We start from the raw sequence: 114552 nt of genomic DNA, 5'->3' as shown, positions 1-114552 counted from the left end.
TTTACTGCATATGACGGTTAGTGGGACTGTCTGTTTCCGGGTTAACCAGCGTGCGACGGGAACGCGCAGGCGTCCAGTCCAGTGCGCCGATGCGAACGAGGTAAACCAGACCAGCCAGTAGCACTAAAATGAAAATTGCGGCTTCCACAAAGCCAACCCAGCCGCTTTCGCGAATGGATGTTGACCATGCGTAGAGATACAGGGCTTCCACGTCGAAGATAACGAAGAACATGGCGACCAGATAAAACTTCGCAGAAAGACGTAAGCGGGCCGAACCAACGGAGTCGATCCCCGATTCAAACGGCGTGTTTTTGCTACGCGCGCGCGCGCGACCGCCAAGGTACCAGCCGCCGACGAGCATCAGGCAGCACAGACCGATAGCGATGATGAGAAATATAGCGAATGCCCAATGATGAGCGATGACTTCAGTGGATGTTGACATACGCATTGCTTAACCAAAAAAGTGTAGCGCCAAAACCCTCTGCTCTTGATGGCAGATGAACGCCACAGCGTTTCACGGGAGGAATAAAAAAATGACCTTGCAAAAAAGCGTCCCTGGTTGATGAGGAAGCCCAAATGCCGTGGCTTTTTACCCCTTTCTTTAACCTTTTGTCAACTTTAACAAAAGTTTTAACTACATTAATTTACATTGGAATCTTTTCATTAACATTAAATGCCCTTTGTTGCGTAATAACCTTGCATATCATTCGGATTTAGTGTTGTTGAATCGTGTCCGTTTTAGACGTAAATCAGTTTCGCCAATCTATTTTGACAGGATTTGGCCGCGATTCCTCCCCCCAAGTAGGGGTATTTTCTTGATCTGTGACACGCTTTTGTTAATTACATCTGGAAAACGGCAACAATCCGTCCGGTTTTTTAACATTAGCAGGAAGTATTGAAACTGCAGCTAAAAACAGGGAAACAATGGTCGCTTTCAATCCAACCCATTGATTCATATATCAATAAATTATTAAACTGCTTAAAATCCTTGTAAAATATAAAAAAAAAGAGCCACTGACCTCATTTTGTCGATCGGCGGCTCTTTTTTACACTTACATTTTGTTACCGGATTATTGTGATCGATATATGATAATTTCGCTTTATGAAACCAGAGATCCGTCTCCCCCTTCCGGGGTATACAGCGTTTCCGTGTTCCACGGATTATGGTCCTGGCTCAGGGACTGAAAAATCGCCTGCGCCAGCTCGTTTTCCCGCTGTGGATTGCAGCTCAGCACATAGTGGGTATCCGGTAGGCCTGGCAAACCATCGCTTTTACCCGGCACGCGCAGTTCCGGACTCATCATTTCTACCGGACGCGCGGTGACGCCAAGCCCCGCTTTCACCGCCGCCTTCACCCCGGCCAGAGAACTGGCGGCATGCGCCAGATGCCAGGGGACCTGCGCGGCATTCAGCGCCGAGATGATATCTTCGCGAAACGGCCCGGACTCTTCGAGCAGCACCAGCGGAACAGATTCACCGTGCGCCAGTACGTAATCCGCGGCGCAATACCACAGCGTCGGCGAGGTACGCAGCGTCAGGACATCAAATTCGCCGGTTTGATGAGTGGTTAACGCCAGGTCAATCTCGCCGCTGCCCAACTTCGCAACGATATCGGCGTAATTCAGGACCTTAATTTCCAGCGTCAGTTTGGGATAGAAGCTGCCGATTCGATTGAGCAGATAAGGCAGGATGGTATCCGCCGTTTCATCGGAGGCGCCGATAGTCAACGTCCCCTGCAAACTGCCAAACATCAGCGACATGCAGGCTTCATCATTAAAACGCAGTATTTTGCGCGCGTAGCTGAGCAGTTGGATCCCCTGCTCAGTCAGTAATTTATTACGCCCATGACGAGCGAAAAGCTCTTTGCCAACCAGTTGCTCCAGTCGCTGCATCTGCTGGCTGACGGCGGACTGGGTACGACATACCGCGGCAGCGGCCGCCGCAAAGGTACTCAGATCGGCGACGGCGACGAAGGTCCGCAGCAGATCGAGATCGAGATTTAGTATCGGACGATTTGCATTTATCATATTTCTTCACTTACAGGCGCTAATGCTGGCCTGCCTTGTTGATGCTGTATCCAGGTTTCCGGCTATTCCATGAGCCTCGTGCCAAGCGGACAATTGCCGCGGGTGACAACTGGAAGAACGTCATTGCATGTGAAAGCACTCGTTCGCGACAAATGTGCGAAAAATTTGAGTAATATTTTGTTCGTAGCTCTACGCATTTTTAATTACTGAGACTTACGTTATGTGATGAATCTCAAACAAAGTCTGCAATAACAAATGTCGTTACGACCGGAAGCCCGACACAGATAACAACGCTTGCTGGAACACAAACAAAAAAGTCTGCAATAACAATATATTAATAAAATCACGCCGTTAAACAGAGGTTTATACGTCGATATTAACCGTCATATCCTAACCGAAAACCACAATATTTATAAGCGCTAATCAGTATTATCTAAGGTAATTTTAAACATTTTTGCAGCACTATAATTAAATTAACAAAAGCCGAAATAATCCATGCAATCAAATATACCTGATTCATTAATTGGCATGTTTTATTAAAAAAAATTAACATAGTTGCTACAGTTGTCGTCGCCCTCTTTCTTATTAGCATAGTGTCTTTTAGCGGTTAAAATTCAGGCAAGCCGCTTTTTCCTTCAGCAACAAACCAGATAAACATCCATACAATTGCGCAATATGCGCAACATAAAACCATTCAAAAACCCATATCAGGCACATTATATAAAGAATAACGCCATTACACAGATAAATTCATTACTCTAAAAAAATACTATTCGCAAAATCTTCTCCTGTTAACCCTTCAAAACAGCGGGGATGCGGAGTACATTGTTCCGTGCTGACTTCCACGGCAGGGAGTGGCGATAACAGCTAAAAGGTCAAAGGTTCATGTCCCCTATCGAAAAATCCAGCAAGTTAGAGAATGTCTGTTACGACATCCGCGGTCCGGTTCTAAAAGAAGCAAAACGCCTTGAAGAAGAAGGCAACAAGGTACTCAAGCTGAATATCGGCAACCCGGCGCCGTTCGGCTTTGATGCGCCTGACGAAATCCTCGTCGACGTTATCCGCAATCTGCCGACCGCCCAGGGCTACAGCGACTCAAAAGGTCTCTATTCCGCCCGTAAAGCAATTATGCAGCACTACCAGGCGCGCGGAATGCGCGATGTTACCGTGGAAGATATCTATATCGGTAACGGCGTTTCAGAGCTGATCGTCCAGGCCATGCAGGCGCTGCTCAACAGCGGCGACGAAATGCTGGTTCCGGCCCCGGACTACCCGCTGTGGACCGCGGCTGTCTCGCTTTCCAGCGGCAAAGCGGTGCACTATCTGTGCGACGAATCTTCAGACTGGTTCCCGGACCTCGACGATATCCGCGCCAAAATTACGCCACGCACCCGCGGGATCGTCATCATTAACCCGAATAACCCAACGGGCGCCGTTTATTCCAAAGAGCTGCTGCAGGAGATAGTCGAGATCGCCCGTCAGCACAACCTGATTATTTTCGCCGACGAAATCTACGACAAGATCCTGTATGACGACGCCGAACACCACTCTATCGCCGCGCTGGCGCCGGATATGCTGACCGTCACCTTCAACGGACTGTCGAAGACCTATCGCGTCGCCGGTTTCCGCCAGGGCTGGATGGTGCTGAACGGGCCGAAAAAGCACGCCAAAGGCTATATCGAAGGGCTGGAAATGCTGGCCTCAATGCGTCTGTGCGCGAATGTCCCGGCGCAACACGCTATCCAAACCGCGCTGGGCGGCTACCAGAGCATTAGCGAATTTATCATTCCGGGCGGGCGTTTGTATGAGCAACGCAACCGCGCCTGGGAGTTAATCAACGAGATCCCGGGCGTCTCCTGCGTCAAGCCGAAAGGCGCGCTGTATATGTTCCCGAAAATCGATGCTAAACGCTTTAATATCCACGATGACCAGAAAATGGTGCTCGATTTCCTGCTACAGGAGAAAGTGCTGCTGGTTCAGGGTACCGCCTTTAACTGGCCGTGGCCGGATCACGTGCGTATCGTCACCCTGCCGCGTGAAGATGACCTGGAAATGGCAATTTCCCGCTTTGGCCGTTTCCTCTCCGGCTATCATCAGCTTTAATCGCGCCGCCGCCGGTATTTGCATCCGGCGGCGATCCCTGCGCACAATGGAACCTGATGTTGTCACCGCTTAGGGGTTCCTATGAGTCAGAGTCATTTCTTTGCCCACCTCTCCCGCCTGAAACTAATTAACCGCTGGCCATTGATGCGCAACGTGCGTACCGAGAACGTCTCCGAGCACAGTTTGCAGGTGGCGATGGTCGCCCACGCGCTGGCGGCGATTAAGAACCGCAAGTTTGGCGGCCAGGTCAACGCCGAACGTATTGCCCTGCTGGCGATGTATCACGATGCCTCCGAGGTACTCACCGGCGATCTGCCCACGCCGGTGAAATACTTCAATTCGCAGATTGCCCAGGAATATAAGGCGATTGAGAAAATCGCTCAGCAAAAACTGGTCGATATGGTTCCCGATGAGCTGCGCGATATCTTTGAGCCCCTGATTGATGAGCACCATTACAGTGAAGAAGAGCAATCGATTGTGAAGCAGGCCGACGCCCTGTGCGCCTATCTGAAATGTCTTGAAGAGCTTTCCGCCGGCAATAACGAATTCCTGCTGGCTAAAGGTCGGCTGGAAAAAACGCTGGAGTCGCGCCGCAGCCCGGAGATGGATTACTTTATGCAGGTGTTTGTCCCGAGCTTCCAGCTGTCGCTTGATGAAATCAGCCAGGATTCACCGCTTTAATATACGGGCCGGGCATCCCCTGCCCGGCCTGAATGAATTAAAACGGAAAGAGTACCGGGATCAGCAGCACGCAGACCACCATCACCAGTACGGTGAAGGGCACACCGATTTTGACAAAATCACTGAACGAATATTTACCGGGTCCGAGCACCAGCGTGTTAACCGGTGAAGAGACCGGGGTCATGAAGGCCGCCGAAGCCGCCATCGCCACTACCATGGCGAAGGGATACGGCGATACCCCCATCGATTTCGCCGCCGCCAGAGCAATCGGCGCCATCAGCACCGCCGTCGCGGTGTTAGAGATAAACAGACCAATCGCCGCGCACATCACAAACAGACAACCCAGCATCAAGTAGGGGCCTTTGCTCCCGGCGACGTCCATTAACCCCTGCACCACCAAATCCACGCCGCCGGTTTTCTGCAATGCCAGGGCAAACGGCATCATCCCCACGATCAAAATGATACTCGGCCAGTGAATCGCCTTGTAGGCGCTCTCCGCATTGATGCAGCGAAACTTGCCCATCAACAGGCAGGCGATGATTGCGGCAATGGGGTTGGGAATTTCATCGGTAAGCATCAGCGCTACCATCAACACCAGGCAGAATATGGCGTGCGGCGCCTGGCTGTGCGCGGGCGACGCATCGTTGACCTCAACCGGCATATTCAGCACCACAAAATCACGGCCGCGTTTTGCCAGCATGGCTATCTGACGCCAGTTGCCGACCACCAGCATAATGTCGCCTAATTGCAGCGGTTCATCGACTACCGCGCCGTCGAGCGCTGTGCCATCGCGCTTCAGGCCGACGATATTCAGACCGAAACGGGTACGGAAGGCCATCTCGCGCACCGTTTTACCAATAAGCTCTGAATCAGGGATTAATGAGACTTCCGCCATGCCGACGTCCAGCGCCTGGTCGGAAAAGTATTCGCCACGCAGCACCATCGGCTCAAGCATCTGTTCGCCGCAAAACTGCCGCAGATCGACATCGGAAGCCGACATATCGATAAGCAACACGTCGCGGGCGCGAAACTCCGATACCCCGTTAACGTTGACAATCACCCGGCGAAAACGCCGCCAGCGTTCGACGCCGATAACGTTGGCGCAGTAGCGTTCACGCAGCTTTAAATCATCAAGCCGCTGGCCGATCATCGGCGAGCCCGGACGAATCGCCAGCCGGCGCGCCCTACCGGTGAGGCGGTACTCTTTGATTAAATCACGAAAGGTGCTTTTCTTGCGGCCATCGCGAGCGGCGCTGTCATCTTCACCCTTCAGCATAAAACGCATCACCAGCATATAGACGATACCTAACACCAGCACCACCAGACCAATCGGAGTCACGCTGAAGAAACTGAATCCATGCAACCCCTCGCGCAGCAGTTCACTGTTGACCACCAGGTTCGGCGGCGTCGCCACCAGGGTCATCATGCCGCTAATCAGCCCGGCGAAGCTTAGCGGCATCATCAGCCGCGATGGCGAGGTATTCATGCGCAACGAGACGCTGAGCACCACCGGAATAAATATCGCCACGACGCCGGTTGAGCTCATAAACGCGCCCAGCCCGGCAACGGTGAGCATCAGATAGACCAGCATTTTGGTTTCGCTATTGCCGGCAACCTTGACCAGCCAGGAGCCCATTTTAGTCGCCACGCCGGTGCGCACCAGGCCATCGCCAATGATAAATAGCGCAGCAATGAGAATAACGTTCGGATCGCTAAAGCCGGAGAAGGCCTCGCTGAGGGTTAACGTACCGCTAAGCACAAACGCAACAATGATCATCAGCGCGATGGCATCCATGCGCACCTTGCCGGTTGCAAACAAGACAACCGCGATGGCCAGTAGCGATAACACCCAAATCAATTCACCGTTCACAACTTATCCTTGTCTGAAGAGGGAGCCGGAATTGTGGCATAAAAAAGCCCCGGCGACGCGGGGCTAAATCATGAGATTATGCTTTAAGATTCACCTGAACATTGCCGTCCGCCTGCCGCTCAATGCGCAAGCTCTCGAGGGTTGTCAGCACCAGATCGGCTTCATCAAGACGCGGCGCATCCGCCGGAACGTTGACGGCGATGGTGCGGCATCCGGCAGCCAGCCCGGAAAGCAGCCCCGCCGGCGCATCTTCAACCACCGCGCACTGTTGCGCCGGTATCCCCAGCAGTTCAGCGCCGAGCAGATAGGCATCCGGCGCCGGTTTCCCCTTCTTCACCTGCTCGGCGGTGACAAACACTTTCGGCATCGGCAGACCTGCCGCGCGGTGGCGGGCGTGAGCGACCGGAATGGAACCCGAAGTCACGATAGCCCACGGGATCCCCGCTTCATTAAGCGTATTCAGCAAGCTTAACGCGCCCGGCAGTGCGACAATGCCTTCGATATCAGTGGCTTCAATCTGCTCAAGAAAGCGGAACTCGGCCTGAATATCCTCTTCGCTGCGCCCCGGCATAAAATGACGAATCGAAGTGATGGCCTGTTTACCGTGAATGAAACCGAGAATCTCATCGTGTGGAATGCCGAAACGATCGCCCCATTTACACCATGAACGCTCGACTACCGGCAAAGAATCCACCAGCGTCCCGTCGAGATCGAACAGGAAACCTTTACACTGCACGGGCACCTCCATCAGGCATTAATAATTTGGTTAATTTCGTTGCTACTCAAGTGATACTGGCGCGGGCAGGAGTGCCAGGCGGCCAGCATACGCTGGTATTTTTCCCACATCGGCGTCTGCGAGTTAAAGCCGTGAGTTCCTGCGTCGAAGTGGCTATAGCGCCCTTCTACATTGACCATAAAGCGCACGTAGCCGAGATAGCGGGCTTCTGTGGCGACATCAAAGCCAAGGAAGGTGACCCGGCGTTCATCAATAGCGGACGCATCTTTGAGATTGGTCCACGAGACGTGCAGCGCGTGGTACATCTCCATGATATCGATAATAGTCCGGCAGGTTTCTTCCGTCAGTTGGCCAAATTCGCGGTCCAGCTCGCGCATTTGCAGCCCATATCCACGCTCGATGATGGTCTGTAGACGGCGGTAACGTTCGGCGTTGTCCGGGTCGAGCATAGTCATCATCTTGTACTGATTGGACAAAATCAGACGCTGCGCATTGGTCATTTCCATTTTTGACTCCTGTAGCACTTACGGCGTGAAATAAAGAAGGCGCATAAATCATGCGCCTTCTTTTATATGCGTTTTCCGTATGGAATTACAAATCATCAAGGAAAGTTTTATCCAGTTGTTTGAAGGCGCGCTTAAGCGTGTCAGCCAGCGCCTGGTAATCCGGCTTGCCGTCAACCGGCGCTAACGCCTGCCCGGCCTCTTGTAATTTGCCGCGCACTTCATAAAACCAGTTCAATATTGATGGCGGTAATGGCGTCACGGAACGCTTGCCCAACCACCACAGCCCCTGCATCGGCAGGCTTAAGGCAAATAGCGCGGTGGCGACGGCCGGGCCGAGCTGCCCGCCGAGCGCTATCTGCCAGCATAAGGTGAAGACCGCAACCGGCGGCATGATGCGAATCGCGTAGCGAGTGGCGCGAATAATGCGGTTTTCGATAAACACCGGCGCCAGCCGTTTATCGAGGGGCCAGGTCTTCGCATAGTGCTGCCCGCGACGAAACAAGCTAAAAAAGCTAACGGGGCGATTCTCAGGGGTCGACATGGCTATACCTCAACTTTACATATAAAACTTAAAATTTTCGTGCAAAACACCAACTGTGCATGACAACGTTCAAAAGATTTTGGCAATGGATGCGGCAATCAGGTATCCTGTGCCCACCTGAGAGGGCGGTTAGACCCTTTTACCAGGTTAGTCAAATTATCGCATATTCTGCTGCTGGCGGAAAATTATGCAAAATGACATAAAATCATATGTACTTCCCTCATCGTGCCAGAAAACAGAACAAGGCATGATGTTAATCATAAATGTCGATGTCATCCTGCGCTACGCTTTGTGACACACTGATGTTTTTTTAGCCACGTATCATAAAAGGTACTTCCATGTCGAGTAAGTTAGTACTGGTTCTGAACTGCGGTAGCTCTTCCCTGAAATTTGCTATCCTGGATGCCGTTAACGGTGACGAATATCTCTCCGGTTTAGCCGAATGTTTCCATCTTCCTGAAGCCCGTATCAAATGGAAAATGGACGGCGGCAAACACGAAGCTGAGTTAGGCGCTGGCGCCGCTCACAGTGAAGCGCTGAACTTTATCGTTAACACTATTCTGGCACAAAAACCAGAACTGTCAGCACAGCTGACCGCAATTGGCCATCGTATCGTTCACGGCGGTGAAAAATACACCAGTTCCGTTGTCATCGACGATTCCGTTATTCAGGGCATCAAAGACTCCGCTTCCTTCGCACCGCTGCACAACCCGGCGCATCTGATCGGTATCGCTGAAGCGCTGAAATCCTTCCCGCATCTGAAAGACAAGAACGTTGCCGTGTTCGACACCGCGTTCCATCAGACCATGCCGGAAGAGTCCTACCTGTACGCCCTGCCGTACAGCCTGTACAAAGAGCACGGCGTACGTCGTTACGGCGCGCACGGCACCAGCCACTACTATGTGACTCAGGAAGCCGCTAAGGTTCTGAACAAGCCGGTTGAAGAACTGAACATCATCACCTGCCACCTCGGCAACGGCGGTTCCGTTTCCGCGATCCGTAACGGTAAATGCGTTGATACCTCCATGGGTCTGACCCCGCTGGAAGGTCTGGTGATGGGTACTCGCTCTGGCGATATCGACCCGGCAATCATTTTCCACCTGCACGACGCGCTGGGTATGAGCGTAGATGCTATCAACAAAATGCTGACCAAAGAGTCCGGCCTGCTGGGTCTGACCGAAGTCACCAGCGACTGCCGCTACGTTGAAGACAACTACGCGGATAAAGCTGACGCTAAACGCGCAATGGACGTTTACTGTCACCGCCTGGCGAAGTACATCGGTTCTTACACTGCGCTGATGGACGGTCGTCTGGACGCCGTTGTTTTCACCGGTGGTATCGGTGAAAACGCCGCGATGGTTCGTGAACTGTCCCTGGGTAAACTCGGCGTTCTGGGCTTCGAAGTTGATCACGAGCGTAACCTGGCTGCCCGTTTCGGCAAGTCTGGCTTCATCAACAAAGAAGGCACCCGCCCTGCCGTGGTTATCCCGACCAACGAAGAGCTGGTGATCGCTCAAGACGCACACCGTCTGACCGCTTAATTCCACACCGCCAGCGATAACCCTGACTGCTTCGAGTTGCCACTTGAAGTATGAACGGTAAGCTGGCGGTGCTGTTTTGTATCCCGCCTAAAACTGGCGGTAACGAAAGAGGATATATCGTGTCCCGTACTATCATGCTGATCCCTACCGGAACCAGCGTAGGCCTGACCAGCGTCAGCCTCGGTGTTATCCGCGCTATGGAACGCAAAGGCGTTCGCCTGAGCGTCTTTAAACCTATCGCCCAGCCGCGTTCCGGTGGCGATACTCCAGACCAGACTACCACCATCGTTCGCGCCAGCTCTTCAACGACGACTGCCGCTGAGCCGATGAACATGAGCCACGTTGAGTCGCTGCTGTCCAGCAACCAGAAAGACGTGCTGATGGAAGAGATCATCGCCAACTACCATGCCAACACTCAGGATGCTGAAGTGGTGCTGGTTGAAGGCCTGGTCCCGACCCGTAAACACCAGTTCGCTCAGTCTCTGAACTACGAAATCGCAAAAACGCTTAACGCGGAAATCGTCTTCGTGATGTCTCAGGGCACCGATACCCCAGAACAGCTGAACGAGCGTATTGAACTGACTCGCAACAGCTTCGGCGGCGCGAAAAACACCAGCATCACTGGCGTTATCGTTAACAAATTGAATGCTCCGGTTGATGAACAAGGCCGTACCCGCCCTGACCTGTCCGAAATCTTCGACGACTCGTCTAAAGCGAAAGTCGTGAAGATCGACCCGGCGCAGCTGCAGAACGGCAGCCCGCTGCCGGTGCTGGGCGCGGTGCCATGGAGCTTCGATCTGATCGCCACGCGCGCTATCGACATGGCGCATCACCTGAATGCGACTGTGATCAACGAAGGCGACATCAATACTCGCCGCGTGAAGTCCGTAACCTTCTGCGCGCGCAGCATTCCGCACATGCTGGAGCACTTCCGTCCGGGTTCTCTGCTGGTGACTTCCGCAGACCGTCCAGACGTACTGGTCGCTGCCTGCCTGGCGGCGATGAATGGCGTAGAAATCGGCGCCATCCTGCTGACCGGCGGCTATGAAATGGACGCGCGCATCAGCAAACTGTGCGAACGCGCTTTCGCCACCGGCCTGCCGGTATTCATGGTTAACACCAACACCTGGCAGACCTCTCTGAGCCTGCAGAGCTTCAACCTGGAAGTACCGGTTGACGATCACGAGCGCATCGAGAAAGTTCAGGAATACGTTGCCAACTATATCAACGCCGACTGGATCGAATCGCTGACCGCGACCTCCGAGCGCAGCCGTCGTCTGTCTCCGCCAGCCTTCCGCTACCAGCTGACCGAGCTGGCGCGTAAAGCGGGCAAACGCGTCGTTCTGCCGGAAGGCGACGAACCGCGTACCGTTAAAGCGGCGGCCATCTGTGCCGAGCGCGGTATTGCCACCTGCGTGCTGCTGGGCAACCCGGATGAGATCAACCGCGTTGCGGCCTCTCAGGGCGTAGAGCTGGGCGCTGGTATTGAAATCGTCGATCCGGAAGTGGTTCGCGAAAGCTACGTGGCGCGTCTGGTCGAACTGCGTAAGAACAAAGGCATGACCGAAGCGGTTGCGCGCGAACAGCTGGAAGATAACGTGGTTCTTGGCACCCTGATGCTGGAACAAGACGAAGTCGACGGCCTGGTATCCGGCGCGGTTCACACCACCGCCAATACCATCCGTCCGCCGCTGCAGCTTATCAAAACGGCGCCGGGCAGCTCGCTGGTCTCTTCCGTATTCTTCATGCTGCTGCCGGAACAGGTTTACGTTTACGGCGACTGCGCGATCAACCCGGATCCGACTGCTGAACAGCTGGCGGAAATCGCAATTCAGTCCGCTGATTCCGCGATTGCCTTCGGTATCGAACCGCGCGTAGCGATGCTCTCCTACTCCACCGGCACCTCCGGCGCAGGTAGCGATGTAGAAAAAGTACGCGAAGCGACTCGTCTGGCGCAGGAAAAACGTCCTGACCTGATGATCGACGGTCCGCTGCAGTATGATGCCGCGGTAATGGCCGACGTAGCGAAGTCCAAAGCGCCGAACTCTCCGGTAGCTGGCCGCGCAACCGTGTTCATCTTCCCGGATCTGAACACCGGTAACACCACTTACAAAGCCGTACAGCGTTCCGCTGACCTGATCTCCATCGGGCCGATGCTGCAGGGTATGCGTAAGCCGGTAAACGACCTGTCCCGCGGCGCGCTGGTAGACGATATCGTCTACACCATCGCACTGACGGCGATTCAGTCTTCTCAGCAGCAGAACTAATCTTCCGCTGAGACAAGAAAGGCAGCCAAATGGCTGCCTTTTTTTTGACGCTAACCCGTAAAGGAAATTACGCTTCGTCTTCTTCCGGCTCGTCGCGATCGTGGCCGGTATTGCCCGCGTTACGGGTCATCCACAGCGCCAGCGCTTTCAGCGAATCGGCGGTGAACTCATCGCAGCGCGCGGTGATCTCTTCCGGCGTCAGCCAGCATACTTCGCTAACCTCTTCTTCCTGCAGGGCGAACGGGCCATGAGAAACACAGCTAAACAGGCTGCCCCAGACGCGGCAGTGTTTATCTTCGTAATAGAATTGGCCATGATCGGCAAAAGGCACGCCCGCAATCCCCAGCTCTTCTTCCGCTTCGCGGCGCGCCGAGTCCAGCAGCTGTTCATCCGCCTGCACCACGCCGCCGGCGGTCGCATCCAGCATACCCGGCATGAAATCCTTGCTCTCGGTACGGCGCTGCACCAGAATTTTGCCCATCCCATCATGAACCACAATATAGGTCGCGCGGTGACGCAGACACTGCGCGCGCATTTGCTCGCGGCTGGACTGTGCTATCACCTCATTGTTTTCATTAACAATATCGACCCATTCTGTGCTTGCCAAATGCTTCTGTTCCGCCATCAGGAAACCTTACTTTTAAGCGCTCTCGCGGCGCGTCTTTACGATTGAGGGGTAAATTACGGGTAAATCGCGGCCTCTGCAATAACCTGATTATCTTTGAGTGCGAAAACCTGCAGCCGATCATCTTCCAGCATGCCGTAGCTGGCGGCAAAGCCGCCTTTCGGGATGCTCACAGAGCCAGGATTGAAGAGGAAAATATCGCCGCGTTTCTCGGCAACCGGAATATGAGTATGACCATAAGCCAGTACATCGCCAGCGGCGAGCGGCGGCAAATTATCCGGACTATAGAGATGACCGTGGGTCAGAAACAGGCGGTAGCGTTCGCTAAGCACCTGCTGCCAGGGGGCGGTAATGGGGAAATGCAGCAGCATTTGATCGACTTCGCTATCACAGTTACCGCGGACGGCGATAATCCGCTGCGCGACGCTGTTCAGCCTCTCGGCGACCTGCGCCGGCGCATACCCTTCCGGCAGCGCATTGCGCGGCCCGTGATTAAGCACATCGCCGAGGATAACCAGCCACTGCGCCCCGCTCTGCGCGAAGCGTTCCAGAACGCGTTCGGTCGCAGGCAGCGAACCGTGAATATCGGATGCGAACATCAGTTTCATATCAACCCCTTACCAGACAATACGGTCTGTCTATGATAACGGAACTGCCTGCGCTTATCAGCCGCTACGTTTAGCCGACAGTGCGGCATAACGCTGAACAGACGCCCGCTGCCACTGGAAGGTCGCGTAGTCCGCCAGCGCTTCCGGCACCTCGTCGCCGTTCAGCACCAGACGGTTTAGCATCAGCGCAAGATCGGCATCGGCAATACACCATTCGCCAAACAGATTCTGCCCGCCATGCGCCAAAAGCGCGCCGGCGGTCGCAAAGAGTTTAGCCGCGCTGGTTTGCCCCGCGGCGCTAAGCGCGGGCTTCTTCGCGCCGCCAAACACCACGTCGGTAGAACGTTCTTCGCGTATGGGCATCAGATCGCTTCGCAGCCAGGACTGCACCTGCCGCGCCCGCGCGCGTTTTTGCAGGTCGTGCGGATACAAGCGCTCCCACTCCGGCGGCGCAAAGCGTTCGTCAAGGTATTCGGTAATGGCCGAGGATTCGCTTAGCGAAAAATTATCCACTTCCAGCAGCGGCACGCGCCGTGTCGCGGAGTAGCCCTTCCAGCCCGGCTGCAGATGCTCGCCGCTGTCGAGATTGACGGTTTTAAGGGTGAACGGCAGGCTTTTTTCCTGCAGCGCCACATACACGGACATCACATAGGGGGAGAAAAAATCGGCATCGGACCACAGGGTAATAACAGGCTGATTCATGACATCCTCAATGAAGCCAGGGGGAGATAAATCAACATAGCTGGTCTGCTATAAGATGTCACTGGCAGCCGCATGAGGATTTCGCAATATAATCTTTGCCCCGCGATGGCGCAGGTCGCCTATACTCGAAACGTTTGCGACCTTCGATGGCGGGAGACCTCATGATCGATCTTTACTACGCAGCCACCCCCAACGGCCACAAAATCATCCTTTTTCTGGAAGAGGCGCAGCTGGCCTATCGCTTGATACGCGTCGATATCGGCAAAGGTGAACAGTTTCGCCCGCAGTTTCTGGCTATCTCGCCAAATAATAAGATCCCGGCGATCGTTGACCACGTTCCGGTCGACGGCGGCGCGCCGTTAAGCCTGTTTGAGTCCGGAGAGATCCTGCTCTATCTGGCGGAAAAATCGGGAAAATTATTGAGCGGCGAGCTGCGCGAGCGGCATACCACCCTGCAATGGCTATTCTGGCAGGTCGGCGGTCTGGGGCCGATGCTTGGGCAAAACCACCACTTTAACCATCACGCGCCTCAGGCTGTCCCTTACGCCATTGAACGCTATCAGGTCGAAAGCCAGCGCCTCTATGGCGTAATGAACCGGCGTCTTGAAGCCAGTCCATGGTTGGGCGGCGAGCACTACAGTATCGCCGATATCGCCTGCTGGCCATGGATTAATGCCCACCAGCGCCAACGCATCGATCTTAGCCAGTTCCCGGCGGTGCATAACTGGTTTGAACGCATCCGCCAGCGCCCGGCAACGCAACAAGCGCTACTCAAAACGCAACATTATTAATCCCCTGCTCGCAGGGCGTGCTTTCATGTATGATTGCGGAAATTACTACACGGAGGAAGCCTGCAATGTCTCAGCCAGACGCCATTATTCGTATTAAGAACCTGCGCCTGCGTACTTTTATTGGAATCAAAGAGGAAGAGATCGCCAACCGACAGGACGTATTGGTGAATGTGGTGATTCACTATCCGGCCGATAAGGCTCGCGACAGCGAAGACATCAACGATGCTCTGAACTATCGCACCATTACTAAACGCATCATCAGCCATATTGAGAATAACCGCTTCTCGCTGCTGGAAAAATTAACCCAGGATGTGCTCAATATCGCATGCGAACATCACTGGGTCACTTATGCTGAAGTAGAGATCGATAAACTTCACGCGCTGCGCTATGCCGACTCAGTATCGATGACCATGAGCTGGCGGCGCTAAAACGTTTGTTAGGGAGGCGGTATGAAAATCCTGCTCACTGGCGGTACCGGGCTCATTGGTCGGCATCTTATTCCCAGGCTGCTGGAACTTGGGCACCAGCTCACGGTTTCCACCCGCAACCCTGAACGCGCGAAAGCCCGTCTCGATCCCCGCGTCGCGCTGTGGCGCGGTTTCGAGGGGCAAAACAACCTCGATGGCTTTGACGCCGTCATTAACCTTGCCGGTGAACCGATCGCCGATAAGCGCTGGACGGCGGAGCAAAAAGAGCGCCTGTGTCACAGCCGCTGGGACATCACCCGGCAACTGGTCGCGTTATTTAAAGCCAGCGAAACACCACCTTCCGTGCTGATTAGCGGTTCCGCTACCGGCTATTACGGCGATCTCGGTGAAGTCGTGGTGACCGAGGAAGAGCCACCGCACAACGAATTTACCCATAAACTTTGCGCCCGCTGGGAGCAAATCGCCTGTGAGGCGCAAAGCGATCGCACGCGCGTGTGCCTGTTGCGCACCGGCGTCGTCTTAGCGCCGCGCGGCGGGATCCTGGCCAAAATGACGCCCGCGTTTAAGCTTGGCCTGGGCGGACCTATCGGCGACGGTCGCCAGTATCTGGCGTGGATCCATATCGATGATATGGTGAACGGTATTCTGTGGCTGCTGGATAACGATCTGCGCGGCCCGTTCAATATGGTCTCGCCCTATCCCGTGCGTAACGAACAGTTTGCCCACGCTCTCGGCCACGCGCTCAATCGCCCGGCGATTTTTCGCGTTCCCGCCGCCGCCATTCGCCTGCTGATGGGGGAATCCTCGGTACTGGTGCTCGGCGGCCAGCGCGCGCTGCCAAAACGCCTGGAAGCCGCTGGCTTTAGCTTTCGCTGGTACGATCTGGAAGAGGCGCTGAACGATGTGTTGGGCTAGGTAGATAAACGGGGAGCAACGGCTCCCCGTTTTCTTCCCTTGGGCGGAAGCCGCCTCGCAAATCGTTAGTTCCTCGTCCTCCTTGCTACGCTTCTTGTGAAGCGCATTCCAACCGCAAAATTCTTCTCCTGCCATAACGTCCTGACGAGGAATATACCCTCAAAAAACGTTGACAACCGTCAACACTCTTTTTATTGTGAGCAGGATTTAACGATGAAGGAACATCCGGACAAACATATCAGGAAGGCGATTGCTACGGCGCTGGCGCGGGGGTGGATATTGCTGCCTGCAGGTAAAAGCGCTCATTGCTTTGGCCGCCTCGTCAGCGGCGTGGCTGAACACCGTGAACATATGATGAGCATTTGGTCGACGCCCGCCGTCCCTGAAAACCACGCCCGGCAAATAGTTAGAATGGTCGAACGGTGTCCCATCCCGGCTACCGCGCGCATCACGCATAAGGAACGCTAAACGATGCCGATATTTAATTTTACGCTGACGCTGTCCGGCGTCACCAGTCAAACGCCAGGACTGGAAGATGCGCTCTTTGCCGCAGGCTGTAGCGACGCGCTGGTCTGCTTTTACGGTACCGCGGTCTACCTTGAGTTCGATCGCGAGGGCCAATCGCTGGAGCAGGCGGCGCTGTCCGCCATCCGCGATGTAGAAACCGCCGCGCTGCCAGATATCCGCGTGGAGTCCATCGATTCGACACTAGTCGGGCTGAGCGATATCGCCGAACTTATCGGCGTCTCCCGCCAGGCGATCGCTCTATTAAAAGAGGGCACTCGCGGCAGCGGGCGGTTTCCCGGCCCCGTACAGCGCGTGAAGGGCAATTCCCCTCTCTGGCGCTGGAAATCGGTCGTTGAATGGTTAGTCGCGGAAAAGCGCATCGCCGCCGATTCGCCGATGGTGGCTAACGCCCAACTGCTGGATAGCCTCAACCTGGCGCTACAGCTTCGCCGTTCACCGGAAAATCACCGCGTGCAGCGCTACCTGCAAAGGCTGAGCGCCACGCCACCCGCAGGCTGATTCGCGAGGGCGAGCATGTTACCCGGCGCAGTATGGTGGTAAAGTAGGCTTTCGTTTTAGCTGATTAACCGCTTTATGACTACGATAACCACGCCCCGCCTGTTGCTTTCCCGCTTCACTCCGGCCGATTGGCCCTTTTTTCTGCGTCTGCGTCAGGATCCTGACGTCATGCGTTACATGGGTGAGGTGTTAAGCGAAACGGCGCTACGCAGCGTGTTTGAATGCCGCTGCGAAGATACCGGCGTCTTTGTGTTGCGCGATTCGGCCGGCACGTCGCTGGGAGATATTGGTCTGCGCATCAGTACGAAAAATCCGCACGAGGCCGACGTCGGCTACGCGCTACTGCCGCAAGCGCAGGGCCAGGGCTACGCCAGCGAAGCGCTGCGCGCGATTTGTGATTACGGCTTTACCACCCTTGGCATCCACGCCATTAATGCCTGGGTGCTGGGAGATAACCTGGGGTCGTCGCGGCTGCTGGAAAAGCTGGGTTTTGTACGCATTCAGGTGCTGGAACAGGCCTACCACCTCAACGGCGTGGATTACGATGATTGGATCTACCGGCTGGAGCGTTAAGTCATTCCCGGCGAGCAAACCCGCCGGGATAGAGGCGATTACTTCAGTGAACCTTTAAGGAACTGCTGCAGGCGCTGGCTTTTCGGGTTGCCGAACAGCTCGTCGGGATGCCCCTCTTCTTCGATTCTTCCCTGATGGAGGAAAATCACGTGTGAAGAGACGTGGCGGGCAAAGCCCATTTCGTGGGTGACGACCACCATGGTTTTCCCCTCTTCCGCCAGTTTTTGCATAATACGCAATACTTCGCCCACCAGCTCCGGATCCAGTGCCGAGGTCGGCTCATCAAACAACAGTACGTCCGGCTCCATCGCCAGCGCCCGCGCGATGGACACGCGCTGCTGCTGACCGCCGGAAAGATGTACCGGATATTTGATCTGCTGGCGTTCATCGATGCCGACTTTCGCCAGATACTTCACTGCCCGCTCGCGCGCTTCCTGTTTATTGAGGCCGAGCACCTGAATCGGCGCCTCCATGACGTTTTCCAGTACCGTCATGTGGCTCCACAGGTTGAAGTGCTGGAACACCATCGTCAGTCGCGTGCGCAGCAGACGCAGCTGGTTTTTATCCGCTACCTTCAACTGGCCGTCTTTATCGCGCACCAGGCCAATATTCTGTCCGTTGACGATAATCGTTCCTTCGCTTGGCTTCTCAAGAAAGTTAATGCAGCGCAGGAAGGTACTTTTACCGGAACCCGATGAGCCGATAATACTAATCACGTCTCCGGCCTTCGCTTTCAGCGAGACGCCTTTCAGCACCTCGTGCTCGCCGTAACGTTTATGCAGATCGATAACGCTTAATTTATTGTCGGTCATGGCTTTCTCAGTGCGTCGAAGAAGGTTTGATATGCTGCAGCCAGCGCTTTTCCGCCTTGCGGAACAAGCTAATCAGCACATACGAAATAATTAAGTACAGTACCGCGGCGATACCAAAAGCGGTAAACGGCTGATAGGTCGCCGAGTTAATATCGCGCGCGATTTTCAGCAAATCCGGCACCGTGGCGGTAAACGCCAGCGCCGTCGAGTGCAGCATCAGAATGACTTCGTTGCTGTACGCGGGTAACGCAATACGTAGCGCAGAGGGCAAAATAATGCAGCGATACAGCTTAACTGACGAAAAGCCGTAAGCCCGCGCAGCTTCAATCTCGCCCGGCGCCACCGAACGAATCGCCCCGGCAAAAATCTCGGTGGTGTAGGCGCAGGTATTTAAGGTCAATGCCAACACCGTACAGTTCAGGCCGCTGCGGAAAAACGCATTCAATAGATCGCTGCCTTTGACGATTTCCAGCGTATACATCCCGGAGTAAAACACCAGCAGCTGCACGTACAGCGGCGTACCGCGGAAAATATAGGTAAACAGCCAGATCGGAAACTGAATGTATTTATTGCTCGATACGCGCCCGATGGCGAGAAACACCGCGAGGATGCCGCCCATCACCACTGAAGCAATCAACAGCCACAGGGTGATCGCCACGCCGGTAAAACGGTAACCGTCGGTCCACAGCAGGGATTTCCAGTACTCCTGAATAATTTCAATCACAGGTCAGCCCTCTTCACACCCACGGAGTAGCGGCGTTCAAGCAGCAGCAGCACACCATTGGAAATCGTGGTAAACACCAGATAGATCGCCCCGCAGACGATAGCGAAATAGAACGGCTGCCAGGTGCTTTTGCCCGCAAGCTGCGTTGCCTTCACCACGTCTTCCAGACCGAGCAGCGACACCAGCGCAGTGGCTTTGAGAATCACCTGCCAGTTGTTGCCGATACCGGGCAGCGCATAGCGCATCATCGCCGGAAACAGGATACGGCGGAACGTCTGCCAGCCGCTAAAGCCAAATGCCGTCGCCGCTTCAATATGGCCTTTCGGCACCGCCAGAAACGCGCCGCGGAAGGTTTCAGTGAAGTACGCACCATAGATAAAGCCGAGGGTGATAATACCGGCAATCATCGGATCAATATCAAATTGCGCCATGCCTAATGCATCGGTGATGCTGTTAAGGGCGATCTGCAGCCCATAGAAAATCAGCAGCATCAGCACCAGATCCGGCACCCCGCGGATCAGCGTGGTATAGCCTTCAAACACCAGCGCCATAGGCCGGTTGGCGGATAGTTTCGCCCCCGCGCCCACCAGCCCGATAAGGACCGCCAGCACCACCGAGCTAAGCGCCAGCTCAAGGGTGACCAGCGCGCCCTGAAAAATAACCTGTGAGAACCCGTACAGCATGCTGTCTGCCCTGTCTGTCATCGATCGCCGCACGTGAAAACGCGTGCGGCGAGGTACTAACGATGATTAGTCGCCGTACACGTTAAAGTCGAAATATTTCTTCGCCAGCTTGTCGTAAGTGCCGTCTTTACGCATCTCGGCGAAAGCTTTATTTAGCGCCTCACGCAGCTCGGTGTCGTCTTTACGCAGGCCCATGCCGGTACCGACGCCAAATAACTTCTCATCCTTAATGGACGGGCCGCCAAACTGATAATCTTTGCCAATCGGCTGTTTGAGGAAACCTTCGCTGGCAGCGACCTCATCCTGGAACGCAGCGTCAATACGGCCCGCAGTCAGGTCGGAATAGATATTGTCCTGGCCCTGATAGGAGACAATTTCAATGCCTTTCGGCGCCCAATGCTCGTTGCCGTAGGTTTCCTGAGTGGTGCCCTGCAGTACGCCAATGCGCTTGCCTTTCAGCTTGCTCAGGTCTGGCGTAATATCGCTGCCCTTTTTCACCACCAGACGGGAGTCAGCGGCATAAAGTTTGTCGGTGAAGGCAATTTCCTGCTGGCGCTTTTCGGTAATCGACAGCGAGGACATAATCGCATCGATTTTCTTCGCTTTTAACGAGGGGATCAGCGCATCCAGCGGGTTTTCAACGAAGGTACATTGGGTATTAATACGCTTACACAGCTCTTTCGCCAGATCGATGTCAAAACCGATCAATTGCCCCTGCGCATTCTTCGATTCGAACGGCGCATAAGTAGGATCGGTACCAATACGGATTTTCTGTGGAATGGCTGCGAATACCGTGGAAACGCTGGAAAGGGCCAGCGCCAAAGAAAGAGACAACGCCAGTTTTTTCATAATTATCCTCAACAGACTGTCATTCTAACGGGTTTATTAGAAGCACTTACGCCAGTTATCGTGCCATTATTCGCCCTGCCAAGGCAAAGCAAAATGCGCAGGAAAGCAGATTTTTTTGCATCAGAAACGCTTAACTATGCATTTTCTGAACAAAGAAAAACTGCTATCGCCCCATTCTGGTGCAAGCCGTCAACCGCTTGCACCTATCAAGGGCAACAATAACCGCGTCGCAATGGAGCGGCCTGGCATAACCAGACCGCTACAGTCTTAATCGCCGTAGACGTTAAAGTTGAAGTATTTCTTCGCCATTTTGTCGTAGGTGCCGTCTTTACGCATTTCACCCAGCGCTTTGTCGAACGCGGCTTTCAGCTCGCCATCTTCTTTGCGCAGGCCGATGCCGGTACCATCGCCGAAGTATTTTTTGTCTTTAACGGAAGGACCGGCAAAGGCGTAATCTTTACCGGCAGGTTGTTTGAGGAAACCTTCGCTGGCCGCGACTTCATCCTGCAGCGCCGCATCAAGGCGCCCTGCGGCGAGGTCGGAATAGATCAGATCCTGGTTAGCATAGGCGACAACATCCACGCCCTGGCTGCGCCAGCGTTCGTTGGCATAGGCCTCCTGAGTAGAGCCCTGCAGTACGCCAACATGCTTGCCTTTCAGCGACTCCAGCGTAGGCTGAATCGGCGAGCCTTTTGCCGCGATCAGACGAGAATCTGCCGCGTACAGTTTGTCAGAGAAAGCAATCTCCTGCTGGCGTTTTTCGGTAATCGACAGCGACGAGATAATCGCGTCGATTTTCTTCGCTTTCAGCGAGGGGATGAGCGCGTCAAAATCGCTGCCCACCCAGGTGCACTTCACCTTGATGCGCGAGCACAGTTCATTGCCCAGATCGATGTCAAAGCCAATAAAGTTGCCCTTCGAATCCTTCGACGAGAAAGGCGCATAGGTGGTATCGGTGCCGATGCGGATACTTTGCGGCAGCGCCGCAGATACGCTGGCGGCGCTGCTGATTCCCATGATTAACGAGAGAGCCAGGATCGTCTTCTTCATAGAAAGCCCTTAAGTGTCGTGATGTTGTTATGTTGTGCGCTGTCTGGTTATGTATGTTGCCGACGGTTCTTGCAGGTTTTATGCCATTTTCCCGGTGCGTGCCGGTAACAGCGTTAAATTTGTTAATATAAAGTTGCAAGATTGTCTTAAGAGGGAAGATACCAGCATTGGCGGATAAACCGCAGCGGCAAAACGCAAAAAAACAAATTAAATGTCGAGGATTTGATCAGGACAACAAAAATGCACCAGCGGAAGGCAAAGGTAAATAAAATGCACCAAACAGGTGCATCATGCTCCGCCTTGCCAGCGGGTAAACAGGTCCTGCGGCAGCTCAATATCGAACTGATCGACAACCCGATTAACCGTCTGATTAATCACATCGTCCAGCGTCTGCGGACGATGATAGAAGGCCGGCACCGGCGGCATAATCACCGCGCCCATTTCCGCCGCCTGCACCATTAAACGCAGATGCCCCAGGTGGAACGGCGTCTCGCGTACGCAAAGCACCAGCGGGCGGCGCTCTTTTAACACCACGTCCGCCGCGCGGGTCAGCAGACCGTCGGTATAGCTATTGACGATGCCAGAGAGCGTTTTCATCGAGCACGGTAGAATAACCATCCCACTGGTTTTAAACGAGCCGGAGGAGATGCTGGCGGCGATATCGCGCGCGTCGTGTACCACATCGGCCAGCGCCTGCACTTCCCGCAGCGAGTAGTCGGTTTCCAGCGACAGCGTCTGACGTGCAGCCTGGCTCATTATCAGATGGGTCTCGACCCCGGCGACATCACGCAGAACCTGTAGCAAGCGTACGCCGTAAATCGCGCCGCTGGCGCCGGAAATGCCGATAATGAGTCGTTTCACGATGTATTCCTCTTGCGCGTAATGCCGCAGACTTTGCCGGATTATAGTCCCCGACGCAACCTGGCGGGTAAAAATAAAAAGGCCCGCGGTCTTCGAAAGACGGCGGGCCAGCGACAAGGGACCAATTAGCCTTCGTTATGCATCTCTAAGTTTTCAACTTCGGTTTGCAGTTGGACCGCTTTGGCATCATCGTTACGCAGAGAGTCAAGATAATCGAGATACTGTTGGTCAACGTCTTTGGTGACGTACACGCCGTTAAAGACCGAACACTCGAACTGTTGAATGTCCGGGTTCTCAGCGCGTACCGCTTCGATCAGATCGTCCAGATCCTGGAAAATCAGGCCATCAGCGCCGATGATCTGACGGATCTCGTCAACTTCGCGACCGTGGGCGATAAGCTCGTTGGCGGTCGGCATATCGATACCGTAAACGTTCGGGAAGCGAATTTCCGGCGCCGCGGAGGCCAGATACACTTTCTTCGCGCCGGCTTCGCGCGCCATTTCGATAATCTGTTCAGAAGTGGTGCCGCGAACGATAGAGTCATCCACCAGCAGCACGTTCTTATCACGGAATTCGGCGCGGTTGGCGTTCAGCTTACGGCGCACGGATTTACGGCGCAGCTGCTGGCCCGGCATGATAAAGGTACGGCCAACATAGCGGTTTTTGACGAAGCCCTGACGATAGGGTTTATCGAGGATACGAGCAATCTCCAGGGCGATATCGCAGGAGGTTTCCGGGATCGGAATAACGACATCGATATCCAGATCTTCCCACTCACGGGCAATTTTCTCGCCAAGCTTCGTGCCCATGTTCACACGGGCGCTATAGACGGAAATCTTGTCGATAAAGGAGTCCGGACGCGCGAAATAGACGTATTCGAACAGGCATGGGTTGCTGACCGGGTTTTCCGCGCACTGGCGGGTAAACAGCTGGCCTTTCTCGGTGATGTAGACCGCTTCTCCCGGCGCGACGTCACGCAGAAATTCAAAGCCCAGTGTATCCAGCGCCACGCTTTCGGAGGCGACCATGTACTCGGTGCGGCCATCGCCGATATCGCGCTTGCCGAGCACCAGCGGGCGGATACCGTTCGGGTCGCGGAAGGCGACCATACCGTGGCCGATAATCATCGCCACGCAGGCGTACGCGCCGCGAATCTGGCGGTTCGTCGCGGCAATAGCGGCGAAAATGTTATCGGCTTCCAGCGGATAATGACGGAAATTATCCAGCTCGCTGGCGAAGATATTGAGCAGAATTTCGGAATCGGAGGTGGTGTTGATGTGGCGGCGTTTTTCTTCAAACAGCTTTTGACGCAGCTCGTGGGCATTGGTCAGGTTGCCATTATGGGCCAACGTAATGCCGTAGGGCGAGTTAACGTAAAAAGGCTGCGCTTCAGAAGCGCTGGAACTGCCTGCCGTTGGGTAACGGACGTGGCCAATCCCCATATTTCCCTGCATACGCTGCATGTGGCGCGCTTCGAACACATCGCTCACCAGTCCGTTAGCTTTACGCAAACGGAAGCAGTTATTTGCATCAATGGTGATGATGCCCGCGGCATCCTGCCCACGATGCTGAAGCACCGTTAACGCGTCATAAATCGACTGGTTTACCGGCATAACACCGGCGATACCGACAATACCGCACATACGTCTTTTCCTCGTTAAGCTACATCCCAACGCTTATGCTTTGGGCAAGAAACTTGACGAGCTCTGCAGATAGTCAAAGAACCATCTGATAACGAAACTGAACTGCGGGATAAGCTCAGACTTTTGCCAGTCTTCACTTTTTGCCATACCGGTGAAGCTATCGAGAAAGAACAGAATAGCGGAGACGATAAGCACGCCGCGCAGGGCGCCAAAACAGATCCCCAACACCCTGTCTGTTCCTGACAGACCGGTTTTCTCTACCAGAGCGCCTATCACATAGTTAACGATAGCGCCGACGATAAGCGTTGCGATAAACAATATCGCGATAGCAATCCCATTTCGGACCAGTTCGTCTTCAAAGCCCGTGAACCAGACAGCCAGGTAAGTGTAGTAATGACTGGCGACAAAGAAGGCACATCCCCATGTCACCAGCGATAACGCTTCACGAACAAAGCCGCGGATAAGGCTAACCAAACAGGAAAAACCAATTACCGCAATAATGGCGTAATCAATCCAGACCATATACATCCCACGATTTTACGCCCTGTCGTCCAGTTCGGGGCGCATTCTAACAGAAAAAGAAAACGTTTGCGTAGGGATTTCCGTGCCCTACAGAAATAAAAATGGCGCTGAAAAAACATTCAACGCCATACTGCCTGACGCCTCTTCAGGGCGTATCCGGCAAGGGTTTCAGCAGGTTAACCCGCCTGCCAGCTCGCCCAATCAGAGCGGATGTCATTTTTTAATTCGGGCTATACCCCATGACCACGCCGCTCAGGCCAGAAATCTGCTGCAGCTCGCCGAGTTGCCCCTTCAGCTTGTCTTTCGACGCATCCGGCCCCACCAGAATACGGGTAATTTTACCCTGAACCGGCGTGGATGGCGATGTCCAGGCTTTAAAGCCCGAGGAACGCAGCTTACCTACGATTTCGTTAACCTTATCGGCATTCTTCAACGCCCCTAACTGCACCACATAGGCTTTTCCGGTCGGCGCCGGAATAGCGGCCTGCTGCTGTTGCGGCTGTGGTTGCGGCTGCGGTTTCGCCGGCGGCGGGGTCTGCGCGACCTGCTGCGGCTGCGGTTTCTCAACCGGCTTCGGCTGTGGTTTCGGCTGCGGCTTGGCGGCCACCACCGGCTCCTGAACTTCATCGAAGCTATTGTTGTTCACAGGGATACGCGACGGATCCAGCGATGGCGCCGCGGCGTCTCCCGCTCTCACCTCTTCCGCGGCGCCTTCCGGCGGCTGCGAAGGCAGCGCCTGGGTAGCCGCCGGCAGCATATCCGGCTCATCGCGATCGCCCGGCTTCGGCACCAACGGGATCGCCGCAAACTCATCCTGATAATGTTTTTTCTGACCGTCGAGCAGACCCGGGAGAATAATTACCCCCAGCGCTACCAGTACAATCGTCCCGACTAAACGGTTCTGAAACTTACTCGCCACCGATTCTCCCCGCGTCTATCTCTTCCATTACATGCGCTACCGTGTGGAAGGAACCACACACCAGCACCGTATCTTCGGCTTTGGCATCCGCCATAGCGGCATGCCACGCCTGCGCTACGCTGTCATAACGTTGGCCCGCACGCAGATGCGTAATCAGCTGGTCTGCCGTGGCGCCGCGCGGCCCTTCCAGCGGCGCGCAGTACCACGCATCTACTTCAGGCGCCAGATTCGCCAGGGTTCCGGCGATATCTTTATCATGCAGCATACCAATAACCGCCAGTACGCGCCCCGTTTTCGCTAAGGTTTTGAGACGCCCGGCGAGATAAGCCGCCGCATGCGGGTTATGCGCGACATCAAGGATCACCCGCGGCGCGTCGCTGATAATCTGAAAGCGGCCCGGGAGCATGGCGTGATGAATGCCGTCGCGCAGCGCCTGTTCAGCGACGTTAAGCCCGCTGGCGCGCAGCGCCGCCAGCGCCGTCGCGGCGTTGGGCAATGGAACCTGCGGCAGCGGCAGCCCTGCCAACTCGCCCTGGCCATCGGTAAAGTTCCATGACTGGTCTGTCATGCTATAACGCCAGTCATGGTCGCGGCGCAGCAGCGTCGCGCCCTTTTCATTCGCCACGTCGGCAATCGTCTGCGGCATATCGGGCTCGCCCACCACCGCCGGTTTACCAGCGCGGAAGATACCCGCTTTTTCACGGCCAATGCTTTCACGATCCGGCCCCAGCCAGTCGGTATGATCCAGCGCGATGCTGGTGACCACCGCGACGTCGGCATCGACGATATTCGTGGCGTCCAGGCGTCCACCGAGGCCCACCTCCAGGATAACCACATCCAGCTGCGCCTGCTTAAACAGCCATAGCGCGGACAGCGTGCCAAATTCAAAATAGCTCAGCGAGATATCGCCGCGCGCCGCTTCGATTTCGGCAAATGAGGCGGTATGCGCCGCTTCCGGCAGCTCGGCGCCCTGGATACGCACGCGTTCGGTATAGCGCACCAGATGCGGCGAACTATATACGCCAACTTTATAGCCCGCCGCCATCAGCACCGATTCCAGCGTCCGGCAGGTGGTGCCTTTGCCGTTGGTACCCGCTACTGTAAAGACAAACGGCGCCGGTTTTAATATCGCCATCCGTCCGGCGACTTCGCTCACCCGCGCCAGTCCCAGATCGATGGCTTTACTGTGCAGATGCTCCAGATAAGAAAGCCACGTAGCCAGGGGCGACGTGGCCTGAGGAATAGGATCTTTTTCCATGATGTCCGCGAGAGTTAACGGTAAAAAAAAGGGCAGCGCCTGTCGGCCCTGCCCTCTGCATTATCAGGCCTCTGGTTCCTGATCCGGTACCGGTGGTACCACCTCGCCTTCGTGAGGCGCATCGGCCTGCGGCGAAGGAAGGTTCATCAGTTTCGCCAGGATGCTGGCTAATTTCAGACGCATTTCAGGACGACGGATAATCATGTCGATCGCCCCTTTTTCAATCAGGAACTCACTACGCTGGAATCCCGGCGGCAGCTTCTCACGCACGGTCTGCTCGATAACGCGAGGGCCGGCGAAGCCGATCAGCGCTTTTGGCTCGGCGATATTAAGATCGCCCAGCATTGCGAAGCTCGCGGAGACGCCGCCCATAGTCGGGTCGGTCAGCACGGAGATATAGGGCAAACCGCGCTCCTGCATTTTCGCCAGCGCCGCGGAGGTCTTCGCCATCTGCATCAGCGACATTAGCGCTTCCTGCATACGGGCGCCGCCAGAGGCGGAGAAGCAGATCAGCGGGCAGTTTTCTTCCAGCGCCTGCTCAACCGCGCGGACGAAACGCGCGCCGACAACGGAACCCATCGACCCGCCCATAAAGGCGAATTCAAATGCCGCCGCCACGACAGGCATGCCGTGCAGGGTGCCTTTCATCACCACCAGCGCGTCTTTCTCGCCGGTCTCTTTCTGTGCAGAGGCCAGACGGTCTTTATACTTTTTCGAATCGCGGAACTTCAGCACATCCTTTGGCTCGAGCTCGCTACCCAGCTCCACGAGAGAACCTTCGTCCAGCAGGCTATGCAGGCGGTTGCGCGCCGACATACGCATGTGGTGATCGCACTTAGGGCAAACCTCCAGGTTGCGCTCCAGCTCTGCGCGGTACAGTACCTGACCGCAGCTGTCGCACTTGGTCCATACACCTTCAGGAATACTTGCCTTACGGGTGGGGGTTATATTGCTTTTAATTCGTTCAATCCAGCTCATTGATAACCTTTCTACCTGAACCTGGTCGATGCCAGTTTTGTCGCAAGGGGCGCATAATGCCACTTTTGCCCCTCACAGACCATGAATGTTGCACATTAAATCATAACATCCCGTAACATGGGATAAAAAAGTGGTCGAACCGCTCACACTTTGCGCGCCGGACGTCATAGCAACGCCCGGCGAAAATGCCGCTAAGGGCCTATTTAGCCTGCTTTGCCGCCGCCCGGCGATGGCGAATCACTTCGATAACGCCAGGCAGTACCGACAGGACGATAATGGCCACGATCAGCAGCTTCAGATTTTCCTGCACGATCGGCAAATCACCGAACAGGTAGCCGGCGTAGGTGAACAGTAGTACCCACAGCAGCGCGCCTACCACGTTGTACGCCGCAAAATGACGATAGGACATGTGGCCCATTCCCGCCACAAACGGCGCAAAGGTTCTGACGATCGGCACAAAACGCGCGAGGATGATGGTTTTGCCGCCGTGGCGTTCATAGAAGGTATGGGTTTTATCGAGATAGCTGCGACGGAAAATCTTTGAGTTCGGATTGCTGAACAGCTTTTCGCCGAACAATCTACCGATGGTATAGTTCAGGGCATCGCCAATAACGGCGGCAATGACCATCAGCGCAACCATCAGGTGTACGTTGAGATCGTTCGTTGGCAGCGCGGAGAGCGCGCCGGCGACGAACAGCAGAGAATCTCCGGGCAGGAACGGCGTCACCACCAGGCCGGTTTCGCAGAACAGAATCAAGAACAGGATGGCGTAAACCCAGACGCCATACTGCGCGACCAGCTCCGCAAGGTGCACATCAATATGCAGGATGAAATCAATCAAAAAATGAATCAGGTCCATATTTGTCTTAGCCTTTAGTGACAACCGCCCCCTGTTACAGGGGCGCTGATATTAGTCCGCCAAAAACAGCGGGCCCATCGGCATCACCGGCAGATCGAAATGGGCCGGATAATCCACCGACACCAGATACAATCCTTCCGCTTTCGCCGTCGCGGCAGCCAGAGTCCGGTCCTTCGCCGCCAGCAGTTCTGCAATCCAGCTCTCTGGCTGGTTTCCGGCGCCTACTTCCATCAGGCTGCCGACGATGTTCCTTACCATATGATGAACAAAAGCGTTCGCTTTGATATCTACCACCACATAAGCGCCATGACGGGTCACGTTGATATGCATCACGTTACGCCACGGCGTGCGCGACTGACATTGCACCGCGCGAAACGAGGTGAAGTCATTCTCGCCAATCAAACACTGCGCGGCGCGATGCATCCGCCCGGCATCCAGAGGGTGGTAATAATGCGTCACCCCCTGGCTCAACACCGCCGGGCGCAGGCGGTGATTATAGATGACGTAGCGGTAACGACGGGCCGTCGCGCTGAAGCGGGCGTGAAAATCGTCCGCAACATGCTTCACCCAACGCACGGCGATGTCACCAGGTAAATTCGCATTTACGCCCAGCGTCCAGGCGGCGTCTTTACGCTGGGCGCGGGTTTCAAAGTGCACTACCTGGCCGGTACCGTGAACGCCGGCGTCGGTACGCCCGGCGCAGAATACGTGTACCGGTTCGGCCGCTACCTGCGACAGCGCCTTTTCCAGCTTTTCCTGCACGCTGCGCACTTCGTTTTGCCGCTGCCAGCCGTAGTATTTGCTGCCGTCGTACTCGATGCCCAGCGCGATTTTATATACCGGCTGCTGCTGTGGTTCAGACATCAGTACAAATACTCCTGAACCAGTTTCTCGGCGATTTTCACCGCCATCAGCGCGCCGCCAAAGCGGACGTTATCGGCAACCGACCAGAACTGAATCTGCTCGGGCATGCCATAATCGTTATGCACGCAGCCGATGGACAGACGCGCGTTTCCGGAAGCATCGCCGACCTGCGTCGGGAATTCGCCCTCTTCGGAAAGCTCAATATCCTCGCCGCGGGTAAAGGCGTCGCGCGCCTCCTCGGCCGCCAGCGGACGCAGCGCTTCAAAATTCACCATCTGCGCATGGCCATAGAAGACCGGCGATTGCACGACGCTTGCGGAAATCATCAGGCCGTCATCCTGCAGAATTTTGCGCGCTTCATCGACGATACGTCGTTCTTCGCGCACGCTACCTTCGCGATCCGGCAGAATCGGCAGCATGTTGAAAGCCAGCTGGCGACCAAAGAAATCGTCTTCATCAATCGGAATACCGTTCAGCAGTTTCGCGCTCTGCCCCGCCAGCGCATCGACCGCTTTTTTCCCCTGCGCCGAGGCAGACAGCAGGTTGGTAACGGTAATACGCGACAGGCCGCCATCATCGATCAGCGGCTTCAGCGCCGTCAGCAGCTGGCTGGTCAGGCTGTTTGGTACCGCAATCACGTTACGGTTGCGGTAGTCGCCGAGCACGAACGGGTTGACGTCCGGCACCACCAGCGGCACGTCCGGCTCCAGCGCAAACAGGCCGCTAAGATCGATAACCAGACAACCGGCGTTGGTGGCTTCTTCGACATACGCCGCGCTGGCTTCGACGCCCGCGGCGAAGAAGGCCAACTGGGCCTGGGTCCAGTCAAATTCGGCGGCGTCCTGCACGATGACCGATTTGCCACCATAACGCAGATGTTCGCCCGCGCTTTCATTGCGCGCCAGCGCATAAATTTCGCCTACCGGAAACTGGCGTTCAGCAAGGGTTTCAAGCAGGGCTTCGCCTACGGCGCCGGTTGCGCCCAGTACGGCAATATTCCAGCCTTCAGACATGGTGGTGTACTCCAGAAAATAGCGACCCTGCCGGATTATCCAACAGGGGCATTAAGAAGATATTAACGAACAGGATGATGTACGGCATTAAAACCGAGCTGACGCAGCAGCGTCGCTGCTTTTTCATCGCTGCACTGTACGTACAGGGACGACCATTCGCGGCGTTCCTGATAATTTTTGCGCAGCTTGTCGAATTCGCCGGCAATGCCTGCCACTTTACGCAACGGCGCATCATCGCGGCGCACATCATACACCAAATGAACCAGCCTTTTCAGCGTCGCCTGATCGAGCGGGCCGTGCAGAGTGATGCGGCCAAATTCCGGCGCCGGCAGTAGCGTATCCAGCGCCACCTGCTGCGGATGGCCAATGAACGCGCTATAGGCTTCAAACACCTGAGTGGTGCCGCGCGCTTTGCCTTCAAGGGTATAACCGGCGATATGCGAGGTACCGATATCGACACGCGCCAGCAACTCGGTATTCAGATCCGGTTCGGGTTCCCAGACGTCGAGCACCACGCTCAGCTGCTGCCCGGCCTGCAAGCGCTTGAGCAGCGCCGCATTATCCACCACCGGACCACGGCAGGCGTTAATCAGGATAGTCCCCGGCTGCAGGCGGCTAATCAGCGCTTCATCGGCCAGATGCTGCGTTTTATACTGCCCGTCTTTAAACAACGGCGTGTGGAAAGTCAGGATATCCGCCTGTTGCGCTAGCTCGTCCAGGGTGCGGAAGTCGCCTTCATCGCCACGATCGGCGCGCGGCGGATCGCAGAGTAATGTTTTAATTCCCAGCGCTTCCAGACGTTTTTGCAAACGCCCGCCAACGTTGCCGACGCCGACGATACCGACGGTACGGTCAGCCAGCGCGAATCCGTCGCGCTCGGCGAGCATCAGCAGCGCCGAGAAAACATACTCCACCACCGCGATCGCATTGCAGCCCGGCGCGGCGGAAAAGCCAATCCCCGCCTGCTGTAACCACGCTTGATCGACATGATCGGTGCCTGCGGTGGCGGTGCCGACAAACTTAATTGCCTTACCGGAGAGCAGCGCTTCATTCACCTTAGTGACGGAACGCACCATCAGCGCGTCGGCGTCGGTTAACGCTTCCTGCGGAATGGGACGACCGGGAACGGCCTGCACGTCTCCCAAACGGCTAAAAAGCTCACGCGCATAGGGCATATTTTCATCAACGAGGATTTTCACGGTTCAGTACCTGTCTGAGAACGAGAGTAAACCGGGGAAGTGTGCCATAATCTGGCCGCCAGGAACATCATCACCCGGCTTAAGTACAGTACTACGGTAAGGATTCATCATGACACCACCCGTTTCAGGTATGTCCGATCGCCCTCCGGGGACTGGCCCATCCGGCGCATCCGCCGTGGGCCCAAACGCGCTCACCATGCAGCAACGCACCGTTCTGGAGCGGTTGATAACGCGTCTGGTGACGCTGACATCGCAGCAAAACGCCGAAGTGTGGGCCTGCGTGAAGCACGATCTGGGTCTGAAAGGCGATACGCCGCTGCTGGCGAGCCATTTCAGCGCGGCTGAGAGCAACCTGAATCAGCGCTTAAGTATCGCTCAGCAAAACCACCACCACCGGCAAATTCTCGCTCAGCTTAGCGAACTGCTGACCCAGGGGAATAACCGTCAGGCGGTGAGCGATTATATCCGCCAGAATTACGGCCAAACCGTGCTGCACGCGCTGACGCAGGCGCAACTGGAGAACGTGCTGTATCTGCTGCAAAACGGCCAGTTGGCGATCCCGCAACCGCAGCAGCGAACGCCAACGCTGCGCCCTTTGCTGCCGGCGGAACATAACACCCTGAATCAGTTAGTGACCAAACTGGCCGCCGCAACCGGCGAATCGAGCAAGCTTATCTGGCAATCAATGCTTGAGCTGTGCGGCGTGAAATCCGGCGAGCTGATCCCCGCCACCCACTTCACCCCGCTCTCATACTGGCTGCAGGCGCGACAAACGCTGAGCGCGCAAACCGCGCCGACGATGAATTCACTGCAGGCAGCGCTTAAGCAACCGCTGGAGGCGCAGGAGTGGCAGAAAATCGCCGATTTCGCGCAAAGCAACTGGCAGGTGACGCCCACGACGACCTTAACCAGCCCGCAGGTGTTAACGCTATTAAATAAAGTCTTTGCGCTACGCGTAGCTCGCGCCCAGGCGACAATGGCAATTACCCCGGTCGAGCCGCTGCCTTCGCCCCATGCGGTGTATAGCAAAAAAGCGTGGACGGTGGCGATTGCGCTGCTGGTAGTGATTATTCTGCTGTGGCTGGTGCTGTAAGCCTAAAGCAATAACGGCGGCCTGATAGCCGCCGTTGTGTATTTATTTACGTAGCGTCAACAGAGTGACCACAATCCCCAATACCGCGCAAATCGCCCCGGCCAGGAACACGGAAGCATAGCCCAGCGAGGTCGCGAGCAGGCCAGCCAGAGGACCGGTGACGCCGTAAGAGATATCCTGAAACGCGGCATAGCCGCCCAGCGCGGTGCCACGAACCTGAGCCGGAACCCGTTTGACTACCTCAACGCCCAATGCCGGGAAGATAAGCGAGCAACCGCAACCGGTCAAAGCCGCGCCCGCCAGCGCCACCCAGGCGCCCGGCGCTTGCCACAGCAGCGTCAGGCCGATAGCTTCAATCAGCAGTGAAACTATCGCCACCTTAATGCCGCCGAAGCGATCCGGCATCCAGCCGAACAGAATACGCATCAGGACAAAAGCGCCGCCAAACGCGGTCAACGTGAAGCCGGTCATCGCCCAGCCGTGGCTGGCGAAATAGAGCGAAACAAAGGTGCCGATCACCGCAAATCCGACGCCCTGCAGACCGAGGCCAACCCCCGGACGCCAGATCATACCGATGACGCTCCATAGCGAAGGACGTTCGCCGCCGTGGGCGGGAACTTTACGGACCGTGCCGTTAATCGCCCACGCCAGCAGCGGCAGCGCCATCGTAACGCAGGCCAGCGTCGCCACGCCGAAGCGACTGTAAATCAGCAGCCCCAGCGGGGCGCCCACCGCCAGCGCCCCGTACATCGCCATGCCGTTCCACGACATCACTTTACCGGAACGCCGCGGGCCAACCAGCCCTAGTCCCCAGCTTAAGTTGCCGGTCAGCAGTTGGCTTTCACCAAAACCGAGAATCAAACGTCCCAGCACCAGCAGGCCAAATTTGGCCATCACCGGCACCGGCAGCAGCGCCGCCGCCAGCCAGGCACAGCCGGCCAGAGCACAGGCCAACATTCCTTGCAGCACCGAGCGTTTCGCGCCGTACTGATCGGCCAGTCTCCCGGCATAACCGCGGGTTAAGACCGTGGCGAGAAACTGGATGCCGACGGCCACGCCGACGAGTGTGTTGCCAAAGCCGAGATCGTGGTGCACAAATAGCGGGATAACCGGTAACGGCAACCCCACGGTCATATAGGTCAGAAAAACCGCAAAGGTAATGCGAAATAGCGAGAGATTCTCTGAAGCGTTGTTTATCGTTTTTGTCGCTGCGGACATGCGTTACCCCAGTTTTGCAGAGCAAGGCGAGAAGATGGAATGAGAATGATGGCGAGCAATTTGCCTGCTCTTGCCGGGCGCTGTCAAGACGTCAAAAAAAGGGGAGCCTCGGGCTCCCCTTTTGCTGACTCTTACCAATTAGGCGTTGTATTTACGCATAACCAGGGTAGCGTTGGTGCCGCCGAAGCCGAAGCTGTTGGACATCACGGTGGTCAGCTGAGCATCGGTCGGTTTGGTGACGATATTAAGGCCGGCAGCCTGCTCGTCCATCTCTTCGATGTTGATGCTTGGCGCGATAAAACCGTGCTCCAGCATCAGCAGAGAGTAGATGGCTTCCTGTACGCCTGCGGCGCCCAGAGAGTGGCCGGTCATCGCTTTGGTGGCGGAGATTGCCGGGCTGTTGTCACCGAAGACTTCGCGGATAGCGCCCAGCTCTTTCACGTCGCCTACCGGAGTAGAAGTGCCGTGGGAGTTCAGGTAGTCGATCGGAGTATCAACGCCGTGCATCGCCATCTGCATGCAGCGCACTGCGCCTTCGCCAGATGGAGCAACCATGTCCGCGCCATCGGAAGTCGCGCCGTAACCGACGATTTCCGCATAAATATGCGCGCCGCGCGCCAGCGCGTGTTCCAGCTCTTCAACCACGACCATGCCGCCGCCGCCCGCGATAACGAAACCGTCGCGGTTCGCATCATAGGTACGGGACGCTTTGTCCGGAGAATCGTTGTATTTAGTGGACAGCGCGCCCATGGCGTCGAATTCGCAAGCCATTTCCCAGCACAGCTCTTCGCCGCCGCCGGCAAAGACGATGTCCTGTTTGCCCAGCTGAATCTGTTCTACCGCGTTACCGATGCAGTGTGCGGAAGTGGCGCAAGCGGAGCTGATAGAGTAGTTGACGCCGTGGATTTTAAACGGCGTGGCGAGGCAGGCGGATACGCCGGAAGCCATCGCTTTAGTCACAACGTATGGGCCCACGGCTTTCAGACCACGCGGGCTACGCATGGCATCGGCGCCGAAGACCTGGAATTTCGGGGAACCGCCGCCGGAACCTGCAATCAGGCCGACACGCGGGTTGTTCTGGTATGCTTCCGGCGCCAGACCGGCGTCGGCTACCGCCTGCTCCATGGACAGATAAGCATAAATGGATGCGTCGCTCATAAAGCGCACTACTTTGCGGTCAATGAGGCCCGTGGTATCCAGTTTGACGTTGCCCCATACGTGGCTACGCATTCCTGAATCCTTCAGCTCCTGAGAGAAAGTGATCCCTGAACGTCCTTCACGCAGAGATGCCAGGACTTCCTGCTGGTTATTACCGATGCTGGAAACGATGCCCAAGCCAGTAATCACTGCACGTTTCATTCAATACCTCTGTAAGTCGCACTATTTTAAGTTTCGAGTCGCACAATAGCGTACACTTGTACGCCGAACAAGTCCGATCAGCCATTTTGTGTATAAATTTGCGCCTTCTGGCACACATCGTTAAGATCGCGCTACGCCTTGTGATTCGAGTAACTTACGTGAAACAAAACGCCATACAACCCGCCAACCTGGAATTCAACGCTGAGGGTACACCTGTTTCCCGAGATTTTGACGACGTTTATTTTTCTAATGACAACGGTCTGGAAGAGACGCGCTACGTTTTTCTCAACGGCAACCAGCTTGATAGCCGTTTCCCAACCCACCCGCGTCCGCTGTTTATCGTCGCGGAGAGCGGCTTCGGCACCGGGCTCAATTTCCTGACGCTGTGGCAGGCGTTTGCTGTTTTTCGTCGCGATAATCCGCAGGCTACGCTGCAAAGATTACATTTCATCAGTTTTGAAAAATTTCCGCTGAAGGCCGACGACCTGCGCCTGGCGCACCAGCACTGGCCGGAACTGGCGCCATGGGCTGAACAGCTACAGGCGCAGTGGCCGCTGCCAATCGCGGGCTGCCACCGCCTGCTGCTCGACGATGGCCGCGTCACGCTGGATTTATGGTTTGGCGATATCAACGTGCTTACCGACCAGCTTGATGATTCGCTCAACCGCCAGGTCGACGCCTGGTTCCTCGACGGCTTCGCGCCGGCGAAAAATCCGGATATGTGGACGCCGGGACTGTTTTCCGCCATGGCGCGCCTGGCCCGCCCCGGCGGCACGCTGGCGACCTTTACCTCCGCAGGCTTCGTGCGCCGCGGGCTGCAGGAGGCCGGCTTTAGCATGCAAAAGCGCAAAGGCTTTGGCCGCAAGCGCGAAATGTTAATCGGCGAATTGACCGCCGCCACTCCGACGCTGGCGCGGACGCCATGGTTTGCCCGCAGCGGTAGTCAATCGCGCGAAGCGGCGGTAATCGGCGGAGGTGTCGCCAGCGCCCTGCTCTCGCTAGCGCTGCTGCGCCGCGGCTGGCAGGTGACGTTGTACTGCGCTGACGATGCGCCCGCCAGCGGCGCATCCGGCAATCGCCAGGGCGCGCTGTATCCGCTATTAAGCCAGCACGACCCTTCGCTGGCGCGCTTTTTCCCGGCGGCGTTCACTTTCGCGCGCCGCGTTTACGACGCGTTGCCAGTGGAATTCGATCATCAATGGTGCGGCGTAACCCAACTCGCCTGGGATGAAAAAAGCACGCAGAAAATCACCCAAATGCTGGCGTCAGATTTACCAGAAGAGGTCGCCCGCGCGGTAACGGCGGAGCAAGTTGCTGAACTTACCGGCGTTGATACCGGCTGCGGCGGCATCACCTATCCGGCCGGCGGCTGGCTGTGCCCGCAGCAGTTGACGGCAGAATTGCTGTCGCTCGCGGCGACGCAGGGACTACGCAGCCACTACGGCTATCCCGTCGAAACGCTCAGCGCGGAGGGCGACGGCTGGTTGCTCAATCAGCAGCATCGTCATCAGGCGGTAGTACTGGCGAACGGACATCGCCTGACTGATTTTGCCCAGACCGGGCAGTTGCCGGCTTATCCGGTCGGTGGCCAGGTTAGCCATATCCCCACCACGCCGGGGCTTTCCGCCCTGCGCCAGGTGTTATGCTATGACGGCTATCTGACGCCGCAGAATCCCACGAATCAGCAACATTGTATTGGCGCCAGCTATCATCGCGGCAAGACGGATACCGATTTCAGCGCCCAAGATCAGTGGCAAAATCGCCAGCGCCTGATTGATTGTTTCCCGCAGGCGGCATGGGCAAAAGAGGTGGATGTTAGCGGCAACGACGCCCGCTGCGGCGTACGCTGCGCCACCCGCGATCACCTGCCGATGGTGGGCAACGTTCCGGATTATGAGAAAACGTTGACGCAGTACGCCACGCTTCACGAACAGCAGGAAAATGTCGACAGCGCGCCGGTCTACCACAATCTGTTTATGCTCGCGGCATTGGGATCACGTGGGCTGTGCACCGCGCCATTGAGCGCCGAACTACTGGCCGCGCAGATGAGTGAAGAACCGCTGCCGCTGGATAGCGAAACCCTCGCGGCGCTAAATCCGAATCGGCTATGGGTGAGAAAACTGCTGAAGGGAAAAGCGGTAAAATAACGCCGGCTTGCGCTTTATCCCGGCTAGAGTTTAGTCGCCCCGGTAAGCGCAGCGCCACCGGGGAGAGTTTCCGGATGTCGGCTAACGCCTCATCCGGATGACATCATTTATCAGGCCTGATTTTTCGCCTGCTGGTACAGGTTATTCCACATCCCTTGCACCAGAATCTGATCCGGCGGCGACAGTTCGCCTGCGCTGATGGCCTTTTCCAGGCTGCTGGCGACTTTGTCGTTAATCGCCTGTGCCGAGTGCTCCCCTTCCCCTTCCAGCTCAGCCACCGCCAGCGTCAGGTGGCCGCGCAGATAACCGCCAGCAAACAGTTCGTCATCACTGGCGTGGTCTACCATATCGTCAATTAACGCCAGAATGCGTGATTCAAACTCCGCGATCATCGTCTTTCCTCTTTCATTTGTAGAACGTGGCTTTAGTGCAGGTCTTCCGGCCACGGAAATTGTTCTGCCGTCAGCGGCGGCGTTTGATAATACTGTTGCAGCGCGCGAATAAAGCGTGCCGGACGCTCAGGGATCCCCTCTTGCAGATAGGTCATCACCTGAGCATGCACTCGCCGTTGAAAGGCGATGCGGTCAGGCTCAAAGTCGCCTTCGAGGTTGTCGCAGCTGACGTTAAACGGAAATCCCGCCGCCGTGCAGAACAACCAGTCAAAAGCCTGTGGCTTGACCTCGACGTCTTCGAACTTGCTTTGCGTCATCGCATCGCGGCCGTCCGGGCAGTACCAGTAACCAAAATCCACCTGCTCGCGCCGCGCCTTGCCGGCGATACACCAGTGGGATATTTCGTGCAGCGCGCTGGCGTAAAAGCCGTGAGCAAACACGATCCGGTTGTATGGCACTTCGCTATCTGCAGGAAGATAGATCGGTTCGTCGTCGCCTTTAATCAGACGGGTATTAAAATCATCGGCGAAGCAGCCGTCGAAGATCTCGACCAACTGCTGATAATGGTGTTGCTGTTGCATTAGTGAATTCCCAACCACTGCAAAATCTCAGCCCCGTGGCTGTCGTAAAGAAGTTTAGCGCTCATCACCGCGGAGACGATGACGATCATCGGCCGAATCAGCGACTGTCCTTTACTCAGCACCAGCCGCGAACCGGCGCGAGCGCCGATAAACTGTCCGGCCATCATCACAAAACCGGTGGCCCAAATCACTTTGCCGCCAATAATAAACAGCAGCAGGCCGCCAACATTAGAGGTGGCGTTTAGCAGTTTGGCGTGAGCGGTTGATTTCGCGAGATTAAACCCGGCGAGCGTCACAAAGGCCAGCGCATAAAACGAACCGGCGCCGGGGCCAAAAAAACCGTCGTAGAAACCCACGCTGCCGCCAGCGACCAGCGCGAACGGCAAGCCATACAGGCGACGCTGACGATCGGACTCCCCGAGCTTAGGCATCAGCAAAAAGTACAGCCCGATGCCAATCACCAGCAGCGGCAGGATTTGCTTCAAAATATCGGACTGCACGTGCTGCACCAGCAGCGCGCCCGCCGTCGAGCCGATAAAAGTCATCAGAATATTGAGTTTCTGATCGGCGAGATTCACTACCTTACGACGGATAAAATAGAGCGTCGCGGAAATGGAACCGCCGCAGGCCTGTAACTTGTTGGTCGCCAACGCCTGAGCGGGCGGCATACCCGCCGCCATCAGCGCCGGGACGGTTAACAACCCGCCGCCGCCGGCTAAGGAATCAATAAATCCGGCAAGAATCGCGACAAAAAAGAGCGCCACCAGCACCATTGGCGAAACCATAAACAGCTCGGCAAAACTATCCATTAGAGAAGATGCTCATCCAGTAGCGCCTGGCAGGAAGGCGGCAGCGGAGGCGGCGTCTTCTTCACAGGTGGGGTTGACCCAGGTTTAGGCGGTTCAAACCAGCTTTGCAGCTCGGCTCCGCAGCCATCGCCAGCCGGCGGCGGCGCTTGATCTTCGCACTCGAGGCTGCCCGCCGGGCAGCGCAGGCGCACGTGCATATGGGCGCGATGCTGGAACCACGGGCGGACTTTGCGTAGCCATTGGCGATCGTTACCGGCATCGAGGCACAATTGCTGTTTGATAGCCGGATTGACGAAAATACGCGTCACATCGTTATCTTCCGCAGCCATTTTAATCAGGTTGCTGATTTGCGGGCTCCACAGTGAGGGTACCACCCGCTTGCCATCGCGGGCGACTAAGTCCAGCGCCTGTGGTTTCAGCAGTTGCGCGGAGGTCCAGCGGGTCTGCGGCAGTTGCAGGAAAATATCAACATCCAGGCCCGACTGATGGCTGGCGTGGCCGCCGTTAAAGCGCCCGCCGGCAGGCATGCCCATATCGCCAATCAGCACCGTCCCCATACCTTTATTGTGCGCCTGCAAACTCAGTCGCTGAATAAACTGCACGAGATCCGGGTGGCCGAAGTAGCGACGCTGATCGGTACGCATCACCTGGTAATCAGGGGAGTTTAGCGGTAGCGGCTGGGCGCCGACGATGCAGCCATTGGCAAACGCGCCAATAGACTGGGCGCTGCCGCTAATCGGCTGGGATATTTTCTGCCACGGCGTCGCCGCCAGGCTGGCGGTGCTGGCCAAAAGCGCCAGCAGTGCGATAACGGTATTTTTCATCGGTTACCAGCGTGGAATTGATGTCGTCACGTCGCCATTCTGCGCGCGTTGACGCATAAAATGATCCATTAACACGATAGCCAGCATGGCCTCGGCGATAGGAACCGCGCGAATGCCGACGCACGGATCGTGACGCCCTTTGGTGATCATCTCGACTTCTTCGCCGAAGCGGTTAATCGTATGACCGGGAACGGTAATACTGGAGGTCGGCTTCAGCGCGATGTTAGCAACGATTTGCTGGCCGCTGCTGATACCGCCAAGAATGCCGCCGGCGTGGTTACTCTGGAAGCCGGCTTTGGTGATTTCGTCGCGGTTTTCGCTGCCGCGCAGTTTAACCACCTCAAAACCATCGCCGATTTCTACCCCTTTCACCGCGTTGATGCTCATCAGCGCGTGGGCGATATCGGCATCCAGGCGGTCGAATACCGGCTCGCCGAGACCCGGCGGTACGCCGTCAGCCACGACCGTCACCTTCGCGCCGATAGAGTCGCCCTCTTTTTTCAGGCCGCGCATCAGTTCATCCAGCGCGTCGATTTTATCCGGATCCGGGCAGAAGAATGGGTTCTGCTCAACCAGATCCCAGTCTTTGATAGCCAGCGGAATATCGCCCATCTGCGTCAGGCAGCCGCGGATCACAATACCGAATTTGGCCGCGAGGAATTTTTTGGCAATCGCCCCGGCCGCCACGCGCATCGCGGTTTCACGCGCAGACGAACGCCCGCCGCCGCGATAGTCGCGCAGGCCATATTTCTGCTCGTAGGTGTAATCCGCATGTCCCGGACGGAACACATCTTTGATAGCGCCGTAGTCCTGGGAACGCTGATCGGTGTTCTCAATCAGCAGGCCAATGCTGGTGCCGGTGGTCACGCCTTCGAAGACGCCGGAGAGGATTTTCACCTGGTCCGGTTCGCGGCGCTGGGTGGTGTAGCGCGATGTCCCAGGGCGACGGCGATCCAGGTCGTGCTGCAGGTCGGCTTCGGTCAGCGGTATGCCTGGCGGCACCCCGTCGACGATGCAGCCCAGCGCCAGGCCGTGCGATTCGCCGAAGGTGGTGACGCGAAAAAGTTGTCCAATTGTATTTCCTGCCATCACGGCTCCGTTCTTTTCGTTATGTTTGCGTGTTGTTTTTTTAGTCTTTATAAATGCCGAAATGCGCGCGTGCGTCAATGAGCTGCTGTTTAGTCAGCATAAAGACGCCATCACCGCCGTTATCAAACTCAAGCCAGGTGAACGGCACGTCCGGGTACTGCTCCATCAGATGTACCATGCTGTTACCGACTTCACAAATCAGAATACCGTCATCGTTGAGGTAATCCGGCGCGCAGCCAAGAATACGGCGCGTCAGCTTCAGGCCATCGCTACCGGAAGCCAGACCCAGAACCGGCTCGTGCTCATATTCATCGGGCAGATCGGCCATATCTTCTTCATCAACGTACGGCGGGTTGGTCACGATCAGATCGTACTGCAGCTTTGGCAGATCGCGGAACAGATCGGAGCGGATCGGCGTAACCTGGTTAATCAGGCCATGTTCTTCAACGTTATGTTCCGCAACGGCCAGCGCGTCCGGGGAGATATCGACAGCGTCGACTTCGGCTTCCGGGAAGGCATAGGCGCAGGCGATGGCAATGCAGGCGCTCCCGGTACACATATCGAGAATATGCTGCGGTTTATGGTTTATCAGCCCGGCGAACTGGTTATTGATCAGTTCGCCAATCGGCGAGCGCGGTACCAGCACGCGCTCATCGACATAGAATTCATGTCCGCAGAACCACGCTTTGTTGGTCAGGTAAGCGACGGGAATACGTTCGTTGACGCGGCGAATCACGCGCTCGACGATACGATGTTTTTCGCTGGAAGTCAGGCGCGCGGTGCGCATATCTTCCGGTATATCTAACGGCAGGTACAGCGAGGGTAATACCAGCTGTACGGCCTCATCCCACGGGTTATCGGTACCATGACCGTACCAGATGTTGGCGGCGCTAAAACGACTTACCGCCCAACGCAGCATGTCCTGAATGGTCTGCAACTCATTGACCGCTTCATCAACAAAAATTTTATCCACGCAATCCTCCAGGGCACGCTCTGCTATAAATTCGGCGGCTAGTTTGCCACGACGGCGGCGATAAATCAGCATTCTTGCGCAGCCGGAGTGGGGAAAAATAGGTTTTCCTTGCCTGAAGCGCGGGCGAGTCGGGTAAACTAGCGAAAAGAAATAGTGAGATTGGGCAATGAAAAAGAAAACACCGCTAAGCGCGGAGGATCAGGCGCTGTTCCGCCAGCTAATGACCGGCACCCGGCAAATTAAACAGGACACTATCGTACACCGCCCGCAGCGCAAGAAGCTCAGCGAGGTTCCGCCTAAGCGATTGCTGCAGGAACAGGTGGATAACAGCCACTATTTTTCCGACGAATTTCAGCCGTTGCTCAATACGGAAGGCGCGATGAAGTACGTGCGCGCGGATGTCAGCCATTTTGAGCTGAAAAAGCTGCGCCGCGGCGACTATTCGCCGGAGCTGTTTCTCGATCTGCACGGTTTAACCCAGCAGCAGGCGAAACAAGAATTAGGCGCGCTGATTGCCGCCTGCCGCCGCGAACATATCTTCTGCGCCTGCGTGATGCACGGACACGGCAAACATATCCTCAAGCAGCAAACGCCGCTGTGGCTGGCGCAACATCCGCATATTATGGCGTTCCATCAGGCACCAAAAGAGTACGGCGGCGATGCCGCGCTATTAGTACTGATTGAAGTTGAAGAGTGGTTGCCGCCGGAGCTTCCGTAAGCGGAAGCTCCGAGGGGGGAAAGCCTTAGATGGCTTTCGCCATTCTCAAATTGCAGGGGCTCATCTGCCAGGTGAATTCGCCCTTGCCGTCGGCGTCGAGGGTGACGCAGGCAATCGCTGAAGTAGTAAACATCGGGGGCGTTTCCCCCGGGCACAGCTCTGAGACGAGGTACCCCACCAGCGGCAGGTGTGAAACGACCAGCGCCGTTTTCACGCCTTCATTCGCCAGCGCCTGAAGATAAGCGCTAACCATCCCAACATCGCCGCATGGCGTGAGTTCCGGCATCACGTCGACATCTTTCGGCAGGTTCATGCACTCCCCTACTATGTCCAGAGTTTGCTCTGCACGCAGGTAAGGGCTGACAAGCACCCGCTCAATATCCACTTTTTGACCTTTCAGCCAGGTTGCCATCTGACGAGATTCGTCACAACCGCAAACGGTTAAGGGACGAACGGAGTCACTGGCTGCATCGAGGGCAGCGTCGCCGTGACGCATGATAAAAACTTGCATATTGCACCGCTTTTGTTAACCAGAATCACCGCAACTCGCTCTGCGTAAACAATACGCAGGCGACCCGGTGGCCGGGCATTGTGCCTGATCCATCCAACGAATGAAACGCTGTTTTTTACCTCAATGGCGTAAGTATAGTCAATATTTGTTTACAAAACCGCCAATCAACAGCGCCAGCCAACGTTGGATTTACCTTCTTTTGACCATAACTTAGGTCGTCCGTTCACTAGTGGGCCAAAAGGTCGCCCCCTGCTCGGCCATGCGCAATAAGGTGTCGCACGGAGAAAAACGAGGGCCGTACTGTGCGGCCAGACGCTGCAAGATTGCGGCGACTTCACCCGCGCCGAGGCTATCCATATAGCGGAACGGGCCGCCGAGAAACGGCGGAAAACCTATACCAAAAACGGCGCCAATATCGCCATCACGCGCGCTGCGCACGATCTGTTCATCAAAACAGCGCGCCGCCTCGTTGAGCATCATCATCACGCAGCGTTCAGCGACCTGCTGAGCAGACAAACGCGCCTGCGGACTTGCTACTGCCAATAATGGGTAAATAGCCGGGTCAGCCCGTTTTTTGCTTTTACGCCTTTTTGTCTCATAAAGATAGAAACCGCGATTATTTTTTCTCCCTTTGCGATCGTCCTTCAAAATCGCGTCAATGATGTTTGCAGGCGGGCTAAAACGTTCACCAAAAGCGCTCTCCAGTACCGGGATAATCTTAGTGCCGGTATCAATGCCGACTTCATCCAGCAACTGAATAGGTCCAACCGGGAAACCAAATTTTACCAATGCATTATCAATATGTTCGACCGGCTCACCTTCCAGCAGCAGGCGCATGGCTTCATTGATATAGGGCGCCAGAATACGGTTAACATAAAAACCGGCACGGTCGGCAACCACGATCGGCGTTTTCCCCTGCAACTTCGCCAGCTTCACCACCGTGGCGATGGTTTGCTCATCGGTCGTTGCGTGCGGGATAACCTCAACCAGCGGCATTTTTTCGACCGGGCTGAAAAAGTGCAGACCAATTACCTTCTCTGGCCGGGCGGCCTGAGCCGCGATCTCGCCGATCGGTAGCGATGAGGTATTGGAGGCAAAGATCGTCTGCGGCCCGCAGCATTGTTCGATCTCGCCCACCATCTGCTGCTTGAGCGCCAGATCCTCAAACACCGCTTCGATGACCACATCGCGATGGGCAAAGCCATGATAATCCGTAGCGCCGGAAATCAGCGCCAGCTGACGATCGCGTTCACTGGCGCGCAGATAGCGGCGACGCACCTGCTTATCCAGCAGATCCCAGCTGTACTTAAGCGCATGATTGATGCCTTTCGCCTGAATGTCTTTTATGCGTACCGGCAGCCCGCCTTTACAGGCGGTGACGTAAGCAATACCGCCCCCCATTAAACCGCCGCCTAGCACACCGATGCTATTCAGCGCAGCGGGGTCAGCCTCGGCGCCACGATCCTTTTTCAGATCGGTACTGGCAAAGAAAATAGAACGTAACGCTTGCGATTGCGGCGTCATCGCCAGTTCGCCAAACGCTCGCGCCTCTTCGGCGTAACCGCTGCTGCAGCCGTGCGCCAGCCCGTTTTCTATCACCTGTAAAATACGTTCTGCCGCCGGGTAATTATCCTGCGTTTTTTGCCGGGTCTTTTTCGCCACCATGCGGAACAGCAGCTGACGCCCCAGAGGCCCGGCAAGTACCCGTTCGCGCACCGGTACAGTTCGGCTCGCCGGCCGGCCCTGTAGCGCCAGCTCAACCGCGGTCCGCAGCAATATCGATTGCGGGACAACATCGTCCACCAGCCCGGCTTTCAACGCCTGACGCGGACGCAATTGTTTACCGGTGAGGATCATTTCGAGTGCCGTACTGACGCCAATCAGCCGCGGCAGGCGTTGAGTGCCGCCGGAGCCCGGTAGCAACCCCAGCTGTACTTCCGGCAATCCCAAACGCGTTTTATCATCATCGCTACAGACTCGCCCATGACAGGCCAGCGCCAGCTCCAGGCCGCCGCCAAGGCAGGCGCCGTGAATGGCGGCAATCACCGGGATAGAAAGCGCGTTGATCTCGGCCATGATCTGCTGGCCCTGGCGCGCCAGCGCTTCGGCTTCTGCGGCGCTGGTACAACGAGCAATCATGTTGATATCGGCGCCGGCGATAAAGTTGTCGGGTTTAGCGGAGATAAATACGGCGCCGCGCAGCGCTTTGTTCTCACGGAGCTGACGGATAATCGTCCGCACCTCGCCGCCGAACTCGGCTTTCAGGGTATTCATCTTTTCGCCGGGCGCGTCGATGGTGATAACGGCGATGTTATCCGGACGAATTTCAAGCGTAAAAGCTGTTGCCGCTTCCATTATTCGACCTCCAGAACCATAGCGGAACCTAAACCACCCGCCGCGCAGGCGGTAACCAGACCAAATCCGCCGCCGCGGCGCCGGAGTTCATGCAACGTCTGGGTAATCATGCGCGCGCCGGTCGCCGCAAAGGGGTGTCCGTAGGCGATAGAGCCGCCCAGCACGTTGAACTTGCTGGCATCGACTTCCCCGGTTGCCTGTGAACGGCCTAGCACTTCCCGGGCGAAACGATTGCTGGCTAAACATTGTAGATTCGCCAGCGTCTGCGCGGCGAAAGCTTCATGCATATCAATTAGCGTAAGGTCTGCAAGGGTAATTCCCGCCCTATCCAACGCCAGCGGAGTCGCCCATGCAGGGCCCAGCAGCATATCCTGCCAGACATCAATAGCGGTGAAAGCATAGCTACGCAGATAGCCCAGCGGCGTTAACCCCAGCTCTTTGGCCCGGGATTCGGTCATCATGATCACCGCGGCGGCGCCGTCGGTAAGCGGCGTACTGTTTGCTGCCGTCACGCTGCCGTGTTTACGATCGAACGCCGGACGTAACTTCTGGTAATCCGCCAGGGTTGAATTTTTACGAATATTGTTGTCCTGTTCCAGCGGCTCGCGATAAGGCGGCACATAGGCCGTCATCACCTCGGCGGCCAGTTTTCCCTCTTCCCAGGCGCGGGCGGCAAGCTGATGCGAACGCAGCGCCAGCGCGTCCTGATCTTCACGGCTGATGCCCCAGGTTTTCGCCATCTGTTCAGCGGTGTCGCCCATCCGCAGACCGGTTGAATATTCCGCAACCGCAGGCGGCACCGGTAAAAGATCGCGCAAACGCAGGCGGGAAAAGAGTTTTAGCCGCTGACCAAGCGTGCGCGCTTTATTGGCATCCACCAGGGTGCGGGCCAGTTTTTTACTCACGCCGATGGGGAGAACGGAGGAGGAATCAGCGCCGCCGGCAATGCCCGCGCGGATAGTGCCGGCCATCAGGCTTTCGGCAATATTGGCTACCGCCTGGAAACTGGTGGCGCAAGCGCGGCTGACGCTATAGGCGTCGGTATGCACATTCATTCCGGTGCCAAGGACAATTTCTCGAGCAATATTCGGCGCTTCCGGCATCTGCACGACCTGGCCAAAAACCAGCTGTTCAATCACTTCCGGGGGAACTTCACTGCGCGCCAGCATTTCGCCGACGACCATTTTTCCCAGATCAACGGCCGGAACGCCGTGATACGCCGTCGCTTGACGGGCAAATGGGGTACGTAAACCGCTGACAATGGCAATGCGATCGCCCTGACGGGTGATAAGCGGTAATGCCTGACTCATAACTCTCCCCTGTTAACCGATAAAACCAAGTGGTCTGACCTGATAACTAGTCTTAACTAATTTTTTACATTAAGCCAATCGGGGAAGAGAAAAAGTGGGAGCCAAAACACATTGAATAGAAAAGATAACGCCTCTGGAAAGAGGCGTTACGAGAGAGGATTAACGTAAACCCAGCTGGAAGATCAGCGATTCCGCTTCACAGCTAAAAACAAAATCGATATTCAGCTGCACGCCGCCGTTAACGTCGGTGAACGTCGAGTTAATTTTGCACGGTTCAGACTCCACATTGCGGGCTTTTTCGCTCAGCGCGGCGAGCGTCGCTTCCGCTTCAGCGCGGTTAGCAAACACGCGGCTGTAGGAGGCGGTGCAGTCGGTGTTGTCCACAATGGTGCCAACATCCATACAGCAGCAAACCGGGGTTTCATCAGCGCTACATTTACTCATCGTAGATTTCCTCTGTATATGCACCTTCGGTGCCAGACAAATAATGTGCGTATTTTACGCCCGCCCTCGTTCGCCCTCCAGTTGTTAATGGCAGGAAAACGTTTAAGTGACAGAAATCACACTTAAAAATGATCCAAAACAAAAATGCCCCAAATTGGATATGACGCACCGGGGCAATTTTGCCAGCTGGATCGCGTTTCTGTTATCACAATTGAAAAATCTTATAAACAAACTTGCAACAACTCATCTGGTCAGACCTATACTCAGGCCACTGGTCTGATTTCTCTGTCGTAAAGCAGACCCTACACTTCGCGCTTCTGTTACGGCATGTAACATAGTTTAAATAAAAATAACTCAATGAGGTTATGGGCATGAGCCAGAAAACCCGCTTTACCCAATCTGCCCTTGCAGTGGCTGTAGCACTTGTTTCAACCCAAGCCTGGTCCGCAGGATTCCAGTTAAATGAATTCTCTGCATCCGGCCTTGGTCGTGCCTATTCCGGTGAAGGGGCAATCGCTGACGATGCGGGCAACGCCAGCCGTAACCCCGCGTTAATCATGATGTTTGACCGCCCGATGATGTCGGCAGGCGCCGTCTTCGTCGACCCGGACGTTAATGTTTCTGGTACCTCGCCGACCGGTAAAAGTCTGAATGCAGACAATATTGCCCCAACGGCATGGGTACCAAACTTCCACTTTGTTTCGCCAATTAACGATCAGTTTGGTTGGGGCGCATCTATTACCTCTAACTATGGTCTCGCGACTGAATTCGCTGATGACTATGCTGCCGGCAGTATGGGTGGTAAAACCGATCTCACCACCGTTAACCTCAATTTAAGCGGCGCCTATCGCCTGAACAGCAACTGGAGCTTTGGTTTAGGGTTTGATGCGGTGTATGCGAAAGCGAAAATCGAACGCTACGCCGGTGATTTAGGACAGATCGTTGCCGGTTCCGGCAAGCTGCCGCCAGCGCTGGCTGGCCGGGTCTCGCAGATCCCTGCCGACACTCAGATTGCGCATTTGAACGGCAACGAATGGGGCTTCGGCTGGAACGCCGGTATCCTGTATGAGCTGGACAAAAACAACCGCTACGGTTTCACCTACCGCTCTGAAGTTAAAATCGACTTTGACGGCAACTATAAGAGCGATCTGCCGTCCGCGTATAACCAGATCCTCGGCAACTTCGGTCTACCGGCCGGTACCGATGGCCGTACCACTAACGGTGCGCTGACCCTCAATCTGCCGGAGATGTGGGAGCTGTCGGGTTATAACCGCGTCGCGCCGCAGTGGGCGGTTCACTATAGCCTGACCTACACCAGCTGGAGCCAGTTCCAGGAGCTGAAGGCCACCGGCAGCAATGGCCAGACGCTGTTCTATAAAGATGAAGGCTTTAAAGATGCTTACCGCATCGCGCTGGGTACCACCTATTATTATGACGATAACTGGACCTTCCGTACCGGTATCGCCTTCGATGATAGCCCGATCCCGGCTGGCACCCGCTCCATCTCTATCCCGGATCAGGATCGCCTGTGGCTGAGCGCCGGTACCACCTACGCGTTCAATAAAGATGCTTCAGTGGATGTTGGTGTCTCTTACATGCACGGTCAGCACGTAGAAATTAAAGAAGGTCCTTACACCTTCCGTTCTGAAGGTACTGCCTGGCTGTACGGCGCGAACTTCAACTACCGCTTCTGATAAGCAAACGATATAAAAAAGGGTGAACATCATGTTCACCCTTTTTCTTTTCTGACCCGCGTGGATTACTGCGAATCGATATCTTTCAGCTCATCCTGAATCGCCTGCGCGTTCGGGTTATCTGCCGGTGTCAGCTTACCGCCGTTGGCGATAAAGTCGTGCCGCTGGAAATAGGCTTCACGCATCAGGATGTACGGATCGGAAGACTGGCGCAGCAGGCCGTCGGAATCCAGCAGCTGAGCGCGGGTTTCAATCCCTTCTACCGCCCATTTACCGATGGACATCGGCCAGGTCAGCCAGGAGAGTACCGGATACAGACCATCGGCCATGTCGCCGCCCTCATCACGCAGGGTGAAACTGCCGTAGAACGGTAACTGTACGTACGGGCCGTAGCCCACGCCGTAGTGGCCCAGCGTGCTACCGAAACGATGCGGTTCAACGCGCTGCAGCTGCGGGTTCGCCATACCGGCCACGTCGATCAAGCCGCCCATCCCAAGAATGGTGTTAAGGAAGAAGCGAGTGAAATGCACCATGCCTTTATAGGGATCGCCCTGCAGGAAGGAGTTGACCATTACCGCCGGTTCTTCAAGGTTGCTGGTGAAGTTGCTTAAACCATTACGCGCCGGTTGCGGCACATAATCACGCCAGGCGACGGCAACGGGGCGCAGTACATAAGGATCAACGACATTAAAGTTGAAGTTGAACATGGTACGGTTAAACCCTTCAAGCGGATCTGAACGCCCCTGCGACCGATCGTCAGTGCTGGAACTGGCGCATCCCACCAGCAATGTGGCGCCAAGCGCAAGCGCCGACAGGCGATAATTCATAGGTTTCTCCCTGTTAATTCTGGCTATCGCTGGAGGCATCCGGGACGGCGCCCCCATTAGCATTTTATCGTTGGGTAGCTGCTTTCAGCATAGCCTTCTTTGGCATCAATGTAGCTTCCCGATTCTATACATATTTTGCAATATTCGTATTGCTATTCTTGCCATTGCGCTGAATTTAGGAGCATATCCTGTGCCGCCGCGCTGATTTCTCTCTACGCTTAGTAACAAATACAAAGGGAGAGCAGCCATGACCCGACAAAATACCGCCACCGGCACACATGATAGCGATGAACGAGAAGTTGAAAGCGAAGAGAAGCAACATGGCGAGAAAATAGAAGTGGATGAAGAGCGTCTGCCTTCGCAGGCAATGGCTACACATGAGGTGATTCGCCAGGAGGGTGAAAAGGAGCTCGAGCGCGATGCTATGGCGCTACTGTGGTCAGCGATTGCCGCCGGCTTATCGATAAGCGCCTCGCTGGTCGCCAAAGGAATTTTTCACGTTCACCTCAGCGCCCTGCCCGGTGGTTATCTGCTGGAGAATTTGGGATACACCTTTGGCTTTATTATCGTCATTCTCGCCCGCCAGCAGCTGTTTACGGAGAATACCGTCACCGCCGTACTGCCGATTATGCATAAACCCAGCGCCGGTAATATTGCGCTATTGCTGCGCCTGTGGGGCGTGGTGTTATTAGGTAATTTACTGGGTGGGGCTATCGCCGCCTGGGCGTTTAATATCATGTCGATTTTCGATGACGCCACTCGTGAGGCGTTTAACAGCATCAGCCAGAAAGTAATGGAAAACACGCCAACCGAAATGTTTGCCAACGCGATTATTTCCGGCTGGCTGGTGGCGACAATGGTCTGGATGTTCCCGGCAGCCGGCTCGGCGAAAGTCATCGTCATCATCCTGATGACCTGGCTGATTGCGCTGGCGGATACCACGCATATCGTCGTCGGCAGTGTGGAAATTTTCTATCTGATTTTCAGCGGCGCCCTGCCCTGGCAGGAGTTCTTCTGGCCGTTCGCGCTGCCGACGCTCGCCGGCAACATTTGCGGCGGCACCTTTATCTTCGCCCTGCTAAGCCACGCCCAGATTCGCAACGACATGACCCAGGAACAGAAAGCCAAAGCGAAGGCCGAAGCAGATAAAAAGGGCTAAACGGCTGCAAATTAAGCAATTAATCGCAATGCGCTTAACGGGCGGCGGAAAAAACGCTATAATCCCGCCGCCTTGTCCCCTTAGTTAAATGGATATAACGAGCCCCTCCTAAGGGCTAGTTGCAGGTTCGATTCCTGCAGGGGACAATCCTAACGATTACCCCTCTGCCAGTTCCCCCCTCAAAACCCACGTCACATAAGACTTAACGCCAAATTCCACGCATACGCATTTCTACGGAACAGCATCTTAAACACACGTAAAAGTGTCCCTGATTGTTACCCTTTACCTGTTAAAACTTCAGGAGGGACACTTATGCCCTTAACCATCTTAGAGATAAAAAACCGCGTTACCACGGAAGAAGGAATACATCATTTATTCCCCGTTTTTTATGCCACACACCTTCGCCAACAAGAAAAGAATAATGATTGAGATGAGATAAAATTAAGCAACACCACTGCAAAAATAAGAAATCACTTAAATATATTCATCAATATGAAATTGATGAATCACCCTATGCTAATGGCGCTGAATGTGCATAATCAGGCAACCGGGAGAGGAATCTGCGCTGTTTCGCGCAAAACTCCCGATACCTGAGTCGTGCCAACGGGCGTAAGCCTTTGTTATCAGTTTTAGCAGGCGGTATACATGAAACAAATCACCATCAGTGATATGCAGCAGCAGAGCGCAGCAGCAGCCGCGGCTCCCCGTCTACGGGCGCATCGGAATTTTCATCCGGAATTAAGCGATCCGGTACAGCGTCTGGCCATTGCCATGGAGCCGGGAACCTACATTCGCCCACACCGTCATCCTCATACTTTTGAGCTGCTGCTGCCGTTAAGCGGCCGTTTTGTGGTGCTGAACTTCGATGAACAAGGGACCGTGACCCAGCGTGTAGTATTAGGCGAAGAGTGCACGGCGCTGGAAATGGCGGCCGGCACCTGGCATGCGGTATTGTCGCTCGATTGCGGCGGTATCATCTTTGAAGTCAAGCACGGAGGCTATCAGCCGGTAGCCGAACAAGATTCCGCGCCATGGGCGCCAGCCGAAGGCGCGCCGGGTACCGAGGAATTAATGGCGTGGTATGCCACGGCCCAGGTGGGGGATGGCGGTTTTACTCTTCAGAAGAGTGCTCGCTAATTTGAGCCTGCGATGATTATTATAAAAAGGCGCTGCGGCGTCTTTTTTTATCGATACAATCATTAACATCTAACGCATTCAGTTTTAGAGTAATTTATTATGGTTTACATTGTCTTTATCGTTAATTAAGCATTACTCTATTTGTTATTTATAAAATAGTGATTATAATCATCCGCAGAGGGTATTTTAACCACCACCCTTCGTCGTATAAATGTTCCAAACCGTGAACATACATTTCCCTGATGAATAGTTTCTGATGAAAATGATTGCGCAGCCAAATAACAACGCTCGCGTTATGTTAATCAGAAACGCAGACCATTAAAAACATTTATATTAAATTAATGCCATGAATAAGATAGAAAGAAACATTTGGAAGTTGAACAATCTCCCACCGCTGGAGTATTGCTCTATCGCTCGTGCCCAAAAACTCCTGCAGTGCGAACTGGAAGATTTACTTCACTGGCACGATATCGGCGCTATCAGCCTGTGCCTGAAACTGAAAAAGAATCGCGGCACGCTCAATAGCGCCCTGACCCGGAATCAGGGGGTTGGCGACTCGTCATACGGCTACGGCGGTTTTGATGATATTACCAAAGCCAATAAGCCCTGGTCTCAGCACTCTAAAATAAACAATATCATCACCCTGAATGAAAATGTGTCGGTCATTGATGCCGATCACGACAGCGCCATTGCCAAAATTAAGCTCAACGTTTCCGTTTCTGGTTTATGGCACACTCACTCAAGAAATTTAATGGATGTGTTGGAGAATCCGGATAACATTCAGCAAGAAGAAACGCTTAGCATTATCTCCCCGGCTAAAAACGTCATCTACTGCAATTTCATTCCTGATAATGATGATAAGCCAACGATTGAGCTCAGCAAGCTGTACATTACCAGCAAAGAAATTGAAAAAATTTACGAGCACACCATCAGCAGTCGTCCGCTTGAGTATTCTGAAGCTGCGATGAATTCATATAATGAAAAAACCATTAATGAGCCATCAACGCCGCCACAGAATAAACTGCTGCTCGAATTCATTAATTATATCATTCAATCGAATCCCGCCTTTAACCGCGACCTACTTAACGCGACAGAAAGTAGTAAACAGCTCGCCTTTAAATCCATTATGGAAAAATTAAAAAAAGAAGGCATCGTCACCAACGAAAATCATTCGATGGCTTCACTCTCTGAACTGATTCTTAATTCATAACATTCATTTTTTGTGCGGATTATTCACGCGAATAATCCGCCATTATGGATAGTGTCGATACTGGCTCACTCTGCTTTCCCCCCAAAAGCAAAACAGAAAAAGTACGATAAAAAACAAAAAATCTCCCCCTACCGCATTCGCTATCGTCTATTGTTTATCATGCTCGATTCACATCGACTTCATCATCCCGTGCCAACTATGAGCCCATGCTGAAACTATCCCGATATCCCATAGCCATTCTCGGTTCGCTTGCTTTGTATTGTGGTGCCACCCGCGCTGAGGTCGACCTCGGCTCGATCGACATTTTTTCCGCCGATAACCCGAATAGCCCGGTACCCAAAGGTTGGGTTCTCGGCGGCGCCGCGATTAGCGGTACCGCGCGCTACCAAAAGCAGGACAATGAAACCCACTTTATTCCCGGAGGATTGTATTTTGGCGACCAGTTAATGTATCTGGGCGATCGCGCCCGCTACTATTTTCACCTTGATGACAATATCGCGCTTTATGGCTACGGGCGCTGGCGTTTCGGTAATTTAGATCCCAGCGACGATGCGGCATTCAAGGGAATGGACGAGCGTAAAGGCGAGCTGGAGGGCGGTATTGGCGCTACCTGGATCACGCCATACGCGCTGATAAGCGCGCGCATCAGTTCCGATATCAGCGGCCGCAGCAACGGCCAGGAGCTGCTGTTATGGGCCGATTTCCCGATCGTTAAAGACAATCTGCTGGTGATGCCCGGTATGGGGCTGATGGTGCGTAGTCATAACATGGCGAACTACTATTTTGGCGGCGTCTCTGCGGGCGAGGCAACGCCCGAGCGCCCGCAGTGGGATACCGGCACGACGGTATCGCCAATGGTCGCCATCATAACCAGCTACCGCTTTAGCCCGCATTGGGTCGGTATGGTGGCGGCAAACTACGAACGCTATGATGACGATATCGCCGATAGTCCCATTGTCCAGCACAGCGGCGAGCTGTATGGCATCCTCGGCGTCGGATATACCTGGTAGAACACCCGGGTATTTCTCAACCCATAAGTTAATCTGATTAACTCAATTATAAATAAGTCTTTTAGCTTATGGCATCAGCTCGCTACCCTGTAGCAGAATTCAATCTCCAGCCTGCCGCCGATTGAGTTCTTCTACCCGACCTCTACAGGAGCCGCTCATGTCTACTCATGCTAACCATCTTCAGCGCGCCATTACGCTTGCTGCCAAAAATGTTGAAAACGGTGGCCGCCCATTCGGCGCCGTCGTTGTGCGCAACGGTGAAGTCATTGCCGAAGCGGTGAATACCTTGCACCAGAGCGGCGATCCTACCGCGCACGCTGAACTCAATGCCATCCGCGACGTTTCCTTACGTCTGGGCAATCAGGTATTGCGCGAATGCGTGGTTTACGCCAGCGGACAACCCTGTCCGATGTGTCTGAGCGCGATGTATTTAACCGGCGTGCGCGAAGTCTATTTTGCCAACAGCAATGAGGATGGCGAGCGCTTCAATCTCTCTACCGCCGCTATCTATCAGCAATTGCAGCAGCCGTTAGACAGCCAATCACTCCCCATTCACCATTGCCCGCAACCCGAAGGGTTGGCCCTGTATCAGCGCTGGGCGAGTAAAGCGTAATGAGCCAGACGCAACGCAATATGCTGACGTTATTTGTGCTGGTGCTGATCGGCATTAATATGCGCCCGCTACTGACCTCGATAGGTCCATTGCTGCCGCAACTGCAGCGAGCAACCGGCATGAGCTTTACCCTGGTTTCACTGTTGACCGCGCTTCCGGTCGTCGCGATGGGCGTGCTGGCGCTCGCTGGTGGATGGATTAATCGCCACGTTAGTGAAAACCGCAGTATCGCGTTAAGTCTGCTGGCGATAGGCATTGGCGCAATCCTGCGCGAGCTGGCGCCGCAAAGCGGCCTGCTGCTTAGCAGCGCGCTGCTCGGCGGGATTGGCATCGGCGTGATTCAGGCGATTATACCCAGCGTCATTAAACGTCTTTTTCATCGCCGCACGCCGCAGGTGATGGGATTGTGGTCGGCGGCGCTGATGGGCGGGGGCGGGCTTGGCGCCGCGATCACTCCCTGGCTTGCGCAGCATAGCGCGCTCTGGCACCACGCGCTGGCGTGGTGGGCGCTACCGGCTCTGGCCGCGGTCATTGGCTGGTTGCCGCTCTGCAAAATGCTGCCCGCCGCGCCGGTGGCCGCATCGGCGCAAACCGCGCCGTCGGTCTTTCGTCACCACCGGGCCTGGACGCTTGGCCTTTATTTCGGGCTGATCAATGGCGGCTACGCCAGCCTGATTGCCTGGTTACCACCCTATTATATGCAGCTTGGCCACAGCGCTCAGTTTAGCGGCACGCTTCTGGCGTTGATGACCGTCGGCCAGACCGCCGGCGCGCTGGTACTACCGATGCTCGCTCGCCATGAAGATCGCCGTAAGCTGCTGATGCTGGCGCTTGCGCTACAACTGTTCGGGTTCTGCGGTTTCATCTGGTGGCCACAACAATTGCCGCTGTTGTGGGCCGTGAGCTGCGGCGTAGGACTGGGCGGCGCCTTCCCGCTATGTCTGGTGCTGGCGCTGGACCATTCGCCGCAGCCTGCCGTCGCCGGTAGACTGGTGGCGTTTATGCAGGGCATCGGTTTTATTATCGCCGGGTTATCGCCGTGGCTTTCAGGGCTGCTACGCAGCCTGAGCGGAAACTACCAGCTAGACTGGGAATTCCATGCCATCTGCGTTTTCCTCTTAATGGCGCTTACCTTGCGTTTTGTTCCCGCACGTTATCCGCATCAATGGCGCGCGCCGACGGCCGCCCGCTAACCTCATCGTTTAGGGTGCAGAAAGTGATTTCTGCCCCTCTTCGCCAATAGAAAAAATCCCAAAATCAAATAACTACAGAATGTCAGGGTATTACTTAAAATCTTCGTCGCCGTAATTGAATTTATTACCGAATGAAATTAATGTGTCGCCTATTCACGACAGTCGTAAGTAACTAAAAATTAATAAAAAAATGGATCTTGTTTCCACCATTTTTTAAGCGTACATTAGCGCCATCTGGAGCAGTTGACGCACAGAATTTCGGGCTGCCGCAGTCGCCAGAATAGTCTGGTTTTATCTGCGACAATCCTGCGAGGGTTAAAGTTAAATTCATTTAGGCGTTTCGCCAAAATGCGGAGTGACATGTCGTGAAATACTTTTTGATGGGAATTTCTTTTATGGTCATCGTTTGGGCCGGTACCTTCGCCCTGATGATTTAACCTGGTATGCAGTAAAGAGATGGGAGCCAGACGGCTCCCATTTTTTATTCGTGATGTTCAGCTACCGTTTTACTGGCTGCCGGTAGCAGTCCATCGGCGCGGAACATGGATTTGATGCCGCGAATAGCCTGCCGGATACGATCGCGATTTTCGATCAATGCGAAACGCACATGAGTATCGCCATAGTCGCCAAAGCCGATTCCCGGCGAGACGCACACTTTGGCCTCCTGCAGTAGCTTTTTGGCGAACTCCAACGAACCCATCGCCGCATATTGCTGCGGAATTTTGGCCCACACGTACATTGACGCTTTCGGGCATTCAACCATCCAGCCGGCTTCATGCAGCCCTTTCACCAGCACATCACGGCGACGTTTATATTGTTCCGCAATATCACGCACGCACTGCTGATCGCCTTCCAGCGCGGCAATCGCCGCCACCTGCAACGGCGTAAAGGTACCGTAGTCATGGTAACTTTTAATGCGGGCCAGCGCGTTAACCAGCGTTTTATTCCCCACCATAAAGCCGATACGCCAGCCAGCCATGTTGTAGCTTTTTGACAGGGTGAAGAATTCGACTGCCACATCGCGCGCCCCGGGCACCTGCATAATCGACGGCGCTTTCCAGCCATCGTAGACGATATCGGCGTAGGCCAGATCGTGCACCACCAGCACATCATAGCGTTTCGCCAGCGCCACCACCTTCTCGAAGAAATCGAGCTCGACGCACTGCGCGGTTGGGTTAGACGGGAAGCCCAGAATCATCATTTTTGGCTTCGGATAACTCTCGCGGATCGCGCGTTCCAGTTCATTGAAGAAATCCACGCCTTCCACTAGCGGGACGGAACGGACCTGCGCCCCGGCGATAACCGCGCCGTAAATATGAATCGGATAGCTGGGGTTTGGCACCAGCACCGTATCACCGTGATCGAGCGTCGCCAGCATCAAATGCGCCAGCCCCTCTTTCGAACCAATCGTCACGATGGCTTCTGATTCCGGGTCGATATCCACGTCATAGCGCTCCTGGTACCAGCGCGAAATCGCGCGGCGCAGACGAGGAATACCGCGAGAAGTAGAGTAACCGTGGGTATCCGGACGCTGGGCGACGGTACACAGTTTTTCAACAATATGCGGTGGCGTGGCGCCATCCGGGTTGCCCATACTGAAATCGATAATATCTTCGCCGCGCCGACGCGCAGCCATTTTCAGTTCGGCAGTGATGTTAAAAACATACGGAGGGAGACGATCGATACGCGTAAAACGGCGTTCAGGACTGAATTCAGCCATAGATTCCTCAGATTAACGTTAGCGCCCGGACCGTCCGAGCGACGCGGCCACCGATGTGGCTCGCTTAGAAAATAACCTGAAAAAAAACACGCTGTCGAGAGGGTTGATAAAAAATAATCGCCCACGCATAAAACGGGTCATCCCGCATCGGTATGCGGCAGAACGTTTTCCCAATACGAGCGCCGCTTAAATAAACAATCAACATATTGATATCATTTATAATACTCAAATGTATCATCGTTACTCATCAACGCCCTGATAGCTGGAGTGAGCGACTTATCCCCTTTAATTTTTATGCTTGTTCCTCATTTATCTCTGCTGCTAGCCTTCTGGCGTGAGGTTTTCTATCATATTGCTTTCCCGCGAATCCTGGGCGCATCCATGCACGATATATTTAATATGCTGCTGGCGGTTTTTGACCGCGCGGCATTAATGCTCATTTGCCTCTTTTTTCTTATCCGCTTACGCCTGTTCCGCGAACTGCTGCATAAATCGGCACATACGCCTCGCGAGTTGCTGGCGGTCACCGCCATTTTCTCCATGTTTGCGCTATTTAGCACCTGGTCCGGCGTTCCGGTAGAAGGTTCGCTGGTTAACGTACGGATTATCGCGGTGATGTCCGGTGGGATCCTGTTTGGGCCGTGGGTCGGCGCGATTGTTGGCGTGATTGCCGGCGTACACCGCTATCTCATTGATATTGACGGCGTGACTGCCATCCCCTGCTTTATCACCAGTATTGTCGCCGGGTTACTTTCCGGGCTTATCAACCGCAAAATCCCGAAAGCGCAGCGCTGGAAGGTGGGGATTCTGGCCGGGATGCTGTGCGAAACGCTAACCATGATCCTCGTAGTGCTGTGGGCGCCGACGCTGGCGTTGGGGATCGATATTGTCTCCAAAATCGGTATTCCGATGATCCTTGGCAGCATCTGCATCGGTTTTATTGTTCTGCTGGTCCAAAGCGTGGAAGGCGAGAAAGAAGCCAGCGCGGCGCGCCAGGCAAAACTGGCGTTGGATATCGCCAACAAAACGCTGCCGCTGTTCCGCCACGTCAACAGCGAATCGCTGCGCCAGGTTTGCGATATCATTCGCCGGGACATCAATGCCGACGCGGTCGCGATTACAACCACTGACCGGGTGCTGGCCTACGTTGGCTACGGGGAAAATAACTATAACGATCGCAACAACGATATCAGCCCAACCACCCGCAAAGCCATTGAAAGCGACACCATCATCATTAAAAACAACGATGAAGCCTACAGAACACCGGAGATCCACTCCATGCTGGTGATTCCGCTACGCGAGAAAGGCGTAGTGACCGGCACGCTGAAAATTTACTACTGCCACGCGCATCGTATAACCTCCTCGCTGCAGGAGATGGCGATCGGCCTGTCGCAAATTATCTCCACCCAGCTTGAGGTCTCGCGGGCCGAACAGCTGCGTGAAATGGCCAATAAAGCGGAACTACGCGCCCTGCAAAGTAAAATTAATCCCCATTTTCTGTTTAATGCGCTTAACGCCATCTCCTCTTCCATCCGCATGAATCCGGATACCGCGCGACAGTTGATTTTCAATTTATCGCGCTATTTACGCTATAACATTGAGTTAAAAGATGACGAGCAGATCGACATCAAGCGCGAGCTGTACCAAATTAAGGATTATATCGCGATCGAGCAGGCCCGCTTCGGCGACAAGCTGACGGTGATTTATGATATTGACGAAGAGGTCAGCTGCGTCATCCCCAGCCTGCTGATTCAGCCTCTGGTAGAAAACGCCATTGTCCACGGCATTCAACCCTGTCGGGGCAAGGGCGTGGTGACCATCGCCATCAACGAATGCGGAAACCGGGTGCGCATTAGCGTACGGGATACCGGTAACGGCATTGACCCGGCGGTGGTGGCCCGCGTCGAAGCCGACGAGATGCCGGGAAATAAAATTGGCCTGCTGAATGTTCATCATCGGGTGAAACTGCTCTACGGCGAAGGGCTGCATATCCGCCGCTTGACGCCGGGAACGGAGATTGCGTTCTACGTCCCCAACCAGCACGCCCCGGCGACTGAACCGGTATCGCTGTTGCCATGAGCGGAGAAAACATGAAAGTCATTATTGTTGAGGATGAGTTCCCGGCGCAGCAGGAACTCACCTGGTTGATTAATACTCACAGCCAGATGGAGATCGTCGGCACCTTTGACGACGGTCTCGACGTGCTGAAATTCCTGCAGCACAATAAAGTCGATGCCATCTTTCTCGACATCAATATTCCCTCTCTGGACGGCGTACTGCTGGCGCAAAATATTAGCCAGTTCGCGCATAAGCCGTTTATCGTTTTTATCACCGCGTGGAAAGAACATGCGGTGGAAGCCTTTGAACTGGAAGCGTTTGACTACATCCTTAAGCCTTATCAGGAATCGCGGATTATTAACATGCTGCAGAAGCTGTCCAGCGCCTGGCAGCAACAGCAGCAGGTGGCGGTAAGCGGAACGCCCGTGCACAATCCAACCCGCGAAAACGACACCATTAATCTGATTAAAGACGAGCGGATCATCGTCACCAGCATTCACGATATTTATTACGCGGAAGCGCATGAAAAAATGACCTTCGTTTATACGCGCCGTGAATCATTCGTCATGCCGATGAACATCACTGAATTCTGCAGCAAGCTGCCGGCTGCGCACTTCTTTCGCTGCCACCGCTCGTACTGCGTCAATCTGAATAAAATTCGCGAAATAGAGCCATGGTTCAACAACACCTACGTCCTACGGCTACGCGACCTTGAATTTCAGGTACCGGTTAGCCGCAGTAAGGTGAAAGAGTTTCGCCAGTTGATGAATCTGTAATGAGATGGGCGACGGCAGACACCGCCGCCCGGCTGAGAGTGGTTTAGAGGATATGCCCCAGCGTCTGGCGCAGATGCGCGCCGGAGCCCAGTAGGCCTGGGTTATCATGGACGATGAGATAAACCGGAATATCCTGCACGTAGGCTTTAAAGCGCCCTTTATCTTCAAACCCGCCGCGGAAACCCGATGCCTTAAAGAACTCAAGGAAACGCGGGACAATACCGCCTGCGATGTACACGCCGCCGAATGTGCCGAGGGTCAGCGCCAGGTTACCGCCAAAGCGCCCCATAATGACGCAGAATAGCGACAGCGCGCGGCGACAATCAATGCAGGTATCCGCCAGCGCGCGCTCGGTAACGTCCTTCGGCTGTAGGTTTTCCGGCAAACGGCCATCGGATTTAACAATCGCCCGATACAGATTAACCAACCCAGGGCCGGACAAAACGCGTTCGGCGGACACGTGGCCCAACTCGCTGCGTAGCTCTTCGAGAATAATGCCCTCTTCTTCACTGTTCGGCGCGAAATCAACGTGGCCGCCCTCGCCCGGCAGGCTCACCCAGCGTTTATCAACGTGTACCAGGTGCGCTACGCCAAGACCGGTGCCTGCGCCGTAGACTGCGATCGGTTTACCTTCCGCCGGTTGCGCGCCGCCGAACTGGATCAGATGCTCGGCTTTGAGCATCGGGATCGCCATCGACACCGCGGTAAAATCATTAATGATTTCCAGATGCGCGAATCCGAGGTTCTTTTTCATCTCGGCAATAGAAAAAGCCCAGGTATGGTTGGTCATCGCCACCCAGTCGCCGGTGATGGGGCAAGCAATGGCGATGCAACCATCATCAACCTTCACGGCTTGTTCGTCGAGATAGACGCGTACAACGGCCTCAAGGCTTGGGTAATCGAGCCCGGAATAAGTTTTAGCGCGGGAAATCTCCCCGCTTGCGATATCACATAACGCCAGACGGGCGTTAGTTCCACCGACGTCTCCTACTAAAGCAAATTTTGTCATTCCGTTACGGCTCCGCTAAAGTCAAAATAATTCTTTTCGCACACTGTAAATTCATGGCGACATAACAACAACGACCAACGTACAGCCGCCGGTAGTTTAGCGACATTGGTCACAATTAGACTGTAATCTATGTAACACGGCATCTTATTTCATACACGCAACGTCAGGTTTGGCCTTAAGTTTATCGTTTCAGCACCATTTGCGCCGAAGCTCTTTACAGAGACAGGCAAAGTAGCGCTTCAGGACATTTAAAAGGAACCCTTCATGCTGCACCCGCGCGCCAGAACGATGCTGTTGTTATCAATACCGGCCATTATTATTGGCATCGCTTCCAGCCTGGTATTGATTGTGGCGATGAAGATCGCCGCAATTCTGCAGAGCATCTTGTGGAGCGACCTGCCGGCACATGTCGGCATTGCCGCCGATAGTCCGCTATGGATAATTGCCATCCTCACTCTCACCGGGATTGCCGTGGGGCTGGTGGTCCGTTTCAGTCCTGGACATGGTGGGCCAGATCCGGCAACCGAATCCTTAATCGGCGCGCCTATCGCCACCAGCGCGCTACCGGGGTTACTGGCGGCGTTGATTCTCGGCCTCGCGGGCGGCGTGAGTCTCGGGCCGGAACATCCGATCATGGTCGTCAATATCGCGCTTGCCGTCGCCCTTGGCTCGCGTCTGTTTCCACGGGTAAGCTCGCTGGACTGGACAATCCTCGCCGCGTCGGGAACCATCGGCGCGCTGTTCGGTACGCCGGTTGCCGCGGCGCTTATTTTTTCGCAAACGCTCAATAGCAGCAGCGACGTTCCGTTATGGGACCGGCTGTTCGCCCCACTGCTGGCAGCGGCGGCAGGCGCATTGACGACCGGTATCTTTTTCCATCCCAATTTCACCCTGCCGATCCCGCACTATCCACACCTGCGTATCGTCGATATTATCAGCGGCGCAATCGTCACGCTTATCGCCATCGCCGTCGGCATGGTCGCCGTGTGGTGTCTACCGCGTCTGCACGCGCTGATCCACCGCCTGAAAAATCCGGTGTTAATGCTCGGCATCGGGGGTTTTTTACTGGGGATCCTGGGCGTTATTGGCGGCCATATTACGCTGTTTAAAGGCCTGGACGAAATGCAGCAACTGGCTTCCAGCCAGACGCTTGGCGCCGGTGATTTTCTGCTCATTGCCGTGGTGAAATTGGCGGCGCTGGTGCTGGCGGCCGCCTGTGGCTTTCGCGGCGGGCGTATTTTCCCGGCGGTGTTTGTCGGCGTCTCGCTGGGGCTAATGCTGCATGCGCACGTTGAAGCGGTACCGGCCGCCATTACCATCTCCTGCGCGATCCTCGGTCTGGTGCTGGTCGTCACCCGCGATGGCTGGCTGAGCCTGTTTATGGCGGCAGTGGTGGTACCGGATACCACCTTGCTACCGCTGCTGTGTATCGTGATGCTTCCGGCCTGGCTACTGCTGGCCGGGAAGCCGTTGATGATTGCCAGGCGCCGCGGCGATTAGCTGCGGTTGTTGCGATTTTCCAGCGCCTGAGTGACAGCGCGTAAGAAATCAGGAATATCCATTTTTGGCAGCATGACTTCGACCATCGTTAGCTTATCGGAGTTAACGCTATCGGCCATCGCCTCCGCCAGCTCGCCGGTTTGCGATACCCGCCAACAGCGGGAAGGCGTATCCGGCGCAAAAGCATCAGGGAAGCGGCTCCAGTCCCACAACGCGATATCGTTGTAGCGCTGTTCCGGCCCGTGAATCGCGCGCTCGACGGTGTAGCCCTCATTATTCAACAGCAAAATTAACAGTTTTTGCTTATCGCGCAGCATCGAGCTCATCTCCTGGATAGTGAGCTGCGCGGCGCCATCGCCAATGATTAATACCACCCTTCTGTCCGCGGCGGCTGTCTGCGCGCCGTAAGCGGCAGGTAGCGTAAAACCGATAGAGCCCCATAGCGGCTGCACCAGCAGCGTCGCCTGCGAGGGAAGTTTTAATGAGGCGATGCCGAATGCCGAGGTTCCCTGATCGGCAAGAATAATATCGCCCGGCCGCAGCTGTTTCTCGACCGTACTCCAGAAGCTTTTCTGCGTCAGATTGCCCTGCGGCGCGCCGGAAGCGTCGGGCGCGATGATATCTGGCGCGCTCCATTCCGCGGACAGCTTGCCAGAAACATCAATGAGGGCCGCCAGCGCCTGATCCATCGGGATCCGGCTGAACCAATGATCGCCAACCCGTGCGGCAAACGGCTGGATTTCGATGGTTTTCTCCGTTGGCAAATGATGGGTAAAGCCGGCGGTAATCGTATCGGTAAAGCGCGTACCCACGCAGATGATGGCATCGGCGCTTTCCATCGCCTCGCGAGTCTGCGGCGCGCTGGCGATCCCGCTATAGGTCCCGGCAAAACCTGAGCCTTGTTCGTCAAACAGCCCTTTTCCCATCAGCATGGTGGCGTGGGTAATCGGCGCGGACTTAACCCATTGCTGTAGTGTGTTTTGCAGGCCGTAACGCTGGGCGAGAAAATCCGCCAGCAGCGACACGCGGCGACTGCTGCGTAACAGTTTGGCCGCGTGCTCACGAAAGCCGGCAAGCTGGTTTTCATCGGCCGCCGGGCCCTTAATCACCAGCGCGCGGGCTGGCGGCACCGCGCGGGCTTTCGCCACGTCGGCAGGCAGCATCAGATACCCTGGGCGGTGGTGGGTCAGCATGTCGCTTAATACCCGGTCAATTTCGTGACAGGCGTTGCCAGCCGTTAGCGTCGCCTGGGTACAGGTAATTTGTTCGCTCATCCGCGAGAAATGGGTGAAATCGCCATCGCCGAGCGTATGGTGCAGCAGTTCGCCGCGCTGCTGCGCGCCGGTAGAAGGCGCGCCCACAATATGCAGTACAGGGATATGTTCTGCATAACTACCGGCCACCCCATTTAACGCGCTTAACTCTCCTACGCCGTAGGTGGTTAGCAGCGCGCCGGCGCCTTTTATGCGCGCATAGCCGTCAGCGGCGTAGGCCGCGTTCAGTTCGTTAGCACAGCCGACCCATCCCAAATTTTGATGGGCTATCACGTGATCGAGAAACTGTAAGTTGTAATCACCAGGCACGCCGAACAGGCGATCGATACCACAATCTACGAGACGATCCAGCAGATAATCGCCAATGGTGTAAGTCGGTTGCATATCCATAATCCTTGTTATTGTGCAGGTAATCTGAGTATTAGATATGCGCTTTACCTGTCCAGATTGTGAGCAATAAAGAGGGTGGAAAGCAAAATTTACGCGTTTTCCCCATATACTCCGCGTACAACATTGATTAGTGTAAACGTATACACACCCTGTTTTGATGCGGAGGAAGTATGGTTTACCAGGCAAGCGACACGCGTTATCAGACCATGGAGTACCGCCGATGCGGGCGCAGCGGCCTGAAGCTACCGGCGATATCTCTCGGCCTGTGGCATAACTTTGGCGATGAAACACAGGTAGAGGTCAGCCGCCAGTTGCTGCGTCACGCCTTCGACCTTGGTATTACCCACTTCGACCTGGCGAACAATTACGGTCCACCGCCGGGATCGGCTGAGAGCAACTTTGGGCGGATCCTGAAAGAAGATTTTCTGCCCTACCGCGACGAACTCATCATCTCCAGTAAAGCCGGCTATACCATGTGGGATGGTCCTTATGGCGACTGGGGATCGCGCAAGTATCTGGTCGCCAGTCTCGACCAGAGCCTGAAGCGGATGGGTCTTGAGTACGTCGATATCTTTTATCACCACCGCCCGGACCCGGAAACGCCGCTGGAAGAGACCATGCGCGCGCTGGATCATCTGGTTCGCCAGGGAAAAGCGCTCTACGTTGGTTTATCGAACTACCCGCTCGAGCTGGCGCGTCAGGCTCTCGCTATCCTCAACGATCTCGGCACGCCTTGCCTGATTCACCAACCCAAATATTCGATGTTTGAACGCTGGGTGGAAGAAGGATTATTAGCGATGCTGCAGGCCGAAGGCGTGGGAAGTATAGCGTTTTCACCGCTGGCTGGCGGCCAGCTGACCAACCGCTACCTCAACGGTATTCCGCCAGACTCGCGCGCAGCCAGCAATAGCCGTTTTTTACAGCCGGAACAGCTCACCGCCGAGCGGCTGGAAAAAGTCCGCCAGCTTGACGCCCTTGCCGGGCGCCGCGGACAGAAGCTTTCACAGATGGCGTTAGCCTGGGTACTGCGTGAAGATAAGGTGACGTCAGTGCTGATCGGCGCCAGTAAGACAGCGCAACTGGACGATGCCGTGGGCATGTTAAGCAACCGCCAGTTCAGCGCTGAAGAGTGCGCCGCCATTGACGCGATCCTTGCGGTGTAAACTCATTTTTACTTTGGCAAAAAATGCTATTTCTTGCGATTTAAGAGTTCCCTGATGCTACGTCTCTTTACCGGCTCGTAATATCTGGTTAACAGGTCATTTAAGACCCGATCGTGAGGAGAAGAGTATGTTCAGGTCACTGATTCTGGCTGCGGTACTGCTGGCGTGCGCGCCGGTTATCGCCAATGCTGGTGAAATCACCCTGCTGCCATCGGTAAAATTACAAATTGGCGATCGTGACGGTTACGGTAACTACTGGGACGGTGGCGGCTGGCGCGACCGTGACTACTGGCGTCGTCATTATGAATGGCGCGATCACCGCTGGCATCGCCATGATAACGGCTGGCATCGCGGTTGGGATAAACGCGGCTGGGATCGCGGTCGTGCTTACGAGCGCGGTTATCGCGAAGGCTGGAACGATCGCCGTGGCGATTGGGGCGGTCGTCACGGTGGCTGGGGCGGTGGTCGAGGACATGGCCACGGGCACCACTAATTGATAAAGGGAGCGAAAGCTCCCTTTTTTGTTGTCCGCCTTAATCTAATGCGGAACCAATAATCAGCCAGCCGTTCAGCGCCACCACAATCACCACAATCAGCCAACCGATGCGTTTTACCCACCGACTGTTTACCAGATCGCCCATTAACCGCGCATCGCTGGTAAAAATCAGCAGCGGCACCAGCGCCAGCGCAATCCCGAAGCTCAGCAACACCTGACTCATTACCAGGATACGCGTCGGGTCCAGCCCCATCAAAATCACGATAAACGATGGCAGCATGGTAATTGTCCGGCGAAACCACAGCGGAATATGGAAGCGGATAAACCCCTGCATCACGACCTGCCCGGCAAGCGTTCCGACTACCGTCGACGAGAGACCGGCAGCAACCAGACTGAGACCAAAAATCGTCGCGGCGGCATGGCTAAGCAGCGGCTCGAGAGTTAAATAAGCCTGGTCGAGATCGGCCACTCCGGTGTGGCCGTTGAAGTGAAACGCAGCGGCAGCGGTCGCCATCATCGCCAGGTTAACGAAGCCGGCAATGGTCATCGCAATCGCCACGTCCCAACGCGTGGCGTTATAGCGTTCTTTGCGCGAGCCGTCGTGCAGGTTTTGCGTCAGCGACGAGTGCAGATAAATAACGTGCGGCATAATCGTCGCCCCGAGAACCCCGGCGGCAAGGAATACCGCTTCGCCATTCGGCAGGCTCGGAATAATCATACCTTTGGCCAGCGGCGCTATCGCCGGCTGCGAGAAGATAAGCTCGACCACATAGGCCACCGCCACAAACAGCAGCAGCCCGCCGATGACTTTTTCCAGCGGTTTCTGCCCACGACGCTGCAACATCAGGATCAGGAAGGTGGCGACGCCGGTCAGCACCGCCCCCTGTAATAAGGAAACGCCGAGCAGCAGCTTAAAGCCGATGGCCGCGCCGATGAATTCAGCCAGATCGGTCGCCATGGCGATAATTTCCGCCTGTACCCAGTAAAACCACACCACCGGGCGCGGGTAATGGTCGCGGATCTGTTCCGCGAGGTTTTTACCGGTGGCGATACCGAGCTTGGCCGATAACACCTGAATCAGCATCGCCATCAGGTTCGCCCATACCACTACCCATAACAATTGATAGCCAAAGCTGGCGCCAGCCTGGATATTCGTGGCGAAGTTACCCGGATCGATGTAGCCGATGGCAGCAATGAATGCGGGCCCCATCAGTGCGAGCCTCATCTTGCGCGCTGCGCGACCGCTGCTATTCTCAACGCGACTGCTAGTCATTTTCTGCCCCTGGAAATATAGCCTTTGCTATGTTTAATGCTATCAAAATGCGAATGATTATCAAGTTCATTTAGAAAGGTGATAATGATTGCTTTGATAGGAGGGAACGATAGTAGGCCAAACAACAAAACGGGCGTGAAGATGTGGACAACGCGCCTTTCATCAGATTAGTACATTAATGCAACTTTTAATACCTTTGCATAACATAACAAAAATGTACGATTGATCACTATTTTTGTTATTGGTCACATATCCTTGCAATAGTGTGGATTCGATCTCGTTTTATTTAGGCTTGTTGCATAGAATGTGCACGGAAATTTAACCTGCCTCATATTTGGAGCAAATATGGACCGCGTCTTGCATTTTGTCCTCGCGATCGTTGTGGTGGCTATACTGGCCTTGCTGGTCAGTCACAACCGTAAGCAGATCCGCATTCGTTATGTTATTCAATTACTTGTTATTGAAGTTTTGCTGGCCTGGTTCTTCCTGAACTCCGATGTCGGTCTGGGTTTCGTGAAAGGCTTTTCTGAGATGTTCGAGAAACTTCTCGGTTTCGCCAACGAAGGCACCAACTTCGTATTCGGTAACATGAACGATAAAGGTCTGGCCTTCTTCTTCCTGAAGGTTTTGTGCCCAATCGTCTTTATTTCCGCGCTGATTGGTATTTTACAGCATATTCGCATTCTGCCGATTGTCATCCGCGCTATCGGTACCGTGCTGTCGAAAGTTAACGGCATGGGCAAACTGGAATCCTTCAACGCCGTCAGCTCGCTGATCCTCGGCCAGTCGGAAAACTTCATCGCCTATAAAGATATTCTCGGCAAAATGTCGCGCAACCGTATGTACACCATGGCGGCAACCGCGATGTCTACCGTTTCGATGTCCATCGTCGGCGCCTATATGACTATGCTGCAGCCGAAGTATGTGGTTGCCGCGCTGGTGCTTAACATGTTCAGCACCTTTATCGTCCTGTCGATGATTAACCCGTATCGCGTTGAGCAGAGCGAAGAAAACCTGCAGATGTCCAATCTGCACGAAGGTCAGAGCTTCTTCGAAATGTTGGGCGAATACATTCTGGCAGGCTTTAAAGTAGCGATTATCGTTGCGGCGATGCTGATCGGCTTTATCGCGCTGATCTCCGCACTTAACGCCCTGTTCGCCACCGTTACCGGCTGGTTTGGTTACAGCATCTCCTTCCAGGGGATCCTTGGCTACATCTTCTACCCGGTTGCGTGGGTAATGGGCGTGCCGGCGAGCGAAGCGCTGCAGGTCGGCAGTATTATGGCGACCAAACTGGTGTCTAACGAATTCGTGGCGATGATGGATCTGCAGAAAGTGGCAGCGACGCTCTCCCCGCGTGCGGAAGGTATCATCTCCATCTTCCTGGTCTCCTTCGCCAACTTCTCTTCTATCGGCATCATCGCCGGGGCGATTAAAGGCCTGAATGAAGAGCAAGGTAACGTGGTTTCTCGCTTTGGTCTGAAACTGGTTTACGGTTCCACGCTGGTCAGCGTGTTGTCAGCCTCTATCGCTGCGCTGGTACTGTAATCTCAAACAGACGTTAATAAAATAACAAGCCGGGCTGTAGCATCGCCCGGCTTTTTTACGCCTTCAATTCGCTTAACGGCTGTGGTTTGCCAATCAAGTAGCCCTGCAAATAATCGACGCCCAGCGCCAGTAACATCGCCTTCTGCGCCTGGGTCTCTACGTACTCTGCGACGACCGTTAACTGTTTCGCCCTCGCGATTTCGATAATGGATTTCACGATAATCGCATCAAGCTGGTCGCTCTCGATTTCGTGCACGAAGCAGCCGTCAATTTTTACGATATCCGCCTGCAGGCTTTTCAGACGCTCATAGTTAGCGTAACCGGTACCGAAGTCATCAATAGCGATAGCGCAACCGAACTCGCTCAGCAGCTGAATATTATGCATGCTGGTATCCGCATTCGAGAACGCCTGTTCTTCGGTTATCTCAATCGTGATATAAGCAGGCGAAACGCGATAACGCTTAAACAGCGCGATGATCTGTGCGGCGCTATCCTTTTGCATCAGCGTATACGGCAGCAAATTAACGGAGAAACGTCGGCCGGGATGTTGATCAAGCTGGCTGAACAGCGTTTCCAGCACCAGCATATCGAAGCGCTGACTGAGGTTGAACTGTGCAATAAGCGGAATAAAACGATCGGGGGTGATAATCGTCTCGCCGCAGCGCATACGGGTGAGGATTTCGTAATAGCCTTCCCCTTCTGCATTCTGAATCGGCTGCGCATATAACAGAAGATTACGCTCGTTCAGCGCTTGTTTAATTTTCGTCAGCATCCGCACCTGTTCGGTCGTTTGATCGGAAACCTCTTCCTGCGCGGTATCTAACGCCAGCACCCGCTGCACGGCGCCAGCCTGCTCCGATAGCCAACTAAGCTGGCCGAGCATGGGATGTAATTCCGTCTCAATGCCGCTGTAGCTGCCCCACGCCGCGCCAAACTCTAAATCGAGAGCGTGGTTATGCCAGTTAAATTTTGCGTGGTTAAGCATCGCGACAATGTGATTTAGCCGCGCAGCCGGATCCGGCCCTTCTATCACCAACAATAACTCGCTACCCGGGAGCTGATAAATTTTATCGCGGTGATCCAGGAGCGGCTGCAGGCGGCGGGCTATTTGTCGTTTGCACTCTACGCGCATCATCATGCCGTAATGGCGGCTAAGGAAGTCCAGGTTTTCGATGCGCAGACTGCTAATAACCACCCGCGGCGACTGGCGCAAATGTCCCTCCAGAGCTCGCAGATTGGGTAACCCGGTTAACGGATCCTCTTCAGCCCGATCGCGCCAGCGTTGTTTAATTCTGTCGCTACGCGAATAAATATCCGTCATGTAAAACAAACAAATCGTGAATGAAATTAGCACCGACAGGACAAATGACAAGGAGTACCCCGATTGAACGCCCTGCAGAAAGTTTTTGTTATAGGCGACTAAAAAGAATGCCGAAATAGCCCACGTAATGCGAATTAACTCATGCCCCAGCCGCCCAATACCAACGAAGTAGAGAATGAAAATAATTGGCACCAGATATCCGGCAATTAAATCGGAATCAAAAGGCGCGCAAAGCACCAGCATGATTGCGATTAATGCTATAAACCAATACACGGTAAAGGTTCTTTTTTCTTTCACCAGCCACGGTTGACAATGACGGGCCCAAAACACCCGCCGATAACGTGGGCTAACTATCATTCTCATCGGATAATAGAAAGCGGTCGTAAAGATTAAGGCGGCACATATCAACGCCTGAATATCAATAACGGAATAGATGATCGAGGCGGTACTAAAGTAGCTTGAGACGGCAAGCGGGAAAGCGAAGAAGCGCCCCGCCAGATACATCGTCAGCTTAAGCAGGATGGGGGCAAAGAAGCCGCCCCAGAAGATACGGCGACCAATATGGCGCTTGGCCGGCCTTCCGCTACGCCATTTTTTCCCCGACAACGAGCGCATGATTGCGAAGGTGAAAAAGACGGAAAATAACTGACAGAATAACAGGATAGCGGCCTGCGTATAAGTTAGATCTATTATAAATGTATTAGTAATTGCAAACGCAACAATCAAAGGAGCAACGGCGTAACGACCGAAAATACAAATGGTTGCGTACATGACGCTTAATGGTAGCCATGCCAGATAAATTTGTTTTCCGTCGATAAGGGTTTGCGGAGAAATTAATCGAGAAAGCGGAATAAAAATCAAACAAACAATTAACGCCAGCAGAGTTTTTTTAACTTTGATGTTAAATATGTCAGTCATTATTGTTAATCAACACCTCTGCGGCTAAAAAATTATAAGCAATCAGAAAATAGTATGTTGGTTAATAATGGCAGGCAAGAAAATAAACCGAGAAAAATTCCTAAATTACGTTGGTTTTTATTTGCTCGATACACGCTGACGTAAGCTTAACGTCATTTACATTGACGGCGCCAAAAGCAAAAACCCCCGCCGTAGCGAGGGTTCGAATTTTGGTGGAGCTAAGCGGGATCGAACCGCTGACCTCTTGCATGCCATGCAAGCGCTCTCCCAGCTGAGCTATAGCCCCACAGGACCTCTTTACGAACCAAATCCGCTGGGTGCAGAATTTGGTGGAGCTAAGCGGGATCGAACCGCTGACCTCTTGCATGCCATGCAAGCGCTCTCCCAGCTGAGCTATAGCCCCGTAACGTAAAGCGTGTCGTGTTGACGGGCGGCATAATATGAATTCCTTCGCCAGGTGTCAACGGCAAAATTACCCCTCCTGATTCAATCGCTGAAAAAGCAGGCAAATAGCTGACAATGCGAGCCTTATCGCAGGCAGGCGTTAAACATGTCACTATTTCCTGTAAAAGGATGCTATAACATGAAGCACTAATTCCCACATATTTACTCAGGAAATAGTATGCTCAAGGAACGAATGACTCCGGAAGAAATTGCGCATCTAACTGGCTTTAGCCGACAGACGATAAATAAATGGGTTCGTAAAGAGGGGTGGCAAACTTCTCCGCGGCCTGGCGTACAGGGAGGCAAAGCGCGTCTCGTACACGTTAACGAGCAGGTACGGGAGTTTATCCGCAATGCCCAGCGCGTAGCGGAAACGCCCTCGCCCTATTCGGTCGCTGAGACCGATCTCGAACCCTTATTGCTTACGCTCTGCAAAGAGATGACTCATCGCGAACAGAAGCAGCTAATGTCGCTGCTGCTACGCGAAGGCATTACCGGGTTGTTAAACCGTCTTGGAATACGCGGCCAGTAAAATAAGAATGATGAAACTAAAAGAAAAAATGACGCCTGCGGAGCTTGCTGAAGTTCTGGGTCTGGCCAGACAAACGGTCAACCGTTGGGCGCGAGAACAAAAGTGGCGAACCGAGGCGATTCCCGGCGTCAAAGGCGGGCGTGCGCGTTTGATTGTCATCGACCGGCCAGTGATTGATTTTCTGACCAATATTCCGGCATTTCGTCATCTGAATGAAGAGTATCAGCTCGCCGAACAGCCCGGCGGCTACTTTATCAATGAAGCGGATGCGGTATGGCGGCAAATCGCCGATACGCTGCAGTTAATGACCGCCGCAGAACAAACTCACCTTCGGGATCTACTTGCCCGCGATGGCATTAGTGGCTTCCTGGCGCGGTTAGGTATTAGCCCCGCGACAAAATAGCGGCGAAAAAAAACGGCAGGATTAACCTGCCGCTTGCTTTAGCTTACGCTCGGCCTCAGGACTGCTGGCTTTCGCGCTCGGCGATAAACGCCAGCGCTTTGTTGATACGTTCAACGCTACGGGATTTACCGATCGCGTGAACGGTGACGTCGAGCGCCGGAGACTGACCCGCGCCGGTCACGGCCACACGCAGCGGCATGCCCACTTTCCCCATACCCACTTCCAGCTCATCGGCGGTCGCCTGAATCGCATGGTGGACATTTTCCGCCGACCAGTCGCTAATGGCCGCCAGCTTATCGCGAACCACTTCCAGCGGCTGACGCGCCACCGGGCGCAGGTGTTTCTTCGCCGCATCGGCGTCGAACTCAGCGAACTCTTCATAGAAGTAGCGGCAGCTCTGGGCAATCTCTTTCAGCGTTTTGCAACGCTCGCCCAGCAGCTTAACCAGCTCGGACAACTGCGGGCCATTACGGGTATCGATATTTTCCTGCTCAATGTGCCACTGCAGATGCGTCGCCACATATTCCGCCGGCAGCGTGTTGATATAGTGATGGTTTAACCACAGCAGTTTATCGGTGTTGAACGCACTGGCAGACTTGCTCACCGCGCCCAGCGAGAAGAACTCGATCATCTCTTCGCGAGTGAAGATCTCCTGATCGCCATGAGACCAGCCCAGGCGCACCAGATAGTTCAGCAGCGCTTCCGGCAGGTAGCCGTCGTCACGGTACTGCATCACGCTCACCGCGCCGTGGCGCTTGGAAAGTTTTTTACCGTCATCGCCGTTGATCATCGATACGTGCGCATACACCGGCACCGGCGCATTCAGCGCTTTAAGAATGTTGATCTGGCGCGGGGTATTGTTGATGTGGTCTTCGCCGCGGATCACGTGGGTGATCGCCATATCCCAGTCATCCACCACGACGCAGAAGTTGTAGGTCGGGGAGCCGTCGGTACGGCGAATGATCAGATCGTCCAGCTCCTGGTTGCTGAATTCGATCGGCCCGCGGATCTGGTCGTCAAAGATAACCGAACCTTCCTGCGGGTTGGCAAAACGCACGACGCACGGCTCGTCGGCGGCGTGATGCTGATGATCATGGCGGCAGCGACCGTCGTAGCGCGGCTTTTCACCGTTAGCCATCTGTTCTTCACGCAGCGCGTCGAGACGTTCTTTCGAGCAGTAGCATTTATATGCTGTGCCTGCTTCCAGCATTTCATCAATAACCGCGTTATAGCGATCGAAACGTTTAGTCTGGAAATACGGGCCTTCGTCCCATTCCAGATTCAGCCAGTTCATCCCATCCATGATGGCTTCAATTGCTTCCGGGGTGGAGCGTTCGAGATCGGTGTCTTCAATACGCAGCACAAACTCACCGCCGTGGTTACGTGCAAAAAGCCAGGAATAGAGAGCAGTACGCGCACCGCCAACGTGCAGATAGCCTGTTGGGCTTGGCGCGAAGCGAGTTTTGATTTTCATGAAATGGCCTTACGTTTAATAAAGATGCCGATAGCCGGCAGTGTTCTTGGAATTGATAGGGGAATATTCTAACACCACAGGCTGATTCCTCAATGTAGATCCCGCCTCAACATCACGCTTTACCATTTTTGTTTATAAATCATACGCCGAAGCTGATTTTGCGATCGCTTTGTTTAATTTTACGACGAACAAACAAATTATTTAGAAAAGGCGTTGACTCAATTTCAACTCTCCCTATAATGCGACTCCACACAGCGGGGGTGATTAGCTCAGCTGGGAGAGCACCTCCCTTACAAGGAGGGGGTCGGCGGTTCGATCCCGTCATCACCCACCAACTACTTAAAGTAGTCTCCGCCGTGTAGAACAGAAAATTGAGAAGTGGGTGATTAGCTCAGCTGGGAGAGCACCTCCCTTACAAGGAGGGGGTCGGCGGTTCGATCCCGTCATCACCCACCACTTTCTCGCCAGCTGGATTTTCTGTCAAAATGTGAAGTACCGAAGTGGGTGATTAGCTCAGCTGGGAGAGCACCTCCCTTACAAGGAGGGGGTCGGCGGTTCGATCCCGTCATCACCCACCACTTCGGGTCGTTAGCTCAGTTGGTAGAGCAGTTGACTTTTAATCAATTGGTCGCAGGTTCGAATCCTGCACGACCCACCAATGTAAAAAGGCGCCCTAAAGGCGCCTTTTTGCTATGCGCAGAACTTTAAGATTCGAACCTGCAGCAGGTTCGGGTCGAACGCAGTGAGACAACGGCGCCGCTTGCGGCGACGGCCCGTAGGGCGAGGCGAAGCCGAGTCATCCTGCACGACCCACCAATGTAAAAAGGCGCCCTAAAGGCGCCTTTTTGCTATGCGCAGAACTCCGCGCCCAGGCAAAAAACTTCAGCGCTGATACAGCGGGTCCTCAATTCTGGCTGATGTCAGGTTTGCGCCCTCTTCTCGCACGATTTCCCACAGCGCCTGCGCCGCGGTCGACAGCGAACGGTTTTTTCGCTGCGCCAGCATCAATTGGCGTTCCACAACCGGGGTTAATCTTTTTACCTGCAAACGGCTGCCCTGCGGCAAGGGTAAAGCCAGCGCCGGCAGTACGCTAATACCAATCCCCGATTCCACCATCGGGAATAGCGTCGCCGGATGACCAATCTCCTGCACGATATCGGCTTTGATGGCGAAACGCGCCAGCGCGGCATCAATCAGCGGCCGACTGCCGGAAGCATAGTCCTGCAATACCAGCCTCTCCCCTTGCAACTCCTGCCAGTTGACCGATGACTGCCGGGAAAAGCGGTGATCCTCACGACATAACAACAGAAAAGGTTCCGCCAATACGGACTCGCACTGCAAGTCTGCCGCCGTCCCCGGATCGATAACGATACCAAAATCAACCTCTCCCTGACGGATACTTTCCAGCACCCACTGCTGCGGCCTGTCATGCAGTACGAAATCAATATCCGGATAGCGGCGATTGCTATGAGCGATGCATTGCGGGATCAGATGCGCCGAGATGGTCTGGCTGGCGGCGACGCGCACGGTCCCCGTCAGCTGCTGCCCTACCCGCCCCGCTTCGCGCAGGGTCACATGGAGTTCATCAAGCAAACGCTCAAGCTTGCCCGCCAGCTGATGGCCTGCTTCGGTGAGCACCACTTCACGCGTCGTTCTGTCGAGCAAACGTACGCCGGTCTGGTGCTCCAGTTCCTTAACGCTATGGCTCACTGCCGACTGGCTAAGACCAATAATTTCCCCGGCACGGCTAAAACTGCGCGCCCTGGCGACGGTGACAAAGACCTTTAACTGACGTAACGAATAATTCATCTGTTTTATTCATGAATAGATGCAATAAATCAATTTTATTTCTCAAAACAAAGAAAGCACAATAGCGGCATCGAATTTCAGGAGCGTTTATGAAACTTTTCCGCATTCTTGATCCATTTACACTGACATTGATCACCGTGGTTCTGCTGGCCTCGTTCTTCCCGGCGCGCGGCGAATTCGTCCCTTTCGTCGAGCATCTCACCACCGCCGCCATCGCGCTGTTATTCTTTATGCACGGCGCCAAGCTGTCGCGTGAAGCCATTATCGCCGGCGGCAGCCACTGGCGTTTACACCTGTGGGTGATGTGCAGCACCTTTATTGTTTTTCCGGTTCTGGGGGTTCTGTTTGCGTGGTGGGCGCCGATTAAGGTCGACCCGATGCTCTATAGCGGTTTTATTTACCTTTGTATCTTACCGGCGACCGTACAGTCAGCTATTGCTTTTACTTCGCTCGCCGGCGGTAACGTCGCCGCGGCGGTCTGTTCCGCTTCAGCGTCAAGTCTGCTCGGTATTTTTGTCTCGCCATTGCTGGTAGGACTGTTGATGCATTTGCATGGCGCTGGCGGCGATCTGGAACAGGTCGGTAAGATTATGCTGCAGCTGTTGCTGCCGTTTGTTCTTGGACACTTGTCGCGCCCGTGGATAGGTAGCTGGGTGGCGAAACATAAAAAATGGATTGGCAAAACCGACCAGACCTCAATCCTGCTGGTGGTCTACTCCGCCTTTAGCGAAGCCGTCGTCAATGGAATCTGGCATAAAGTGGGCGTAGGGTCGCTGTTGTTTATCGTCGTTGTCAGCCTGGTGCTATTGGCCATTGTCATCGCGATCAACGTTTTTGTCGCCCGCCGCTGCGGCTTTAGCAAGCCGGATGAAATTACCATCGTCTTCTGCGGCTCGAAAAAGAGCCTGGCGAACGGGATACCGATGGCGAATATCCTGTTCCCGGCATCGATTCTGGGGATAATGGTGCTGCCGCTAATGATCTTCCATCAGATCCAACTGATGGTCTGCGCCGTGCTGGCTCGTCGCTATAAAGCGCAAACAGACGCCCAACAGGCGCAGGAGAAATCCCGCGCTACGGCAGGTTAACGCGGTTGCTTCAGGGGCTGCACCAGTTGCGTCAGCCCCTCGGTCTTGATTAATAAGGTCAACGCCATCAGCTCGCCGAGATGCCCGGCAGGGAATTGATCCTTACGGGCAAACCACAGCAAATACTCTTCCGGGACGTCGATCAAACGGCGCCCCTTATATTTGCCAAATGGCATCTCGGTATTAGCAATCTCGATGAGCTGCGCTTTATCCACGTTATTCTCCCAGCAGGCGCATCATTTCGGCTTCGTCGATAACCTCAATGCCTAACTCCTGCGCCTTCGCAAGCTTAGAGCCCGCCGCTTCGCCGGCAATCACCAGATCGGTTTTCTTCGACACGCTGCCGGCGACTTTCGCCCCCAGCGCGACCAGCCGCGCTTTGGCTTCATCGCGCGACAGCTGGCTCAGGCTACCGGTTAATACCACGGTTTTACCAGCAAACGGACTGTCAATTTCTTCCGCCTTCACCACCACCGGCGCCGGCCAGCGGACGCCTTCAGCGCGCAGTTGCGCGATGACCTCGCGGTTGCTCTCTTCGGCGAAGAAGTTAAAAGTATGCGTAGCGACGACAATCCCGACGTCAGGCACCTTCTGCAGTTCCTCAATTGAAGCCTGTTCCAGCGCTTCAATTGTGCCAAAATGCGCCGCCAGTCCCGCTGCTGTCGCCTCACCGACTTCGCGAATACCTAACGCATACAGGAAGCGGGCGAAAGTCGTCTCTTTCGCTTTCTCCAGCGCGTTGACCACGTTTTGCGCCGATTTAGGCCCCATGCGATCCAGCCCGGTTAGTTTGCCCGCGCTGAGACGGAACAGATCGGCTGGCGTATGGACGTACTCTTTCTCAACCAGCTGATCGATGATTTTATCGCCCATACCGTCGACATCCAGCGCCCGTCGGGAGACAAAGTGCTTCAGCGCTTCTTTACGCTGTGCGCCGCAGATAAGCCCGCCGGTGCAGCGCGCCACCGCTTCCCCTTCCACGCGTTCAACATCGGAATGACATACCGGGCAATGGGTTGGGAAGATGATTTCACGCGTATGTTCCGGGCGTTCAGAAAGCACTACGTTGACGACCTGCGGGATCACGTCCCCCGCGCGGCGAATCACCACTTTGTCGCCAATACGCAGACCTAAACGTTCGATTTCGTCGGCGTTATGCAGCGTGGCGTTACTGACCAGTACCCCGGCCACGTGCACCGGTTCAAGGCGCGCTACCGGCGTAATCGCCCCGGTACGGCCAACCTGGAATTCCACATCGTTGACAAAAGTCATCTGCTCCTGGGCCGGGAATTTAAAGGCTACCGCCCAGCGCGGGGCACGGGCGACGAAACCAAGCTGCTCCTGCAGCGCCAGCGAATCGACTTTAATTACCACGCCGTCAATATCAAAACCAAGTTTCGGACGATCTTCTTCAACCTGGCGATAGTAAGTGAGCACTTCCTCTGGAGAATGACACAGCTTCACGCGGTCGCTCACCGGTAGCCCCCACTGCTTAAACTGCTGTAAACGCGCAGAGTGGCTGGCCGGCAGTTCGCCGCCTTCCAGCACGCCAACGCCGTAGCAGAAGAAAGTAAGCGGTCGCTTCGCGGTAATACGCGGGTCCAACTGGCGCAACGAGCCCGCAGCGGCATTGCGCGGGTTAGCAAACACTTTACCGCCGCTGCGGCGGGCTTCTTCATTAATTTTTTCAAATCCAGCCTGCGGCAGGAACACTTCTCCGCGCACTTCCAGACGCGCCGGGATATTGTCGCCGCGTAGCTTCAACGGAATAGCGCGAATGGTGCGCACGTTGGAGGTAATATCCTCGCCGGTGGTGCCATCGCCACGGGTCGCCGCCTGCATCAGCACGCCGTTTTCATAGAGGATGCTGACCGCCAGGCCATCGAGCTTGAGCTCGCAGCACCAGGTCAGATCCGCCGTATCGCTTAAACGGTCCTGCACGCGTTTGTTAAAGGCGAGGAAACCCTCTTCATCAAAGACGTTATCCAGCGATAGCATTGGCACTTCATGGCGAATCTGGCTAAAAGAGGCCAATGGCGCCGCGCCAACGCGCTGGGTTGGCGAGTCAGGGGTAATCAGTTCAGGATGTTGCGCTTCGAGTTCGCGCAGTTCGCGCATCAGCCGGTCATATTCCGCATCGGGAATCTCCGGGGTGTCCATAACATGATACAGATATTCATGATGGCGAAGGGTGGTTCGCAGTTCAGTCAGTTTTTGTTCGATTGGTTCCATATCGCACCATCAATGATAAAAAACCCCCGACGGGCGGGGGTTCAGATTAAGCAGACGACACGCTAGCGCGTAGAAATCAGGCGTTAGCCTCTTTTACTTCGCGAATACGATCCTGGTACTCGCGCAGTTTCTGCGGCGTCATCATCCGACGCTGGTCGTCAAGCACCACGCCGCCAACTTCATCGGCGATGTACTGCGCCGACTGCAGCATCAGTTTAAAGTTTTGCAACTCGTCGCCAAACGACGGCACCTGCATAAAGATAGTCACGCCCGGCGTGGTCATATCCACCATCGCATCCGGATTGAAGGTGCCAGGTTTAACCATGTTCGCCAGGCTAAACAATACCTGTCCGCTACCGTCCGGGCTTAAATGACGATGGAAAATATTCATATCACCAAACTTAAAGCCGGCCTGCTGGATGCTGTTGATCAGCAGTTCGCCATTAAGCTGCGAACCGTGATGCGCGGCGACGTTCATCACGATGACCGTCTCTTTGCGCTCTTTCGGCTGCGGCGCGGCGGCCGGCTGCTGAGGTTCAGCGGCTGGCGCTTCAGGGGCCGGTTGCGGCTGCGGCGCGGCAGGCTGTTGAACCGGCGCAGGTTGTTGAGCAACAGGTTGTGGGACTGGCGCCGACTGTTGAGCTACAGGCTGCTGCGGCGCAGGCTGCACCGGCTGCTGATATTGCGGCGGTACCGGCTGCGGCTGATGAACCGGCTGCGCTGGATGTACCGGCTGAGCAGGGGCAACATGATGCGGCGGCTGGGCCTGCGGCTGCGGAGCAACAGGCTGCTGCGGGCGCGACGCGTGCGGCGGCGCCTGATGAACCGGCTCGTCCTGACGCACAGGCTGCTGCACCTGACGCTCATAAGGAGGCTGATACTGGTGTTGCGGCGCCTGACGAGGTGCTTCTTGCTCCCCATATGCGCCGTTCGGGGCGTGATTAACCCGGTGAACGCGAACTTCACCTACGCCTTCAACATCGTCATCAAAGTCATCGCCTTCCGATGTTTCATCGTCGCGAGACTTCATACGTTTCAGTGGGCGATCGCGGAACATCGAGGAACGCTCTTTACGGCTGGTCCAGAAACCATGTACCAGTAAAGCGATTATGGCGATCGCGCCAACAATGATTAATATCAGACGCAAATCCTGCATCATTATATTCTCTGTTGTTCTAACACCTTGCCACCACGGCAAACATTTACTCACTAAGAGTATTTGCCGATTACATCAAGTGCAAGTGCGTCTGCCCCTTTCACCCCATAAAGATGAACTAAATCGTGCTTTTTGCTGTTTTTTCGAACATTTCCTAACTGGTTATTGTCTGACAACCCGATAAAATAAGCGGGCATTCACACTGAATGTTAAAAAAGGAGCATCGCCTGACTATGGTTTCATCATCCGCAACTACCCCACGTAGCGGCGTCTACTATTTTTCACAAGGCTGGAAACTCATCAGGCTGCCAGGGATCCGACGTTTCGTGTTCCTGCCTTTATTAGTTAACGTGATTCTGATGGGCGGCGCGTTCTGGTGGCTGTTTACCCGTCTCGATAGCTGGATCCCTTCATTAATGAGCCATGTGCCTGAATGGCTTCAGTGGTTAAACTACCTACTGTGGCCGGTGGCGGTTATCTCTATTTTGTTGGTATTTGGTTACTTCTTTTCGACTATCGCCAACTGGATTGCCGCGCCGTTTAGCGGCCTGCTGGCAGAACAGCTCGAAGCGCGGCTGACCGGCGCGACGCCGCCGGACGTTGGCGTATTCGGCATTATGAAAGATGTCCCGCGCATTATGAAACGCGAATGGCAAAAGTTTGCCTGGTACCTGCCGCGCGCCATCGTTCTGTTGCTGCTGTACTTTATCCCCGGCATTGGTCAAACCGTCGCGCCGGTACTGTGGTTCCTGTTTAGCGCCTGGATGCTGGCCATTCAGTACTGCGACTATCCGTTCGATAACCATAAAGTGCCGTTTAAAACCATGCGCGAGGCGCTGCGCTCGCGGAAGGTCATTAACATGCAGTTTGGCGCGCTGACCAGCCTGTTCACCATGATCCCGGTTCTCAACCTGGTGATTTTGCCAGTCGCTATCTGCGGCGCGACGGCGATGTGGGTGGATTGCTACCGCGATAAGCACGCGATGTGGAAATAGCGCGCTTAGCTGTCTCTTTCGGGGCGGTTCACGCCGCCCCTTATTTCCGTCTTATTCCTTCTTGCTCATCATTATTTCCCTTCAGCATATAGATATGCTAAATCCTTACTTCCGGATATTGTTTAAGCGGGTATGCTGAAGCCGTACCCCCAAATTTCATACAGTTAAGGACGGGCCATGAGTAAGATTTTTGAAGACAACTCCCTGACTATCGGTCATACGCCGCTGGTACGACTGAACCGCATCGGTAATGGCCGAATCCTGGCCAAGGTAGAATCTCGTAACCCGAGCTTTAGCGTTAAATGCCGTATCGGCGCCAATATGATTTGGGATGCTGAAAAGCGCGGCGTACTGAAACCGGGTGTGGAACTGGTTGAACCAACCAGCGGCAACACCGGTATTGCCCTTGCCTACGTCGCCGCCGCTCGCGGCTACAAACTGACGCTGACCATGCCGGAAACCATGAGCGTGGAACGCCGCAAGCTGCTGAAAGCGCTGGGCGCTAACCTGGTGCTGACCGAAGGCGCGAAAGGCATGAAAGGCGCCATCCAGAAGGCGGAAGAGATTGTCGCCAGCGACCCGGAAAAGTATCTGCTGCTGCAGCAGTTCAGTAACCCGGCGAACCCGGAAATTCACGAAAAAACCACCGGCCCGGAAATCTGGGAAGACACCGATGGCCAGGTTGACGTCTTTATTTCCGGCGTCGGTACCGGCGGTACTCTGACCGGTGTTTCTCGTTATATTAAAGGCACGAAAGGCAAAAAAGATCTGATTACCGTCGCCGTTGAGCCGACCGACTCGCCGGTTATCACTCAGGCGCTGGCTGGCGAAGAGCTGAAACCTGGCCCGCACAAAATTCAGGGCATCGGCGCCGGCTTTATCCCGGGCAACCTCGACCTGAAACTGGTCGATAAAGTGGTCGCTATTACCAATGAAGAGGCTATCTCCACCGCCCGTCGCCTGATGGAAGAAGAAGGCATTCTGGCCGGTATCTCTTCCGGCGCGGCTGTCGCCGCGGCGTTAAAGCTGCAGGAAGATGAAGCCTTTACCAATAAGAATATTGTGGTTATCCTACCGTCTTCTGGTGAGCGTTATTTAAGCACGGCGCTGTTCGCAGATCTCTTCACCGAGAAAGAATTGCAACAGTAGTGCCAGTTTGTAAAAACCGTGTAAAAAAGCACCTTTTCGGGTGCTTTTTTGTGGCATACGTCAAAGTTTTACCCCTCCTGGCATTGATTCACCTCGTAGGGTCTGGTATTTAACCAGCACATTTATTTTGAAGCGCGAAATTATTCAGATTTGGATTTCCGCAGGCTGAATCGATTTTATGATTTGGTTCAAGTCTTCCTTTCGCGGCATAATGTTTAATGAAGTGCTAGACGTCAACGGACTTAAGGTCCTCTCAGCGGTTTCGCTGCTGACGCCTTAGCCACACACGTAACGCCGGCGCTAACAATACAGGCTAAAGTTTGGTCGTTAGGCTAGACTTTAGGTCCACAACACTAAACCTATAAGTTGGGGAAATATAATGTTCCAGCAAGAAGTTACCATTACCGCTCCGAACGGTCTGCACACCCGCCCTGCTGCTCAGTTTGTTAAAGAAGCGAAAGGCTTCACTTCTGAGATCACTGTAACCTCCAACGGCAAAAGCGCCAGCGCAAAAAGCCTGTTCAAACTGCAAACTCTGGGCCTGACTCAGGGTACCGTTGTGACCATCTCCGCTGAAGGCGAAGATGAGCAAAAAGCAGTTGAGCATCTGGTTAAACTGATGGCTGAACTCGAGTAAGTTCACGGGTTCTTTTTAATATCAGTCACAAGTAAGGTAGGGTTATGATTTCAGGCATTTTAGCATCCCCGGGTATCGCTTTCGGCAAGGCTCTCCTGCTGAAAGAAGATGAAATTGTCATCGACCGGAAGAAAATTTCTGCCGATAAGGTTGATCAGGAAGTTGAACGTTTCCTGAACGGCCGCACCAAGGCCTCCGCCCAGCTGGAGGTCATCAAAACCAAAGCTGGTGAAACTTTCGGTGAAGAAAAAGAAGCCATCTTCGAAGGGCATATTATGCTGCTGGAAGATGAGGAGCTTGAGCAGGAAATCATAGCCCTGATTAAAGATAAGCACATGACTGCCGATGCGGCAGCCAATGAAGTTATCGAAGGTCAGGCAACTGCACTGGAAGAGCTGGATGATGAATACCTGAAAGAGCGTGCCGCTGACGTACGCGACATCGGTAAACGTCTGCTGCGCAACATTCTGGGCCTGGCAATCATCGATCTGAGCGCTATCGCGGATGAAGTCATCCTCGTTGCCGCCGATCTGACCCCGTCGGAAACCGCACAGCTGAACCTGAATAAGGTGCTGGGTTTCATCACCGACGCGGGCGGCCGTACTTCCCACACCTCTATCATGGCGCGCTCCCTTGAACTGCCGGCAATCGTCGGTACCGGAAGCGTCACCTCCCAGGTGAAAAACGGCGACTATCTGATTCTTGATGCGGTTAACAACCAGGTTCTGGTTAACCCAAGCAACGAAAAAATCGAAGAGCTGCGTGCGCTGCAGGCGCAGGTTGCTGAAGAAAAAGCAGAACTGGCGAAACTGAAAGATCTGCCGGCCATCACTCTCGACGGTCATCAGGTTGAAGTTTGCGCTAACATCGGTACCGTTCGCGACGTAGACGGCGCTGAGCGCAACGGCGCGGAAGGCGTAGGCCTGTACCGTACTGAATTCCTGTTCATGGACCGCGATTCTCTGCCGACTGAAGAAGAACAGTTCGCAGCCTATAAAGCGGTGGCTGAAGCGTGCGGCTCACAGGCCGTTATCGTTCGCACCATGGACATCGGCGGCGATAAAGAGCTGCCGTACATGAACTTCCCGAAAGAAGAGAACCCGTTCCTCGGTTGGCGCGCCGTGCGTATCGCGATGGATCGTAAAGAGATCCTCCGCGACCAGGTTCGCGCTATCCTGCGAGCCTCCGCTTTCGGTAAACTGCGCATCATGTTCCCGATGATCATCTCTGTTGAAGAAGTGCGCGCACTGAAGAAAGAGATTGAGATCTACAAACAGGAACTGCGTGACGAAGGTAAAGCTTTTGACGAATCGATTGAGATCGGCGTGATGGTGGAAACCCCGGCGGCCGCGACCATTGCTCGTCATTTAGCCAAAGAAGTTGATTTCTTTAGTATCGGAACCAATGATTTAACGCAATATACTCTGGCAGTTGACCGTGGTAATGATATGATCTCGCATCTTTACCAGCCGATGTCACCGTCTGTGCTGACTCTGATCAAGCAAGTTATTGATGCTTCTCATGCAGAAGGCAAATGGACTGGTATGTGTGGTGAGCTTGCGGGCGATGAACGTGCTACACTTCTGTTGCTGGGTATGGGGCTGGACGAATTCTCTATGAGCGCCATTTCCATCCCGCGCATCAAGAAGATTATTCGTAACACGAACTTCGAAGATGCGAAAGTATTAGCAGAGCAGGCTCTTGCTCAACCGACGACGGACGAGTTAATGACGCTGGTTAACAAGTTCATTGAAGAAAAAACAATCTGCTAATCCACGAGATGCGCGGCCCAAATTACTGCTTAGGAGAAGATCATGGGTTTGTTCGATAAACTGAAATCTCTGGTTTCTGATGACAAAAAAGACACCGGAACTATTGAGATTGTTGCTCCGCTCTCTGGCGAGATCGTCAACATCGAAGACGTGCCGGATGTGGTTTTTGCGGAGAAAATTGTGGGTGATGGCATTGCCATCAAACCTACTGGCAACAAAATGGTTGCGCCGGTAGAGGGTACCATCGGTAAAATTTTTGAAACCAACCATGCTTTCTCTATTGAATCCGATAGCGGCATTGAGCTGTTTGTTCACTTCGGTATCGATACCGTTGAACTGAAAGGCGAAGGCTTCAAGCGCATCGCTGAAGAAGGTCAGCGCGTGAAAGTCGGCGACCCGGTTATCGAATTCGATCTGCCGCTGCTGGAAGAAAAAGCCAAGTCTACCCTGACTCCGGTTGTTATCTCCAACATGGACGAGATCAAAGAGCTGATCAAACTGTCCGGTAGCGTCACCGTTGGTGAAACTCCGGTTATCCGCATCAAGAAGTAATTCTTGCTTGCCGAGAAAATGGCGCCTGAAGGCGCCATTTTTTTATGCCGGCCGGTAGCACTTTTCACTCGCCAGGATCTTCATCCCCTGCGGGCTACTTTCCAGAATACGCCGTTCGCTATCCGCGACCCATAGCTCGCACTGGTAGCCAGGATCGCTTTCAAACAACGACCTCGCCCTACAGGCATCTTCCAGCGCGTTCATTCCCGTCGTCTCATAATGGCCGACGGTTCTTCCTTCCCTGCGTACCACTAACCGATAGCTATGCATCGTTATTGCGCTCCAGACGGCGGTAAAATGAGTTCATCGCAGCCCTGACTCTCGGTCCAGGTCATTACCGCCAGCACGCGCTGAGCGGCGGCGCGCGTAGCGTCGCCCAACGGCATGTCGCGTACCAGGTTGCTGATGAGTTCGGCGCAGAACAGGTCGCCGGTGCCTTTAAGGTCAGTTTCGACGCGAGGATGGACGACCACTTCGACCGCGTCGTCGGTGACAACCAGCACGTTAATAGTCGAAGCATCCAGTCCAGGCGCGCTGGTAATCACCACCCACTTTAGCGTATCGGAAAGCAGACTTCGCGCGGCGACCACCGCTTCCCGCTGGTTGTGGCACGGCATGCCGCTGAGGGTTTCGAGCTCGAACAGATTTGGCGTGATACCCCGCGCCAGCGGCAACAGGTGGCGGCGATAAGCCTCGGGGATCTCCGCTTTTACGTAGATGCCGCTATCCACATCGCCAATCACCGGGTCAACCAGAATACAGAGGTCGGGATGGTGCACGCGGATCCGCTGCAGCCACTGCGCCAGCAGCGCAATTTGCCCGGCGCTGCCCATATAGCCGGTGGTTACCGCCCGCAGCTCGCGAAGCGCATCACGCTCCTCCAGCGCCCGCAGATAGCCGCTAAACCACTCTTCCGGGATCACTCCACCGTAGAAAGTATCGTAATGTGGGGTATTGCTGAATAACACCGTCGGCACCGCCATCACCCGTAATTCATGCTGCTTGATTGCCGGTACCGCGATACTGTTGCCAACGCTGCCGTATACCACCTGCGATTGCACCGCCACAATATCAACCTCCAGCGCCCGGCAGTGGTCGTTAAAGAGCACGGACTGTATTTCGTCTTGCTGACTCATCCTTTCTCCCCCCGCTGGACAGCGGGTCATACTCTGATTATCATTCGTCCTATGCTAAAATTCATTTTGTCATAGGTCAATAATGTTCACCGGAAAAACCGCAAGCGAGATTTTCGATAACATCCGTCATCTGGTGCAGAGCGGCGCGTTGCAACCCGGCGAGGCGCTGCCGCCGGTGCGCGAACTGGCAGGCGAACTGGCAGTCAACCGCAATACGGTGGCGGCGGCCTACAAGCGGCTGGTGACTTCAGGGCTCGCCGTCAGTCAGGGGCGCAACGGCACGGCCATTAAGGCGCGCAATACGCTTAATGCGGTCGAGGGCGGCGATCCAACGACTTCGCTGATTGATATTTCCGGCGGCAATCCGGATCCACGATGTCTGCCGGATATTGGCCGTTTTCTTCCGCAGCTGGCGCAGACCCCGCACTTATATGGCGATGCCGCCGTTGAGCCACGGCTGGCTGACTGGGCCCGGGAGTGGGTCAGTCACGATATCGGCCACGAATTTGATATCAACTTGACCAGCGGCGCGATTGACGCCCTGGAACGCCTGCTCTGCGCGCTGCTGCTACCCGGCGACAGCGTCGCGGTAGAAGACCCCTGCTTTCTGAGCAGCATCAATATGCTGCGTTACGCCGGTTTCCAGCCCAGCCCTGTCGCCGTGGACGGTGAAGGCATGAGTCCGGAGCGGCTTGAAGAAGCCCTGCGCAACGGCGCACGCGCGGTAATACTGACTCCACGCGCTCACAACCCGACTGGCTGCAGTTTGACGCCGGAGCGCGCAGAAGCGATTCGCACCGTGCTCGCCCGCTATCCGCAGACGCTGGCGATTGTTGACGATCACTTCGCCCTGCTCTCAGCGACACGCTGGCACAATCCGCTACCCGAAGGCATTCAGCGTTGGGCGCTGGTGCGCTCAATGTCTAAAACCCTGGGCCCGGATTTGCGGCTGGCAATAGTCGCCAGCGACCCGACAACCTCGGCGGCGCTGCGCCTGCGCCTGAACGCCGGTAGCCAGTGGGTCAGCCATTTACTGCAAGAGCTGGCGTTCGCCTGCCTGAATGATAGCGCTTTTGCCGCTTCTCTGACTGCGAGCCAGCGCCATTATCAGCAGCAAAATCAGCGGCTCGCCGCCGCGTTGGCCCACCACGGCGTTGGTGATTATCCGCCTGGCGATGGTCTTAATTTCTGGCTGCCGCTATCAACCGCCAGCCAGCCGCTGGCGCTGCGTCTGGCGCGGGCCGGTTGGCTGGTGCGTGAAGGTGAAGCCTTTGGCGTGAAAACACCGTCGCACGGTCTGCGCCTGTCGCTGGGCGCCTTAACCGAGGCGCAAATTGAACAACTTGCACACGATTTATCGCTGGTCTTACCTTGTTAAACACGGGAGTTGTTATGCGGATCCACTTTATCGTCCATGAAGTTTTTGAAGCGCCCGGCGCCTATCTGCGCTGGGTTAACGCGCGCGGCTATCAGGCCAGCTGGTCGCGGGTTTATGCCGGGGATCCGCTGCCGGCGAGTGCCGAGGGTTTTGATATGCTGGTGGTACTTGGCGGCCCGCAATCACCACGCACCACGCTTGCCGAGTGCCCATGGTTTGATGCCCATACCGAGAAAAACCTGATTGCCCAGGCGATTGCCGCCGGGCGTATCGTGGTCGGGATTTGTCTCGGATCGCAGCTCATCGGCGAAGCGCTGGGTGCGCCGGTGATGCAAAGCCCGGAAAAAGAGATTGGCCACTATCCTATCATCATGACCACCGCCGGACTGCAGGATGACAACATCGCCCATTTCGGACCATCGGTGGTAGTCGGTCACTGGCACAACGATATGCCGGGCCTGACGCCTGCGGCGGAAGTCCTGGCTTCCAGCGAAGGGTGCCCGCGGCAAATCGTCAAATATAGCGATCGGGTCTACGGTTTTCAGTGCCATATGGAGTTTGACGCGGAGGTCATCGAGTTATTAATTACCCACTCGCAACATGAACTTGCCGCCGCAAAAGGCAGGCGCTTTATTCGCAGCGAAGATGAAATGAGGCAATGGGATTATCGCGAGATGAATCAAAAACTATGGGCGTTTCTGGATAAGCTGGTAGCGAAACACGCACTTTAGTTAACCGGCCCCCATGCCTGACATGGGGGCCGTGATAGCGCGTTTAGATACCCGCCCCCTGGCTGAAGTGTTCTTCGCCGAACACGCCGGTTGAGAGATAGCGATCGCCGCGATCGCAGATGATCGCCACCACCACCGCGCCCGGATTGGCGCGAGCAATACGCAGCGCCCCGGCAACCGCGCCGCCGGAACTGACGCCACAGAAGATCCCTTCCTGTACGGCCAGCTGGCGCATCGTGTTTTCCGCATCCTGCTGGTGGATATCCAGCACCTCATCGACCAACGAGGCATTAAAAATGCCCGGCATATATTCCTGCGGCCAACGACGGATCCCCGGAATGCTGCTGCCCTCTTCCGGCTGCAGCCCAATGATGCTTACCGGCTTCGCCTGTTCGCGCAGAAAACGCGATACGCCGGTAATCGTACCGGTGGTGCCCATGCTGGAAACAAAGTGGGTAATACGCCCGTCCGTCTGGCGCCAGATCTCCGGGCCGGTAGTGGTGTAATGAGCGTAAGGGTTATCGGGATTGTTAAACTGATCCAATAGTTTACCCTCGCCACGCTCGGCCATCGCGGCGGCCAGATCGCGAGCACCCTCCATCCCCTGCTCTTTGGTGACCAGAATCAATTCAGCGCCGTAGGCGCGCATCGCGGCACGGCGCTCCTGGCTCATGTTGTCCGGCATCAGCAGTTTCATCTGATAGCCTTTTAACGCCGCAATCATCGCCAGCGCGATACCGGTATTACCGCTGGTCGCCTCGATAAGCACGTCGCCTGGTTTAATTTCGCCGCGCTTTTCCGCTTCGACAATCATCGACAGCGCGGCGCGATCTTTTACCGAGCCCGCCGGGTTATTGCCCTCAAGCTTAAGCCAGATTTCGCTGCCGTTGTCCGGCCCCAGACGTTGTAATTTCACCAGCGGCGTGTTGCCGATTGTTTGTTCTAATGTGTTCACTTCAGCTGTCCAATAAAAAGCCCGGCCGCGTCATGCGCTCCGGGCTGTCGGCCGGGTCAGCGCAGCGCCGCCCGGCAAAAGCACGTGGATTTAAGCTATCAGGCCGTCTCTGCCAGAGCAAGTTCGCCGCGCGGTTCGATACGTTCGGTTCCATTATACAGGCGCGCATTCTGCAAGCCGACAAACAGGCGTTCGCCACGGGACGGGGCCTCATCGCCCGCCAGCACCACGCTCAGCGGTTCGTCATACCACCCCAGAGGCTGGACAACTAATTGGGTGTAGTGCCCCTTCGGACTGGCTTCCAGCACCTGCACCGGCAACGGCGAATCCAGGCTGGTACGGCGGCTGATATCTACTTCCCACGGTCGCAGGAACAGATCGACCGGCCCCTGGTATGCCGGGGTATAGCCTAAAGGCCAGCGGTGGGCGCCGACGTGGAACTGGCCGCCGCGAATGGTGCCCTGCAGGCGGTTAACTTCGCCCATAAACTCAAGCACAAAACGGGTCGAAGGTTCGCGCCAGACGCGTTCAGGCGCATCGGCCTGTTCGATGTTTCCCTGGCTCATTACCACTACCCGATCGGCGACTTCCATCGCCTCTTCCTGGTCGTGGGTAACAAACACGCTGGTGAATTTTAACTCTTCATGTAGCTGGCGCAGCCAGCGGCGCAGTTCTTTACGCACCTGCGCATCCAGCGCGCCAAAGGGTTCATCCAGCAGCAGAATTTGCGGCTCGACCGCCAGCGCGCGCGCTAACGCCACGCGTTGCTTCTGGCCGCCGGAAAGCTGCGCCGGATAACGGTCGGCAAGATGGGCCAGTTGTACCATCTCCAGCAGTTTGGTCACTTTGGCTTTAATCGCCGCCGCATTGGGACGCTCACGGCGCGGCAGCACGGTCAGGCCAAAGGCGATGTTATCGAATACCGTCATATGCCGAAACAGCGCATAGTGCTGGAAAACAAAGCCCACTTTACGATCGCGGGCGTGCATCCGGCTCACGTCGGTACCGTGAAAACGGATATGGCCGCTGGATTGATGCTCCAGCCCGGCGATAATCCGCAATAAGGTGGTTTTACCGGAGCCGGACGGCCCCAGCAGCGCAACCATTTGCCCGGAAGGGATATCCAGCGAGATATCATTCAGCACCTGGGTGCGACCAAACGATTTCTTAATATTGGCAATCTCAATGCTCATGATTTCCCTCCTGTTGCGCGCGTTTTTCCTGATTGGCCAGACGCCATTGCAACATACTCTTTAAAAACAGAGTCAAAATAGCCATTAACGTCAGCAGGGCCGCGGCGGTAAACGAACCGACGGTGTTATAGTCCTGCTGCAGTAATTCAATTTGCAGCGGCAGCGACAACGTTTCGCCGCGGATCGAGCCGGAAACGACCGACACCGCGCCAAATTCGCCAATCGCGCGGGCATTGGTCAACACCACGCCGTACAGCAGCGCCCAGCGAATATTGGGTAGCGTCACCCGGCGGAACATCTGCCAACCGGAAGCGCCAAGCAGGATCGCCGCTTCATCTTCGTTGCTCCCCTGACTCATCATCACCGGTACCAGCTCGCGGACCACAAACGGACAGGTGACGAAGATAGTCGCCAGCACCATGCCCGGCCAGGCGAACATGATCTGCAGGTTGTGCTCATCAAGCCAGCCGCCTAGTGGGCCGTTGGAGCCGTAAAACAGCAAATAAACCAGACCTGCCACCACCGGCGAGACGGCGAACGGGATATCCAGCATCGTCAGCAGCAGCTGGCGGCCAGGGAAGGTAAAGCGCGTCACCAGCCAGGCCAGCAGCGTACCGAACACCAGATTCACCGGCACGGTAATTAACGCGATCATCACCGTCAGCCAGATGGCGTGCAGCATGTCCGGATTGGCCAGGTTTTCCAACACCGGCATTAACCCTTTACTGAAAGCCTGGACAAAAATATAAATCATCGGCACCACGAGGATGAAGGCGGATACCAGCATCCCGACGCCGATCAGAAACCATTTGCCCCAGTTGATCCGGGGCGCGTCATAGCGCTTCAATTGAGTAACTTCCGCCATTAGTGACCTACCACGCGTCGACCAAAGCGACTCTGCAGGGTGTTGATAGAGAACAGCAGCAGCAGCGAAGCCGCGAGGATCACCGAGGCAATCGCGCTCGCCGCCGGGTAATCAAACTCCTGCAAACGAATGAAAATCATCAGCGAAGTCACTTCCGTTTTCCATGCGATGTTGCCGGCGATAAAGATCACCGCGCCGAACTCGCCAAGGCTGCGGGTAAACGACAGCGCAATCCCCGCCAGCAGAGCTGGCGACAGTTCAGGCAGCACCACTTTGCGGAAACTCTGTAAGCGCGTCGCGCCGAGGGTTTCCGCCGCTTCTTCATATTCCGGCCCTAATTCTTCCAGCACCGGCTGCACGGTACGCACCACAAACGGAATACTGGTAAAGGCCATCGCCACCGCGATGCCAAGCCAGGTATAGGTCACTTTGATATCAAACTTCGCCAGCCACTCGCCGTACAAGCCATTAACCGAAAACAGCGAGGCCAGCGTCAGGCCCGCCACTGCCGTTGGCAGCGCGAACGGCAGGTCCATTAGGGCATCGAGCAGCGTACGGCCCGGGAAACGATAGCGGGTAAGGATCCACGCCATCAGCAGGCCGAACACGCCGTTAAAAATCGACGCCACAAAAGCAGACAGCAGCGTGACTTTATAGGCGGCGACCACCTGCGGGTTGGTAATCACCTCCCAATACTGCGCCCAGCTCATCTGCGCCAGCTGCATCACCAGCGCGCTGAGCGGCAACAGTAAAATCAGGCACACAAACAGCAGGCTGGTGCCAAGGCTCAGGGTAAAGCCCGGCAGCACGCGCTTGGACGACACAGCCAACATTACTGACGCCCCGCTGCCAGCAGTTTGTCCAGCTCGCCGCCGCTGACGAAGTGGGTTTTCATCACTTCAGGCCAGCTGCCAAACTGGTCTTCCACGCGGAACAGTTCGGTCTGCGGGAATTTATCTTTCAGCGACGCCATGACTTTCGGGTCGTTCACGCGATAGTAGTAATCGGTGATGATGGTCTGCGCCTGCGGACTATAGAGATAGTTCAGGTAGGCTTTCGCCGCTTTTTCAGTACCGTTGGCCTTAACGTTTTTGTCTACCCACGCTACCGGGAACTCGGCAAGGATATTGACCTTCGGCACAACGACTTCAAACCCCTGCGCTTCATACTGTTTACGGATGTTATTAACTTCCGATTCAAAAGTAATCAGCACATCGCCTAGCCCGCGCTCGACGAAGGTGGTGGTCGCGCCGCGACCGCCGGTATCGAATACCTCGACGTTCTTCAGGAACTGGGTCATGAACTGTTCGGTTTTGGCTTTATCGCCGCCATCGGCTTTGTCCGCCGCCCCCCAGGCCGCAAGATAGGTATAACGCGCGTTGCCTGAAGTTTTAGGATTCGGGAAGATCAGCTTCACGTCAGAACGCACCAGATCGTTCCAGTCATGAATATTTTTGGGGTTGCCCTTACGCACCAGGAAAGCCATGGTCGAATAGAACGGTGAGCTGTTATTCGGCAGACGGCTCTGCCAGTCTGCCGGGATCAGGTTGCCTTTATCATGCAGAATCTGGACGTCCGTCACCTGGTTATAGGTCACGACGTCAGCCTTCAGGCCTTGCAGAATCGCCAACGCCTGCTTGGAGGAACCCGCATGGGACTGCTTGATGGTCAGCTTATCGCCGCCGTTTTCTTTTGCCCACTGCTGCTCAAAAGGCGGATTAAGGGCGGCGAACAGCTCGCGGGAAACATCATAGGAACTGTTCAGCAGTTCAGTCGCCTGCGCCTGCGCCACCAGCAGCATGGAAGCCGCCAGCGCCAGATATCCTTTTTTCAGTGATTTAACGGCCATTGCGCACCCTTATCAAAAATGATCATTTACTGATGATCATCATATTTATAACGAGTACGAAAGGAGTAACGGTTTTATATACCGTTTGGCGATTTGGAAGTAGAAAAGAGAATAAGCAACTGGCAAAGCTTTGCTGAAAGCGGCTCGCAGATTCGACGTGTCATTGTGACAAACGGCAGCCAGGCGTGCACTGTGTTTATATGAAAAATCCACAGATATTTGCTCGGCAGCTCAGACGTAGCTTAACGCCAACAGAACGCCTACGATGTTCGCCGCTGGCTACAGAGCCAGGGATGGCGGGTTTTACGCTTCTGGAATAATGAGTTTGAAGAGTATGAAGATGCGGTGATGGAGAGAATACTTGAAGCGCTTGAGTCGCCGATGCCCTCACCCCGCCCCTCTCCCTGAGGGAGAGGGAGAAAGAGAGTCCACCGTGCCGTCCCCTCTCCCCATTGGGGAGAGGGTTAGGGTGAGGGGAAAAATTACAGCGCCTGGATACGCTCCAGCGACGGCGCGAAGTAATAACCGCCGGTCACCGGTTTTGTAAAGCGCAGCATCGCATCACGCTTACCGTCGGTATCGCCGAACATGCTCAGCAGCTGTTGCTCAATGTTATACAGGCGCGCGCAGTAGGCGCAGAAGTACAGGCCGTTAGTGCCGCTGGCGGTACCGTACGGCAGGCTCTGGCGGACGATTTTCAGGCCTTTGCCATCTTCTTTTAAGTCCACGCGGCTCAGGTGCGAAGTAATCGGGCGCTCGTCGCCGTCGATCTCTTCGTTGGCGTCTTTGGTACGGCCAATCATCATCTCCTGATCCGGCACGCTCATGCGGTTCAGTTGCTTAAGATTGTGCTCCCAGCGCTGCACGAATACGTAGCTGCCGCCCGCGTCAACGCCGTCTTTAATCACCGCGACTTCACGGCGGGTTTCTTCGCCTGCCGGGTTTTCGGTGCCGTCGACAAAGCCGCTCAGATCGCGTTCTTCCACCCAGCGGAAACCGTGAATTTCTTCTTTCACTTCAATGGCGTCGCCGAAAGCGGCCACCGCCGCCTGGGCGACGGAAAAGTTCACTTCATGACGGGCGGATAAAATATGAATCAACACGTCATACTGCGTGGATGGCGCCAGCCCTTTACCGTAAACCGGAAAATCTTTTAACTCTTCCGCGCCTTCACCGCCGCTCAGCTGACGCCAGACGGTATTGCCGAAAGCGACCACCGCGCCGAGTTTGGCGTCAGGGAATTTAGCCTGGAAGGTGGCCACGTTATCGACAAAAATTTTGCTCGCTTCGCGCAGGGCGTTAACGTCCCCTTTGACATTGGCTTCAATCCAAATCGCCGCGCGGCAATGTTCCGGCAAAATGCCGCTCTGAACCTGAGACATCGCTCCTCCTGAAATGATGCAACCACAACGCTATCGCGTTGCTAACGCGCTATTGTAACCGTTTTTATCCGCCCACGTGTCTCTTCAGATCAAATTAGCGACGCCAGATAATTTTGCTGACTTTCCAGTTCTTCAGGGTATCGTCGGACGGCATCAGCTCGTCCGGACCGCTCCAGTGGCCGGTAAAGGCATAGCTGATGTGCTGGCTCCCTGCGGCTTTACATTCCACCACCGCGCCGTTATCAGGAGCGCCTTTCTCGCAGTTGCCAAACGCTTTGCTGTACAGTTCGCTAAACGGGGTACCGATTTTCACGCCGCTGGCGGCGGGAATTGCGCTATCGCGCACGTCAATGCGGCTCACCGTACCGCCATCGCCGTTGATGGTCAGCGCCAGCTTGTCATCCTTTAGCGCTTCAAAATAGTGAACGATTTTGCCATCCGTGGTTTTCATTCCGCTGCGCAGACGGTAGCTGCCGCCGAGGGCATCGCTAATCGCCTGCTCATTCAGCGGCGTCGATGCTGTCAGTTTACCCACGCCCTGCTCGGTGACCTCGTTGGAAGAACCAAACCAGTTCCACGGATAGGCAGCCGACCAGTTCACCGCGCTCATCGTTGAGCAGCCGGTTAGCGCCAGCGGAAGCGCGCAGAGCATTAGACGTAGCGATTTCATAACTCAATCCTTCTGATTAATTCAACGCATGTTGGAGTACGCGATCGGCAAAAAGTGCCATTAAAGCGCTTCGAGGCGAAAACAGGCATGCAACCTGCGGCTGGTTATCAGCCACCATAGCGCATAAATATCGGCCGCCAGCAGGGCGATGGTCAGCGCGGAAGGCGCCTCGCCGGTGAACCACAGCCACGGCTGCCAGGCCAGCAATAGCGCCTGCGAGGCAATCAGCAGCCAACGCATCAGCGGCCAGAGCCGCGGGAAACGCTGACGCTGACCGCTCAACAAAAATGCCGCTACCGCCGGTACGCCGGGCAGTAACCCCAGCCAGAAGTTATCGTGATCGGGATAGAACAGGCTCAGCAGCGCATCTCCCTGCTGGCGGGAGGCGCCGGCCATAACGAACAGTACCCAGGTGCGCGCCTGCAGCAACAGAACGCCCCAAAACAACAGCGGCAGCCGTAAACGGCCCTGGGTATCATAATCGGCAGGAATAAATTCAGTATTCTTCATCTTCAATCAGGCGTTTACCGAGGGTGAGTACATCCGAGTGCTCGTAACCGAGACGCTCATACATCCCCTGCACCACTTCGTTATCGTCACGCACCATAATTGAAATTTTCGGGCAGCCGCGGGCGATCAGCTTCTTTTCCAGCCGATTGAGCAGCGCATTAGCGATACCGCGGCCGCGGTATTCCGGATGTACGCCAAGATAGTAAGCGGAACCGCGGTGTCCGTCGTAACCGCCCATTACCGTCCCTACCACTTCACCGTTCACTTCAGCGACCAGAAACAAGCTCACGTCGTGGTTGAGCTTACGCTCGATATCCATTTCCGGATCGTTCCATGGGCGCAGAAGATCGCAGCGCTCCCAAAGGGTGATCACTTCTTCGAAATCCTGCTGGCGAAAAACGCGAATCTCCATGGTATTCCCCACCATTTACGGTTAAAAACAGTGATTATGGCGCGAATATGACTGATAGCCAATATCAGGCGAAATCATCAGCAAAAAATGGCATAATATCGCTTTGTCATGTATTGAAATGAAAAGTAAAACAATTCTTATTTTGAGTGGTCGTAACGGGAAACGCGATACGATATAACATTGGACATCACTTGTTTACAATTCAGGCCGAATGAGCACTTTTAAACCATTAAAAATACTTGCTTCGCGCCGTCAGGTGCTGAAAGCAGGACTGGCTGCGATGACGCTAACCGGCGTCGCTTCCCAAGCCACTGCCAAAGAGCAGCCGCTAAAAACTTCCAATGGACACAGCAAACCCGTCGCAAAGAAAGCAGGCAGCAGGCGTCTGGTGATGCTTGACCCCGGTCATGGCGGCATCGATACGGGGGCAATTGGCCACAACGGTTCGAAAGAAAAACACGTCGTGCTGGCCATTGCCAAAAATGTGCGCAGCATTTTACGCAGCAACGGCATCGATGCCCGTCTGACGCGTAGCGGCGATACCTTTATTCCACTGTACGATCGCGTTGAGATCGCCCACCAGCACGGCGCCGATCTGTTTATGTCGATTCACGCCGACGGCTTTACCAACCCGAGTGCGGCCGGCGCCTCCGTCTTTGCGCTCTCCAACCGCGGCGCCAGTAGCGCCATGGCGAAATATCTCTCCGAGCGCGAAAACCGCGCCGATGAGGTCGCCGGTAAAAAAGCAACGGATAAGGACCATCTGCTGCAGCAGGTATTGTTCGATTTGGTGCAAACCGACACCATTAAGAACAGCCTGACGCTCGGCTCGCATATTCTGAAAAAGATTAAGCCGGTGCATAAACTGCACAGCCGCAATACAGAGCAGGCGGCCTTTGTGGTGCTGAAGTCCCCTTCGATTCCCTCGGTGCTGGTCGAAACGTCGTTCATTACCAACCCAAATGAAGAGAAGCTACTCGGCACAACCGCTTTCCGCCAGAAGATTGCTAACGCTATCGCTTCCGGCATTATTAGTTATTTCCACTGGTTCGATAACCAGAAAGCGCATTCGAAGAGACGTTAATGAAACCCGATGTACAGCAGGTCAAAGCCTTCCTTCTTCAGCTGCAGGATGCCATTTGCGCCAAACTCTCCGCCGTTGACGGCAAGGATTTTGTTGAAGATAGCTGGCAGCGCGAAGGCGGCGGTGGCGGACGCAGCCGGGTTTTACGTGACGGCGGCATCTTTGAGCAGGCCGGGGTTAACTTTTCTCACGTCCACGGCGATGCGATGCCCGCCTCGGCTACCGCCCACCGCCCGGAACTGGCCGGGCGCAGCTTTGAAGCAATGGGGGTTTCGCTGGTGGTGCATCCGCGCAACCCCTATGTGCCGACCAGCCACGCTAACGTTCGCTTTTTTATTGCCGAGAAGCCCGGCGCCGATCCGGTGTGGTGGTTCGGCGGCGGTTTTGATTTAACGCCTTATTACGGATTTGAAGAAGACGCCATCCACTGGCATCGTACCGCCCGCGATTTGTGCCTGCCGTACGGCGACGAGGTCTATCCGCGCTATAAAAAGTGGTGCGATGATTACTTCTTCCTTAAGCACCGCAATGAGCAGCGCGGCATTGGCGGCCTGTTCTTTGATGATTTAAATACGCCGGATTTCGACCACTGCTTCGCCTTTATGCAGGCGGTGGGCAACGGCTTTACCGACGCTTACCTGCCGATCGTTGAGCGCCGAAAAACCACGCCTTATGGCGAACGCGAACGCGATTTCCAGCTTTATCGCCGCGGGCGTTATGTGGAATTCAATCTGGTGTGGGATCGCGGCACGCTGTTTGGCCTGCAGACCGGCGGGCGTACGGAGTCTATTCTGATGTCGATGCCGCCCCTGGTGCGCTGGGAGTATGACTACCACCCGCAAGAAGGCAGCCCGGAAGCCGCATTGAGCGAGTTTATTAAAGTCAAAGAGTGGATCTAATTTAGGTCTTCTGAGACAAAAAAGCCCCGGCATACCGGGGCTTACTTTTTTATTGTGCTTATAGCGGCTGGGTCTGCGCTTCCACGACCGCCAGCGCCACCATATTGACGATACGGCGCACGGAGGCAATAGGCGTCAGAATATGCACCGGCTTAGCGATACCCATCAGTACCGGCCCGACGGTGACCCCTTCCGAACTGGAGACGCGCAGCAGGTTGTAGCTGATACGCGCGGCTTCCATATTCGGCATCACCAGAATATTAGCCGCCCCTTTCAGCGGGCTATCCGGCATACGGTCATTACGGATGCTTTCGACCAGTGCGGCGTCGCCGTGCATTTCGCCGTCAATCATCAGATCCGGCGCGCTCGCTTTCACCAATTCCAGCGTTTTGCGCATTTTGCTGGCGGACGGGCAATCAGCTGAACCGAAGTTAGAGTGCGACAGCAGCGCCACGCGCGGTTCGATACCAAAACGACGCACGCTTTCCGCCGCCATCAGGGTGATCTCCGCCAGCTCTTCCGGCGATGGATCGTGATTGACGTAGGTGTCGGCGATAAAGGTGTTGCCGCTTGGCAGCAGCAGCGCATTCATCGCCCCGGCGGTGCTGACGCCGTCGCGGAAGCCAAACAGCGGCTGAACCACGCGATAGTGCTCATGATAATCGCCGATGGTTCCGCAGATCATCGCATCCGCCTCACCGCGATGAACCATAATCGCGCCAATGACCGAAGTGTTGCTAATGACCGCCCGCTGCGCCTGCTCCTGGGTAATGCCGCGGCGCTTCATCAGCTGATAGTACTCGCTCCAGTACTCTTTAAAGCGCGGATCGGATTCATTATTGACGATTTCAAAGTCCACGCCCGGTTTGATCTGCAGACCCAGTTTCTGGATGCGCATTTCAATCACGCTCGGACGACCGATGAGGATTGGCTTCGCCAGCCCCAGAGATACCAGCTCCTGCGTAGCGTGCAGCACGCGGGTCTCCTCACCTTCCGCCAGCACCACGCGCTTCGGCTCTTTGCGCGCCTGGGAGAAGATCGGCTTCATAAACAGGTTGGTTTTATAAACGAACTCGCTCAGCTTCTCGATGTAGGCATCGAAGTCGGCAATCGGCCGCGTCGCCACGCCGGATTCCATCGCCGCTTTAGCGACCGCTGGGGCGATCTTGACGATCAGACGCGGATCGAACGGTTTCGGAATAATGTACTCCGGGCCAAAGCTGAGGTCCTGGTCGCCATAGGCGGAAGCCACGACTTCGCTCTGTTCGGCATGCGCCAGCTCGGCGATAGCATGAACCGCCGCCAGCTTCATCTCTTCGTTTATCGCCGTCGCGCCGACATCCAGCGCGCCGCGGAAGATGAACGGGAAGCACAGCACGTTGTTGACCTGGTTTGGATAGTCGGAACGGCCGGTACAAATAATCACGTCGTCGCGCACTTCCTTCGCCAGCGGCGGCAGGATTTCCGGCTCCGGGTTCGCCAGCGCGAGGATCAGCGGCGAGCGCGCCATCTTCTTGACCATCTCCGGAGTCAGAACTTTCGGCCCGGAGCAGCCGAGGAAAATGTCCGCGCCATCGATGACATCGTCGAGGGTACGTTTCCCGTCGTCTTCCACCGCGTAGGCCGCTTTGGTTTCCGCCATGTTGGCTTCGCGGTCTTTATAGATAACGCCTTTCGAGTCGCAGACCACGATATTGTGTTTCTGCATTCCCAGCGCCACCAGCAGGTTCATACAGGCGATAGCCGCCGCTCCCGCGCCGGAGACCACCATCCGCACATCGGAGAGATTCTTCTCCACCACCCGCAGACCGTTGAGAATTGCCGCGGTACTGATAATCGCCGTACCGTGCTGATCGTCGTGGAACACCGGAATATTCATGCGTTCACGCAGTTTCTGTTCAATATAGAAACATTCCGGCGCTTTAATATCTTCGAGGTTGATGCCGCCAAATGTCGGCTCCAGGGCGGCAACGACATTAATGAATTTGTCAGGATCCAGCTCATCGACTTCAATATCAAACACATCAATGCCGGCGAATTTCTTAAACAGAACGCCCTTTCCTTCCATTACCGGTTTTCCGGCCAGCGCGCCGATATTGCCTAAACCGAGGACGGCGGTACCGTTGGAGACCACCGCCACGAGGTTGCCTCGAGCGGTATATTTGTAAGCGGCCAAAGGATCCTTCTCAATTTCCAGGCACGGCGCGGCAACGCCCGGCGAATATGCCAGCGCCAGATCGCGTTGGGTCGCCAGAGGTTTAGTCGGCGACACCTGAATTTTCCCGGGTACCGGGAACTCGTGGAAATCAAGGGCGCTTTGTTTCAACTGCTCATCCATTTTATGGTTCCTTTCACGTATCGAATCGTAGGGGGTGAAGCGTGATGGCGAGCCGTCGGCCCGCCTTAAGGCGAGGCTTAGTATCGCGCCTGACGGCGGTTTAAACTTTGAAGGCCGCCATACTCTTGCCATCACAAAGGTCTGGTTGTTATCAATTTATAATATTTATGTAACCTAGTTTCACGGTCAATGATAGCCCCGTCTGCTATGCTTTTTAGTTATGTACCTCATCACCCTCTCTACCGCATAACGACAAGAACTCATGCAACTTATTGTTCCAGGAGTACTTTTTAATGAATCAGCTAGACAGTATCAAACAGTTCACCACCGTGGTCGCCGACAGCGGCGACATTGAATCTATCCGCCACTATCAGCCGGAAGATGCCACCACCAATCCTTCGCTGCTCTTAAAGGCTGCCGGACTGGAAAACTACGCCGGGCTTATCGATGATGCCCTGGCCTGGGCCGCAAAACAGGGCGGCAACCGCGAGACGCAGGTCGCCAATGCCTGCGATAAACTGGCGGTCAATTTTGGTGCGGAAATACTCAAAAGCATCCCAGGGCGCGTCTCCACCGAAGTCGATGCCCGTCTCTCCTTCAATCGTGAAAAAAGTATCGAGAAAGCGCGCCATCTGGTCGCTCTCTATCAGGAAATGGGGATCGATAAGTCGCGGATCCTGATCAAACTAGCCTCCACCTGGGAAGGGATCCGCGCCGCGGAGGTGTTGGAAAAAGAAGGGATTCACTGCAACCTGACGCTGCTGTTCTCTTTCGCCCAGGCTCGCGCTTGCGCTGAAGCCGGCGTGTTTCTGATTTCGCCCTTCGTCGGGCGTATTTACGATTGGTATCAGGCACGTCAGCCGTTAGATCCCTACGTGGTTGATGAAGACCCAGGGGTGAAATCAGTGCGTAATATTTACGACTATTTCAAACTCCATAAGTACAACACCATCGTGATGGGCGCCAGCTTCCGCCGCACCGAACAAATCCTCGCGCTGGTCGGCTGCGACCGCCTGACCATCTCCCCGGCCTTGTTACAAGAGCTGCAGGCCAGCGACGCGCCGGTAATACGCAAACTCATCCCCGCTCATCAGATACTTCCGCGCCCGGTTCCGCTAAGCGAAGCGGAATTCCGCTGGGAGCATAACCAGGATCCGATGGCGGTAGAAAAGCTGGCGGAAGGTATTCGCCAGTTCGCCGTCGATCAACGCAAACTGGAAGATCTGCTAGCAGCAAAACTGTCATCCTTTGTCACGGAGTAAACGACTATGTCCCGAAGAGAGCTTGCTAACGCCATTCGCGCCCTGAGTATGGACGCCGTCCAGAAAGCCAATTCCGGTCACCCCGGCGCTCCGATGGGGATGGCGGATATCGCCGAAGTGCTGTGGAACGATTTTCTCAAGCACAACCCGGTAAATCCGCACTGGTACGATCGCGATCGTTTCATTTTGTCTAACGGCCATGCTTCGATGCTGCTGTATAGCCTGCTGCATTTGACCGGCTACGATCTGCCGATGAATGAGCTGAAAAACTTCCGCCAGCTGCATTCGAAAACGCCGGGCCACCCGGAACATGGCTATACCCCCGGCGTGGAAACCACCACCGGGCCGCTCGGCCAGGGGCTGGCTAACGCCGTCGGGATGGCTATCGCCGAACGCACGCTGGCGGCGCAGTTTAACCGTCCCGGCCACGACATCGTCGATCACTACACCTGGGTGTTTATGGGCGATGGCTGTCTGATGGAAGGGATTTCACACGAGGCCAGTTCGCTGGCGGGCACCCTGGGATTAGGCAAGCTGATCGGGTTCTACGATCACAACGGTATCTCTATTGACGGCCACGTTGAAGGCTGGTTCACCGACGATACCGCCGAGCGCTTTCGCGCCTACCACTGGCACGTGATTGGCGATATCGACGGTCACGATCCGCAGGCGGTGAAGCAGGCAATCCAGGAGGCGCAGGCGGTAACAGACAAACCCTCGCTGATTATTTGCCGCACCATAATTGGCTTTGGTTCACCGAATAAAGCCGGTTCCGAAGAGTCGCACGGCGCGGCATTGGGGGAAAAAGAGGTCGCGCTGGCCCGCGAACAGCTGGGCTGGAAATATCCGCCGTTTGAAATCCCGAAAGAAATTTATCAGGGCTGGGATGCGCGGCCGCGCGGCGAGAAAGCAGAACATGCGTGGAATGAAAAATTCGCCGCTTACCAGCAGCAGTATCCAGAACTGGCGGCTGAACTGAAACGCCGCATGGAAGGTGAGCTCCCGGCTGACTGGCAAAAAACGGCCCACGATTATGTGGCGAAGCTACAGTCGGAACCGGCGAAAATCGCCAGCCGTAAGGCTTCGCAAAATGCGCTTAACGCCTACGGCCCGGATTTGCCTGAGCTGCTCGGTGGTTCCGCCGACCTGGCGCCCAGTAACCTGACGATCTGGTCCGGCTCTAAGTCGATCAAAGAGGATCAGGCGGGTAATTATATCCACTACGGCGTACGCGAATTCGGTATGACCGCGGTAGCTAACGGCATCGCCCTGCACGGCGGTTTTATTCCCTATACCTCGACTTTCCTGATGTTCGTCGAATACGCGCGCAACGCCGCGCGCATGGCGGCGCTGATGAAAGCGCACCAGATTATGGTCTACACCCATGATTCAATCGGCCTTGGCGAAGACGGCCCAACGCATCAGGCGGTGGAGCAACTGGCAAGCCTGCGCCTGACGCCCAATTTTAGTACCTGGCGGCCGTGCGATCAGGTGGAAACCGCCGTCGCCTGGCAGGCGGCCATCGAGCGCAATGACGGCCCTACCGCGTTAATCCTTTCGCGACAGAATCTGGCGCAAATGGCCCGTACGCCGGAACAGGTGCAGGAAATTGCGCGCGGCGGTTACGTTCTGAAAGATGCGGGCGGCAAGCCGGATCTCATCCTTATCGCCACCGGTTCGGAAGTCGAGATTACCGTTCAGGCGGCGGAGACGCTGCTGGCCAGCGGCGTAAACGTGCGGGTGGTGTCGCTGCCTTCCACCGACGTTTTCGATGCTCAGGATGAGGCCTGGCGCGAGTCGGTGCTGCCTTCCGATGTTAGCGCCCGCGTCGCTATCGAAGCCGGTATTGCCGACTACTGGTATAAATATGTCGGCCTGAAAGGCGCAATTGTTGGTATGACCCGCTACGGGGAATCGGCGCCCGCCGACAAGCTGTTCCCGTTCTTCGGCTTTACCGCTGAACATATTGTCGAAGTCAGCCGCAAAGTGCTTAACGGGTGATCCATAGTGTGGGCCAGGCATCTGGCCCCTGCCAGTTATCGCACTGCGGTTGCTGAGCGTAGCGGGTCAAATTAAACCGCTGGCCGTCATAACGCCAGCGGGTTTGGATTCCGCAATCGCCCGGCGCGCGGCCTTTATCGAAGGTCACCAGTTCATGACGCTGCTCATCGAAGCTGGCGTTAATCAGCTCTATATCCCGCGGCGCATTCCCCGGAGGCTGGAAAGGCAGCGCCAGGCGCACCTGGCGGGAGAGATGCGGCGTTTTGCGCGACACCAGCCACGCCAGCCAGACGGTGTTGTAGGCGCCCGCTTCGCAACTAGTCATCAGCAGAACTTTCTCATCGGTCAGCGCGGTGACGCGGATTTCCCGGCGGAAAGGATCGAGCGAACAGGGGCTGGCGTTCATCCGCTCATTGCCGTAGTCGATCAGCTCATTAAGTTCGTCGCGGCTAAGCGGCGATTGCGCCACTTCCGCCTGGCCGACGGTTCGCAATGCCGGCGCTGGCGGTACGCTGAGCGGTGGTTCTTCACCTTTGCCGACCCACGCGGTTTCGCTGCCGACCCGCTTTTGCCGATTATCAATAAATAGCAGCGCGGCCTTGAGGCCCTTTAATGAAATACTTTGCAGACCGTTTTGCAGGGTAATTTCTTTCCCCTCCTGGGCCTGCTGCAGGAAAGCGTCGATGCTGACGCTATCGCTGGTTTTAATTAGCTTATCGGCAATCTGCCAATGTTTACCGTCAAAATGCAGCGGTTTTTCATCTAGCTGCAGCCGCGGGCCGATGGCCGCCAGCGCGGCAACCGGATTACCAACGCCGCCAAGTTCGATGCGCAAAGCGGCATCAGTGGCAGCTCCCGCGCTGCGGCTTAGCGTCATCACCAATCCATGATGCAGCCCGACATTACGCGTGACGCAATAATTTTGATTGTTGCAGGTGACAAGCCAGTCTCCAAACAGCTGCTGGGCTGGCGCCGCCCACGCCAACGATGTCGGCAGAAAACCGAAAAAAAGCAGTATTAAAACCCGATAAAGCATGAGCGGCACAATCCCGAAGTATGACTGACAGAGTGATTTCTAATTCATCATTATCATCAGCACTGGCGGGGTTTTGCTCAATCAGATTTATCAGAGATCCCGCGACATCAGGCCGGAATTTTGTAGGTATTGCAGCAGGATCACCGCTTTGCCATCCTGGATTTCACCGTTGGCGACCATCTCCAGCGCCCGGACGAACGGCAGTTCCAGCACCTCAATATCTTCATCATCCACGCCGCCGCCCCGGTTAGCGCGCTGCGCTTCGCTGTATTCGGCGATAAAAAAGTGAATCAGCTCGGTCACGCCGCCGGGCGACATATAAAGTTCGAAGACCTTGCGCGCCTCGCCGACCTGATAGCCGGTCTCCTCGATCGCCTCCTTGCGGATACATACCTCTGGCGCGTCGTTATCCAGCAGTCCTGCGCAGGTTTCAATCAGCATGCCATCCGGGTTGCCGTTAACCCAGGTGGCGACGCGGAACTGGCGCACCAGTACCACGCTTTGCTTGCTGGGGTTGTAAAGCAGAACCGTGGCGCCGTTGCCGCGATCGTACACTTCGCGTTTGTGACGCACGACGCTGCCGTCGCGGCGCGTCAACTCATAGGTCATGTTGCGCAGCAGAAAATAGTTTTCGGAGAGAATTTTATCTTTAATGACGTGGATATTAAGTGACATGCAAACTCCGCAGCGTGAAATAACCCGGTCATACTACGCCGCGGAGCCTGCTTTGTCGTTAGTGCGTCAGTGCGGAAACGACGCCCAGGTAGTCCATGATCCCCTGCGCGGCATGCCGCCCTTCCGCCATCGCCGTCACCACCAAATCCGCGCCGCGTACCGCGTCGCCGCCGGCGAAGACCTTCTGATTACTGGTCTGGTAACGATAACGGCTCTCCACGCTCGCCTTGATCCGCCCGCGGCTATCCAGCTGTACCCCTGCGGCTTCCAGCCACGGCATCGAATGCGGGTGGAAACCAAACGCCATAATGACCGCGTCGGCAGGCATGACAAATTCGCTGCCGGGGACAGGCGACGGGCTGCGGCGGCCCTGTGCGTCAGGTTCGCCAAGCTGGGTGCGCAGAAAACGCACGCCGCAGACTCGGCCGTCCTCGCCGAGCTCAAGGGTGATCGGCTGAACATTGAATTCAAAGCTCGCCCCCTCTTCCCGGGCATTTTTGACCTCTTTTTTCGACCCCGGCATATTGGCTTCATCACGACGATAGGCGCAGGTGACCTGTTGCGCGCCGTGGCGCAGCGCGGTACGCACGCAGTCCATCGCCGTATCGCCGCCCCCCAGCACGACAACCTTCAGCCCGGCGGTATCGATATAAGGCTCATCGGCCAGCGCCTCCAGCCCCATCACCTGTTTGGTGTTGGCAATAAGGAACGGCAGCGCCTCATACACGCCCGGCGCCTCCTCGTTGGGCAGATCGGCTTTCATCGAGCGATAGGTACCGGCGCCGACGAAAACCGCGTCATAATCTGCAAGCAGTTGAGCGAGTTTGATGTCTTTTCCCACCTCGCAGTTCAGTTCAAAGCGGATGCCCATCTGGCTGAAAATCTCGCGCCGACGCGCCAGCAATGATTTATCCAGTTTGAAAGGCGGAATGCCGAAAGTCAGCAGGCCGCCGATTTCCGGGTGGCGATCGAACACCACCGCCGCCACGCCGCTACGCGCCAGAAGGTCGGCGCAGGCCAGGCCCGCAGGCCCGGCGCCGATGATGGCAACCTTCTTGCCGCTGGCTTTTACTGCCGAAAGGTCTGGGCGCCAGCCGCCGGCCAGCGCCTGGTCGGAGATATAGCGTTCGATGTTGCCGATAGTCACCGAGCCGCTCTCGTCGCGCAGCGTGCAGGCGCCTTCGCACAGGCGATCCTGCGGGCAGACGCGGCCGGTAATTTCCGGCAGGCAGTTGGTTTGATGGGAAAGCTCAACGGCGCTGGCGATGTCGCCAGCCTTTACCCGCTCGATCCACTGCGGAATATGGTTATGTAGCGGACAGGTCCACTCGCAGATGCTGCGATCGCCGCATTTTAGACAGCGTTGCGTTTCCCGCCGCGCCTGGGCGGCGCTGAATGGCAAATAGATTTCGCCAAAGTGCAGTTTACGCGCATCAGCCGCCAGTTTATCCGCCTCGCCGCGGGCGGGCGTGGCCGCCATCTGGCTGGCTTTATTGCCGGTAGTCGGCGCTAAGGCGGTCAAAGTCCGATGTTGCCATGACGCCGCATCCGCTCGCGCCGCCCGCAGGCGCCGCGCTTTCGCCATCTCGCTTAACGCGGAATCGGTCGCCAACTGTAATGCCTGCGCCGGACAATTTTGCACGCAGGCCGGCCCGGCGTCGCGCTCATGGCATAAGTCGCATTTATGCGCGGTTGCTCTGCCGTCTGACGTGACGACGATTTGCATCACGCCAAAGGGGCAAGCCACCACGCAGGATTTACAGCCAATACATTTTTCTCCATGCACTAATACGCTGTCATCCTGCTGGCTAATGGCGCCGTTAGGGCAGCTACGCACGCAGGGCGCGCCTTCACAGTGACGACAGGTTACCGCGTTACGCTGGCTCTGGTTTTTAATAACGCTAATGCGCGGCAAAAAGCGCTGTGGGGTCAAGACATGTTGTTCGCCATTATGCGCCAGCACGCAGGCCACTTCGCAGCCCCTGCATCCGATGCATTTGCGACTATCGCTCATAATAAAGTGGTTCATACATCCTTCCGGCTTATCGCTAATAACCCCTCATTTAGTATGACTGTTTATTACCCGACATCATGACCGCTGGACAATGGTCATTTGCCCAGAAATCGGCTTTTCTCGCCAGAATCCGGTTTAGATCAAAAATATTGACCTGAATGAAATTTTGTTTCATTTAGCTGAGCAATAATAGGCGGCTTTGGCGGAATGACAGAAAAGACGTGATAAGCGCATATAAATTCAGAGAGGAGCGGCAGACGTTTCTTTACGCTCTCATAAAAGACACATGATAAATTACACTATCTCCTTAATTTCTCCACGATTGCCTGCGGGGTTATCTATAAAGTATCACAGGCTGCGCAATAACAAAAAATGTACACAATGAGGTCCTGATTCCGATGGCGAATTTCTTTATCGATCGCCCCATCTTTGCCTGGGTTTTGGCTATTTTATTAGTCCTGACCGGCACGCTGGCAATTTTGTCGCTCCCCGTAGAACAATATCCGGATTTGGCGCCACCTAACGTCCGAGTCACGGCGAATTATCCCGGCGCCTCGGCGCAAACGCTGGAGAATACCGTCACCCAGGTTATCGAACAAAACATGACCGGCCTTGATAACCTCATGTACATGTCATCGCAGAGTAGCGCCACCGGTCAGGCAACGGTTACCCTGAGCTTTACCGCCGGTACCGATCCGGATGAAGCCGTGCAGCAGGTACAAAACCAGCTGCAATCGGCGATGCGAAAACTGCCGCAGGCGGTACAGAATCAGGGGGTAACGGTACGCAAAACCGGCGACACCAACATTCTGACTCTTGCGTTTGTCTCTACCGACGGCAGCATGGATAAGCAGGATATTGCTGACTACGTCGCCAGTAACGTGCAGGATCCTCTAAGCCGCGTCAACGGCGTCGGCGATATCGACGCCTACGGTTCGCAGTACTCAATGCGTATCTGGCTCGATCCGGCGAAACTCAACAGCTATCAGATGACGGCGAAAGATGTGACTGACGCCATCGAATCGCAGAACGCGCAGATTGCCGTCGGCCAGTTGGGCGGTACCCCGTCGGTGGATAAACAGGCGCTGAACGCCACCATCAACTCACAATCGCTGCTGCAAACGCCGCAGCAGTTCCGCGATATTACCCTGCGCGTGAATCAGGATGGTTCGGAAGTCACTCTGGGCGACGTCGCCAGCGTCGAAATGGGCGCTGAAAAATATGATTATCTGAGCCGCTATAATCGTCAGGCCGCTTCGGGACTGGGGATTAAGCTCGCCTCTGGCGCCAACGAAATGGCCACCGCCGAGCGCGTTATCGCCCGTCTTGATGAACTGTCGCAATATTTTCCGCACGGGCTGCAGTATAAAGTCGCCTACGAGACCACCTCTTTTGTAAAAGCCTCGATTACCGATGTGGTGAAAACGCTGCTGGAGGCGATTCTGCTGGTGTTCCTGGTCATGTATTTGTTCTTGCAGAACTTCCGCGCGACCCTGATCCCGACCATCGCCGTGCCGGTAGTATTGATGGGCACCTTCGCGGTGCTCTACGCCTGCGGTTACAGTATTAACACCCTGACGATGTTCGCGACGGTGCTGGCTATCGGCCTGCTGGTCGATGATGCCATCGTCGTGGTTGAAAACGTCGAGCGCATTATGAGCGAAGAAGGTCTTTCGCCGCGTGAAGCGACGCGAAAATCGATGAAACAGATCCAGGGGGCGCTGGTCGGTATCGCTATGGTGCTATCGGCGGTATTCGTCCCCATGGCCTTCTTCGGCGGCACCACCGGCGCCATTTACCGCCAGTTCTCCATTACCATCGTTTCAGCAATGGTGCTGTCGGTGCTGGTAGCGATGATCCTCACCCCGGCGCTGTGCGCCACGCTGTTAAAACCGATTCATAAAGGCGAGGTGCATGGTCAAAAAGGGTTCTTCGGCTGGTTTAACCGCACCTTCATCCGCAGCGCCAGCCGCTATGAAACTTTCGTGGGCAAAATTCTCCACCGCTCGCTGCGCTGGATTTTGATTTACGTCCTGCTGCTCGGCGGCATGGTGCTGCTGTTCCTGCATCTGCCGACCTCATTCCTGCCGCTGGAAGACCGCGGTATGTTCACCACCTCGATACAGCTCCCGAGCGGTTCCACCCAACAGCAGACGCTGAAGGTGGTGCAGAAAGCGGAAGATTATTTCCTCAATAACGAGAAGAGTAACGTCGAGTCGGTATTTGCAACCGTCGGCTCCGGCCCCGGCGGCAACGGCCAGAACGTTGCTCGTATGTTTGTGCGCCTGAAAGACTGGGACCAACGCGACCCAACCACTGGCTCCTCATTCGCTATCATTGAGCGCGCGACCAAGGCTTTCAACAAAATTAAAGAAGCGCGCGTCTTTGCCAGCAGCCCGCCGGCCATCAGCGGTCTCGGCAGCTCCGCCGGCTTCGATATGGAGCTTGAAGACCACGCTGGTAACGGCCACGAGGCGTTGATGTCAGCGCGCGATAAGCTGCTGGAGCTGGCGGCGAACAACGACCAGCTCACCCGCGTGCGCCACAACGGCCTGGACGACAGCCCGCAGCTACAGGTTGATATCGACCAGCGTAAAGCCCAAGCGCTGGGAGTCTCCATTGATGATATTAACGATACGCTACAGACCGCCTGGGGTTCGAGCTACGTAAACGACTTTATGGATCGCGGACGCGTGAAGAAGGTCTACGTCCAGGCGGCGGCGAAATATCGCATGCTGCCGGACGATATCAATTTGTGGTATGTGCGTAACAACAGCGGCACCATGGTACCGTTCTCCGCCTTCGCCACCTCGCGTTGGGAAACAGGTTCGCCGCGCCTCGAACGTTACAATGGCTACTCAGCGGTCGAGATCGTCGGCGAAGCCGCGCCTGGCGTCAGCACCGGAACCGCCATGACCATTATGGAAGAGTTAGCCAAACAGCTCCCGAACGGTTTCGGCCTGGAATGGACGGCGATGTCCTATCAGGAGCGTTTGTCTGGCGCTCAGGCGCCTGCCCTGTATGCCATTTCTCTGCTGGTGGTCTTCCTGTGTCTGGCGGCGCTATATGAAAGCTGGTCGGTACCGTTCTCGGTGATGCTGGTGGTGCCGCAGGGGGTTATCGGCGCGCTGCTGGCGACCTGGATGCGCGGCCTGGAAAACGATGTCTACTTCCAGGTAGGTCTGTTGACGGTCATCGGCCTGTCGGCCAAGAACGCCATCCTGATTGTTGAGTTCGCCAACGAACTCAACCAGAAAGGTGAAGATCTGCTGACCGCCACGCTATCGGCCTGCCGCCAGCGTCTACGCCCGATACTGATGACCTCACTGGCGTTTATCTTTGGCGTGCTACCAATGGCCACCAGTACCGGCGCGGGCTCCGGCAGCCAGCACGCTGTTGGTACCGGCGTCATGGGCGGCATGATCTCCGCCACCGTGCTGGCCATCTTCTTTGTACCGCTGTTCTTCGTGTTGGTACGCCGCCGCTTCCCGCTGAAAGAGAGGACGGAATAAACCGTCAAATAACAGAAAAGGCGACTGTCACAGTCGCCTTTTTCATGGGTCAAACATTGTCTTCAGTACCGACAAAGCCAGATTTTATTTACGCAGCATATCTTCGATAAAATCTTTCCAGTTCCCCAGTTCATGTTCAATCATAATAGCCTCTCTTATTATTATGGCGATTTTAGATAATTTCCCCGCTTAGGAGAAGTTCGTCCGATCTATCGCTCTAATCGCTTTTCTTGTCGCCACAAGCCTTGAATACTCTGGCTTGCGGCTACCATAAGCCGGTTCATGTAAATTTAATGTGACATGGAGCAACATTACGCAACATTTTGTTAATATCAGAATTCCTGTAATTCATTATCTTAGTCTGCCGAGAAAAAGAACAAATTTTAATCAGACAAGGCTGAAAAGTTATATTTATCCTGCCGATTAACGTATTATTTAACAAAGCTTATATATTCGGAAAAAACTGAGAAACATATTCTTTTAACGTGAAGGTTTAATTATGTTGACCATGTACGGCATCAAAAACTGCGACACCATTAAAAAGGCCCGCCGCTGGCTGGAAGCCCATCAGATAGACTATCGCTTCCACGATTATCGTGTTGACGGACTGGACCGCGAATTGCTGAATACCTTTATTGCCGAATTAGGCTGGGAAGCGCTGCTTAACACCCGCGGCACCACCTGGCGCAAACTCGATGAATCGGTCCGCACTGGGATCGATAATGCCGATGCGGCGGCGGCGTTGATGCTGGAAATGCCGGCAATTATCAAACGCCCATTGCTCTGCGCGCCCGGTCAGCCTATGCTGCTGGGCTTTAGCGAAGCAAACTACGAAAAATTTATTAACGAGGTGTAGTCTATGTCTTGCCCGGTCATTGAGCTGGCTCAGCAGCTTATTCGCCGCCCTTCCCTTAGCCCCAATGATGCGGGATGCCAGGCGTTAATGATTGAACGCCTGCGGGCGATCGGCTTTACCGTTGAAGCGATGGACTTCGGCGATACGCAAAATTTCTGGGCCTGGCGTGGACAGGGTGAAACGCTGGCCTTTGCCGGCCATACCGATGTGGTGCCGGCAGGCGACGCCGACCGCTGGATCAATCCGCCGTTTGAACCGACTATCCGCGATGGCATGCTGTTTGGCCGCGGCGCGGCGGATATGAAAGGGTCGCTGGCGGCGATGGTTGTCGCCGCCGAGCGCTTTGTCGCGCAGTACCCGAATCACAAAGGCCGTCTGGCGTTTCTCATCACCTCTGATGAAGAGGCCAGCGCCACCCACGGCACGGTAAAAGTGGTCGAAGCGCTGATGGCGCGTAACGAGCGTCTTGATTACTGCCTGGTCGGCGAACCCTCGAGTACCGAAGTGGTTGGCGATGTCGTGAAAAACGGCCGTCGCGGTTCACTCACCTGTAACCTGACGATTCACGGCGTCCAGGGCCACGTCGCTTATCCGCACCTCGCCGATAACCCGGTACACCGCGCGGCGCCGATGCTGGCGGAGCTGGTGGCTATCGAATGGGATAAAGGCAACGAATACTTCCCGCCAACCAGCATGCAAATCGCCAACGTGCAGTCCGGCACCGGCAGTAACAACGTCATCCCTGGCGATATGTTCGTTCAGTTCAACTTCCGTTTCAGCACCGAGCTGACCGACGAGATGATCAAGGCGCGCATCATCGCGCTGCTGGAAAAATATCAGCTGCGCTATACCGTCGAATGGTGGCTTTCCGGCCAGCCATTCCTGACCGGTCGCGGCAATCTTGTCGATGCGGTCGTGAACGCCATTGAGCACTATAATGAAGTAAAACCGCAGTTGCTAACCACCGGCGGTACCTCTGACGGACGCTTTATCGCCCGCATGGGCGCGCAGGTAGTTGAACTGGGCCCGGTGAATGCGACCATTCATAAAATTAATGAATGCGTCAACGCCGCCGACCTGCAGCTGCTGGCGCGGATGTATCAACGCATCATGGAACAACTGGTCGCCTGACGACAATAACGATTACCCCGCAGCGCCGCTGCGGGGTAAAAAGAGGACACAGCATGGAATGGCTTATCAACCACTGGTGGATTCTGGTGTTAGTATTTTTAGTCGGGGTAATGATCAACGTGATTAAAGATCTT

107 protein-coding genes, 7 tRNA genes, 1 other RNA gene and 3 pseudogenes (1 of these 118 cut by a window edge) are annotated in these 114552 nt (G+C 55.3%); 53 read left to right on the top strand and 65 right to left on the bottom strand.

All coding sequences use genetic code 11. From position 1 onward, the window contains the following. Position 1: 1 nt before the first annotated feature. Positions 2-448, bottom strand: a complete 447-nt coding sequence (gene nuoA / locus PGR79_RS15255) for an NADH-quinone oxidoreductase subunit NuoA (protein ID WP_002913181.1) — start codon at positions 446-448, stop codon at positions 2-4. Positions 449-1100: 652 nt separating this feature from the next. Next, positions 1101-2027 (bottom strand): LysR family transcriptional regulator, encoded by a 927-nt coding sequence (locus tag PGR79_RS15250; RefSeq protein ID WP_213794342.1) that lies wholly within the window; start codon positions 2025-2027, stop codon positions 1101-1103. 885 nt (positions 2028-2912) lie between these two features. Here PGR79_RS15250 and alaA point away from each other — a divergent pair. Further along, positions 2913-4130: an alanine transaminase AlaA gene (gene alaA / locus PGR79_RS15245; RefSeq protein ID WP_015365583.1), complete on the top strand. Its 1218-nt coding sequence runs from the start codon at positions 2913-2915 to the stop codon at positions 4128-4130. 81 nt (positions 4131-4211) lie between these two features. Continuing rightward, positions 4212-4811 (top strand): 5'-deoxynucleotidase, encoded by a 600-nt coding sequence (gene yfbR / locus PGR79_RS15240; RefSeq protein WP_032712094.1) that lies wholly within the window; start codon positions 4212-4214, stop codon positions 4809-4811. 37 nt (positions 4812-4848) lie between these two features. On the opposite strand, the gene PGR79_RS15235 is transcribed toward yfbR, so the two are convergent. The 4 genes from PGR79_RS15235 to yfbV all read right to left on the bottom strand — a co-directional run bounded on the left by PGR79_RS15235 (position 4849) and on the right by yfbV (position 8464). Then, the gene (locus PGR79_RS15235) at positions 4849-6681 is read right to left on the bottom strand and encodes an SLC13 family permease (RefSeq protein WP_308958772.1); all 1833 of its coding nucleotides are present in this window, start codon (positions 6679-6681) and stop codon (positions 4849-4851) included. A 76-nt stretch (positions 6682-6757) separates the two neighbouring features. Next, a complete protein-coding gene (locus tag PGR79_RS15230) occupies positions 6758-7417 on the bottom strand; it encodes a sugar phosphatase (protein ID WP_087860199.1) in 660 nt (219 codons plus the stop codon). A gap of 11 nt (positions 7418-7428) precedes the next feature. Next, the gene (locus tag PGR79_RS15225; RefSeq protein WP_045391472.1) at positions 7429-7923 is read right to left on the bottom strand and encodes a YfbU family protein; all 495 of its coding nucleotides are present in this window, start codon (positions 7921-7923) and stop codon (positions 7429-7431) included. An 85-nt stretch (positions 7924-8008) separates the two neighbouring features. Beyond that, positions 8009-8464, bottom strand: coding sequence for a terminus macrodomain insulation protein YfbV (yfbV, locus tag PGR79_RS15220; protein WP_015365578.1), 456 nt, complete (start codon positions 8462-8464; stop codon positions 8009-8011). A 338-nt stretch (positions 8465-8802) separates the two neighbouring features. Between yfbV and ackA the strand changes: the two genes are divergently transcribed. After that, positions 8803-10005, top strand: a complete 1203-nt coding sequence (ackA, locus tag PGR79_RS15215; RefSeq protein WP_015365576.1) for an acetate kinase — start codon at positions 8803-8805, stop codon at positions 10003-10005. Positions 10006-10124: 119 nt separating this feature from the next. Further along, complete coding sequence (gene pta, locus PGR79_RS15210) at positions 10125-12272, top strand: phosphate acetyltransferase (RefSeq protein WP_015706164.1); 2148 nt, start codon at positions 10125-10127, stop codon at positions 12270-12272. Positions 12273-12339: 67 nt separating this feature from the next. Here pta and yfcD read toward each other — a convergent pair whose 3' ends face one another. Genes yfcD through yfcF form a run of 3 tightly spaced genes read right to left on the bottom strand, consistent with a single transcriptional unit; the run spans position 12340 to position 14207 of the window. Next, positions 12340-12897, bottom strand: coding sequence for an NUDIX hydrolase YfcD (gene yfcD, locus PGR79_RS15205; protein ID WP_015365574.1), 558 nt, complete (start codon positions 12895-12897; stop codon positions 12340-12342). 56 nt (positions 12898-12953) lie between these two features. Beyond that, complete coding sequence (yfcE, locus tag PGR79_RS15200; RefSeq protein ID WP_047043293.1) at positions 12954-13505, bottom strand: phosphodiesterase; 552 nt, start codon at positions 13503-13505, stop codon at positions 12954-12956. Between the two features lie 57 nt (positions 13506-13562). Next, entirely contained in the window at positions 13563-14207 is a 645-nt protein-coding gene (gene yfcF / locus PGR79_RS15195) for a glutathione transferase (RefSeq protein WP_430921965.1), read from the bottom strand. Positions 14208-14368: 161 nt separating this feature from the next. Here yfcF and yfcG point away from each other — a divergent pair, with 161 nt between their 5' ends. The 6 genes and pseudogenes from yfcG (at position 14369) to PGR79_RS15165 (ending at position 17998) form a co-directional block, all read left to right on the top strand. Then, positions 14369-14998 (top strand): GSH-dependent disulfide bond oxidoreductase, encoded by a 630-nt coding sequence (gene yfcG / locus PGR79_RS15190; protein WP_430921963.1) that lies wholly within the window; start codon positions 14369-14371, stop codon positions 14996-14998. 65 nt (positions 14999-15063) lie between these two features. After that, positions 15064-15426 (top strand): dihydroneopterin triphosphate 2'-epimerase, encoded by a 363-nt coding sequence (folX, locus tag PGR79_RS15185; protein WP_015365570.1) that lies wholly within the window; start codon positions 15064-15066, stop codon positions 15424-15426. A 21-nt stretch (positions 15427-15447) separates the two neighbouring features. Beyond that, positions 15448-16341: a TIGR01777 family oxidoreductase gene (locus PGR79_RS15180; RefSeq protein WP_213316933.1), complete on the top strand. Its 894-nt coding sequence runs from the start codon at positions 15448-15450 to the stop codon at positions 16339-16341. A gap of 213 nt (positions 16342-16554) precedes the next feature. After that, positions 16555-16809, top strand: a complete 255-nt coding sequence (locus PGR79_RS15175) for a hypothetical protein (RefSeq protein ID WP_430921961.1) — start codon at positions 16555-16557, stop codon at positions 16807-16809. A gap of 3 nt (positions 16810-16812) precedes the next feature. Beyond that, positions 16813-17367 (top strand): DNA-binding protein, encoded by a 555-nt coding sequence (locus PGR79_RS15170; RefSeq protein ID WP_430921959.1) that lies wholly within the window; start codon positions 16813-16815, stop codon positions 17365-17367. 75 nt (positions 17368-17442) lie between these two features. Beyond that, positions 17443-17998 (top strand): annotated as a pseudogene (locus PGR79_RS15165) (GNAT family N-acetyltransferase). On the opposite strand, the gene hisP reads toward PGR79_RS15165, so the two are convergent. From hisP to argT, 5 genes are all read right to left on the bottom strand, one after another. After that, positions 17979-18752: a histidine ABC transporter ATP-binding protein HisP gene (hisP, locus tag PGR79_RS15160; protein ID WP_015365566.1), complete on the bottom strand. Its 774-nt coding sequence runs from the start codon at positions 18750-18752 to the stop codon at positions 17979-17981. The pseudogene PGR79_RS15165 and the gene hisP overlap by 20 nt on opposite strands. 7 nt (positions 18753-18759) lie before the next feature. After that, complete coding sequence (locus PGR79_RS15155; protein ID WP_015365565.1) at positions 18760-19476, bottom strand: ABC transporter permease; 717 nt, start codon at positions 19474-19476, stop codon at positions 18760-18762. Then, positions 19473-20159, bottom strand: a complete 687-nt coding sequence (locus tag PGR79_RS15150) for a histidine ABC transporter permease HisQ (protein ID WP_015365564.1) — start codon at positions 20157-20159, stop codon at positions 19473-19475. Before PGR79_RS15150 ends, PGR79_RS15155 begins: the two co-directional genes overlap by 4 nt. Before the next feature lie 66 nt (positions 20160-20225). Further along, on the bottom strand, positions 20226-21008 hold the full coding sequence (gene hisJ, locus PGR79_RS15145; RefSeq protein WP_015365563.1) for a histidine ABC transporter substrate-binding protein HisJ: 783 nt from the start codon (positions 21006-21008) through the stop codon (positions 20226-20228). A 267-nt stretch (positions 21009-21275) separates the two neighbouring features. Further along, entirely contained in the window at positions 21276-22058 is a 783-nt protein-coding gene (argT, locus tag PGR79_RS15140) for a lysine/arginine/ornithine ABC transporter substrate-binding protein ArgT (protein WP_015365561.1), read from the bottom strand. A 49-nt stretch (positions 22059-22107) separates the two neighbouring features. On the opposite strand from argT, the gene PGR79_RS15135 reads away from it, so the two are divergent. Next, on the top strand, positions 22108-22236 hold the full coding sequence (locus PGR79_RS15135) for a hypothetical protein (RefSeq protein WP_161798742.1): 129 nt from the start codon (positions 22108-22110) through the stop codon (positions 22234-22236). A 110-nt stretch (positions 22237-22346) separates the two neighbouring features. Here the strand turns inward: PGR79_RS15135 and PGR79_RS15130 are convergent, their stop codons facing one another. The 10 genes from PGR79_RS15130 to pdxB form a co-directional block, all read right to left on the bottom strand. After that, entirely contained in the window at positions 22347-22919 is a 573-nt protein-coding gene (locus tag PGR79_RS15130; RefSeq protein WP_087860198.1) for a UbiX family flavin prenyltransferase, read from the bottom strand. Between the two features lie 125 nt (positions 22920-23044). Further along, positions 23045-24562: an amidophosphoribosyltransferase gene (purF, locus tag PGR79_RS15125; protein ID WP_047043320.1), complete on the bottom strand. Its 1518-nt coding sequence runs from the start codon at positions 24560-24562 to the stop codon at positions 23045-23047. 33 nt (positions 24563-24595) lie between these two features. Next, positions 24596-25084 (bottom strand): colicin V production protein, encoded by a 489-nt coding sequence (gene cvpA / locus PGR79_RS15120; protein WP_015706172.1) that lies wholly within the window; start codon positions 25082-25084, stop codon positions 24596-24598. A gap of 220 nt (positions 25085-25304) precedes the next feature. After that, a complete protein-coding gene (gene dedD / locus PGR79_RS15115) occupies positions 25305-26003 on the bottom strand; it encodes a cell division protein DedD (protein WP_045391498.1) in 699 nt (232 codons plus the stop codon). Further along, the gene (folC, locus tag PGR79_RS15110) at positions 25993-27261 is read right to left on the bottom strand and encodes a bifunctional tetrahydrofolate synthase/dihydrofolate synthase (protein WP_430921957.1); all 1269 of its coding nucleotides are present in this window, start codon (positions 27259-27261) and stop codon (positions 25993-25995) included. The genes dedD and folC overlap by 11 nt, the downstream gene beginning before the upstream one ends. A gap of 63 nt (positions 27262-27324) precedes the next feature. Beyond that, positions 27325-28239, bottom strand: coding sequence for an acetyl-CoA carboxylase, carboxyltransferase subunit beta (accD, locus tag PGR79_RS15105; protein ID WP_430921955.1), 915 nt, complete (start codon positions 28237-28239; stop codon positions 27325-27327). Positions 28240-28438: 199 nt separating this feature from the next. After that, positions 28439-29098, bottom strand: a complete 660-nt coding sequence (locus PGR79_RS15100; RefSeq protein WP_087860098.1) for a DedA family protein — start codon at positions 29096-29098, stop codon at positions 28439-28441. 51 nt (positions 29099-29149) lie between these two features. Then, positions 29150-29962 (bottom strand): tRNA pseudouridine(38-40) synthase TruA, encoded by an 813-nt coding sequence (gene truA / locus PGR79_RS15095; RefSeq protein WP_015365552.1) that lies wholly within the window; start codon positions 29960-29962, stop codon positions 29150-29152. Next, positions 29962-30975, bottom strand: a complete 1014-nt coding sequence (locus PGR79_RS15090) for an aspartate-semialdehyde dehydrogenase (RefSeq protein ID WP_045364476.1) — start codon at positions 30973-30975, stop codon at positions 29962-29964. The genes truA and PGR79_RS15090 overlap by 1 nt, the downstream gene beginning before the upstream one ends. Before the next feature lie 62 nt (positions 30976-31037). Continuing rightward, positions 31038-32174 carry a 4-phosphoerythronate dehydrogenase PdxB gene (pdxB, locus tag PGR79_RS15085; protein WP_430914741.1) on the bottom strand — a complete coding sequence of 379 codons (1137 nt, stop codon included), beginning with the start codon at positions 32172-32174 and terminating at the stop codon, positions 31038-31040. 109 nt (positions 32175-32283) lie between these two features. On the opposite strand from pdxB, the gene flk reads away from it, so the two are divergent. Continuing rightward, entirely contained in the window at positions 32284-33267 is a 984-nt protein-coding gene (gene flk, locus PGR79_RS15080; RefSeq protein WP_430921953.1) for a flagella biosynthesis regulator Flk, read from the top strand. Positions 33268-33309: 42 nt separating this feature from the next. Here the strand turns inward: flk and PGR79_RS15075 are convergent, their stop codons facing one another. After that, positions 33310-34485, bottom strand: coding sequence for an MFS transporter (locus PGR79_RS15075; RefSeq protein ID WP_430921951.1), 1176 nt, complete (start codon positions 34483-34485; stop codon positions 33310-33312). 138 nt (positions 34486-34623) lie between these two features. Beyond that, positions 34624-35844: a beta-ketoacyl-ACP synthase I gene (fabB, locus tag PGR79_RS15070; protein ID WP_015706178.1), complete on the bottom strand. Its 1221-nt coding sequence runs from the start codon at positions 35842-35844 to the stop codon at positions 34624-34626. Positions 35845-36002: 158 nt separating this feature from the next. On the opposite strand from fabB, the gene mnmC reads away from it, so the two are divergent. Continuing rightward, positions 36003-37991: a bifunctional tRNA (5-methylaminomethyl-2-thiouridine)(34)-methyltransferase MnmD/FAD-dependent 5-carboxymethylaminomethyl-2-thiouridine(34) oxidoreductase MnmC gene (mnmC, locus tag PGR79_RS15065; protein ID WP_430921949.1), complete on the top strand. Its 1989-nt coding sequence runs from the start codon at positions 36003-36005 to the stop codon at positions 37989-37991. A gap of 110 nt (positions 37992-38101) precedes the next feature. Here mnmC and PGR79_RS15060 read toward each other — a convergent pair whose 3' ends face one another. Genes PGR79_RS15060 through prmB form a run of 6 tightly spaced genes read right to left on the bottom strand, consistent with a single transcriptional unit; the run spans position 38102 to position 42659 of the window. Beyond that, complete coding sequence (locus PGR79_RS15060) at positions 38102-38383, bottom strand: YfcL family protein (protein WP_045391507.1); 282 nt, start codon at positions 38381-38383, stop codon at positions 38102-38104. A gap of 32 nt (positions 38384-38415) precedes the next feature. Then, a complete protein-coding gene (locus tag PGR79_RS15055; RefSeq protein WP_063422045.1) occupies positions 38416-38964 on the bottom strand; it encodes an elongation factor P hydroxylase in 549 nt (182 codons plus the stop codon). Beyond that, positions 38964-39773 carry a sulfite exporter TauE/SafE family protein gene (locus PGR79_RS15050; RefSeq protein ID WP_087860092.1) on the bottom strand — a complete coding sequence of 270 codons (810 nt, stop codon included), beginning with the start codon at positions 39771-39773 and terminating at the stop codon, positions 38964-38966. Before PGR79_RS15050 ends, PGR79_RS15055 begins: the two co-directional genes overlap by 1 nt. Continuing rightward, positions 39773-40597: a penicillin-insensitive murein endopeptidase gene (gene mepA, locus PGR79_RS15045; protein ID WP_015706180.1), complete on the bottom strand. Its 825-nt coding sequence runs from the start codon at positions 40595-40597 to the stop codon at positions 39773-39775. The genes PGR79_RS15050 and mepA overlap by 1 nt, the downstream gene beginning before the upstream one ends. 3 nt (positions 40598-40600) lie before the next feature. Next, positions 40601-41686, bottom strand: coding sequence for a chorismate synthase (gene aroC, locus PGR79_RS15040; protein WP_213794333.1), 1086 nt, complete (start codon positions 41684-41686; stop codon positions 40601-40603). Between the two features lie 40 nt (positions 41687-41726). Continuing rightward, the gene (gene prmB, locus PGR79_RS15035; protein ID WP_026612250.1) at positions 41727-42659 is read right to left on the bottom strand and encodes a 50S ribosomal protein L3 N(5)-glutamine methyltransferase; all 933 of its coding nucleotides are present in this window, start codon (positions 42657-42659) and stop codon (positions 41727-41729) included. Between the two features lie 166 nt (positions 42660-42825). On the opposite strand from prmB, the gene smrB reads away from it, so the two are divergent. Continuing rightward, entirely contained in the window at positions 42826-43377 is a 552-nt protein-coding gene (smrB, locus tag PGR79_RS15030) for an endonuclease SmrB (protein WP_101705203.1), read from the top strand. Between the two features lie 25 nt (positions 43378-43402). On the opposite strand, the gene sixA is transcribed toward smrB, so the two are convergent. From sixA to PGR79_RS15010, 4 genes are all read right to left on the bottom strand, one after another. Further along, positions 43403-43888, bottom strand: a complete 486-nt coding sequence (gene sixA / locus PGR79_RS15025; protein ID WP_045391518.1) for a phosphohistidine phosphatase SixA — start codon at positions 43886-43888, stop codon at positions 43403-43405. Between the two features lie 210 nt (positions 43889-44098). Then, entirely contained in the window at positions 44099-46243 is a 2145-nt protein-coding gene (gene fadJ, locus PGR79_RS15020) for a fatty acid oxidation complex subunit alpha FadJ (protein WP_113374309.1), read from the bottom strand. Further along, complete coding sequence (gene fadI, locus PGR79_RS15015; RefSeq protein WP_213794331.1) at positions 46243-47553, bottom strand: acetyl-CoA C-acyltransferase FadI; 1311 nt, start codon at positions 47551-47553, stop codon at positions 46243-46245. The genes fadJ and fadI overlap by 1 nt, the downstream gene beginning before the upstream one ends. A 159-nt stretch (positions 47554-47712) precedes the next feature. Next, entirely contained in the window at positions 47713-47997 is a 285-nt protein-coding gene (locus PGR79_RS15010) for a YfcZ/YiiS family protein (RefSeq protein ID WP_113374307.1), read from the bottom strand. Between the two features lie 371 nt (positions 47998-48368). On the opposite strand from PGR79_RS15010, the gene fadL reads away from it, so the two are divergent. Further along, on the top strand, positions 48369-49691 hold the full coding sequence (fadL, locus tag PGR79_RS15005; RefSeq protein ID WP_045376989.1) for a long-chain fatty acid transporter FadL: 1323 nt from the start codon (positions 48369-48371) through the stop codon (positions 49689-49691). A 65-nt stretch (positions 49692-49756) separates the two neighbouring features. Here fadL and mlaA read toward each other — a convergent pair whose 3' ends face one another. Then, complete coding sequence (gene mlaA, locus PGR79_RS15000; RefSeq protein WP_045376992.1) at positions 49757-50518, bottom strand: phospholipid-binding lipoprotein MlaA; 762 nt, start codon at positions 50516-50518, stop codon at positions 49757-49759. 247 nt (positions 50519-50765) lie between these two features. Here mlaA and PGR79_RS14995 point away from each other — a divergent pair, with 247 nt between their 5' ends. From PGR79_RS14995 to ypdK, 8 genes are all read left to right on the top strand, one after another. After that, positions 50766-51677 carry a formate/nitrite transporter family protein gene (locus PGR79_RS14995; RefSeq protein ID WP_113374306.1) on the top strand — a complete coding sequence of 304 codons (912 nt, stop codon included), beginning with the start codon at positions 50766-50768 and terminating at the stop codon, positions 51675-51677. A gap of 74 nt (positions 51678-51751) precedes the next feature. Next, positions 51752-51823: transfer RNA gene (locus tag PGR79_RS14990), tRNA-Arg, on the top strand. A 499-nt stretch (positions 51824-52322) separates the two neighbouring features. Then, entirely contained in the window at positions 52323-52814 is a 492-nt protein-coding gene (locus PGR79_RS14985; protein ID WP_213794328.1) for a WbuC family cupin fold metalloprotein, read from the top strand. 346 nt (positions 52815-53160) lie between these two features. After that, positions 53161-54024 (top strand): hypothetical protein, encoded by an 864-nt coding sequence (locus tag PGR79_RS14980; protein ID WP_183269103.1) that lies wholly within the window; start codon positions 53161-53163, stop codon positions 54022-54024. 206 nt (positions 54025-54230) lie between these two features. Further along, entirely contained in the window at positions 54231-55034 is an 804-nt protein-coding gene (locus tag PGR79_RS14975) for a MipA/OmpV family protein (RefSeq protein ID WP_228302520.1), read from the top strand. A gap of 157 nt (positions 55035-55191) precedes the next feature. Next, entirely contained in the window at positions 55192-55647 is a 456-nt protein-coding gene (locus tag PGR79_RS14970) for a nucleoside deaminase (protein ID WP_113374455.1), read from the top strand. Then, positions 55647-56840 carry a cyanate transporter gene (locus PGR79_RS14965; protein WP_113374456.1) on the top strand — a complete coding sequence of 398 codons (1194 nt, stop codon included), beginning with the start codon at positions 55647-55649 and terminating at the stop codon, positions 56838-56840. Before PGR79_RS14970 ends, PGR79_RS14965 begins: the two co-directional genes overlap by 1 nt. Positions 56841-57205: 365 nt before the next feature. Beyond that, complete coding sequence (gene ypdK, locus PGR79_RS14960) at positions 57206-57277, top strand: membrane protein YpdK (protein ID WP_077777854.1); 72 nt, start codon at positions 57206-57208, stop codon at positions 57275-57277. Positions 57278-57321: 44 nt separating this feature from the next. On the opposite strand, the gene alaC is transcribed toward ypdK, so the two are convergent. Next, positions 57322-58560: an alanine transaminase gene (gene alaC, locus PGR79_RS14955; protein ID WP_087860080.1), complete on the bottom strand. Its 1239-nt coding sequence runs from the start codon at positions 58558-58560 to the stop codon at positions 57322-57324. A gap of 381 nt (positions 58561-58941) precedes the next feature. Between alaC and PGR79_RS14950 the strand changes: the two genes are divergently transcribed. Both PGR79_RS14950 and PGR79_RS14945 read left to right on the top strand, forming a co-directional pair. Then, on the top strand, positions 58942-60639 hold the full coding sequence (locus tag PGR79_RS14950; protein WP_045391561.1) for a sensor histidine kinase: 1698 nt from the start codon (positions 58942-58944) through the stop codon (positions 60637-60639). An 11-nt stretch (positions 60640-60650) separates the two neighbouring features. Continuing rightward, complete coding sequence (locus tag PGR79_RS14945) at positions 60651-61394, top strand: LytR/AlgR family response regulator transcription factor (RefSeq protein ID WP_087860079.1); 744 nt, start codon at positions 60651-60653, stop codon at positions 61392-61394. A gap of 43 nt (positions 61395-61437) precedes the next feature. Here PGR79_RS14945 and glk read toward each other — a convergent pair whose 3' ends face one another. Next, complete coding sequence (gene glk, locus PGR79_RS14940) at positions 61438-62403, bottom strand: glucokinase (protein WP_113374457.1); 966 nt, start codon at positions 62401-62403, stop codon at positions 61438-61440. Between the two features lie 264 nt (positions 62404-62667). Between glk and PGR79_RS14935 the strand changes: the two genes are divergently transcribed. Continuing rightward, entirely contained in the window at positions 62668-63903 is a 1236-nt protein-coding gene (locus tag PGR79_RS14935) for an ion channel protein (protein ID WP_113374458.1), read from the top strand. Here PGR79_RS14935 and PGR79_RS14930 read toward each other — a convergent pair. Next, positions 63900-65561 (bottom strand): alpha-keto acid decarboxylase family protein, encoded by a 1662-nt coding sequence (locus tag PGR79_RS14930; RefSeq protein ID WP_113374459.1) that lies wholly within the window; start codon positions 65559-65561, stop codon positions 63900-63902. The two genes, PGR79_RS14935 and PGR79_RS14930, sit on opposite strands and share 4 nt — an antisense overlap. A gap of 176 nt (positions 65562-65737) precedes the next feature. Here PGR79_RS14930 and mgrA point away from each other — a divergent pair, with 176 nt between their 5' ends. Together mgrA and PGR79_RS14920 are read left to right on the top strand one after the other, a co-directional pair. Next, positions 65738-66730, top strand: coding sequence for an L-glyceraldehyde 3-phosphate reductase (gene mgrA, locus PGR79_RS14925; protein ID WP_113374460.1), 993 nt, complete (start codon positions 65738-65740; stop codon positions 66728-66730). A 127-nt stretch (positions 66731-66857) separates the two neighbouring features. Continuing rightward, complete coding sequence (locus PGR79_RS14920; RefSeq protein ID WP_087860074.1) at positions 66858-67223, top strand: DUF2502 domain-containing protein; 366 nt, start codon at positions 66858-66860, stop codon at positions 67221-67223. Between the two features lie 40 nt (positions 67224-67263). Here the strand turns inward: PGR79_RS14920 and PGR79_RS14915 are convergent, their stop codons facing one another. Next, positions 67264-68499, bottom strand: a complete 1236-nt coding sequence (locus PGR79_RS14915) for an Nramp family divalent metal transporter (RefSeq protein WP_087860073.1) — start codon at positions 68497-68499, stop codon at positions 67264-67266. Positions 68500-68844: 345 nt separating this feature from the next. Between PGR79_RS14915 and PGR79_RS14910 the strand changes: the two genes are divergently transcribed. Further along, positions 68845-70047: a NupC/NupG family nucleoside CNT transporter gene (locus PGR79_RS14910; protein WP_430921943.1), complete on the top strand. Its 1203-nt coding sequence runs from the start codon at positions 68845-68847 to the stop codon at positions 70045-70047. Positions 70048-70102: 55 nt separating this feature from the next. Here PGR79_RS14910 and PGR79_RS14905 read toward each other — a convergent pair whose 3' ends face one another. From PGR79_RS14905 to PGR79_RS14895, 3 genes are all read right to left on the bottom strand, one after another. Further along, complete coding sequence (locus PGR79_RS14905; protein ID WP_213794322.1) at positions 70103-72286, bottom strand: EAL domain-containing protein; 2184 nt, start codon at positions 72284-72286, stop codon at positions 70103-70105. A gap of 210 nt (positions 72287-72496) precedes the next feature. Then, a tRNA-Ala gene (locus tag PGR79_RS14900) sits at positions 72497-72572 on the bottom strand. Between the two features lie 41 nt (positions 72573-72613). Further along, positions 72614-72689: transfer RNA gene (locus tag PGR79_RS14895), tRNA-Ala, on the bottom strand. A 219-nt stretch (positions 72690-72908) separates the two neighbouring features. Between PGR79_RS14895 and PGR79_RS14890 the strand changes: the two genes are divergently transcribed. Together PGR79_RS14890 and PGR79_RS14885 are read left to right on the top strand one after the other, a co-directional pair. Beyond that, positions 72909-73262, top strand: coding sequence for a YfeC-like transcriptional regulator (locus tag PGR79_RS14890; protein WP_013878158.1), 354 nt, complete (start codon positions 72909-72911; stop codon positions 73260-73262). Between the two features lie 7 nt (positions 73263-73269). Continuing rightward, positions 73270-73665 carry a YfeC-like transcriptional regulator gene (locus PGR79_RS14885; RefSeq protein WP_087860071.1) on the top strand — a complete coding sequence of 132 codons (396 nt, stop codon included), beginning with the start codon at positions 73270-73272 and terminating at the stop codon, positions 73663-73665. 55 nt (positions 73666-73720) lie between these two features. On the opposite strand, the gene gltX is transcribed toward PGR79_RS14885, so the two are convergent. Next, the gene (gene gltX, locus PGR79_RS14880) at positions 73721-75139 is read right to left on the bottom strand and encodes a glutamate--tRNA ligase (protein WP_271031781.1); all 1419 of its coding nucleotides are present in this window, start codon (positions 75137-75139) and stop codon (positions 73721-73723) included. A 258-nt stretch (positions 75140-75397) separates the two neighbouring features. Here gltX and PGR79_RS14875 point away from each other — a divergent pair. From PGR79_RS14875 to PGR79_RS14855, 5 genes are all read left to right on the top strand, one after another. Then, a tRNA-Val gene (locus PGR79_RS14875) sits at positions 75398-75473 on the top strand. Positions 75474-75519: 46 nt separating this feature from the next. Continuing rightward, positions 75520-75595: transfer RNA gene (locus PGR79_RS14870), tRNA-Val, on the top strand. A gap of 46 nt (positions 75596-75641) precedes the next feature. Continuing rightward, positions 75642-75717, top strand: a tRNA-Val gene (locus PGR79_RS14865). A gap of 4 nt (positions 75718-75721) precedes the next feature. Then, positions 75722-75797, top strand: a tRNA-Lys gene (locus PGR79_RS14860). A gap of 22 nt (positions 75798-75819) precedes the next feature. Then, a non-coding RNA gene (locus PGR79_RS14855) (RtT sRNA) lies at positions 75820-75955 on the top strand. A 66-nt stretch (positions 75956-76021) separates the two neighbouring features. Here the strand turns inward: PGR79_RS14855 and PGR79_RS14850 are convergent. Beyond that, positions 76022-76948, bottom strand: a complete 927-nt coding sequence (locus PGR79_RS14850) for a LysR family transcriptional regulator (RefSeq protein WP_047037069.1) — start codon at positions 76946-76948, stop codon at positions 76022-76024. A gap of 89 nt (positions 76949-77037) precedes the next feature. Between PGR79_RS14850 and PGR79_RS14845 the strand changes: the two genes are divergently transcribed. Further along, positions 77038-78036, top strand: coding sequence for a bile acid:sodium symporter family protein (locus tag PGR79_RS14845; protein ID WP_013878163.1), 999 nt, complete (start codon positions 77038-77040; stop codon positions 78034-78036). Here the strand turns inward: PGR79_RS14845 and PGR79_RS14840 are convergent. The 3 genes from PGR79_RS14840 to zipA all read right to left on the bottom strand — a co-directional run bounded on the left by PGR79_RS14840 (position 78033) and on the right by zipA (position 81427). Beyond that, positions 78033-78251 (bottom strand): DUF3820 family protein, encoded by a 219-nt coding sequence (locus PGR79_RS14840; protein ID WP_013878164.1) that lies wholly within the window; start codon positions 78249-78251, stop codon positions 78033-78035. The two genes, PGR79_RS14845 and PGR79_RS14840, sit on opposite strands and share 4 nt — an antisense overlap. A 1-nt stretch (position 78252) precedes the next feature. Beyond that, positions 78253-80268: an NAD-dependent DNA ligase LigA gene (ligA, locus tag PGR79_RS14835; RefSeq protein ID WP_113374464.1), complete on the bottom strand. Its 2016-nt coding sequence runs from the start codon at positions 80266-80268 to the stop codon at positions 78253-78255. Positions 80269-80344: 76 nt separating this feature from the next. Then, positions 80345-81427: a cell division protein ZipA gene (gene zipA, locus PGR79_RS14830; protein WP_032712124.1), complete on the bottom strand. Its 1083-nt coding sequence runs from the start codon at positions 81425-81427 to the stop codon at positions 80345-80347. A gap of 230 nt (positions 81428-81657) precedes the next feature. Between zipA and cysZ the strand changes: the two genes are divergently transcribed. The 5 genes from cysZ to crr all read left to right on the top strand — a co-directional run bounded on the left by cysZ (position 81658) and on the right by crr (position 86529). Next, the gene (gene cysZ / locus PGR79_RS14825; protein WP_049060291.1) at positions 81658-82419 is read left to right on the top strand and encodes a sulfate transporter CysZ; all 762 of its coding nucleotides are present in this window, start codon (positions 81658-81660) and stop codon (positions 82417-82419) included. Between the two features lie 177 nt (positions 82420-82596). Beyond that, complete coding sequence (gene cysK, locus PGR79_RS14820) at positions 82597-83568, top strand: cysteine synthase A (RefSeq protein ID WP_045362238.1); 972 nt, start codon at positions 82597-82599, stop codon at positions 83566-83568. 379 nt (positions 83569-83947) lie between these two features. Continuing rightward, positions 83948-84205: a phosphocarrier protein Hpr gene (gene ptsH / locus PGR79_RS14815; RefSeq protein WP_000487600.1), complete on the top strand. Its 258-nt coding sequence runs from the start codon at positions 83948-83950 to the stop codon at positions 84203-84205. A gap of 44 nt (positions 84206-84249) precedes the next feature. Continuing rightward, positions 84250-85977 carry a phosphoenolpyruvate-protein phosphotransferase PtsI gene (gene ptsI / locus PGR79_RS14810; RefSeq protein ID WP_015365498.1) on the top strand — a complete coding sequence of 576 codons (1728 nt, stop codon included), beginning with the start codon at positions 84250-84252 and terminating at the stop codon, positions 85975-85977. A gap of 42 nt (positions 85978-86019) precedes the next feature. After that, a complete protein-coding gene (gene crr / locus PGR79_RS14805; RefSeq protein ID WP_015365497.1) occupies positions 86020-86529 on the top strand; it encodes a PTS glucose transporter subunit IIA in 510 nt (169 codons plus the stop codon). A gap of 42 nt (positions 86530-86571) precedes the next feature. Here the strand turns inward: crr and PGR79_RS14800 are convergent, their stop codons facing one another. Both PGR79_RS14800 and pdxK read right to left on the bottom strand, forming a co-directional pair. Further along, the gene (locus PGR79_RS14800; protein ID WP_087858440.1) at positions 86572-86799 is read right to left on the bottom strand and encodes a cytoplasmic protein; all 228 of its coding nucleotides are present in this window, start codon (positions 86797-86799) and stop codon (positions 86572-86574) included. Between the two features lie 2 nt (positions 86800-86801). Next, positions 86802-87665, bottom strand: a complete 864-nt coding sequence (gene pdxK / locus PGR79_RS14795; protein ID WP_430921940.1) for a pyridoxine/pyridoxal/pyridoxamine kinase — start codon at positions 87663-87665, stop codon at positions 86802-86804. 82 nt (positions 87666-87747) lie between these two features. Between pdxK and ptsJ the strand changes: the two genes are divergently transcribed. After that, the gene (gene ptsJ / locus PGR79_RS14790; protein ID WP_395226947.1) at positions 87748-89043 is read left to right on the top strand and encodes a transcriptional regulator PtsJ; all 1296 of its coding nucleotides are present in this window, start codon (positions 87748-87750) and stop codon (positions 89041-89043) included. 14 nt (positions 89044-89057) lie between these two features. Beyond that, positions 89058-89774 carry a type 1 glutamine amidotransferase gene (locus PGR79_RS14785; RefSeq protein ID WP_087858437.1) on the top strand — a complete coding sequence of 239 codons (717 nt, stop codon included), beginning with the start codon at positions 89058-89060 and terminating at the stop codon, positions 89772-89774. 43 nt (positions 89775-89817) lie between these two features. Here the strand turns inward: PGR79_RS14785 and cysM are convergent, their stop codons facing one another. The 5 genes from cysM to PGR79_RS14760 all read right to left on the bottom strand — a co-directional run bounded on the left by cysM (position 89818) and on the right by PGR79_RS14760 (position 94636). Continuing rightward, entirely contained in the window at positions 89818-90729 is a 912-nt protein-coding gene (gene cysM, locus PGR79_RS14780) for a cysteine synthase CysM (RefSeq protein WP_015365492.1), read from the bottom strand. 98 nt (positions 90730-90827) lie between these two features. Next, a complete protein-coding gene (cysA, locus tag PGR79_RS14775; protein WP_047043512.1) occupies positions 90828-91922 on the bottom strand; it encodes a sulfate/thiosulfate ABC transporter ATP-binding protein CysA in 1095 nt (364 codons plus the stop codon). Continuing rightward, a complete protein-coding gene (gene cysW / locus PGR79_RS14770) occupies positions 91912-92787 on the bottom strand; it encodes a sulfate/thiosulfate ABC transporter permease CysW (protein WP_015365490.1) in 876 nt (291 codons plus the stop codon). Before cysW ends, cysA begins: the two co-directional genes overlap by 11 nt. After that, positions 92787-93620 (bottom strand): sulfate/thiosulfate ABC transporter permease CysT, encoded by an 834-nt coding sequence (cysT, locus tag PGR79_RS14765; RefSeq protein WP_015365489.1) that lies wholly within the window; start codon positions 93618-93620, stop codon positions 92787-92789. The genes cysW and cysT overlap by 1 nt, the downstream gene beginning before the upstream one ends. Then, the gene (locus PGR79_RS14760) at positions 93620-94636 is read right to left on the bottom strand and encodes a sulfate ABC transporter substrate-binding protein (RefSeq protein WP_015365488.1); all 1017 of its coding nucleotides are present in this window, start codon (positions 94634-94636) and stop codon (positions 93620-93622) included. Before PGR79_RS14760 ends, cysT begins: the two co-directional genes overlap by 1 nt. A 309-nt stretch (positions 94637-94945) precedes the next feature. On the opposite strand from PGR79_RS14760, the pseudogene PGR79_RS14755 reads away from it, so the two are divergent. After that, positions 94946-95044, top strand: a pseudogene (locus PGR79_RS14755) (endonuclease domain-containing protein); the annotation flags it as partial. 74 nt (positions 95045-95118) lie between these two features. Here the strand turns inward: PGR79_RS14755 and PGR79_RS14750 are convergent. From PGR79_RS14750 to PGR79_RS14735, 4 genes are all read right to left on the bottom strand, one after another. Further along, the gene (locus tag PGR79_RS14750; protein WP_015365487.1) at positions 95119-96018 is read right to left on the bottom strand and encodes a Dyp-type peroxidase; all 900 of its coding nucleotides are present in this window, start codon (positions 96016-96018) and stop codon (positions 95119-95121) included. A 94-nt stretch (positions 96019-96112) separates the two neighbouring features. After that, positions 96113-96688, bottom strand: a complete 576-nt coding sequence (locus PGR79_RS14745; RefSeq protein ID WP_047043503.1) for an RpoE-regulated lipoprotein — start codon at positions 96686-96688, stop codon at positions 96113-96115. 60 nt (positions 96689-96748) lie between these two features. Beyond that, positions 96749-97198, bottom strand: coding sequence for a DUF2919 domain-containing protein (locus PGR79_RS14740; RefSeq protein WP_430921937.1), 450 nt, complete (start codon positions 97196-97198; stop codon positions 96749-96751). Continuing rightward, the gene (locus PGR79_RS14735) at positions 97185-97610 is read right to left on the bottom strand and encodes a GNAT family acetyltransferase (RefSeq protein WP_045392622.1); all 426 of its coding nucleotides are present in this window, start codon (positions 97608-97610) and stop codon (positions 97185-97187) included. The genes PGR79_RS14740 and PGR79_RS14735 overlap by 14 nt, the downstream gene beginning before the upstream one ends. 211 nt (positions 97611-97821) lie before the next feature. On the opposite strand from PGR79_RS14735, the gene amiA reads away from it, so the two are divergent. Together amiA and hemF are read left to right on the top strand one after the other, a co-directional pair. Continuing rightward, complete coding sequence (gene amiA / locus PGR79_RS14730) at positions 97822-98694, top strand: N-acetylmuramoyl-L-alanine amidase AmiA (RefSeq protein WP_015365483.1); 873 nt, start codon at positions 97822-97824, stop codon at positions 98692-98694. Continuing rightward, complete coding sequence (gene hemF / locus PGR79_RS14725; protein ID WP_015365482.1) at positions 98694-99593, top strand: oxygen-dependent coproporphyrinogen oxidase; 900 nt, start codon at positions 98694-98696, stop codon at positions 99591-99593. Before amiA ends, hemF begins: the two co-directional genes overlap by 1 nt. Before the next feature lie 58 nt (positions 99594-99651). Here hemF and maeB read toward each other — a convergent pair whose 3' ends face one another. Continuing rightward, positions 99652-101931 (bottom strand): NADP-dependent oxaloacetate-decarboxylating malate dehydrogenase, encoded by a 2280-nt coding sequence (maeB, locus tag PGR79_RS14720; RefSeq protein ID WP_015365481.1) that lies wholly within the window; start codon positions 101929-101931, stop codon positions 99652-99654. Between the two features lie 293 nt (positions 101932-102224). On the opposite strand from maeB, the gene tal reads away from it, so the two are divergent. Then, a complete protein-coding gene (gene tal, locus PGR79_RS14715; RefSeq protein ID WP_087858434.1) occupies positions 102225-103193 on the top strand; it encodes a transaldolase in 969 nt (322 codons plus the stop codon). Positions 103194-103199: 6 nt separating this feature from the next. After that, complete coding sequence (gene tkt / locus PGR79_RS14710; protein ID WP_430921934.1) at positions 103200-105194, top strand: transketolase; 1995 nt, start codon at positions 103200-103202, stop codon at positions 105192-105194. Here the strand turns inward: tkt and PGR79_RS14705 are convergent. The 3 genes and pseudogenes from PGR79_RS14705 to aegA form a co-directional block, all read right to left on the bottom strand. Continuing rightward, positions 105184-106230, bottom strand: a complete 1047-nt coding sequence (locus PGR79_RS14705) for a DUF1176 domain-containing protein (protein WP_087858432.1) — start codon at positions 106228-106230, stop codon at positions 105184-105186. The two genes, tkt and PGR79_RS14705, sit on opposite strands and share 11 nt — an antisense overlap. Positions 106231-106307: 77 nt before the next feature. Beyond that, positions 106308-106905, bottom strand: a pseudogene (gene nudK, locus PGR79_RS14700) (GDP-mannose pyrophosphatase NudK). Between the two features lie 58 nt (positions 106906-106963). Next, positions 106964-108934 (bottom strand): formate-dependent uric acid utilization protein AegA, encoded by a 1971-nt coding sequence (gene aegA / locus PGR79_RS14695; RefSeq protein ID WP_113374474.1) that lies wholly within the window; start codon positions 108932-108934, stop codon positions 106964-106966. A 383-nt stretch (positions 108935-109317) separates the two neighbouring features. Here aegA and acrD point away from each other — a divergent pair, with 383 nt between their 5' ends. Then, positions 109318-112431 carry a multidrug efflux RND transporter permease AcrD gene (gene acrD / locus PGR79_RS14690; RefSeq protein ID WP_430921932.1) on the top strand — a complete coding sequence of 1038 codons (3114 nt, stop codon included), beginning with the start codon at positions 109318-109320 and terminating at the stop codon, positions 112429-112431. A gap of 84 nt (positions 112432-112515) precedes the next feature. Here the strand turns inward: acrD and ypfM are convergent, their stop codons facing one another. Then, on the bottom strand, positions 112516-112575 hold the full coding sequence (gene ypfM, locus PGR79_RS14685) for a protein YpfM (RefSeq protein ID WP_087867655.1): 60 nt from the start codon (positions 112573-112575) through the stop codon (positions 112516-112518). A 355-nt stretch (positions 112576-112930) separates the two neighbouring features. On the opposite strand from ypfM, the gene PGR79_RS14680 reads away from it, so the two are divergent. The 3 genes in view from PGR79_RS14680 to PGR79_RS14670 are tightly spaced (at most 53 nt apart) and all read left to right on the top strand, a layout consistent with a single transcriptional unit that may run on beyond the window. Beyond that, complete coding sequence (locus PGR79_RS14680; protein ID WP_015703145.1) at positions 112931-113287, top strand: ArsC family reductase; 357 nt, start codon at positions 112931-112933, stop codon at positions 113285-113287. A 3-nt stretch (positions 113288-113290) separates the two neighbouring features. Continuing rightward, entirely contained in the window at positions 113291-114418 is a 1128-nt protein-coding gene (gene dapE / locus PGR79_RS14675) for a succinyl-diaminopimelate desuccinylase (RefSeq protein WP_113374476.1), read from the top strand. A gap of 53 nt (positions 114419-114471) precedes the next feature. Continuing rightward, positions 114472-114552, top strand: the start of a protein-coding gene (locus PGR79_RS14670; RefSeq protein WP_015365470.1) for a YpfN family protein. The gene runs 120 nt beyond the window's last position; only the first 81 of its 201 coding nucleotides appear in the window; its start codon is at positions 114472-114474; the stop codon falls past the right edge of the window.

Source organism: Klebsiella sp. 141161 (genome assembly GCF_050600815.1).
GTDB lineage: Bacteria > Pseudomonadota > Gammaproteobacteria > Enterobacterales > Enterobacteriaceae > Klebsiella > Klebsiella aerogenes.
This window is presented reverse-complemented; position numbering and strand designations above follow the sequence as displayed.

Bases quoted from the DNA above. Each gene is read 5' to 3' on its own strand.
- accD (WP_430921955.1), bottom strand. From the start codon at position 28,239: ATGAGCTGGATTGAACGAATTAAAAGCAATATAACCCCCACCCGTAAG.
- alaC (WP_087860080.1), bottom strand. From the start codon at position 58,560: ATGGCTGAATTCAGTCCTGAACGCCGTTTTACGCGTATCGATCGTCTC.
- PGR79_RS14985 (WP_213794328.1), top strand. From the start codon at position 52,323: ATGAAACAAATCACCATCAGTGATATGCAGCAGCAGAGCGCAGCAGCA.
- PGR79_RS14800 (WP_087858440.1), bottom strand. From the start codon at position 86,799: ATGCATAGCTATCGGTTAGTGGTACGCAGGGAAGGAAGAACCGTCGGC.
- PGR79_RS14845 (WP_013878163.1), top strand. From the start codon at position 77,038: ATGAAACTTTTCCGCATTCTTGATCCATTTACACTGACATTGATCACC.
- truA (WP_015365552.1), bottom strand. From the start codon at position 29,962: ATGTCTGAACCACAGCAGCAGCCGGTATATAAAATCGCGCTGGGCATC.
- PGR79_RS15175 (WP_430921961.1), top strand. From the start codon at position 16,555: ATGAAGGAACATCCGGACAAACATATCAGGAAGGCGATTGCTACGGCG.
- mgrA (WP_113374460.1), top strand. From the start codon at position 65,738: ATGGTTTACCAGGCAAGCGACACGCGTTATCAGACCATGGAGTACCGC.
- PGR79_RS15135 (WP_161798742.1), top strand. From the start codon at position 22,108: ATGTATGTTGCCGACGGTTCTTGCAGGTTTTATGCCATTTTCCCGGTG.
- PGR79_RS14910 (WP_430921943.1), top strand. From the start codon at position 68,845: ATGGACCGCGTCTTGCATTTTGTCCTCGCGATCGTTGTGGTGGCTATA.
- PGR79_RS14785 (WP_087858437.1), top strand. From the start codon at position 89,058: ATGCGGATCCACTTTATCGTCCATGAAGTTTTTGAAGCGCCCGGCGCC.
- alaA (WP_015365583.1), top strand. From the start codon at position 2,913: ATGTCCCCTATCGAAAAATCCAGCAAGTTAGAGAATGTCTGTTACGAC.
- PGR79_RS15225 (WP_045391472.1), bottom strand. From the start codon at position 7,923: ATGGAAATGACCAATGCGCAGCGTCTGATTTTGTCCAATCAGTACAAG.
- PGR79_RS14975 (WP_228302520.1), top strand. From the start codon at position 54,231: ATGCTGAAACTATCCCGATATCCCATAGCCATTCTCGGTTCGCTTGCT.
- PGR79_RS14750 (WP_015365487.1), bottom strand. From the start codon at position 96,018: ATGTCTCAGGTTCAGAGCGGCATTTTGCCGGAACATTGCCGCGCGGCG.
- PGR79_RS15060 (WP_045391507.1), bottom strand. From the start codon at position 38,383: ATGATCGCGGAGTTTGAATCACGCATTCTGGCGTTAATTGACGATATG.
- PGR79_RS14745 (WP_047043503.1), bottom strand. From the start codon at position 96,688: ATGAAATCGCTACGTCTAATGCTCTGCGCGCTTCCGCTGGCGCTAACC.
- PGR79_RS14930 (WP_113374459.1), bottom strand. From the start codon at position 65,561: ATGCAACCGACTTACACCATTGGCGATTATCTGCTGGATCGTCTCGTA.
- nuoA (WP_002913181.1), bottom strand. From the start codon at position 448: ATGCGTATGTCAACATCCACTGAAGTCATCGCTCATCATTGGGCATTC.
- sixA (WP_045391518.1), bottom strand. From the start codon at position 43,888: ATGCAAGTTTTTATCATGCGTCACGGCGACGCTGCCCTCGATGCAGCC.
- yfcF (WP_430921965.1), bottom strand. From the start codon at position 14,207: ATGAATCAGCCTGTTATTACCCTGTGGTCCGATGCCGATTTTTTCTCC.
- PGR79_RS14740 (WP_430921937.1), bottom strand. From the start codon at position 97,198: ATGAAGAATACTGAATTTATTCCTGCCGATTATGATACCCAGGGCCGT.
- smrB (WP_101705203.1), top strand. From the start codon at position 42,826: ATGAAAAAGAAAACACCGCTAAGCGCGGAGGATCAGGCGCTGTTCCGC.
- PGR79_RS14980 (WP_183269103.1), top strand. From the start codon at position 53,161: ATGAATAAGATAGAAAGAAACATTTGGAAGTTGAACAATCTCCCACCG.
- PGR79_RS14735 (WP_045392622.1), bottom strand. From the start codon at position 97,610: ATGGAGATTCGCGTTTTTCGCCAGCAGGATTTCGAAGAAGTGATCACC.
- PGR79_RS15075 (WP_430921951.1), bottom strand. From the start codon at position 34,485: ATGTCCGCAGCGACAAAAACGATAAACAACGCTTCAGAGAATCTCTCG.
- ptsI (WP_015365498.1), top strand. From the start codon at position 84,250: ATGATTTCAGGCATTTTAGCATCCCCGGGTATCGCTTTCGGCAAGGCT.
- yfcE (WP_047043293.1), bottom strand. From the start codon at position 13,505: ATGAAACTGATGTTCGCATCCGATATTCACGGTTCGCTGCCTGCGACC.
- PGR79_RS14905 (WP_213794322.1), bottom strand. From the start codon at position 72,286: ATGACTGACATATTTAACATCAAAGTTAAAAAAACTCTGCTGGCGTTA.
- PGR79_RS14945 (WP_087860079.1), top strand. From the start codon at position 60,651: ATGAAAGTCATTATTGTTGAGGATGAGTTCCCGGCGCAGCAGGAACTC.
- PGR79_RS15250 (WP_213794342.1), bottom strand. From the start codon at position 2,027: ATGATAAATGCAAATCGTCCGATACTAAATCTCGATCTCGATCTGCTG.
- maeB (WP_015365481.1), bottom strand. From the start codon at position 101,931: ATGGATGAGCAGTTGAAACAAAGCGCCCTTGATTTCCACGAGTTCCCG.
- cysK (WP_045362238.1), top strand. From the start codon at position 82,597: ATGAGTAAGATTTTTGAAGACAACTCCCTGACTATCGGTCATACGCCG.
- PGR79_RS14965 (WP_113374456.1), top strand. From the start codon at position 55,647: ATGAGCCAGACGCAACGCAATATGCTGACGTTATTTGTGCTGGTGCTG.
- PGR79_RS15170 (WP_430921959.1), top strand. From the start codon at position 16,813: ATGCCGATATTTAATTTTACGCTGACGCTGTCCGGCGTCACCAGTCAA.
- PGR79_RS15100 (WP_087860098.1), bottom strand. From the start codon at position 29,098: ATGGACCTGATTCATTTTTTGATTGATTTCATCCTGCATATTGATGTG.
- PGR79_RS15150 (WP_015365564.1), bottom strand. From the start codon at position 20,159: ATGCTGTACGGGTTCTCACAGGTTATTTTTCAGGGCGCGCTGGTCACC.
- cysW (WP_015365490.1), bottom strand. From the start codon at position 92,787: ATGGCGGAAGTTACTCAATTGAAGCGCTATGACGCGCCCCGGATCAAC.
- crr (WP_015365497.1), top strand. From the start codon at position 86,020: ATGGGTTTGTTCGATAAACTGAAATCTCTGGTTTCTGATGACAAAAAA.
- fadJ (WP_113374309.1), bottom strand. From the start codon at position 46,243: ATGGAAGCGGCAACAGCTTTTACGCTTGAAATTCGTCCGGATAACATC.
- folX (WP_015365570.1), top strand. From the start codon at position 15,064: ATGTCTCAGCCAGACGCCATTATTCGTATTAAGAACCTGCGCCTGCGT.
- argT (WP_015365561.1), bottom strand. From the start codon at position 22,058: ATGAAGAAGACGATCCTGGCTCTCTCGTTAATCATGGGAATCAGCAGC.
- PGR79_RS14920 (WP_087860074.1), top strand. From the start codon at position 66,858: ATGTTCAGGTCACTGATTCTGGCTGCGGTACTGCTGGCGTGCGCGCCG.
- hisJ (WP_015365563.1), bottom strand. From the start codon at position 21,008: ATGAAAAAACTGGCGTTGTCTCTTTCTTTGGCGCTGGCCCTTTCCAGC.
- tkt (WP_430921934.1), top strand. From the start codon at position 103,200: ATGTCCCGAAGAGAGCTTGCTAACGCCATTCGCGCCCTGAGTATGGAC.
- PGR79_RS14935 (WP_113374458.1), top strand. From the start codon at position 62,668: ATGCTGCACCCGCGCGCCAGAACGATGCTGTTGTTATCAATACCGGCC.
- yfbR (WP_032712094.1), top strand. From the start codon at position 4,212: ATGAGTCAGAGTCATTTCTTTGCCCACCTCTCCCGCCTGAAACTAATT.
- yfcD (WP_015365574.1), bottom strand. From the start codon at position 12,897: ATGGCGGAACAGAAGCATTTGGCAAGCACAGAATGGGTCGATATTGTT.
- cysZ (WP_049060291.1), top strand. From the start codon at position 81,658: ATGGTTTCATCATCCGCAACTACCCCACGTAGCGGCGTCTACTATTTT.
- aegA (WP_113374474.1), bottom strand. From the start codon at position 108,934: ATGAACCACTTTATTATGAGCGATAGTCGCAAATGCATCGGATGCAGG.
- dapE (WP_113374476.1), top strand. From the start codon at position 113,291: ATGTCTTGCCCGGTCATTGAGCTGGCTCAGCAGCTTATTCGCCGCCCT.
- fabB (WP_015706178.1), bottom strand. From the start codon at position 35,844: ATGAAACGTGCAGTGATTACTGGCTTGGGCATCGTTTCCAGCATCGGT.
- cysA (WP_047043512.1), bottom strand. From the start codon at position 91,922: ATGAGCATTGAGATTGCCAATATTAAGAAATCGTTTGGTCGCACCCAG.
- purF (WP_047043320.1), bottom strand. From the start codon at position 24,562: ATGTGCGGTATTGTCGGTATCGCCGGTGTTATGCCGGTAAACCAGTCG.
- PGR79_RS14680 (WP_015703145.1), top strand. From the start codon at position 112,931: ATGTTGACCATGTACGGCATCAAAAACTGCGACACCATTAAAAAGGCC.
- ptsJ (WP_395226947.1), top strand. From the start codon at position 87,748: ATGTTCACCGGAAAAACCGCAAGCGAGATTTTCGATAACATCCGTCAT.
- cysT (WP_015365489.1), bottom strand. From the start codon at position 93,620: ATGTTGGCTGTGTCGTCCAAGCGCGTGCTGCCGGGCTTTACCCTGAGC.
- PGR79_RS15055 (WP_063422045.1), bottom strand. From the start codon at position 38,964: ATGCAACAGCAACACCATTATCAGCAGTTGGTCGAGATCTTCGACGGC.
- PGR79_RS14705 (WP_087858432.1), bottom strand. From the start codon at position 106,230: ATGCTTTATCGGGTTTTAATACTGCTTTTTTTCGGTTTTCTGCCGACA.
- PGR79_RS15010 (WP_113374307.1), bottom strand. From the start codon at position 47,997: ATGAGTAAATGTAGCGCTGATGAAACCCCGGTTTGCTGCTGTATGGAT.
- yfcG (WP_430921963.1), top strand. From the start codon at position 14,369: ATGATCGATCTTTACTACGCAGCCACCCCCAACGGCCACAAAATCATC.
- flk (WP_430921953.1), top strand. From the start codon at position 32,284: ATGACACCACCCGTTTCAGGTATGTCCGATCGCCCTCCGGGGACTGGC.
- ligA (WP_113374464.1), bottom strand. From the start codon at position 80,268: ATGGAACCAATCGAACAAAAACTGACTGAACTGCGAACCACCCTTCGC.
- acrD (WP_430921932.1), top strand. From the start codon at position 109,318: ATGGCGAATTTCTTTATCGATCGCCCCATCTTTGCCTGGGTTTTGGCT.
- folC (WP_430921957.1), bottom strand. From the start codon at position 27,261: ATGGAAAAAGATCCTATTCCTCAGGCCACGTCGCCCCTGGCTACGTGG.
- gltX (WP_271031781.1), bottom strand. From the start codon at position 75,139: ATGAAAATCAAAACTCGCTTCGCGCCAAGCCCAACAGGCTATCTGCAC.
- ptsH (WP_000487600.1), top strand. From the start codon at position 83,948: ATGTTCCAGCAAGAAGTTACCATTACCGCTCCGAACGGTCTGCACACC.
- tal (WP_087858434.1), top strand. From the start codon at position 102,225: ATGAATCAGCTAGACAGTATCAAACAGTTCACCACCGTGGTCGCCGAC.
- cvpA (WP_015706172.1), bottom strand. From the start codon at position 25,084: ATGGTCTGGATTGATTACGCCATTATTGCGGTAATTGGTTTTTCCTGT.
- PGR79_RS14890 (WP_013878158.1), top strand. From the start codon at position 72,909: ATGCTCAAGGAACGAATGACTCCGGAAGAAATTGCGCATCTAACTGGC.
- yfbV (WP_015365578.1), bottom strand. From the start codon at position 8,464: ATGTCGACCCCTGAGAATCGCCCCGTTAGCTTTTTTAGCTTGTTTCGT.
- zipA (WP_032712124.1), bottom strand. From the start codon at position 81,427: ATGATGCAGGATTTGCGTCTGATATTAATCATTGTTGGCGCGATCGCC.
- hisP (WP_015365566.1), bottom strand. From the start codon at position 18,752: ATGACCGACAATAAATTAAGCGTTATCGATCTGCATAAACGTTACGGC.
- PGR79_RS14950 (WP_045391561.1), top strand. From the start codon at position 58,942: ATGCACGATATATTTAATATGCTGCTGGCGGTTTTTGACCGCGCGGCA.
- PGR79_RS14915 (WP_087860073.1), bottom strand. From the start codon at position 68,499: ATGACTAGCAGTCGCGTTGAGAATAGCAGCGGTCGCGCAGCGCGCAAG.
- PGR79_RS14850 (WP_047037069.1), bottom strand. From the start codon at position 76,948: ATGAATTATTCGTTACGTCAGTTAAAGGTCTTTGTCACCGTCGCCAGG.
- PGR79_RS15180 (WP_213316933.1), top strand. From the start codon at position 15,448: ATGAAAATCCTGCTCACTGGCGGTACCGGGCTCATTGGTCGGCATCTT.
- pdxK (WP_430921940.1), bottom strand. From the start codon at position 87,665: ATGAGTCAGCAAGACGAAATACAGTCCGTGCTCTTTAACGACCACTGC.
- fadI (WP_213794331.1), bottom strand. From the start codon at position 47,553: ATGAGTCAGGCATTACCGCTTATCACCCGTCAGGGCGATCGCATTGCC.
- PGR79_RS15090 (WP_045364476.1), bottom strand. From the start codon at position 30,975: ATGTCTGAAGGCTGGAATATTGCCGTACTGGGCGCAACCGGCGCCGTA.
- PGR79_RS15050 (WP_087860092.1), bottom strand. From the start codon at position 39,773: ATGGATAGTTTTGCCGAGCTGTTTATGGTTTCGCCAATGGTGCTGGTG.
- PGR79_RS14970 (WP_113374455.1), top strand. From the start codon at position 55,192: ATGTCTACTCATGCTAACCATCTTCAGCGCGCCATTACGCTTGCTGCC.
- mepA (WP_015706180.1), bottom strand. From the start codon at position 40,597: ATGAAAAATACCGTTATCGCACTGCTGGCGCTTTTGGCCAGCACCGCC.
- mlaA (WP_045376992.1), bottom strand. From the start codon at position 50,518: ATGAATTATCGCCTGTCGGCGCTTGCGCTTGGCGCCACATTGCTGGTG.
- glk (WP_113374457.1), bottom strand. From the start codon at position 62,403: ATGACAAAATTTGCTTTAGTAGGAGACGTCGGTGGAACTAACGCCCGT.
- aroC (WP_213794333.1), bottom strand. From the start codon at position 41,686: ATGGCAGGAAATACAATTGGACAACTTTTTCGCGTCACCACCTTCGGC.
- fadL (WP_045376989.1), top strand. From the start codon at position 48,369: ATGAGCCAGAAAACCCGCTTTACCCAATCTGCCCTTGCAGTGGCTGTA.
- PGR79_RS14885 (WP_087860071.1), top strand. From the start codon at position 73,270: ATGATGAAACTAAAAGAAAAAATGACGCCTGCGGAGCTTGCTGAAGTT.
- PGR79_RS14995 (WP_113374306.1), top strand. From the start codon at position 50,766: ATGACCCGACAAAATACCGCCACCGGCACACATGATAGCGATGAACGA.
- hemF (WP_015365482.1), top strand. From the start codon at position 98,694: ATGAAACCCGATGTACAGCAGGTCAAAGCCTTCCTTCTTCAGCTGCAG.
- ackA (WP_015365576.1), top strand. From the start codon at position 8,803: ATGTCGAGTAAGTTAGTACTGGTTCTGAACTGCGGTAGCTCTTCCCTG.
- amiA (WP_015365483.1), top strand. From the start codon at position 97,822: ATGAGCACTTTTAAACCATTAAAAATACTTGCTTCGCGCCGTCAGGTG.
- PGR79_RS14760 (WP_015365488.1), bottom strand. From the start codon at position 94,636: ATGGCCGTTAAATCACTGAAAAAAGGATATCTGGCGCTGGCGGCTTCC.